At 69.6% G+C, this 113,383-nt stretch carries 107 protein-coding genes, 5 tRNA genes, 4 pseudogenes and 1 riboswitch (1 of these 117 cut by a window edge); of the genes and pseudogenes, 81 read left to right on the forward strand and 35 right to left on the reverse strand.

The features are described 5' to 3' along the window. The 4 genes from AB0N06_RS10845 to AB0N06_RS10860 form a co-directional block, all read right to left on the reverse strand. Positions 1–283, reverse strand: a 283-nt coding sequence (locus AB0N06_RS10845) for an ATP/GTP-binding protein (protein ID WP_351189814.1), incomplete at its 3' end; no start/stop codon positions are given. Then, positions 264–671, reverse strand: a complete 408-nt coding sequence (locus AB0N06_RS10850; RefSeq protein WP_266981123.1) for a DUF742 domain-containing protein — start codon at positions 669–671, stop codon at positions 264–266. The genes AB0N06_RS10850 and AB0N06_RS10845, both read right to left, overlap by 20 nt. A gap of 133 nt (positions 672–804) precedes the next feature. Continuing rightward, the gene (locus AB0N06_RS10855; protein ID WP_006127850.1) at positions 805–1,218 is read right to left on the reverse strand and encodes a roadblock/LC7 domain-containing protein; all 414 of its coding nucleotides are present in this window, start codon (positions 1,216–1,218) and stop codon (positions 805–807) included. A gap of 9 nt (positions 1,219–1,227) precedes the next feature. Further along, positions 1,228–4,953 (reverse strand): nitrate- and nitrite sensing domain-containing protein, encoded by a 3,726-nt coding sequence (locus AB0N06_RS10860; RefSeq protein ID WP_366134362.1) that lies wholly within the window; start codon positions 4,951–4,953, stop codon positions 1,228–1,230. A gap of 579 nt (positions 4,954–5,532) precedes the next feature. On the opposite strand from AB0N06_RS10860, the gene AB0N06_RS10865 reads away from it, so the two are divergent. From AB0N06_RS10865 to gltX, 3 genes are all read left to right on the forward strand, one after another. Further along, entirely contained in the window at positions 5,533–5,727 is a 195-nt protein-coding gene (locus AB0N06_RS10865; RefSeq protein ID WP_366134363.1) for a hypothetical protein, read from the forward strand. A gap of 82 nt (positions 5,728–5,809) precedes the next feature. Then, on the forward strand, positions 5,810–6,595 hold the full coding sequence (locus tag AB0N06_RS10870; RefSeq protein WP_366134364.1) for a fumarylacetoacetate hydrolase family protein: 786 nt from the start codon (positions 5,810–5,812) through the stop codon (positions 6,593–6,595). Further along, positions 6,588–8,063 carry a glutamate--tRNA ligase gene (gene gltX / locus AB0N06_RS10875; protein ID WP_366134365.1) on the forward strand — a complete coding sequence of 492 codons (1,476 nt, stop codon included), beginning with the start codon at positions 6,588–6,590 and terminating at the stop codon, positions 8,061–8,063. Before AB0N06_RS10870 ends, gltX begins: the two co-directional genes overlap by 8 nt. 141 nt (positions 8,064–8,204) lie before the next feature. On the opposite strand, the gene AB0N06_RS10880 is transcribed toward gltX, so the two are convergent. Further along, entirely contained in the window at positions 8,205–9,023 is an 819-nt protein-coding gene (locus AB0N06_RS10880) for a DUF3800 domain-containing protein (protein ID WP_366134366.1), read from the reverse strand. Positions 9,024–9,255: 232 nt separating this feature from the next. On the opposite strand from AB0N06_RS10880, the gene AB0N06_RS10885 reads away from it, so the two are divergent. Continuing rightward, a complete protein-coding gene (locus AB0N06_RS10885; RefSeq protein ID WP_366134367.1) occupies positions 9,256–9,594 on the forward strand; it encodes a hypothetical protein in 339 nt (112 codons plus the stop codon). Between the two features lie 92 nt (positions 9,595–9,686). Here the strand turns inward: AB0N06_RS10885 and AB0N06_RS10890 are convergent, their stop codons facing one another. Beyond that, entirely contained in the window at positions 9,687–10,616 is a 930-nt protein-coding gene (locus AB0N06_RS10890; protein ID WP_366134368.1) for a LysR substrate-binding domain-containing protein, read from the reverse strand. Between the two features lie 85 nt (positions 10,617–10,701). Here AB0N06_RS10890 and AB0N06_RS10895 point away from each other — a divergent pair, with 85 nt between their 5' ends. The 7 genes from AB0N06_RS10895 (at position 10,702) to AB0N06_RS10925 (ending at position 13,197) form a co-directional block, all read left to right on the forward strand. Further along, positions 10,702–11,814 carry a putative sulfate exporter family transporter gene (locus tag AB0N06_RS10895; protein WP_366134369.1) on the forward strand — a complete coding sequence of 371 codons (1,113 nt, stop codon included), beginning with the start codon at positions 10,702–10,704 and terminating at the stop codon, positions 11,812–11,814. Between the two features lie 98 nt (positions 11,815–11,912). Further along, positions 11,913–12,632 (forward strand): HAD family hydrolase, encoded by a 720-nt coding sequence (locus AB0N06_RS10900; protein ID WP_366134370.1) that lies wholly within the window; start codon positions 11,913–11,915, stop codon positions 12,630–12,632. 87 nt (positions 12,633–12,719) lie between these two features. Beyond that, positions 12,720–12,791, forward strand: a tRNA-Gln gene (locus AB0N06_RS10905). 24 nt (positions 12,792–12,815) lie between these two features. Further along, positions 12,816–12,888 (forward strand) — tRNA-Glu (locus AB0N06_RS10910). 60 nt (positions 12,889–12,948) lie between these two features. Then, positions 12,949–13,021, forward strand: a tRNA-Glu gene (locus tag AB0N06_RS10915). Positions 13,022–13,033: 12 nt separating this feature from the next. Beyond that, positions 13,034–13,105: transfer RNA gene (locus tag AB0N06_RS10920), tRNA-Gln, on the forward strand. Positions 13,106–13,124: 19 nt separating this feature from the next. Next, a tRNA-Glu gene (locus AB0N06_RS10925) sits at positions 13,125–13,197 on the forward strand. Positions 13,198–13,283: 86 nt separating this feature from the next. On the opposite strand, the pseudogene AB0N06_RS10930 reads toward AB0N06_RS10925, so the two are convergent. Then, a pseudogene (locus AB0N06_RS10930) lies at positions 13,284–13,920 on the reverse strand (MerR family transcriptional regulator). Between the two features lie 89 nt (positions 13,921–14,009). Between AB0N06_RS10930 and AB0N06_RS10935 the strand changes: the two are divergent. Beyond that, positions 14,010–14,516, forward strand: coding sequence for a DUF4188 domain-containing protein (locus tag AB0N06_RS10935; protein ID WP_366134371.1), 507 nt, complete (start codon positions 14,010–14,012; stop codon positions 14,514–14,516). Between the two features lie 117 nt (positions 14,517–14,633). On the opposite strand, the gene ndgR is transcribed toward AB0N06_RS10935, so the two are convergent. Further along, positions 14,634–15,350 (reverse strand): IclR family transcriptional regulator NdgR, encoded by a 717-nt coding sequence (ndgR, locus tag AB0N06_RS10940; protein WP_014048551.1) that lies wholly within the window; start codon positions 15,348–15,350, stop codon positions 14,634–14,636. 174 nt (positions 15,351–15,524) lie between these two features. Between ndgR and leuC the strand changes: the two genes are divergently transcribed. From leuC to AB0N06_RS10960, 4 genes are all read left to right on the forward strand, one after another. After that, a complete protein-coding gene (gene leuC, locus AB0N06_RS10945; RefSeq protein ID WP_366134372.1) occupies positions 15,525–16,949 on the forward strand; it encodes a 3-isopropylmalate dehydratase large subunit in 1,425 nt (474 codons plus the stop codon). A gap of 5 nt (positions 16,950–16,954) precedes the next feature. Beyond that, on the forward strand, positions 16,955–17,548 hold the full coding sequence (leuD, locus tag AB0N06_RS10950; RefSeq protein ID WP_366134373.1) for a 3-isopropylmalate dehydratase small subunit: 594 nt from the start codon (positions 16,955–16,957) through the stop codon (positions 17,546–17,548). A gap of 104 nt (positions 17,549–17,652) precedes the next feature. Further along, a complete protein-coding gene (locus AB0N06_RS10955; protein WP_366134374.1) occupies positions 17,653–17,880 on the forward strand; it encodes a hypothetical protein in 228 nt (75 codons plus the stop codon). Positions 17,881–18,024: 144 nt separating this feature from the next. Further along, positions 18,025–18,684 (forward strand): HU family DNA-binding protein, encoded by a 660-nt coding sequence (locus AB0N06_RS10960; protein ID WP_366134375.1) that lies wholly within the window; start codon positions 18,025–18,027, stop codon positions 18,682–18,684. A gap of 111 nt (positions 18,685–18,795) precedes the next feature. Here the strand turns inward: AB0N06_RS10960 and AB0N06_RS10965 are convergent, their stop codons facing one another. After that, a complete protein-coding gene (locus tag AB0N06_RS10965) occupies positions 18,796–18,999 on the reverse strand; it encodes a hypothetical protein (protein WP_366134376.1) in 204 nt (67 codons plus the stop codon). Positions 19,000–19,009: 10 nt separating this feature from the next. Further along, complete coding sequence (cofC, locus tag AB0N06_RS10970; RefSeq protein WP_366134377.1) at positions 19,010–19,693, reverse strand: 2-phospho-L-lactate guanylyltransferase; 684 nt, start codon at positions 19,691–19,693, stop codon at positions 19,010–19,012. Positions 19,694–19,856: 163 nt separating this feature from the next. On the opposite strand from cofC, the gene AB0N06_RS10975 reads away from it, so the two are divergent. Genes AB0N06_RS10975 through AB0N06_RS10985 form a run of 3 tightly spaced genes read left to right on the forward strand, consistent with a single transcriptional unit; the run spans position 19,857 to position 22,834 of the window. Then, on the forward strand, positions 19,857–20,609 hold the full coding sequence (locus tag AB0N06_RS10975; RefSeq protein WP_366134378.1) for a lysophospholipid acyltransferase family protein: 753 nt from the start codon (positions 19,857–19,859) through the stop codon (positions 20,607–20,609). Then, positions 20,606–21,616: an NAD(P)H-dependent glycerol-3-phosphate dehydrogenase gene (locus AB0N06_RS10980; protein ID WP_366134379.1), complete on the forward strand. Its 1,011-nt coding sequence runs from the start codon at positions 20,606–20,608 to the stop codon at positions 21,614–21,616. The genes AB0N06_RS10975 and AB0N06_RS10980 overlap by 4 nt, the downstream gene beginning before the upstream one ends. Before the next feature lie 60 nt (positions 21,617–21,676). Next, on the forward strand, positions 21,677–22,834 hold the full coding sequence (locus AB0N06_RS10985; protein WP_366134380.1) for a D-alanine--D-alanine ligase family protein: 1,158 nt from the start codon (positions 21,677–21,679) through the stop codon (positions 22,832–22,834). 7 nt (positions 22,835–22,841) lie between these two features. Here AB0N06_RS10985 and AB0N06_RS10990 read toward each other — a convergent pair whose 3' ends face one another. Together AB0N06_RS10990 and AB0N06_RS10995 are read right to left on the reverse strand one after the other, a co-directional pair. Continuing rightward, entirely contained in the window at positions 22,842–23,330 is a 489-nt protein-coding gene (locus AB0N06_RS10990; RefSeq protein WP_366134381.1) for a DUF3515 domain-containing protein, read from the reverse strand. 20 nt (positions 23,331–23,350) lie between these two features. After that, the gene (locus AB0N06_RS10995) at positions 23,351–23,584 is read right to left on the reverse strand and encodes an Lrp/AsnC ligand binding domain-containing protein (protein ID WP_358861084.1); all 234 of its coding nucleotides are present in this window, start codon (positions 23,582–23,584) and stop codon (positions 23,351–23,353) included. A gap of 320 nt (positions 23,585–23,904) precedes the next feature. On the opposite strand from AB0N06_RS10995, the gene AB0N06_RS11000 reads away from it, so the two are divergent. Further along, positions 23,905–24,876 carry a thiamine-phosphate kinase gene (locus AB0N06_RS11000; RefSeq protein ID WP_366134382.1) on the forward strand — a complete coding sequence of 324 codons (972 nt, stop codon included), beginning with the start codon at positions 23,905–23,907 and terminating at the stop codon, positions 24,874–24,876. A gap of 10 nt (positions 24,877–24,886) precedes the next feature. After that, positions 24,887–25,702 (forward strand): bifunctional hydroxymethylpyrimidine kinase/phosphomethylpyrimidine kinase, encoded by an 816-nt coding sequence (thiD, locus tag AB0N06_RS11005; protein WP_366134383.1) that lies wholly within the window; start codon positions 24,887–24,889, stop codon positions 25,700–25,702. 103 nt (positions 25,703–25,805) lie between these two features. Here the strand turns inward: thiD and rpmB are convergent, their stop codons facing one another. Then, complete coding sequence (rpmB, locus tag AB0N06_RS11010) at positions 25,806–25,991, reverse strand: 50S ribosomal protein L28 (RefSeq protein ID WP_030928661.1); 186 nt, start codon at positions 25,989–25,991, stop codon at positions 25,806–25,808. 257 nt (positions 25,992–26,248) lie between these two features. On the opposite strand from rpmB, the gene AB0N06_RS11015 reads away from it, so the two are divergent. The 9 genes from AB0N06_RS11015 to mutM all read left to right on the forward strand — a co-directional run bounded on the left by AB0N06_RS11015 (position 26,249) and on the right by mutM (position 35,693). Then, a complete protein-coding gene (locus AB0N06_RS11015; RefSeq protein WP_366134384.1) occupies positions 26,249–27,886 on the forward strand; it encodes a DAK2 domain-containing protein in 1,638 nt (545 codons plus the stop codon). A gap of 309 nt (positions 27,887–28,195) precedes the next feature. Then, positions 28,196–30,415 (forward strand): ATP-dependent DNA helicase RecG, encoded by a 2,220-nt coding sequence (recG, locus tag AB0N06_RS11020; protein WP_366134385.1) that lies wholly within the window; start codon positions 28,196–28,198, stop codon positions 30,413–30,415. 113 nt (positions 30,416–30,528) lie between these two features. Then, positions 30,529–31,113 (forward strand): 16S rRNA (guanine(966)-N(2))-methyltransferase RsmD, encoded by a 585-nt coding sequence (gene rsmD / locus AB0N06_RS11025; protein ID WP_366134386.1) that lies wholly within the window; start codon positions 30,529–30,531, stop codon positions 31,111–31,113. Positions 31,114–31,139: 26 nt separating this feature from the next. After that, positions 31,140–31,619, forward strand: a complete 480-nt coding sequence (gene coaD, locus AB0N06_RS11030) for a pantetheine-phosphate adenylyltransferase (RefSeq protein WP_366134445.1) — start codon at positions 31,140–31,142, stop codon at positions 31,617–31,619. Positions 31,620–31,717: 98 nt separating this feature from the next. Then, positions 31,718–32,791: a cell division initiation protein gene (locus tag AB0N06_RS11035; protein ID WP_366134387.1), complete on the forward strand. Its 1,074-nt coding sequence runs from the start codon at positions 31,718–31,720 to the stop codon at positions 32,789–32,791. 187 nt (positions 32,792–32,978) lie between these two features. Continuing rightward, complete coding sequence (locus AB0N06_RS11040) at positions 32,979–33,650, forward strand: DUF177 domain-containing protein (protein ID WP_366134446.1); 672 nt, start codon at positions 32,979–32,981, stop codon at positions 33,648–33,650. Positions 33,651–33,652: 2 nt separating this feature from the next. Beyond that, positions 33,653–33,826 (forward strand): 50S ribosomal protein L32, encoded by a 174-nt coding sequence (gene rpmF, locus AB0N06_RS11045; RefSeq protein ID WP_003965982.1) that lies wholly within the window; start codon positions 33,653–33,655, stop codon positions 33,824–33,826. A gap of 19 nt (positions 33,827–33,845) precedes the next feature. Further along, positions 33,846–34,670, forward strand: a complete 825-nt coding sequence (rnc, locus tag AB0N06_RS11050) for a ribonuclease III (RefSeq protein WP_366134388.1) — start codon at positions 33,846–33,848, stop codon at positions 34,668–34,670. A 159-nt stretch (positions 34,671–34,829) separates the two neighbouring features. Continuing rightward, entirely contained in the window at positions 34,830–35,693 is an 864-nt protein-coding gene (gene mutM / locus AB0N06_RS11055; protein WP_366134389.1) for a bifunctional DNA-formamidopyrimidine glycosylase/DNA-(apurinic or apyrimidinic site) lyase, read from the forward strand. Here the strand turns inward: mutM and AB0N06_RS11060 are convergent. After that, positions 35,690–36,094, reverse strand: a complete 405-nt coding sequence (locus AB0N06_RS11060; RefSeq protein WP_366134390.1) for a helix-turn-helix domain-containing protein — start codon at positions 36,092–36,094, stop codon at positions 35,690–35,692. The genes mutM and AB0N06_RS11060 overlap by 4 nt on opposite strands. Positions 36,095–36,211: 117 nt before the next feature. Continuing rightward, entirely contained in the window at positions 36,212–37,132 is a 921-nt protein-coding gene (locus tag AB0N06_RS11065; protein WP_366134391.1) for a CAP domain-containing protein, read from the reverse strand. Positions 37,133–37,280: 148 nt separating this feature from the next. Between AB0N06_RS11065 and AB0N06_RS11070 the strand changes: the two genes are divergently transcribed. From AB0N06_RS11070 to AB0N06_RS11085, 4 genes are all read left to right on the forward strand, one after another. Further along, on the forward strand, positions 37,281–37,562 hold the full coding sequence (locus AB0N06_RS11070; protein WP_358861072.1) for an acylphosphatase: 282 nt from the start codon (positions 37,281–37,283) through the stop codon (positions 37,560–37,562). Between the two features lie 440 nt (positions 37,563–38,002). Beyond that, positions 38,003–38,215 carry a hypothetical protein gene (locus AB0N06_RS11075; RefSeq protein WP_018551753.1) on the forward strand — a complete coding sequence of 71 codons (213 nt, stop codon included), beginning with the start codon at positions 38,003–38,005 and terminating at the stop codon, positions 38,213–38,215. 305 nt (positions 38,216–38,520) lie between these two features. After that, on the forward strand, positions 38,521–42,366 hold the full coding sequence (locus AB0N06_RS11080; protein WP_366134392.1) for an AAA family ATPase: 3,846 nt from the start codon (positions 38,521–38,523) through the stop codon (positions 42,364–42,366). Between the two features lie 236 nt (positions 42,367–42,602). Continuing rightward, complete coding sequence (locus tag AB0N06_RS11085; RefSeq protein WP_366134393.1) at positions 42,603–44,021, forward strand: sugar porter family MFS transporter; 1,419 nt, start codon at positions 42,603–42,605, stop codon at positions 44,019–44,021. Positions 44,022–44,100: 79 nt separating this feature from the next. Here AB0N06_RS11085 and AB0N06_RS11090 read toward each other — a convergent pair whose 3' ends face one another. From AB0N06_RS11090 to AB0N06_RS11100, 3 genes and pseudogenes are all read right to left on the reverse strand, one after another. After that, entirely contained in the window at positions 44,101–45,060 is a 960-nt protein-coding gene (locus AB0N06_RS11090; protein WP_366134394.1) for an LLM class flavin-dependent oxidoreductase, read from the reverse strand. A 278-nt stretch (positions 45,061–45,338) separates the two neighbouring features. After that, positions 45,339–45,512, reverse strand: a pseudogene (locus tag AB0N06_RS11095) (cytosine permease); the annotation flags it as partial. 277 nt (positions 45,513–45,789) lie between these two features. After that, positions 45,790–45,951, reverse strand: a complete 162-nt coding sequence (locus AB0N06_RS11100) for a hypothetical protein (RefSeq protein ID WP_366134395.1) — start codon at positions 45,949–45,951, stop codon at positions 45,790–45,792. 108 nt (positions 45,952–46,059) lie between these two features. Here AB0N06_RS11100 and ftsY point away from each other — a divergent pair, with 108 nt between their 5' ends. Continuing rightward, positions 46,060–47,271: a signal recognition particle-docking protein FtsY gene (gene ftsY / locus AB0N06_RS11105; RefSeq protein ID WP_366134396.1), complete on the forward strand. Its 1,212-nt coding sequence runs from the start codon at positions 46,060–46,062 to the stop codon at positions 47,269–47,271. Positions 47,272–47,404: 133 nt separating this feature from the next. Here ftsY and AB0N06_RS11110 read toward each other — a convergent pair whose 3' ends face one another. Then, entirely contained in the window at positions 47,405–48,070 is a 666-nt protein-coding gene (locus AB0N06_RS11110; RefSeq protein ID WP_366134397.1) for a bifunctional DNA primase/polymerase, read from the reverse strand. 431 nt (positions 48,071–48,501) lie between these two features. Here AB0N06_RS11110 and AB0N06_RS11115 point away from each other — a divergent pair, with 431 nt between their 5' ends. From AB0N06_RS11115 to ftsH, 6 genes are all read left to right on the forward strand, one after another. Further along, positions 48,502–49,977: a hypothetical protein gene (locus AB0N06_RS11115; protein WP_366134398.1), complete on the forward strand. Its 1,476-nt coding sequence runs from the start codon at positions 48,502–48,504 to the stop codon at positions 49,975–49,977. A 370-nt stretch (positions 49,978–50,347) separates the two neighbouring features. Then, positions 50,348–51,703 (forward strand): ammonium transporter, encoded by a 1,356-nt coding sequence (locus AB0N06_RS11120; protein ID WP_366134399.1) that lies wholly within the window; start codon positions 50,348–50,350, stop codon positions 51,701–51,703. Continuing rightward, on the forward strand, positions 51,700–52,038 hold the full coding sequence (locus tag AB0N06_RS11125; RefSeq protein ID WP_366134400.1) for a P-II family nitrogen regulator: 339 nt from the start codon (positions 51,700–51,702) through the stop codon (positions 52,036–52,038). Before AB0N06_RS11120 ends, AB0N06_RS11125 begins: the two co-directional genes overlap by 4 nt. Before the next feature lie 31 nt (positions 52,039–52,069). Then, positions 52,070–54,520: a [protein-PII] uridylyltransferase gene (locus AB0N06_RS11130; RefSeq protein WP_366134401.1), complete on the forward strand. Its 2,451-nt coding sequence runs from the start codon at positions 52,070–52,072 to the stop codon at positions 54,518–54,520. A 133-nt stretch (positions 54,521–54,653) separates the two neighbouring features. Then, positions 54,654–56,204 carry a signal recognition particle protein gene (gene ffh / locus AB0N06_RS11135; RefSeq protein ID WP_366134402.1) on the forward strand — a complete coding sequence of 517 codons (1,551 nt, stop codon included), beginning with the start codon at positions 54,654–54,656 and terminating at the stop codon, positions 56,202–56,204. Positions 56,205–56,436: 232 nt separating this feature from the next. Next, a complete protein-coding gene (ftsH, locus tag AB0N06_RS11140; RefSeq protein ID WP_366134403.1) occupies positions 56,437–58,350 on the forward strand; it encodes an ATP-dependent zinc metalloprotease FtsH in 1,914 nt (637 codons plus the stop codon). A gap of 27 nt (positions 58,351–58,377) precedes the next feature. On the opposite strand, the gene AB0N06_RS11145 is transcribed toward ftsH, so the two are convergent. Beyond that, the gene (locus tag AB0N06_RS11145; RefSeq protein ID WP_366134404.1) at positions 58,378–59,247 is read right to left on the reverse strand and encodes a methyltransferase domain-containing protein; all 870 of its coding nucleotides are present in this window, start codon (positions 59,245–59,247) and stop codon (positions 58,378–58,380) included. Positions 59,248–59,475: 228 nt separating this feature from the next. Here AB0N06_RS11145 and proS point away from each other — a divergent pair, with 228 nt between their 5' ends. The 18 genes from proS (at position 59,476) to AB0N06_RS11235 (ending at position 74,321) form a co-directional block, all read left to right on the forward strand. Further along, on the forward strand, positions 59,476–60,891 hold the full coding sequence (gene proS / locus AB0N06_RS11150; RefSeq protein WP_366134405.1) for a proline--tRNA ligase: 1,416 nt from the start codon (positions 59,476–59,478) through the stop codon (positions 60,889–60,891). 227 nt (positions 60,892–61,118) lie between these two features. Continuing rightward, the gene (locus AB0N06_RS11155; protein ID WP_030928573.1) at positions 61,119–61,712 is read left to right on the forward strand and encodes a hypothetical protein; all 594 of its coding nucleotides are present in this window, start codon (positions 61,119–61,121) and stop codon (positions 61,710–61,712) included. Between the two features lie 157 nt (positions 61,713–61,869). Next, positions 61,870–62,313, forward strand: a complete 444-nt coding sequence (gene rpsP / locus AB0N06_RS11160) for a 30S ribosomal protein S16 (protein ID WP_037689851.1) — start codon at positions 61,870–61,872, stop codon at positions 62,311–62,313. A gap of 2 nt (positions 62,314–62,315) precedes the next feature. Continuing rightward, positions 62,316–62,555, forward strand: a complete 240-nt coding sequence (locus AB0N06_RS11165) for an RNA-binding protein (protein ID WP_005311361.1) — start codon at positions 62,316–62,318, stop codon at positions 62,553–62,555. Between the two features lie 79 nt (positions 62,556–62,634). Then, positions 62,635–63,204, forward strand: a complete 570-nt coding sequence (gene rimM / locus AB0N06_RS11170; RefSeq protein WP_366134406.1) for a ribosome maturation factor RimM — start codon at positions 62,635–62,637, stop codon at positions 63,202–63,204. Further along, positions 63,204–64,025: a tRNA (guanosine(37)-N1)-methyltransferase TrmD gene (gene trmD, locus AB0N06_RS11175; RefSeq protein ID WP_366134407.1), complete on the forward strand. Its 822-nt coding sequence runs from the start codon at positions 63,204–63,206 to the stop codon at positions 64,023–64,025. Before rimM ends, trmD begins: the two co-directional genes overlap by 1 nt. Positions 64,026–64,153: 128 nt before the next feature. Next, positions 64,154–64,504 (forward strand): 50S ribosomal protein L19, encoded by a 351-nt coding sequence (rplS, locus tag AB0N06_RS11180; protein WP_366134408.1) that lies wholly within the window; start codon positions 64,154–64,156, stop codon positions 64,502–64,504. A gap of 263 nt (positions 64,505–64,767) precedes the next feature. Continuing rightward, complete coding sequence (gene lepB, locus AB0N06_RS11185; RefSeq protein WP_366134409.1) at positions 64,768–65,535, forward strand: signal peptidase I; 768 nt, start codon at positions 64,768–64,770, stop codon at positions 65,533–65,535. Beyond that, entirely contained in the window at positions 65,528–66,598 is a 1,071-nt protein-coding gene (gene lepB, locus AB0N06_RS11190; protein ID WP_366134410.1) for a signal peptidase I, read from the forward strand. Before lepB (AB0N06_RS11185) ends, lepB (AB0N06_RS11190) begins: the two co-directional genes overlap by 8 nt. After that, complete coding sequence (gene lepB, locus AB0N06_RS11195; RefSeq protein WP_366134447.1) at positions 66,504–67,397, forward strand: signal peptidase I; 894 nt, start codon at positions 66,504–66,506, stop codon at positions 67,395–67,397. Before lepB (AB0N06_RS11190) ends, lepB (AB0N06_RS11195) begins: the two co-directional genes overlap by 95 nt. A gap of 51 nt (positions 67,398–67,448) precedes the next feature. Further along, the gene (gene lepB, locus AB0N06_RS11200; RefSeq protein WP_366134411.1) at positions 67,449–68,198 is read left to right on the forward strand and encodes a signal peptidase I; all 750 of its coding nucleotides are present in this window, start codon (positions 67,449–67,451) and stop codon (positions 68,196–68,198) included. Beyond that, complete coding sequence (locus AB0N06_RS11205) at positions 68,188–68,676, forward strand: NUDIX hydrolase (RefSeq protein ID WP_366134412.1); 489 nt, start codon at positions 68,188–68,190, stop codon at positions 68,674–68,676. The genes lepB (AB0N06_RS11200) and AB0N06_RS11205 overlap by 11 nt, the downstream gene beginning before the upstream one ends. 63 nt (positions 68,677–68,739) lie before the next feature. Next, on the forward strand, positions 68,740–69,048 hold the full coding sequence (locus tag AB0N06_RS11210) for a DUF2469 domain-containing protein (RefSeq protein WP_003965949.1): 309 nt from the start codon (positions 68,740–68,742) through the stop codon (positions 69,046–69,048). Positions 69,049–69,368: 320 nt separating this feature from the next. Then, on the forward strand, positions 69,369–69,728 hold the full coding sequence (locus tag AB0N06_RS11215) for a YraN family protein (protein WP_358860116.1): 360 nt from the start codon (positions 69,369–69,371) through the stop codon (positions 69,726–69,728). Continuing rightward, complete coding sequence (locus AB0N06_RS11220; protein WP_366134413.1) at positions 69,728–71,353, forward strand: ATP-binding protein; 1,626 nt, start codon at positions 69,728–69,730, stop codon at positions 71,351–71,353. The genes AB0N06_RS11215 and AB0N06_RS11220 overlap by 1 nt, the downstream gene beginning before the upstream one ends. A gap of 83 nt (positions 71,354–71,436) precedes the next feature. Continuing rightward, a complete protein-coding gene (dprA, locus tag AB0N06_RS11225; RefSeq protein ID WP_366134414.1) occupies positions 71,437–72,591 on the forward strand; it encodes a DNA-processing protein DprA in 1,155 nt (384 codons plus the stop codon). Between the two features lie 241 nt (positions 72,592–72,832). Then, the gene (whiG, locus tag AB0N06_RS11230; RefSeq protein WP_358860119.1) at positions 72,833–73,669 is read left to right on the forward strand and encodes an RNA polymerase sigma factor WhiG; all 837 of its coding nucleotides are present in this window, start codon (positions 72,833–72,835) and stop codon (positions 73,667–73,669) included. Between the two features lie 94 nt (positions 73,670–73,763). After that, positions 73,764–74,321, forward strand: coding sequence for a helix-turn-helix domain-containing protein (locus tag AB0N06_RS11235; protein WP_366134448.1), 558 nt, complete (start codon positions 73,764–73,766; stop codon positions 74,319–74,321). 68 nt (positions 74,322–74,389) lie between these two features. Here AB0N06_RS11235 and AB0N06_RS11240 read toward each other — a convergent pair. Continuing rightward, positions 74,390–74,830: pseudogene (locus AB0N06_RS11240) on the reverse strand (M23 family metallopeptidase); the annotation flags it as partial. Positions 74,831–75,237: 407 nt separating this feature from the next. Between AB0N06_RS11240 and rpsB the strand changes: the two are divergent. From rpsB to AB0N06_RS11295, 11 genes are all read left to right on the forward strand, one after another. Then, positions 75,238–76,119 (forward strand): 30S ribosomal protein S2, encoded by an 882-nt coding sequence (gene rpsB / locus AB0N06_RS11245; protein ID WP_366134415.1) that lies wholly within the window; start codon positions 75,238–75,240, stop codon positions 76,117–76,119. A gap of 101 nt (positions 76,120–76,220) precedes the next feature. Next, on the forward strand, positions 76,221–77,057 hold the full coding sequence (gene tsf / locus AB0N06_RS11250; RefSeq protein ID WP_366134416.1) for a translation elongation factor Ts: 837 nt from the start codon (positions 76,221–76,223) through the stop codon (positions 77,055–77,057). A gap of 159 nt (positions 77,058–77,216) precedes the next feature. Next, a complete protein-coding gene (pyrH, locus tag AB0N06_RS11255) occupies positions 77,217–77,993 on the forward strand; it encodes a UMP kinase (RefSeq protein WP_266981013.1) in 777 nt (258 codons plus the stop codon). A 182-nt stretch (positions 77,994–78,175) separates the two neighbouring features. Next, on the forward strand, positions 78,176–78,733 hold the full coding sequence (gene frr / locus AB0N06_RS11260; protein WP_093899080.1) for a ribosome recycling factor: 558 nt from the start codon (positions 78,176–78,178) through the stop codon (positions 78,731–78,733). Then, on the forward strand, positions 78,733–79,818 hold the full coding sequence (locus AB0N06_RS11265; RefSeq protein WP_366134417.1) for a phosphatidate cytidylyltransferase: 1,086 nt from the start codon (positions 78,733–78,735) through the stop codon (positions 79,816–79,818). Before frr ends, AB0N06_RS11265 begins: the two co-directional genes overlap by 1 nt. A 330-nt stretch (positions 79,819–80,148) precedes the next feature. Next, the gene (gene rlmN / locus AB0N06_RS11270) at positions 80,149–81,255 is read left to right on the forward strand and encodes a 23S rRNA (adenine(2503)-C(2))-methyltransferase RlmN (RefSeq protein WP_366134418.1); all 1,107 of its coding nucleotides are present in this window, start codon (positions 80,149–80,151) and stop codon (positions 81,253–81,255) included. 41 nt (positions 81,256–81,296) lie between these two features. After that, positions 81,297–81,413: riboswitch (TPP riboswitch) on the forward strand. 73 nt (positions 81,414–81,486) lie between these two features. Beyond that, entirely contained in the window at positions 81,487–82,608 is a 1,122-nt protein-coding gene (locus AB0N06_RS11275; RefSeq protein WP_366134419.1) for a thiamine ABC transporter substrate-binding protein, read from the forward strand. Positions 82,609–82,724: 116 nt separating this feature from the next. Beyond that, entirely contained in the window at positions 82,725–84,374 is a 1,650-nt protein-coding gene (locus tag AB0N06_RS11280) for an iron ABC transporter permease (protein WP_366134449.1), read from the forward strand. A gap of 22 nt (positions 84,375–84,396) precedes the next feature. Further along, the gene (locus tag AB0N06_RS11285) at positions 84,397–85,422 is read left to right on the forward strand and encodes an ABC transporter ATP-binding protein (RefSeq protein WP_366134420.1); all 1,026 of its coding nucleotides are present in this window, start codon (positions 84,397–84,399) and stop codon (positions 85,420–85,422) included. 35 nt (positions 85,423–85,457) lie between these two features. After that, positions 85,458–85,808 carry a metalloregulator ArsR/SmtB family transcription factor gene (locus tag AB0N06_RS11290; RefSeq protein WP_366134450.1) on the forward strand — a complete coding sequence of 117 codons (351 nt, stop codon included), beginning with the start codon at positions 85,458–85,460 and terminating at the stop codon, positions 85,806–85,808. Then, on the forward strand, positions 85,801–86,253 hold the full coding sequence (locus AB0N06_RS11295; RefSeq protein ID WP_366134421.1) for an SRPBCC domain-containing protein: 453 nt from the start codon (positions 85,801–85,803) through the stop codon (positions 86,251–86,253). Before AB0N06_RS11290 ends, AB0N06_RS11295 begins: the two co-directional genes overlap by 8 nt. Before the next feature lie 17 nt (positions 86,254–86,270). Here AB0N06_RS11295 and AB0N06_RS11300 read toward each other — a convergent pair whose 3' ends face one another. The 5 genes from AB0N06_RS11300 to AB0N06_RS11320 form a co-directional block, all read right to left on the reverse strand. Next, the gene (locus AB0N06_RS11300) at positions 86,271–87,389 is read right to left on the reverse strand and encodes a Rossmann fold nucleotide-binding protein (protein ID WP_366134422.1); all 1,119 of its coding nucleotides are present in this window, start codon (positions 87,387–87,389) and stop codon (positions 86,271–86,273) included. Between the two features lie 228 nt (positions 87,390–87,617). Next, complete coding sequence (locus tag AB0N06_RS11305) at positions 87,618–88,802, reverse strand: hypothetical protein (protein ID WP_366134423.1); 1,185 nt, start codon at positions 88,800–88,802, stop codon at positions 87,618–87,620. After that, a complete protein-coding gene (locus tag AB0N06_RS11310; RefSeq protein ID WP_366134424.1) occupies positions 88,784–89,521 on the reverse strand; it encodes an ATP-binding cassette domain-containing protein in 738 nt (245 codons plus the stop codon). Before AB0N06_RS11310 ends, AB0N06_RS11305 begins: the two co-directional genes overlap by 19 nt. A gap of 279 nt (positions 89,522–89,800) precedes the next feature. Beyond that, positions 89,801–91,180 carry an aspartate aminotransferase family protein gene (locus AB0N06_RS11315; protein ID WP_345514476.1) on the reverse strand — a complete coding sequence of 460 codons (1,380 nt, stop codon included), beginning with the start codon at positions 91,178–91,180 and terminating at the stop codon, positions 89,801–89,803. Beyond that, positions 91,165–91,671, reverse strand: coding sequence for an Lrp/AsnC family transcriptional regulator (locus AB0N06_RS11320; protein ID WP_366134425.1), 507 nt, complete (start codon positions 91,669–91,671; stop codon positions 91,165–91,167). Before AB0N06_RS11320 ends, AB0N06_RS11315 begins: the two co-directional genes overlap by 16 nt. A gap of 162 nt (positions 91,672–91,833) precedes the next feature. On the opposite strand from AB0N06_RS11320, the gene AB0N06_RS11325 reads away from it, so the two are divergent. The 3 genes from AB0N06_RS11325 to AB0N06_RS11335 all read left to right on the forward strand — a co-directional run bounded on the left by AB0N06_RS11325 (position 91,834) and on the right by AB0N06_RS11335 (position 95,219). Next, a complete protein-coding gene (locus tag AB0N06_RS11325) occupies positions 91,834–93,273 on the forward strand; it encodes a gamma-aminobutyraldehyde dehydrogenase (protein ID WP_366134426.1) in 1,440 nt (479 codons plus the stop codon). A 182-nt stretch (positions 93,274–93,455) separates the two neighbouring features. Next, positions 93,456–94,619: an extracellular solute-binding protein gene (locus AB0N06_RS11330; RefSeq protein ID WP_366134451.1), complete on the forward strand. Its 1,164-nt coding sequence runs from the start codon at positions 93,456–93,458 to the stop codon at positions 94,617–94,619. A gap of 54 nt (positions 94,620–94,673) precedes the next feature. After that, a complete protein-coding gene (locus AB0N06_RS11335) occupies positions 94,674–95,219 on the forward strand; it encodes a hypothetical protein (RefSeq protein WP_366134427.1) in 546 nt (181 codons plus the stop codon). 1 nt (position 95,220) lies between these two features. On the opposite strand, the gene AB0N06_RS11340 is transcribed toward AB0N06_RS11335, so the two are convergent. The 6 genes and pseudogenes from AB0N06_RS11340 to AB0N06_RS11365 form a co-directional block, all read right to left on the reverse strand. Then, positions 95,221–96,417, reverse strand: coding sequence for a serine hydrolase domain-containing protein (locus AB0N06_RS11340; RefSeq protein WP_366134452.1), 1,197 nt, complete (start codon positions 96,415–96,417; stop codon positions 95,221–95,223). Positions 96,418–96,491: 74 nt separating this feature from the next. Then, a complete protein-coding gene (locus tag AB0N06_RS11345) occupies positions 96,492–97,223 on the reverse strand; it encodes a response regulator transcription factor (RefSeq protein ID WP_366134428.1) in 732 nt (243 codons plus the stop codon). Beyond that, positions 97,220–98,407, reverse strand: a complete 1,188-nt coding sequence (locus AB0N06_RS11350) for a histidine kinase (RefSeq protein WP_366134429.1) — start codon at positions 98,405–98,407, stop codon at positions 97,220–97,222. Before AB0N06_RS11350 ends, AB0N06_RS11345 begins: the two co-directional genes overlap by 4 nt. 13 nt (positions 98,408–98,420) lie before the next feature. Further along, positions 98,421–98,588 (reverse strand): annotated as a pseudogene (locus AB0N06_RS11355) (SAM-dependent methyltransferase); the annotation flags it as partial. Positions 98,589–98,744: 156 nt separating this feature from the next. After that, positions 98,745–99,449, reverse strand: coding sequence for a glycerophosphodiester phosphodiesterase (locus AB0N06_RS11360; protein ID WP_366134430.1), 705 nt, complete (start codon positions 99,447–99,449; stop codon positions 98,745–98,747). Between the two features lie 23 nt (positions 99,450–99,472). Further along, entirely contained in the window at positions 99,473–100,507 is a 1,035-nt protein-coding gene (locus AB0N06_RS11365; protein ID WP_366134431.1) for an adenosine deaminase, read from the reverse strand. A gap of 133 nt (positions 100,508–100,640) precedes the next feature. Here AB0N06_RS11365 and AB0N06_RS11370 point away from each other — a divergent pair, with 133 nt between their 5' ends. Further along, positions 100,641–101,387: a DUF4190 domain-containing protein gene (locus AB0N06_RS11370; RefSeq protein ID WP_366134432.1), complete on the forward strand. Its 747-nt coding sequence runs from the start codon at positions 100,641–100,643 to the stop codon at positions 101,385–101,387. A 73-nt stretch (positions 101,388–101,460) separates the two neighbouring features. Here the strand turns inward: AB0N06_RS11370 and AB0N06_RS11375 are convergent, their stop codons facing one another. Continuing rightward, positions 101,461–102,021 carry an NADAR family protein gene (locus AB0N06_RS11375; protein WP_366134433.1) on the reverse strand — a complete coding sequence of 187 codons (561 nt, stop codon included), beginning with the start codon at positions 102,019–102,021 and terminating at the stop codon, positions 101,461–101,463. Between the two features lie 206 nt (positions 102,022–102,227). Here AB0N06_RS11375 and AB0N06_RS11380 point away from each other — a divergent pair, with 206 nt between their 5' ends. The 6 genes from AB0N06_RS11380 to AB0N06_RS11405 are packed head-to-tail and all read left to right on the forward strand — an operon-like array spanning position 102,228 to position 109,413. Beyond that, positions 102,228–103,742, forward strand: a complete 1,515-nt coding sequence (locus AB0N06_RS11380) for a gamma-aminobutyraldehyde dehydrogenase (protein ID WP_366134434.1) — start codon at positions 102,228–102,230, stop codon at positions 103,740–103,742. Between the two features lie 43 nt (positions 103,743–103,785). Next, entirely contained in the window at positions 103,786–105,036 is a 1,251-nt protein-coding gene (locus AB0N06_RS11385) for a spermidine/putrescine ABC transporter substrate-binding protein (protein ID WP_366134435.1), read from the forward strand. 55 nt (positions 105,037–105,091) lie between these two features. Then, positions 105,092–106,243: an ABC transporter ATP-binding protein gene (locus AB0N06_RS11390; protein WP_366134436.1), complete on the forward strand. Its 1,152-nt coding sequence runs from the start codon at positions 105,092–105,094 to the stop codon at positions 106,241–106,243. Then, complete coding sequence (locus AB0N06_RS11395; RefSeq protein ID WP_366134437.1) at positions 106,240–107,172, forward strand: ABC transporter permease; 933 nt, start codon at positions 106,240–106,242, stop codon at positions 107,170–107,172. The genes AB0N06_RS11390 and AB0N06_RS11395 overlap by 4 nt, the downstream gene beginning before the upstream one ends. After that, the gene (locus tag AB0N06_RS11400; RefSeq protein WP_366134438.1) at positions 107,172–107,975 is read left to right on the forward strand and encodes an ABC transporter permease; all 804 of its coding nucleotides are present in this window, start codon (positions 107,172–107,174) and stop codon (positions 107,973–107,975) included. The genes AB0N06_RS11395 and AB0N06_RS11400 overlap by 1 nt, the downstream gene beginning before the upstream one ends. 22 nt (positions 107,976–107,997) lie before the next feature. Beyond that, complete coding sequence (locus AB0N06_RS11405; protein WP_366134439.1) at positions 107,998–109,413, forward strand: FAD-dependent oxidoreductase; 1,416 nt, start codon at positions 107,998–108,000, stop codon at positions 109,411–109,413. A gap of 54 nt (positions 109,414–109,467) precedes the next feature. Here the strand turns inward: AB0N06_RS11405 and AB0N06_RS11410 are convergent, their stop codons facing one another. Further along, positions 109,468–110,292, reverse strand: a complete 825-nt coding sequence (locus tag AB0N06_RS11410; RefSeq protein WP_366134440.1) for a phosphatase PAP2 family protein — start codon at positions 110,290–110,292, stop codon at positions 109,468–109,470. 123 nt (positions 110,293–110,415) lie between these two features. After that, the gene (gene gabT / locus AB0N06_RS11415) at positions 110,416–111,756 is read right to left on the reverse strand and encodes a 4-aminobutyrate--2-oxoglutarate transaminase (RefSeq protein WP_366134441.1); all 1,341 of its coding nucleotides are present in this window, start codon (positions 111,754–111,756) and stop codon (positions 110,416–110,418) included. A 266-nt stretch (positions 111,757–112,022) separates the two neighbouring features. On the opposite strand from gabT, the gene AB0N06_RS11420 reads away from it, so the two are divergent. Beyond that, a protein-coding gene (locus AB0N06_RS11420; RefSeq protein WP_366134442.1) for an ATP/GTP-binding protein crosses the window boundary here: on the forward strand, positions 112,023–113,383 show its 5' portion. 1,069 nt of this gene lie beyond the right edge of the window; the window shows 1,361 of its 2,430 coding nt (coding positions 1–1,361); its start codon is at positions 112,023–112,025; its stop codon lies off the right edge, out of view.

A 113,383-nucleotide genomic window follows, 5' to 3' on the forward strand; every position in this document is an offset into this window, starting at 1 on the left:
AGCGGTCCTGACCGGGGGTACCGAAGAGGTACAGGATCAGGTCCTGGTCCAGGGTGATACGGCCGAAGTCCATGGCCACCGTGGTGGTGGTCTTGCCGCCGGTGTGGGTCAGATCGTCGATGCCCGCGGACGCGGACGTCATCACGGCTTCGGTACGCAGCGGGTTGATCTCCGAAACGGCACCGACGAACGTGGTCTTACCCACGCCGAAGCCGCCCGCCACCACGATCTTCGCGGACGTAGTGGAGCGGGCCGCACCGCCGCTAGAGCTTGCGAAGTCCACTGAGCACCCTTTCGAGCAGTGTCACATCCGGCGCGCCGCCGGCCTCTCCGTTGCCCGGCTGGTGGATGGCCACCATGCCGGCTTCCGCCAGATCCGCGACGAGAATCCGGGCCACACCGAGTGGCATCGACAGCAGAGCCGATACCTCGGCCACCGACTTGACCTCACGGCAGAGGTGGCAGATCCGCTGGTGCTCCGGGAGCAGCGTCGCCAGATGCGCCGGGTCGGCCGTGGTGGAGACCAGGGCTTCTATGGCGAGCTGGTAGCGCGGCCGGGTCCGGCCACCGGTCATGGCATAGGGACGGACCAGCGGCTGGTCGCCTTCACCTTCGTACGACGCGTGGTGCAGTGCGCCGTACGGATCGGGTGAGGCGGGTGGCGGGGTCATGAATCCTCCGGGCGTGACAGCAAGGGGTCGGCTTGCCGTCTGAAGGGGCCGGTGGGGGGTTGAAACGGCCGGACGGGCGAGGGTTGGAGTGCGGTACCTGGGGCAATCGTGTCGGTCACCGGTTCATCGCCGCCTAGTGGAGCAGGCTGCCCTGGAGTTCGGCGCGGAGGTCCGGGGTGAGGACCGTTCCCGCGCGGTCGACCAGGAGGGCCATCTCGTACCCGACCAGACCGATGTCGGCGTCCGGGTGGGCGAGCACGGCCAGTGAAGAGCCGTCCGAGATGGACATCAGGAAGAGGAACCCGCGTTCCATCTCCACCACGGTCTGGCTGACAGCGCCGCCCTCGAAGATCCGGGAGGCGCCCGCGGTCAGCGAGGTGAGCCCGGAGGCGACCGCAGCCAACTGGTCGGCACGGTCGCGCGGGAATCCTTCGGACATGGCCAGCAGGAGTCCGTCGGCGGAGACCACCACCGTGTGCGACACCCCGGGGGTGTTGTCCACGAAGTTGGTGATCAACCAGTTCAGATTCTGCGCGGCCTGACTCATCGGGCTCAACTAACGCTCCTGCTGGTGAGTGGGGCCGAGTGGGAAACTGCCGGTCGACTGGTCGTTGTTGGCCTGCCGACCCTGCTGGATACCCCGGCGGAGATTGGTCAGGCGCCCGCGCACATCATCGGGTGCACGCGAAACCTGGGGACCGGACTGGTGGTTCTGCTGCTGGGCGGTGCCCGGCACCAGATTGGCACGCGGCACCCGGCGAGGCAGTCCGGAAGTGGTGATTCCGCCTGCTGCGGGCTTCTTGGCCCGCTCTGCCTGCCGTACGAGTTCGTCGTTCGGCGAGGCACGCCAGGAGCTGGTGGTGCCGGTGTCGCCCGCGCCGCGGCGCGGCATGGGGGGAGCGGGACGCTCAGGGGCTGACTGCTGAGGGGCGCCCGGCTCCTGCGGCTCGGCGGGCGGCTGCTGGCCGCCCTGCTGCGGGCCGTGGAACCAGTTCGTCTCCAGCGTGTCGTACAGCGGAGTACGACCGTCCCCGAGACCTGCCGGAGGCAGTGCCCCGGGCTGGGGCTGGGGCGGCAGCACCGGACGGTACGGCGCCTCGGAGGCGGGAGCGGCGGCCGGACGCGGCGCGCCGAAGTCCTCGGCGTCCAGGCCGCGCTGACGCGGCCCGGGCATCCCCTGGTCCTGGGAAGACTGCGGGAGACCGAAGTCCGGGCGGGCGAACTGCGAGGTGCTCGCGGGGTCCTGCTGCTGCGGGGCCGGGGCCGAGAAGTCCGGGCGGGCGAACTCGGCGGTGGAGCCGGGCCCCTGCCGGTCGTCCATCGGCGGGCGCCGGTCCATGGACGGATTCATCGGCTGCTGGAACTGGCCGGTGGACTCAGGCTCCTCGTGACCGCGCGGGGCGTCGAGCGGAGCATGTCGCGCGACCGACGGGTCCTCGGTGCCCCAGCTGGTGGTCTGCGGGCGCTGCGGCTGCGGGTTGCCACCGGGCAGCTCGGCACGCGGACCGCCGACGGGCGGCAGTTGACGGCCGGGGTTGCCCGGACCGCCAGGCTGCTGGAAGCCGTCCTGGCCGTCGGGAGCGTTGTACCGGGGCTGCTGCGGGGCCTGTTGGGGACCCGGACCGTTCTGCTGACCGGGCTGACCGGGCTGACCCGGCCGGTTCTGACCGAACAGGTTGGTCGGACCCGACTCCGTACGACCGGAATCGCCCTGGTTGCCGCGGGCGCCGAGCCGGGCACTGCCGCCGAAGGCGCCGGACAGTCCGCCGCCCTGACGCGGCGGATCCTGCCGCGAAGCGTCCTGCGGGCCGGTGTTCGACAGCCCGGCGTTCTGGAAACCGGCGTTCTGGAAACCGGCGTTCTGCTGACCTTGCTGGTTCGGCTGGCCCTGCTGATGCTGCTGGTTCGGCTGCTGGCGGGGACCGTTGTCGCGCGCCGGCAGCGCCGCCCGCGGACCGGAGCCCGCACCGACCTGCTCGCGCTGTCCACCGGGAGCCGCACCGAGACCCCTCGGAGCACCGCCGGGACCCGGACGGTTGCCGTTGCCCGCGCCGTTGCCGCCGGCGAGCAGACCGCCCGGGGCGGACTGCTGCTGACCCGGCGTCTGCTTCGAGACCGGCTGCTTGCCGCCGTGTGCGACATCGACGGGGAGCATGACCAGTGCGGTCGTGCCACCGGAGTCGGACGGCCGCAGCTGGATCCGGATGCCGTGACGCAGGGACAGCCGGCCGACCACGAACAGACCCATGCGGCGGGAAACGGAGACGTCCACGGTGGGCGGCGACGCGAGCCGCTCGTTGATGGCCGCGAGGTCCTCGGGGGAGAGGCCGATGCCGGTGTCGTGGATCTCCACGAGCACCCGGCCGTCGGGCAGTGCGTGACCGGTGACCCGGACCTTCGTCTGCGGCGAGGAGAACGACGTGGCGTTCTCCAGCAGCTCGGCGAGCAGGTGCACGAGGTCGTTGACCACGCGGCCGGCCACCTCGGTGGCGGGCACCGCGGCCAGTTCGATGCGCTCGTACTGCTCCACCTCGGAGGCGGCGGCACGGAGCACGTCGACCAGCGGGACGGGGCGGGTCCACCGACGGCCCGGCTCCTCGCCCGCGAGGACGAGGAGGTTCTCGCCGTTACGGCGCATACGGGTCGCGAGGTGGTCGAGCTTGAAGAGCGAGGACAGCTGGTCCGGGTCGGCCTCGCGGGACTCCAGCTCGGAGATGAGCGAGAGCTGACGCTGGATGAGACCCTGCGAACGCCGCGAGAGGTTGGTGAACATCGCGTTGACGTTGCCCCGCAGAAGGGCCTGCTCGGCGGCGAGGCGGACCGCCTCGCGGTGCACGTCGTCGAAGGCCGCGGCCACCTGGCCGATCTCGTCCCGGGAGTGCACACCGACGGACTCGACTGAGGTGTCGACGTCCTGCGGGTCCGACTCGGAGAGCTGCTTGACGAGTTCGGGCAGCCGGTCCTGGGCGACCCGGGTCGCGGTGTCCTGCAGCCGCCGCAGCGAGCGGATCATGGACCGGGCGACGACGAAGGCACCGACCAGGGAGACACCGAGGACGAGCAGGATGAGCGCACCACTGATGATGGCTTCGCGCTTCGACGCGTCGCGGAGCTCGCGGGCCTTGCCCTCCATCTCGCCGAGGAGGGTCTCCTCGATGGTCTTCATCGCGTTGATCTTGGTCGAGCTCTGTTCGTACCAGTCCAGGTACGAGCGCCGTGGCGCCCCCTCCAGGCCGTCGGGGGTTTCGAGCACCTTCGAGGCGTAGGCGTCGGCGGCCTTGATCTCCGGGTTGCCGTTCTTCAGCGACGCCGTCAGCTGGTCGGCGTTCTGACCGGTGGCCGCGTAGGTCGAACTGAACGCATCCATGGCCAGCCTCTCCTTGCGGAGGGCGGCCCGGCCGAACTGTTTGTCGTTCTCGTCGAGGTGCGATTCCTTGAGGGTGCCGCCCCCGCCCGGCAGGGCCGCGGCGATGACCGCCCGCTCGACCGACGCGTACTCCTTGGCGGAGGAGAAGGCCGCCAGGGCACGGGTCCGCTTGATCATCTCCGGGTTGCTGGTCGCCTGCGCCATGTCCTGCGAAAGGCTCAGCAGCGAGGTGATCAGCTGGCTGTACTTGTCGACGGTCTGGAGACTCGGGCTGCCGTCCTCGTACGCCGTCTTACGGATGTCGTGGATCTGATTGAGCTGGGTGGCGATCTGGCTGACGCTCGCGTGGATCGACTCCAGGGCGTCGTCGCCCTGGGCGTCGCCGATCCCGTTCGTCGCCTCCAGGAAGGCGGTCTTCGCCCGGTCGGTCCTCTTGCGCGGTTCGGTGACCTTGAAGTCGTCGGCCTTCACGCCGTTGGACAGCGGACCCGCCGACCGGTCGCGCTCCTCCTGGAGCGCCTGGGCGAGCGTGGTCGCCTGCTTGGTCATCTTGGTGAGCAGCTGCATGTGGTCCAGCTGCTGGATGTCGTTCATGGAGTCGTTGATGCGCAGACCACCCAGGGTGGTCGCGGCGACTACCGGAAGAGCGAGCAGGGAGACCAGGCGCGTACTGATGCGCCAGTTGCGCAGAGCCGCGCGTGAACCCGTACTGACGGGCCCCCGGGGTTTGAGCGGAGCGACCGGGTCGGTTCCGCTGTTCGCCGTGGCACCGGAGCGCGGAGCGCGGTCGCCGCTGTCGCCGGCCGCGGCCGGTCCCGGGTTCTGGGCGTGCTGGGGCGAGGAACCGCGGTCGGTCCCGCCGCGCGGCTCCTGTTCCGCCGCAGCGCTGCCATCCCTCTTGAAACGTCCCTGCACTAGCGTCGCAACCTCTGGACCAGGCGTCCCTCCGCGTAGACGGGTGGGACGGTGTCGGCGTCGTGGGGCGTTGTACCCGCCCCCTGGTGGTCGTGAGTGACCGGCGCTCTTCCCCTTCCCGCCGCCACTCGGCGCTGCGTTGCGCCCCCTGCGCGCCGGCCTGAAACCCGCGGCGGTGCGTGGAATTCCAGCACAGTGCCGGATCTCCAACAAGGCCCGCGTACCGGGCTGCGACCTGGGTGACACGTTGTGATGGACGGGTCACCAACCGTGGAGCGTGTTCGTGGTCAAAGTGGGCGATAGAGGGCGAAACGGGTGGGAGTGGGGAGTGTCCCAGTCGAGACGATCGAGAGCGGAATGATTCATTCAGTGGTGCAATGTCCGTTTCTCCGAGCTGGGTCGACCGCCCGAAATGAGGCAATTATCCACGCGGTCGTGAGCAAACTCACATCATGATCGCCATCCCTTCCGGGGATCCGGAGGGAATTGGATGTTTAGCCTGGCGCTTTACAGGGATGGCAAATCCGACAACCGGCGCCCCTCCGGGCGGCGCCCGTACCGACAGGGTCCGAACGGCAGATGAAGACGACGATGATGGTCCGTACCATTGCCAACCCCCGGCGCACCACGCTGGCGCACCTCAAGGACGCCGAAGCGCTGCAGGCGCCGGAGCAGCCGGAGCACGCCGTCGACCTGCCGGCACAGACGGCCAACCCGCGTCGCACCGTCCTCATGGTGGCCCCGGCCGCAGCGGCCGCCTCGACCGCTGGGTAATGGGCGCGGTTGTCCCCCTCACCCGCGTTAGCCTGGAGCGTCAGTCTTCAGCCAGCCAGTAAGTGAGGGGCGACAGCATCCCGTGCGCATCGCCAGGTTCTCCATCGACGGCAATGTCGCCTTCGGCGCGGTCGAGGGCGACGGCACCGTCGGCTCCGGTGACCTCGTCCTCGACATCATCAAGGGCATTCCGTATGCCGACTTCGAGCTCTCCGGCACCAAGGTCCCGCTGAGCAAGGTCCGGCTTCTGCCGCCCGTGCTCCCCAACAAGGTCGTGGCCATCGGCCGCAACTACGCGGAGCACGCCGCCGAACTCGGCAACGAGGTCCCGGACGTACCGGTCGCCTTCTTCAAGCCCACCACCTCGGTGATCGGCTCCGGGGACGCCATCGAGTACCCCTCCTTCTCCAACGAAGTGCACTACGAGGCCGAGCTGGCCGTCGTCATCGGCCGTATGTGCCGCGAAGTGCCGCGTGAGCGGGTCAAGGACGTCATCTTCGGCTACACCTGCGCCAACGACGTCACCGCCCGTGATGCCCAGCAGCGTGAGAAGCAGTGGGCCCGGGCCAAGGGCTTCGACACGTCCTGCCCGCTCGGCCCCTGGGTGGAGACCGACCTCGACCCCAGCGACCTCGCCATCCAGGCCACGGTCAACGGCGAGCAACGCCAACTCGGCCGTACGAGCGAAATGATCCGCTCCATCGAGGACCTGGTCGTCCACATCACGGAGGCGATGACGCTGCTCCCGGGCGACGTGATCCTCACCGGCACCCCGGCAGGGGTCGGACCCCTGCACGTCGGCGACGAGGTCGCCGTCACCATCGAAGGCATCGGCACTCTCACCAACAAGGTGATCAAGCGTGGCTAACGCACCCGTCCGTGTACGTTTCTGTCCCTCCCCGACCGGCAACCCCCACGTGGGCCTGGTCCGCACCGCCCTGTTCAACTGGGCGTTCGCCCGGCACCACGGCGGCACCCTGGTCTTCCGCATCGAGGACACCGACGCGGCGCGCGACTCCGAGGAGTCGTACAACCAGTTGCTCGACTCGATGCGCTGGCTCGGCTTCGACTGGGACGAGGGTCCCGAGGTCGGCGGCCCGCACGCCCCGTACCGGCAGTCGCAGCGCATGGACATCTACAAGGATGTCGCCGAGAAGCTCCTGACCGGCGGGTACGCATACCACTGCTACTGCACCACCGAGGAGCTCGACGACCGCCGCGAAGCCGCCCGCGCCGCCGGCAAGCCGTCCGGCTACGACGGCCACTGCCGTGACCTGACCGCCGAGCAGATCGCCGCGTACGAGGCCGAGGGCCGGACGTCCATCGTCCGCTTCCGGATGCCCGACGAGGCGATCACCTTCACGGACCTGGTCCGCGGTGAGATCACCGTCCAGCCGGAGAACGTGCCGGACTACGGCATCGTCCGGGCCAACGGAGCCCCGCTCTATACGCTCGTCAACCCGGTCGACGACGCCCTGATGGAGATCACCCACGTCCTGCGCGGTGAGGACCTGCTCTCCTCCACCCCGCGCCAGCTCGCGCTCTACAAGGCGCTGATCGAGCTCGGCATCGCCAAGGACACCCCCGCGTTCGGCCACCTCCCGTACGTCATGGGCGAGGGCAACAAGAAGCTCTCCAAGCGCGACCCGCAGGCCTCGCTCAACCTCTACCGTGAGCGCGGCTTCGTCCCCGAGGGGCTGCTCAACTACCTCTCGCTGCTCGGCTGGTCGATCGCCGAGGACCGCGACATCTTCTCCGTCGAGGAGATGGTGGCCGCGTTCGACATCAAGGACGTCAACGCCAACCCGGCGCGCTTCGACCTGAAGAAGTGCGAGCACATCAACGCCGAGCACATCCGCATGCTCGACGTGAAGACTTTCACCGAGGCGTGCGGCCCCTGGCTGAAGGCGCCGTTCGCCCCGTGGGCCCCGGAGGCCTTCGACGCAGCGCAGTTCGAGGCCATCGCCCCGCACGCCCAGACCCGCGTCACCGTCCTCTCGGACATCACGGCCAACGTCGACTTCCTCTTCCTCGACGAGCCGGTCGAGGACGAGGCGTCCTGGAACAAGGCGATGAAGGAGGGCTCCGACGCCCTGCTCGCCACCGCCCGGGCCAAGCTGATCGGCGCCGAGTGGAACGCCGAGGCGCTCAAGAACGCCATCCTCGCCGCCGGTGAGGAGCACGGCCTGAAGCTCGGCAAGGCCCAGGCCCCGGTCCGTGTCGCCGTCACCGGCCGCACGATCGGTCTGCCGCTCTTCGAGTCCCTGGAGATCCTGGGCCGCGAGAAGACCGTGGCCCGGATCGACGCGGCACTGGCCAGGCTGGCCGCCGCGTAGTCGTACGTACACCGGAGGCCGGGGTTCCCACGGGGAAGCCCCGGCCTCCGGCCGTTCACGGCGCCCGCGGCACCTCACGCGGGCCGGTCTGCTGTCCGGGGATGACGGCCCTGGCTCCCACACGTTTCCCGTCGCCGAACGTCAGGCTGAGGACTGCGCGGTGCGCCGGTCCGAGACCACGATGCCGCCGCGCCATTTCCCGCTCGGAACCTGGTAGCGGAACTGGAGTTTCTTCAGACGCTCACCGAACTCCTCCCGCAGCGGCGCGTAGGCGTCGTCGCAGTGCACGTTCCACGTGAGGTCGTTGAGATAGGCATGGCAGGCGATCGGGAACAACAAGGACGACACCACCAGGTCCGCGACCTGCAACAGGGTGTGTGTATCGCTGTGACCGAAGACGGGGGACTCGATGATCCCCCGGAGACCGTCCCCGCCCGTGCGGTATTTGCGGGTGGTCACGCAGTGCACGTTGGGCGCGTTCTTCACCTTGGTACGGCTGTCGAGGACCATCATCCCGCGTGAATGTTCGTGTGCCAGCTGAGCCTGGAACGTCTCGGTCAACGAACCCACGGAGGTCGGGTAGACACCGGACTCGTTGAAGGCGAGTCCTTCCTCCTTGATCCATACGCGGGCGAGGAGCCGCGCGTCGTGGCGTTCCAGTATGTCGAGCAGGGACGACACGAGTTCCATCGCGGCCCGGCGCCAGTTGTGGTTGCCGGCCCGCAGGTTCTTACGGACGTCGGACTCCTTGATCTCGTGCTGGATCAGCTCGGACAGATGCATGACGTGTTGTAACTGGGGCCGGTAGTGCTTCTTGACGTTGAGGAAGTCCCAGGTCAGCTCCTTGACTTGGGAGCGGGGAACGGTGAATCCGCCGATGACGAGTACGGGCGGCGCATCCGGATTGGCCGGATCGAGCGTCTGCCCGTTACCGGCCTCGTCGATGTAGCAGAGATGCACCGAACCTCCCCTCAAACACGTCTGTGGCCGCCCCCGAAGGGACGGCCACAGGGTCTGCGCAGCCATATGCGCGATGTTTTGTTTGCTGCTTCCGATGCTGTCAGGCGCCGGAGCCCAGGGTCAACGCGACGTCACTCTGAGCTGGCTGGGTTCAACTCTCTGGAGCGAAAGGGGCAGTCGTCGAGACGGGCCATACGAGGCAACCGACGCTTCCGGGGCGCATGGAGATCATGTGGGCGGCACGGTCAGGAGTGCGCAGCGACATCCGGAACCCGCCGTCCACGGCGGTGACCTGGGCGCTCCCGTCGTTGTGCGCGAGTCCCCACGCGGCGACGCGGGCATCGTGATCGCCGTCGGAGGTACGGAACTGCTCGACGACAGCGAAGAGGCGGGGTGCGGTGGCTTCTACGAGGGCGCGGATCTCTTCGGCGAAGCCGTCGGGAGGGGCGGGGATACGGTGGCCGTGCTGGATCTCCTGTCATTGGTGAGGAGTTGGGAGGCCGACAGGGGTAACCGTAGAGTGCGCGTTGGTATGTATTCCATCGATCCGTCGGGGCGCAACCTTGAGTGAGGCTGCGACTCCGCCTCTACGGAACGTAGAGTCGGGTATACGGGAGCGGCTCCTGGTGTCAGCGGGCGGAAGTACGCTCGCAGGCCTGCGCACTACCGGTGCTTGGCCACCCGGAGCAGATGAAGGGCCGGCTCAGGTAGTTCGCGGCCCTTGGGCCAGACCGCGTGCAGGACGCGGTCCAGCCGGACAGCGGGGCTGACCTCGACCTCTACCAGGCGGCCTGATGCCACGTCCTCGCGCACGGCGAGCGCGGAGAGCACCGCGGGGGCCAGGCCCCGGGCTGCCGCGCTGCGCAGGGGGGCGGTGGAACCGAGTTCAAGGACCGGGACGGCGATTCCGTCGTACGGACGCAGCGCCCGCTCCAGCGTCTCCCGGGTACCGGAGCCCGCCTCGCGCAGCAGCAGCGGGGTGTCGGCCAGTTCACGTCCGGTCAGGGCGCTGCGACGGTGTGTCCAGGGGTGGCCGGGGGCCACCACGACCGCGAGCCGGTCGCGCCCCACCGCTGAGCGGTGCAGATCGTCGGGGACCTGCGGGCCCTCGATGAAACCCAGATCGCAGCCCCCGCGGCGTAGTGCCTCGATCACGCCCCAGCTGTTGGTCACCGTCAGCCCGACGTGGGCGTCCGGGGCGCTGTCCCGCAAGGTGACGAGCCAGCCGGGCATCAGCTCTTCCGCGATGGTCAGACTGGCGGCGACATGCAGTCGGCTGTCCTGCCGCGACCGCAGCGCGGCGGCCCCTTCGACCAGCGCTGCGGCCTGTTCGAGCACCGCCCGCGCCCAGTCGGTCACCACCGCTCCGGCCGGGGTGAGCCGGGATCCCGCGGTGGAGCGGTCCAGGAGCTGCAGCCCGAGACGGCGCTCCAGCGTGCGCATCCGCGCGCTGGCCGACGGCTGGCTGAGGAGCAGCCGGGCCGCAGCCCTGCCCAGGCTGCCGGTCTCCGCCACGGTGACAAGCAGTTGCAGTGACTGCAGGTCGGGCAGCGGGCGCTGCCCTCTGTCCCCGTTCTCGCCGCGCTCGCTCATAGGAAACCCTTCATAGGGCAACCCTATGACCTGGGCTCCGATTCGCGTCTACCGGGCGGCGTGGATCCCCCACACGCTGGTGATCATGACTCTGGACACGGAACACCCCCAGTCACCACCGCTTGGGCGACGGTCGGCGAAGCCATCACGCGGCGGCAGCGCGTCCGCACCGGGCCCGGTGCGCCGCAACACTCCCGGCCTCGCGCTCGCCCTCGTCGGGCTCGGGCTGGCCGAGGGGGTGCACGCCCTGCTGCCCGCCGTGCCGATGCTGACCGCCGCCGTCGTGCTCGGAGTCGTGGCGGCGCATCTTCCCGGGGTGCATCCGTTCGTACGCGGCCGGGGTCGTGCAGGGCTCTCGACGGCGGGCAAGCGGCTGATGCGCGCCGGCATCGTGCTGCTCGGGCTGAAGCTCAGCATCGGCGATGTCCTCGGGCTCGGCTGGGCGACGGTGACCATGGTGCTCGGCGTGGTCCTCGTGACCTTCTTCGGAACCTGGTGGCTCGGCCGGAAGCTGGGACTGCCCGGCGACCAGCCGCTGCTGATCGCCACCGGCTACTCGATCTGCGGCGCCTCGGCGGTCAGCGCGGTCAGCAGTGCGCTCGGCAAGGAGGACGACGAGCAGCTCGCGGCCGACGTGGCGACCGCGGTCGCACTGGTCACCCTGTGCGGGACCCTCGCCATCGCGATCCTGCCGCTGCTGCACCATCCGCTGGGCCTGGACACTGTTCAGTTCGGCCGCTGGGTGGGTGCCGGCGTCCACGACGTCGGCCAGGTCGTGGCCACCGCCCAGACGGCCGGACCGACCGCGCTCGGCGAGGCCGTGATGGTCAAGCTGATCCGGGTGGCGATGCTCGCACCGCTGGTCGCCGGGGTCGCTGTGGCCTACCGGCGGCGGGCTCACGACGCGGCCGGCGGCCGACAGACGGTGGGCACCCGCCGCCCGGCCCTGATACCGCTGTTCGTGATCGGCTTCCTGGCGATGACGGTCCTGCGCAGCACGGGTCTGCTGCCCGCCGGAGTGCTCGATGCCGCCGACACCGTGCAGGAACTTCTGCTGGCCGCGGCACTGTTCGGTCTCGGCAGCGCCGTACATCTGCCGTCGCTCGCCCGTTCCGGAGCCAGGACGGCCGTGCTCGGCCTCGCCTCCTGGGTGGTTATCGCGTCGGTGAGTTACGCGGGCGTTCTGCTCACCACCTGAGCGAGTCCCGGGGGCGGGTGATCAGCTGGACGATGTGGACACCCGGAATCACTGCGGTGACGCCCCCTTGCCCGCCCTGTGACCGGTAGCGTGGCCGTATGCCGATCCGAGCCGTGCTCTGGGACATCGACGACACGATCTTCGACTACACGGGCGCCGACCGCGTCGGCATGCGCAAGCATCTCGAACAGGAGGGTCTGCCCGACGAATACGGCTCCGTCGAGGAGGCCCTCGTCGCGTGGCGGACGATCACCGATACGCACTGGGCGCGGTTCGCCGCCGGGGAGACGGACTTCCAGGGGCAGCGCCGGGACAGGGTCCGGGAGTTCCTGTCGCGGGCCCTGGCGGACGCCGAGGCCGACGACTGGTTCGCTCGCCACGTGGCCCACTACGAGGCCGCCTGGTCGCTTTTCCCTGACGCGGTGCCGGCCCTGGATCTGCTGGCCGACCACTACCGGCACGCGGTGCTGTCGAACTCCAGCATCCACAACCAGGACCGCAAGCTGCGCACGCTCGGCGTGCGGGAGCGGTTCGAGGCCGTGGTGTGCGCCGTGGAACTGGGCGTCTCCAAGCCCGAGGCCGGCGCATTCCATGCCGCCTGTGAGGCGCTCGGGCTGGAGCCGCAGGACGTCGTGTACGTCGGAGACCACCCGGACATCGACGCGGCGGGGGCGGTGGCGGCGGGGCTGAAGGGGATCTGGCTGGACCGGGGAGGGCGCGGCGGACGGCCCGAACTCGAGCGCATCACCGGCCTCGATCAGCTCCCCGGACTGCTGGCAGGCGATACCCGTTTTGGAGCGCCGGACACCTTCGGGTAATGTTCTTTCTGCGCCGCCCGAGCGGGCCGGAAGATCCGGTCGGGAAGCGCAAGCCGAACAAAAACCCCTCTGGGGGTTGAGTTTTGGTGGGCTATGGTGTAATTGGCAACACTACGGTTTCTGGTACCGTCATTCTAGGTTCGAGTCCTGGTAGCCCAGCGCAGATCTTCATCTGTACAACACGCCCCCGTTGTGTAGCGGCCTAGCACGCTGCCCTCTCACGGCAGTAGCGCCGGTTCGAATCCGGTCGGGGGTACAGATCCTTCCCGCGAGATCATCTGGGTCGCACCCACGATTTCGATGCAGGATCGCTAGGGCCCCCGTTGTGTAGCGGCCTAGCACGCTGCCCTCTCACGGCAGTAGCGCCGGTTCGAATCCGGTCGGGGGTACGGGTTTCACCATGGGCTATGGTGTAATTGGCAACACTACGGTTTCTGGTACCGTCATTCTAGGTTCGAGTCCTGGTAGCCCAGCGCAAGATGCAGTACACACGCCCCCGTTGTGTAGCGGCCTAGCACGCTGCCCTCTCACGGCAGTAGCGCCGGTTCGAATCCGGTCGGGGGTACAACAAGGCAAGAAACCAAGGGCCCTTCACTCCAGTGAAGGGCCCTTGGTCGTGCGCCCGGACCCGTTGCGCACGGGCCTGTCGGCTCAGAGTCCGTACCGTCGGCGCGCCTCCTCCTCCTCCTGGACCGGCCGGCGCAGCGACAGCAACAGCGGTTCGTGGAGCACGACCGAGGCCACCGCCATCTCCACCCGCTCCACTCCCGCCGGACAGGACTCCATCATGTCCAGGTCGCGGACCGCGACTTGCTCGATGAGGCGGGCCTGCTCGGTCACGTACTCGATGCCGCCGGGGTGGCCGAGCCGGATGAGTTGGCCATCGAAGCGACCAGTGGGTGGTACGTCGGGTCAAGGGAACCGAGTTCCCGCATGAACGCCCAGCCGAGCCGGTCGAGAAGCCGGTCGGAGTCCCGGCGCGCTGATTCCGTCTCCGCGGCGTCCTCGTCCGGCTCGGGGCCGTGCGGCAGCGACCGGAGGGCGGCGCCCAGCCGGATCGTACGGCCGAGTGATTCGCCGTCGACGTGGGCCGGCCCCCTCGCGGGCCGTTGCCACCGGGAGGCGGCATCAGTGCCCGCACCGGACGCAGCCGGCGCAGATGGCTCTCGCTGCACTCGGCCTGGGTCGCGCTGACGTGTTCACCGGGCGTCAACAACCCGTCACGCAGGTGGTACTTGATCGTTGTCGTCGAGACGCCGCTCTGTTTGCTCAGTTCCGAGAGCCGCATCTGCGCCTTTCCTTGCGCCACCGCTTGGGCGGTGCCACCGTCCAAGCGGTGGATAGCCGCACTCTCCAACAGTGATCAGGGGGCAGGGCATGCGTGTGAAGCCGATACCGGGGCGGTCGACCGCGGCAGCCGAGGGGGACGTGGTCGTCCTGCTCATCGGGATGCGTATCAATCACTTCTGGGGCGTGCACCACTGGCTGCCGGCCCTTGCGGCAATGCCGCGCATGCTGCGGGAGTTGAGCCGGGACAGGAGCCGCGGGCTGCTCGGCTACACCCTGCTGTCCGGATCGCCGAGGACGTACTACGTCGTCCAGTACTGGGAGTCCAAGGAGAAGCTCTACGCGTACGCCGCCGCGCCCGACATGTTCCACCGCAAGGCCTGGGCGATGGTGAACCGCAAGGAGAAGAAGTCCCGGCAGCACGTGGGGCTGTGGCACGAGACATACATCGCGCCCGAGGGGTCGTACGAATCGATCTACGCCGACATGCCGCCGTACGGACTGGCTGCGGCGGCGGGCGTGCTGCCGATCGAGGAGCGGGGGCGCCGGGCGGCGGACCGTCTCGCGCACCGCTCGTCCACGGAGCGGAAGGGCTGAGAGGGGGCCGTCACGACGCTGGGACGGCCGGGGAACGATTTCTTGCTGTGCCGGGTCTGTGTGCCGGGCTCGTGCGGCAGGCGGGTCCGAGGGCCGTGCCGGTAGGTGATCCGTACGTCAGCCGGTGCGGCGCAGGGCCTCACTCAGCCGGGCTGCCGAGTCGATGACCGCTTGGGCGTGCATCCGGCCCGGGTGGCGGGTCAGTCGCTCGATCGGTCCGGAGACCGAGACCGCGGCGACCACCCGGTTCGACGGCCCGCGTACCGGCGCCGAGACCGAGGCGACGCCCGGCTCCCGCTCGCCGATCGACTGGGCCCAGCCCCGGCGGCGCACGCCCGAGAGCGCCGTCGCTGTGAAGCGGGCGCCCTGGAGGCCGCGGTGCAGGCGCTCCGGCTCCTCCCAGGCCATCAGGATCTGGGCCGAGGAACCCGCCTTCATGGTCAGGGTGGAGCCCACCGGCACGGTGTCCCGCAGTCCGGACAGCCGCTCCGCCGCGGCCACGCAGATCCGCATGTCGCCCTGTCGGCGGTAGAGCTGCGCGCTCTCGCCGGTGATGTCCCGCAGATGTGTGAGCACCGGGCCCGCCGTCGCCAGCAGGCGGTCCTCGCCTGCCGCGGCCGCGAGTTCCGCCAGCCGGGGGCCGAGGATGAACCGGCCCTGCATGTCCCTCGCCACCATCCGGTGGTGTTCCAGTGCCACAGCCAGTCGATGAGCCGTGGGTCGTGCAAGCCCGGTCGCCGCGACCAGCCCGGCGAGGGTGGCCGGGCCGGACTCCAGGGCGCTCAATACGAGAGCCGCCTTGTCGAGAACGCCGACGCCGCTAGAGTTGTCCATACGACGATACTTGCGTCTCACTCTGTGAAACGCAAGTTCAATTTCCGGCGGAAGTTGCGAACCTGTAGGGGCGGCCGCACAACGGCCCGTAGTCACCGCCCCGCACGGGGTCCGGACGACGGTGCACCGAAATCTCTAGTTGGGCCGGCGAAGACGCCGGCCGGAGGGAAAGCGATGGGTAGGACACTCGCGGAGAAGGTCTGGGACGACCACGTCGTCCGGCGCGCGGACGGCGAGCCCGATCTTCTCTTCATCGATCTGCACCTGCTGCACGAGGTGACCAGCCCCCAGGCCTTCGACGGCCTCCGGCAGGCCGGACGCCGGGTGCGGCGCCTCGACCTCACCATCGCCACCGAGGATCACAACACTCCGACCCTCGACATCGACAAGCCGATCGCCGACCCGGTCTCCCGCGCCCAGTTGGAGACCCTGCGCAAGAACTGCGCGGAATTCGGCGTACGGCTGCACCCGCTGGGCGACGTCGAGCAGGGCGTCGTGCACGTGGTCGGCCCGCAGCTGGGTCTGACCCAGCCCGGCACCACAGTCGTCTGCGGCGACTCCCACACCTCCACGCACGGCGCTTTCGGCGCGCTGGCGTTCGGTATTGGCACCAGCCAGGTCGAGCACGTCCTGGCCACGCAGACGCTGCCGCTGGCTCGCCCGAAGACCATGGCGATCACTATCGACGGCGAACTGCCCGAGGGCGTCACGGCCAAGGACCTGATCCTCGCGATCATCGCGCGGATCGGCACCGGCGGCGGCCAGGGCTACATCCTCGAATACCGCGGCTCCGCCATCGAGAAGCTCTCGATGGAAGCCCGGATGACCATCTGCAACATGTCGATCGAGGCAGGTGCCCGGGCCGGCATGATCGCCCCGGACGAGACCACGTTCGACTACCTGAAGGGCCGCGACCACGCCCCGCAGGGCGAGGACTGGGACGCGGCCGTCGCGTACTGGAAGACGCTGCGCACGGACGACGACGCGGTCTTCGACGCCGAGGTCGTCATCGAGGCTGCCGAACTGGCGCCGTTCGTCACCTGGGGCACCAACCCCAGCCAGGGCGCGCCCCTGTCGGGACACGTCCCCGACCCGGCTTCGTACGAGGACGCCTCGGAGCGGAACGCCGCCGAAAAGGCCCTGGAATACATGGGGTTGACCGCCGGCCAGCCGCTGCGGGAGATCAGCGTCGACACCGTCTTCGTAGGCTCCTGCACCAACGGCCGGATCGAGGACCTGCGCAACGCGGCCGCGATCCTGGACGGCCGCAAAGTCGCCGACGGCGTACGGATGCTGATCGTCCCGGGCTCGGTCCGGGTCGCCCTGCAGGCCGTCGAGGAGGGCCTGGACAAGGTCTTCACCGCGGCCGGCGCGGAATGGCGGCACGCGGGCTGCTCGATGTGTCTCGGCATGAACCCCGACCAGCTGGCCCCCGGCGAGCGCTCCGCGTCGACCTCGAACCGTAACTTCGAGGGCCGGCAGGGCAAGGGTGGCCGTACCCACCTGGTCTCCCCGCAGGTCGCCGCCGCCACCGCCGTGCTGGGCCGCCTGGCCTCGCCGGCCGACCTGTCCGACGCCCTTACGTCCGCCGGAGTCTGAGAACCATGGAAGCTTTCACCGCACACACCGGTCGGGCCGTCCCGCTGCGCCGCAGCAACGTCGACACCGACCAGATCATCCCCGCCCACTGGCTGAAGAAGGTCACCCGCGACGGCTTCGAGGACGGGCTCTTCGAGGCGTGGCGCAAGGATCCCGAGTTCGTCCTCAACCGGCCCGAGCGGGACGGCGCAACGGTCCTGGTGGCCGGTCCCGACTTCGGTACCGGGTCCTCCCGTGAGCACGCGGTCTGGGCCCTGCAGAACTACGGCTTCAAGGCCGTCATCTCCTCCCGGTTCGCCGACATCTTCCGCGGCAACTCGCTGAAGAACGGGCTGCTGACCGTGGTCCTCGACCAGAAGGTCGTCGACGCACTCTGGGAGCTGACCGAGGCCGACCCGGCCGCCGAGGTCACCGTCGACCTGGAGGCACGCCAGGTCCGAGCCGAGGGCATCACCGCCGACTTCGAGCTCGACGAGAATGCCCGCTGGCGACTGCTGAACGGGCTGGACGACATCAGCCTCACCCTTCAGAACGAAGCGGACATCGCGTCTTATGAGGTGGCAAGGCCGACCTTCAAGCCGCGTACAATTAACGCCTGAGCAGCGCGTTTCCAGTACTGCGCCCCTTACCTTCTGGTAGGGGGCGCAGTCGCTTGTTGAGACCCCATCGGGCGACAACTCGCCCCAGATGGCACAATCGGTGCATGGAACGCGACAGCCAACTCAAGCTTTACGGCCAAGTCGCCGACCGATTGAAGGAAGCGCACGCAAGAGTGCGCGCACTGCAAGTCCCGGAGGGCGTACGGATGGCGCTGTCCCGGAAGCTGTTGGTCATCACGGCCGCGGCGAAGCACGATCTCCCGGATGCGGCAAGGCGTCTGGAGCGGTTGATGAAGGACCTCGATGAGGGCCGATTCCCCGAAGGTGACTGACCTCTGCGGAACTGTGCAGCGGTCGACTTCGTTGCGGCACTAGGGTGATTAGCCCGTTTCGTGTTTGATTTGCGGTATATATCTGCCTAACGTGCGAAAACGCTTGAACACTTACGTTCTGGCAATGTCTCCGAAGGGGAAGACGTGAACAAGGCACAGCTCGTAGAAGCGATTGCCGACAAGGTCGGCGGCCGTCAGCAGGCCGCGGACGCGGTCGACGCGGTACTCGATGCGATCGTCCGTGCAGTGGTCGCGGGGGACCGGGTCTCGGTCACCGGTTTCGGCTCGTTCGAGAAGGTCGACCGCCCGGCCCGCTACGCCCGCAACCCGCAGACGGGCGAGCGCGTGCGGGTCAAGAAGACCTCGGTGCCCCGCTTCCGTGCGGGACAGGGCTTCAAGGACCTGGTGAGCGGCTCGAAGAAGCTCCCCAAGCACGATGTGGCCGTGAAGAAGGCGCCCAAGGGCAGCCTCTCGGGCGGTGTTTCCGCCCGTGCGACCACCAAGGCCGCGGCCAAGAAGGCCGCCGCCAAGAAGGTCGCGGCGAAGAAGGTCACCGCCAAGAAGACCGTGACGGCGGCGAAGGCCGCGGCGGCGAAGAAGGTCACCGCGAAGAAGACCACCGCGGCGGCCAAGAAGGCCACGGTGGCCGCGAAGACCACCGCAGCGGCGAAGAAGACGACTGCCAAGAAGGCCGTCGCCGCCAAGACCGCGCCCGCCAAGAAGGCCCCGGCGAAGAAGGCGCCCGCGAAGAAGGTCACGGCGCGCAAGACCACGGCCAAGAAGGCTGTCGCGCGGAAGAAGTGAGACCGAGCAGCACAGGGCTACTCACACGCGCCGGGCCGGGCTCCCCTCGGGGAGCCCGGCCCGCGGGCTGTCCGGGGTGCGCCCGGCGGCCCCGCGGGCCGGACGCGCCCGTCAGAGCGTCTGCAGCGTCACCAGGGTGATCCGCAGGGCGGCTCCCTCGCCCTCCACCTCGATCCGCACCCGCTGCCCCGGGCGCAGCAGCCGCAGGCCGCCCGCGTCGAAGGCCGGGGCATCGAATTCCACCGGGGTGCCGTCGTCGAGCAGCACACTGCCGGTGCGGGTCTCGGGGTCGTACGTGTACGAGGTCGCCTGCATGAACGGCAGCCTATCGGTCCCTCGCGGGCAGGTCCGAGGTCAAGCTGCCCGCCGTGTGCGGACCCACCCCGAGGGCCAGCGCGGCCCGCAGATCGGCGCCGGTGTCCACGTCCTGGCGGACCGATTCGATACCGGCCGGGACTACTTCCACCGCGCCGGAGGCAAGATGCCGGGCCCGGGACGGACCCCCGAAAGCCGGGCGCAATTCCACCCCCGCCGAAGCCGAAAGAAAAGTCGTGCCGATTCCCGCCATATCCGTAACAAATGCGCGCGGGAATTCAGCGGAGAATTCGAGCACCCGGGTCAATTCCGCGGGACGCAGCGCGGGCAGGTCCGCGTTCAGCGCGGCGAGTGCCGCGTCGGGCCTTCGGTCGCGTATCGCACGCTCGCCGTGGGCCAGCGCGGCATTCAGCCCGGCGGCCGGCCGGTCGGGAACGATGCGCGCGCCGAGCGCCGAGAGCGCGGCCCCGGCCACCGGGTCGTCCGTGACGACCACCACATCCCGTACGGCCCGGCAGGCCAGCGCGGCGGTCACGGTGTCCTGGGCGAAGGCCAGAGCGAGCCGGGGGCGCAGCAAGGGGCCCGCTGCCTGCTTCAGCCTGCTCTTGGCCCGTGCCAGCGGCTTCAACGGGACGACCAGGGACCACACCCCGGTCCGGTCGGTGTTCGTGGCGATCTCCCCCTCGGTGCGCATCGCCGCCTATTCTCGCCTGCCGGTACGACAACCCGGTGCGACAACCCGGAGGGGTGGCCCCGGGACCGGGGCGTACGGTGTTCTCGACAGAGCAGGGGCCTGGGGTGACACTTGACCGCCACAGGCAGGCATACGCGTCAGGTCCGTAGAGGAAGGTGTCCGAGTGTCCGGCCGCAGAATCGGCTTCTGGTACCGCCTGGCGGCGGTCATCGCGAAACCGCCGCTGGTGGTTCTGTTCAAGCGTGACTGGCGGGGAATGGAGCACATTCCGGCCGAAGGCGGATTCATCACTGCGGTCAACCACAACTCGTATCTGGACCCGCTCTCCTACGGTCATTTCCAGTACAACACCGGCCGGGTGCCGCGGCTCCTCGCCAAGGCGGGGCTCTTCAAGACCCCCTTTGTCGGAATGATGCTGCGCGGCACCGGACAGATCCCCGTATACCGCGAGACGACCAATGCGCTGGACGCCTTCCGGGCCGCCGTCGACGCCATCGAGCGCGGCGAATGCGTCGCCTTCTATCCGGAGGGGACCCTCACCCGCGACCCCGACATGTGGCCGATGGCCGGCAAGACCGGGGCCGCCCGCGTCGCGTTGATGACGAAGGCCCCGGTCGTCCCCGTTGCCCAGTGGGGCGCGAACCTGGTGATGCCGCCGTACGCCAAGGAGAAGAAGCTCCAACTCTTCCCGCGCAAGACCCTCCAGGTGCAGGCCGGTCCGCCCGTCGACCTCTCCCGGTTCTACGACAAGGAGCCGACGCCCGAGGTCCTGCGCGAGGCGACCGAGGTCATCATGGCCGCGGTGACCGCACAGCTGGAGGACATCCGCGGCGAGAAGGCGCCCGCCGAGCTCTACGACCACCGCAAGGCGCGTGCCGAACAGCGACGCAAGGCCGAAGGAGAGGTACCCAAGTGACGCACCCCGTAAAGGCAGCCGTCTTCGGAACCGGCTCATGGGGTACGGCCTTCGGCATGATCCTCGCCGACGCCGGCTGCGAGGTCACCCTCTGGGGCCGCCGCGCCGAGGTCGCCGAGGCCATCAACACGACCCGTACCAACCCCGAATATCTGCCGGGAATTGAACTCCCCGAGTCCATCCGGGCCACCACCGACGCCGCCCGGGCGCTGCGCGGTGCCGACTTCGCCGTACTCGTCGTGCCCTCGCAGACGCTGCGCGCCAACCTCGCCGACTGGGCCCCGCACCTCGACCCCGACACCGTCCTCGTCTCGTTGATGAAGGGCGTCGAACTCGGCACCGCGAAGCGGATGAGCGAGGTCATCGAGGACGTCACCAAGGTCTCCGCGGACCGTGTCGCCGTCGTCACCGGACCCAACCTGGCCAAGGAGATCGCTGAACGCCGCCCTGCCGCGGCCGTCGTCGCCTGCCAGGACGAGTCGGTGGCCCAGCGCCTCCAGGCGGCCTGCCACACCCCGTACTTCCGCCCGTACACCAACACCGATGTGGTCGGCTGCGAGCTCGGCGGCGCGGTGAAGAACGTCATCGGTCTCGCTGTCGGTATCGCCGACGGGATGGGGCTCGGCGACAACGCCAAGGGCTCGCTCATCACCCGCGGCCTCGCCGAGACCACCCGGCTCGGTCTCGCCATGGGCGCCGACCCGCTGACGTTCTCCGGACTCGCGGGCCTCGGTGACCTCGTGGCGACGTGCTCCTCGCCGCTGTCGCGCAACCACACCTTCGGCACCAACCTCGGCCGCGGCATGACGCTGGAAGAGACCATCGCCATCACCAAACAGACCGCCGAGGGCGTCAAGTCCTGTGAATCGGTGCTCGATCTGGCACGCCGGCACGGCGTCGACATGCCCATCACGGAGACGGTGGTCTCCATCGTCCACGAGGGCAAGCCGCCGATGGTCGCTCTGGGCGAGCTGATGTCGCGCAGCGCGAAGGCCGAGCGGCACTGACGCCCGACCGGCCCCGGTGACGCTGACGCGACCCGTACCAGCAGGTACGCTCATCGTGATATGAGCAGCGAGAACCTCCCCCAGAGCCCGGAGCAGCAGCTCCGCAAGCCGCGTGTGGCCGTCGTGTTCGGCGGCCGCAGCTCCGAACACGGCATCTCGATCGTCACGGCCGGCGCCGTCCTGAATGCCATCGACCGGACGAAGTACGACGTCCTGCCGATCGGCATCACGACGGACGGCCGCTGGGCGCTCACCGCCGACGAGCCCGAGCGCATGGCCATCACGGACCGGAAGGTGCCGGACGTGGCCCAACTGGCCGAGTCCTCCGAGGGCAGCGTGGTGCTCTCCGTCGACCCCGGCAGCCGTGAAGTGGTGTACAGCGAGCCCGGTTCGGTCCCCAAGGCGCTCGGCGAGGTCGACGTCGTCTTCCCCGTGCTGCACGGCCCGTACGGCGAGGACGGCACTCTTCAGGGACTACTGGAGCTTTCCGGTGTGCCGTACGTGGGTGCCGGTGTGCTCGCCTCGGCGGTCGGCCAGGACAAGGAATACATGAAGCGGGTGTTCACGTCGTTCGGGCTGCCCGTCGGCCCGTACGTCGTCGTCCGCCCCCGCGAATGGGACAATGACCGTCTCTCCGCCCGCAAGCGCATCGTGGACTTCGCCGGGGAACACGGCTGGCCGCTCTTCGTCAAGCCCGCGCGGGCCGGCTCGTCCATCGGCATCACCAAGGTCGACGACGTCTCCGGACTCGACGAGGCGATCGAGGAAGCCCGCCGCCACGACCCCAAGTTCCTCGTCGAGTCCCTGCTGCGCGGCCGCGAGATCGAGTGCGGGGTGCTGGAGTTCGAGGACGGACCGCGTGCCAGCGTGCCCGCCGAGATCCCGCCCGTCACCTCGCACGACTTCTACGACTTCGAGGCCAAGTACATCGACTCGGCGTCCGGGATCGTGCCCGCCCCGCTCACCGAGGAGCAGACCGCCGAGGTCCAGCGGCTCGCGATCGACGCGTTCGAGGCCGCGTCCTGCGAGGGCCTGGTGCGCGCCGACTTCTTCCTCACCGAGGACGGCACGTTCGTCATCAACGAGATCAACACGCTGCCGGGCTTCACTCCGATCTCCATGTACCCGCGGATGTGGCAGGAGAGCGGTGTGAGCTACCAGGAGCTGGTCGACCGGCTGATCCAGGCGGCGTTGACCCGGCCCACCGGCCTGCGCTGACCCGGCGCTACACGCTGCTGGGGATCGTCTTCCTGACAGCCGGGGCGAACGCCGCGATCGGGCTGGCGTCATGGGCGTACGCCGTCGAGAGCGTCACCTCGACATATGCCTTGCGATAGGTCGTGGTGAAGCGCGGACCGGCGTCCTCCGGCTGCTCCAGCAGCCAGTTGACGCCGTCCGCCTCGGTCCCCTTGGCCATGGGATCGTCCATCTTCGCGGGCCGGTCGACACCGCAGCGCAGTACGATCGCCCCGTCCCCCCAAGAGGCGGTCAGCACGGACTTCGGCCCGGAGTCGTCACGGTTCTGTCCGGCAACGGTCTCCGGTAGCTCCTTGTGCAGGGCACCGCAGTAGGCTGCGGCTTCCGGCATCGGGGTGGGGACCGTGATCGACGCCGCGGCGTCCGTTGTGGAGCAGCCCGCCGCGGCCAGCATCAGAACGGCAGCGGACGGACCGAGAAACACGGGGCGGCGGAGCCGGCGGCGGAAGGACGTCACCGGCCCAGCGTAGACGGGGGCTACAGGTGGACGACCGGGCAGGTCAGGGTTCTGGTGATGCCTTCCACCTGCTGGACCTTGGCGACCACCATGCGGCCGAGTTCATCGACTGTGCCGGCCTGCGAGCGCACGATCACGTCGTAGGGGCCGGTGACGTCCTCTGCCTGGATCACTCCCGGGATTTTCGCGATGGTCTCGGCGACGGTCGACGCCTTGCCCACCTCGGTCTGAATAAGGATGTACGCCTGTACCACGGAACCTCCAGGGCGGCCACGAGGATCATGTGGGGGAAAGAGACGCCACGGTATCGCGTTGCCGAGGGCGGCGGGGAGACCTGTGGAACGGATGACGTCCACAGCGTGGCGCACGGATGCCATGAGTTGACGTATGCCTTGACAGTACCGACAGCACTGAAGGTCCGCGAGTGCAAGCGCAGCGGTGCGGACGGGCGACAGGCATGCCGGTGACAACGGGGGCAGACTGCTCCCGGCGGCGGCCGGGCCACGGCCCGGACCACCGGCGGCCGACCCAGACCGGACGTCCGTCCGGCGCGACAGATGAGAGGTGAGACTCGGTGAAGGGAACCGTGGGCGAGTTGGGGGAGTTCGGGCTCATCAAGGAGCTCACGTCCCGGCTCACCAGCACTCCGGCGGTACGGCTCGGACCTGGCGACGACGCCGCAGTCGTGGCCGCTCCCGACCGCAGGGTCGTGGCCAGTACGGACATCCTGGTGGAGGGACGGCACTTCCGCCGCGACTGGTCGACGGCGTACGACGTCGGACGCAAGGCCGCCGCACAGAACCTCGCCGACATCGCCGCCATGGGCGCCGTCCCCACCGCGCTGCTGCTCGGCCTGGTCGTCCCGGCCGAACTCCCGGTCACCTGGGCGGGCGAGTTGATGGACGGCATCCGTGACGAGTGCCAGGTCGCGGGCGCGGCCGTGGTCGGCGGTGACGTCGTCGGCGGGGAGACCATCACCGTCGCGATCACCGCACTCGGCGATCTGCGCAACCATGAACCCGTCACCCGGGCCGGCGCCCGACCCGGCGATGTCGTCGCCGTCACCGGCTGGCTCGGCTGGTCCGCCGCCGGGTACGCGGTCCTCTCCCGCGGCTTCCGCTCGCCGCGCGCTTTCGTCGAGGCCCACCGGCGCCCCGAACCGCCGTACCACGCGGGCCCCGCGGCCGCCGGACTCGGCGCCACCGCCATGACGGACGTCAGTGACGGACTCGTCGCCGACCTCGGACACATCGCCGAGGCCAGCAAGGTCCGGATCGATCTGCGGTCCGGGCTGATCGACATCCCTTCGCAGATGTCCGACATCGGCCAGGCGGTCGGCGTGGACCCGCTCCAGTGGGTGCTCACCGGGGGAGAGGACCACGCGATCGTCGCGACCTTCCCCCAGGACGTGAAGCTGCCCGCCCGCTGGAAGGTGATCGGCGAGGTCCTCAACCCGTCGGCGCTGCCCCAGGTGACGGTCGACGGGGCCCCTTGGACCAGCAAGGGCGGCTGGGACCACTTCGGCGGCATCGAGGACGCCCAGTAGATTGAGGCGTATGCCCGTACCTTCTGACGCACCGCAGGTACCGCTTGCTCCACCCCGTGTGCTCACCGTCGCCGGATCCGACTCCGGCGGTGGTGCGGGCATTCAGGCCGACCTCAAGACGATGCTGGCGCTCGGCGTGCACGGCATGAGCGTGATCACCGCGGTGACCGCGCAGAACTCACTGGGCGTCCAGGGCGCATGGGAGCTGCCCGTGGAGGCGGTACGGGCCCAGTACCGCAGCGTCGTCGACGACATCGGAGTCCAGGCGGTGAAGACCGGCATGCTCGCGTCGGCCACCCTCGTCGAGACCGTCGCCGCACTCCTCGCGGCAACGGACGCCCCGGTGGTCGTCGACCCGGTGGGGGTCTCCAAGCACGGTGATCCACTGCTCGCTGCCGAAGCCCTCGATTCCGTACGGACGAAGCTGCTGCCGGTCGCCACGGTGGCAACCCCCAACCTCGACGAGGTGGCGCAGCTCACCGGCGTGACGGTCACGGACGAGACCGGAATGCGGCAGGCCGCGGCAGAGATCCTGGGATACGGGCCGCGCTGGGTCGTCATCAAAGGCGGTCACCTGCCCGGCGAACCGGTCGACCTCCTCACGGACGGCACCGCCGAGCACTGGCTGCGCGCCCCCCGCGACGACAACCGGCACACGCACGGCACGGGCTGCACCCTCGCCTCCGCGATCGCCTGCGGGCTGGCCCGGGGCAACGACGTACCGGCGGCCGTGCGGGCCGCGAAGGCGTACGTCACCGGGGCGATCGCGGCGGGCTTCCCACTGGGCACCGGGATCGGCCCGGTCCGGCACGGCTGGCAGCTGTAACGGCCTCCCCCGCGACAGGAAGTGGGGGAGCACAGCAAAAAGCCGGTCCACCGAGATGGACCGGCTTTTTGGGCAACCGGAAGGCTGCGCTACGACGGGAACGTCAGCGCGCGACCTTGCCGGCCTTGATGCACGAGGTGCAGACGTTGAGCCGCTTCGGCGTCCGACCGACCACGGCACGCACGCGCTGGATGTTGGGGTTCCAGCGACGGGACGTACGGCGGTGCGAGTGCGAAATGTTGTTGCCGAAGCCCGGCCCCTTGCCGCAGACGTCGCAGTTGGCAGCCACGGGTCACTCCAAAGACTTCAGGTGCACTTACAGTGAATTCCGGCGCGCCGGAATCATTTGACTGAAGTGGCGGTACCGGAGGAAAGGCCCGACTCTCATCGGGCAACCGAAGCAGCATACAACGGCCGCGTCGGTAGAACGAAACTACCATGGGTTTCCCCGCCGTCTGCCCCGCCCCTGTCCCTGCCGGACGCACCGGGCGGGACTAGTCTGCGGGTCAGTCCGCCCGCACGGCCGCTCTCCAGGAGGAACACCAGGTGCCGCAGACCGCCGACGACATGGACGCCGTCGCGGTGCGTACCTGGTGCTCACTGGCGCTGGAGGCGTTGGGCCGGGAGCGTGAGGCGATCGACGCGATCAACGTCTACCCCGTCGCGGACGGGGACACCGGCACCAACCTCTATCTGACGGTGGAATCGGCGGCGGCCGCCGTCGAGGCGGTCTTCGCCGCCCATGAGACCGGTATGTCCGTGCCCGCCCTCGCCGATGTCGTACGGGCCATGGCACACGGGGCGCTGATCGGCGCCCGCGGCAACTCCGGCACGATCCTTGCGCAGCTGTTGCGCGGCATGGCGGAGGTGCTGGCCGACGGGCACGACGCGGACCATCTGCGCCGCGCCCTGACCCGGGCCGCCGAGGCCGCCCGGCAGGCCGTCGCGCACCCTGTCGAGGGCACGGTGCTGACCGTGGCCACGGCGGCCGCCGAGGCCGCCGGGCGGACGGCGGGCGACCCGAGACCGGAAGCGGTCGCGCAGGCGGCGTACGAAGGGGCGCGTACGGCACTGGACGCGACCCCCGGGCAGCTTGCCGTCCTCGGGCGGGCGGGAGTCGTCGACGCCGGAGGCCGTGGCCTGGTGACCGTCCTGGGGGCGCTTGTCGAAGCGGTCTCCGGTGAGGCGCCCGCACGCGGGACCTGGGCGACGCCCGACATCGCCCCCGTGACCGCTGCCGCCGCCGACGACTGCGCGGCAGGCGGGCCGGCGGAAGGACCCGCCTTCGAGGTGATCTATCTCCTGGAGGCCCGGGACGACGCCGTCGACCGGCTGCGGGCCCGGCTCGACGGGCTCGGCGACTCGCTCGTCGTGGTCGGTGGCGACGGGCTGTGGAACGTCCACGTCCATGTCGACGATGCCGGTGCGGCGGTGGAGGCCGGGGTCGAGGCGGGCAGGCCGTACCGGATCCGGATCACCCACTTCGGCGCCGACCGGGTCCACCCCCACCGCGGCGAGCCCGCGCAGCGCGGTGTCGTCGTGGTGGTCCCGGGCGACGGGCTCTCCGGGCTGTGCACGGAGGCCGGCGCGACCACGGTGCTCGCCCGCCCCGGAGAGCCGCCCGCCAGCGGTGAGCTGGTCGATGCGATCCGTCGCGCCCACGCCCGCGAGGTGGTCCTGCTGCCCAACGACGCGGAGCTGCGCCACACGGCCGCGGCGGCCGCGGAGCAGGCCCGTACGGAAGGCATCCGGGTCGCCCTGATCCCGACCCGCGCCGCAGTCCAGGGCATCGCGGCGCTCGCCGTCCACGAACCGGACCGCAGCTTCGACGAGGACGTGGTGGCGATGACCGCCGCGGCCGGCGCCACCCGGTACGCCGAACTGGCCGTCGCCGAGCGGCAGTCGTGGACCATGGCGGGCATCTGCCAGGCCGGCGACATCCTGGGGCTGATCGACGGCGATGTGGCGGTCATCGGGGAGGACGTGGCCGGTACGGCCCGGGCCGTGCTCGACCGGATGCTGTCGGCGGGCGGTGAACTCGTGACCCTGGTCCTGGGCGAGGACGTGCCGGACAGCCTGGCGGAGGCGCTGCAGGAGCATGTGCGTGAGGGGTACCTGGCGGTGGACACGGTGGTGTACCGGGGCGGCCGCCAGTGCGCTCCCCTGCTGATCGGGGTGGAGTAGCCCCCCGGGGCGGGCCCGGTCCCTCCTTCCCCGGAGCAGAGGTGAGGGGAGAGAGGATCGACCAGTCCGAGCAGAGCCACCTGGAAGGTGTGCGGCGACCGGGCGGAGAAGGACGCGGAGGACGAATCCGGAGACGCGGAGTTCGCTCAGGTCTCGGATGTCGTCGCCGCGGCGCCGGTGGGGGCCGGGCGATGCCGCGGGGGGTGATCGCGAGCGAGGAGCCGCAGACCGGTCCCAGGGGGTACGCAGACGTTTCCGACCAGGGGCTTCCGGTGGTGCGGGCGACTTCTGTCAGTGGCTTGGTGTGCAATGGATCGCGTGTCCGCGTTCGATGAACCCCTGAAGAAGCTGCTCGGCGGTGCCACCGCGAAGGTGATGGCCGAGTACCTCGACCTGCACACGGTCGGTGATCTGCTGCACCACTACCCGCGGCGGTACGAGGAGCGCGGCCAGCTCACCGCGCTGGCCGACCTCCCGCTGGACGAGCACGTGACCGTCGTCGCCCAGGTCGCCGACGCGCGGATCATGGTGTTCAACAACGGCAGGGGCAAGCGCCTGGAGGTGACCCTCACCGACGGCAGCGGCCGGCTGCAGCTGGTCTTCTTCGGCCACGGCGTGCACAAGCCGCACAAGGAGCTGCTGCCGGGCCGCCGGGCGATGTTCGCGGGCAAGGTCTCCGTCTTCAACCGGAAGATGCAGCTCGCGCACCCCACGTACCAGCTGCTCGACACCGCGGACGCCGACGAGGCCACGGAGGCGGTGGACGCCTTCGCCGGACGGCTGCTGCCCATCTATCCCGCCTGCAAGCAGCTCGACTCCTGGCGGATCGCCAAGGCCGTCGACACCGTGCTGCCCAGCGCCCGGGACGCCGTCGACCCGCTGCCGCTCCCGCTGCGCGAGGGGCGCGGCTTCACCCCGCTGTCCGAGGCGCTGCTGAAGATCCACCGCCCGCAGACCAAGGCGGACATCGCCGACGCCAGGGACCGGCTGAAGTGGGACGAGGCGTTCGTCATGCAGGTCGCGCTCGCCCGCCGACGGTACGCGGACACCCAGCTCCCGGCGGTGGCACGCAGCCCCAGGCACGGCGGACTGCTCGACGCCTTCGACGCCAAACTGCCGTTCACCCTCACCGAGGGCCAGGAGAAGGTCTCCAAGGAGATCTTCGACGACCTGGCGACCGAGCACCCGATGCACCGGCTGCTGCAGGGCGAAGTCGGGTCCGGGAAGACCATGGTCGCGCTGCGCGCCATGCTCGCCGTCGTCGACGCGGGCGGACAGGCCGCGATGCTCGCCCCCACCGAGGTGCTCGCCCAGCAGCACCACCGCTCCATCACCGACATGATGGGCGAGCTCGCGGAAGGCGGAATGCTGGGCGGCTCCGACCTCGGTACGAAGGTGGTGCTGCTGACCGGGTCCATGGGGATGGCGGCCCGCCGTCAGGCGCTGCTGGACCTGGTCACCGGCGAGGCCGGGATCGTGATCGGCACGCACGCGCTGATCGAGGACAAGGTGCAGTTCCACGACCTGGGGCTGGTCGTCGTCGACGAGCAGCACCGCTTCGGAGTGGAACAGCGCGACGCGCTGCGGTCCAAGGGAAAGCAGCCGCCGCACCTGCTGGTGATGACCGCCACCCCCATTCCCCGTACGGTCGCGATGACAGTCTTCGGCGACCTGGAGACGTCCGTCCTGGACCAGCTGCCGGCGGGCCGCTCGCCGATCGCCAGCCATGTCGTCCCCGCCAAGGACAAGCCGCACTTCCTCAGCCGCGCCTGGGAGCGGGTCCGCGAGGAGGTCGGCAACGGGCATCAGGCATACGTCGTCTGCCCCCGGATCGGTGACGACGCCGACGACGAGGCCGAGAAGAAGAGCAGGAAGAAGGCCGCGGAGAAGGCGGCCGAGGAGGACGGGGAGAAGCGCCCGCCGCTCGCGGTCCTGGAGATCGCCGAACAGCTCACCAAGGGCGCCCTCGCCGGTCTGCGTATCGAGGTGCTGCACGGCCGGATGAACCCTGACGACAAGGACGACGTGATGCGGCGCTTCGCCGCGGGCCAGGTCGACGTCCTCGTCGCGACGACCGTCATCGAGGTCGGGGTCAACGTCCCCAACGCCACCGCGATGGTGATCATGGACGCCGACCGGTTCGGCGTCTCCCAGCTCCACCAGCTCCGCGGCCGGGTCGGCCGGGGCTCCGCCGCCGGCCTCTGTCTGCTCGTCAGCGAGGCGCACGAGGCGAGCCCCGCGCGCGCCCGGCTCTCCGCCGTCGCCGCCACCCTCGACGGCTTCGAACTGTCCCGGATCGACCTCGAACAGCGCCGTGAGGGCGATGTCCTCGGCCAGGCCCAGTCCGGCGTCCGCACGTCCCTGAGGGTGCTCTCCGTCATCGACGACGAGGAGGTCATCGCCGCAGCCCGCGAGGAGGCCGTGACGATCGTCGCGGCGGACCCGGACCTGGCCCGCCTGCCGGAGCTGCGCACCGCGCTGGCCGCCCTGCTCGACAAGGAGCGCGAGGAGTATCTCGACAAGGGCTGAGTTCAGGGGACGCACGGGGCATTCGGGCCCCAGCGGGCCCGAAGCCATATCGTGGGATGCACGGCGCCCGCCCCACCCCGGCGGGCCACCCCCGACCCGAGGATCAGACACCCATGACCCGCGTGATCGCCGGCTCGGCCGGCGGACGCCGCCTGGCCGTCCCGCCCGGCACCGGCACCCGCCCCACCTCCGACCGCGCACGCGAGGGCCTGTTCTCCACCTGGGAAGCGCTCCTGGGCACCCTGGAGGGCATCCGAATCGCCGATCTGTACGCGGGCTCCGGCGCCGTCGGTCTCGAAGCGCTCTCCCGCGGCGCGGTCCACGCCCTGCTCGTCGAGGCCGACAACAAGGCCGCCCGCACGGTCCGGGACAACGTCCGTACGCTCGGTCTGCCCGGCGCCGAAGTCCGTACCGGCAAAGCCGAACAGATCGTGACAGGACCGACGCCCGCGGACCCGTACGACGTGGTCTTCCTGGATCCGCCGTACGCCGTCACCGATGGCGATCTTGGCGAGATACTGCTCACACTCCGTGCTCAGGGCTGGCTCACGGACGATGCCCTCGTCACCGTGGAACGGAGCACCAGAGGCGGAGAATTCAACTGGCCCAAGGGATTCGAGCCACTGCGGGCCCGTCGCTACGGCGAGGGAACGCTTTGGTACGGTCGCGCCGCCTCTACGTGCGAAGACGCACGATGACCGCACCGGAGAGCGAGGGACTCAAGTTGCGCCGCGCCGTCTGTCCGGGGTCGTTCGACCCCATCACCAACGGACACCTCGACATCATTGGCCGCGCCTCGAAGCTGTACGACGTCGTACATGTCGCGGTGATGATCAACCAGTCCAAGAAGGGCCTGTTCACGATCGACGAGCGGATCGAGCTGATCCGTCAGGTCACCGCGGACTTCGGCAACGTCGAGGTCGAGTCCTTCCACGGCCTCCTGGTCGACTTCTGCAAGCAGCGCGACATCCCGGCGATCGTGAAGGGCCTGCGGGCCGTCAGCGACTTCGACTACGAGCTGCAGATGGCCCAGATGAACAACGGCCTCTCCGGGGTCGAGACGCTCTTCGTTCCGACCAATCCCACGTACAGCTTCCTGTCATCCTCCCTGGTCAAGGAGGTCGCGGCCTGGGGCGGCGACGTCTCGCACCTGCTGCCGCCGCTGGTCCACGAGGCACTCGTCGAACGTCTCGCCCAGCAGTGATGCGCTGACAGTCCGTCACCCGGTGTCGGACGGGCGCCGACTGGCCGTACAGTCGTGCCATCCGTCTCCAATCAGCAGTAGAGAGTGGCGAGCACACGGTGGACGTGCAGAAGAAGCTCGACGAGATCGTCGAAGCGGTCGGGAACGCCCGGTCCATGCCCATGTCGGCGTCGTGCGTGGTCAACCGCGCCGATCTGCTCGCCATGCTCGAAGAGGTACGTGAAGCCCTCCCCGGCTCACTCGCCCACGCCCAGGAGCTCATCGGCGGCCGGGAGCAGATGGTCGAGCAGGCCCGGCAGGAGGCCGAGCGGATCATCGAGGGCGCCCACGCCCAGCGCGGCTCACTGATCTCCGACACCGAGATCGCCCGGCAGTCCCAGGCCGAGGCCGACCGCATCCTCGGCGAGGCTCGCCGGGAGGCCGACGAGGTGCGCGCCGAGGCCGACGAGTACGTCGACAGCAAGCTCGCCAACTTCGAGGTCGTCCTCACCAAGACCATCGGCTCCGTCGACCGGGGGCGCGAGAAGCTCCTCGGCCGCGGCCAGGGCTTCGACGAGCACGGGTACGAGGACCCCGACTTCGCCGAGGCCCCCGAGCGCAGCGCCGACCCGGAGACGCTCCGGCGCCGCGCCGACGAGTACGTGGACACCAAGCTCGGCGCGTTCGAGGCCGTGCTCGCCAAGACCCTGGAAGCGGTCGGCCGCGGCCGGCAGAAGCTGCACGGCCGGGTCGCCACCGACGAGCTCGGCGCGCACATGGCCGCCCAGGACGCCGCGGGCAGTCACGGCCACACCAGCGACGAGGACCACTGGGCCGGTCTCGCCGAGCTCGCCACCCCGGAGCCGCAGCCGGTGTCCCAGCCGGTCCAGCCGCACTTCCCGGCACAGGCGCAGCCGAGCTACCCGGAGACGTACGCGTACCAGGAGCAGCCGCAGCAGGACATGTACGGGTACCAGCAGCAGCCGGACCCGTACGCCGCCTATCAGCCACAGGGCTACGACGAGGGCCAGGCACAGCTGCAGCCGCAGGGGTACGAGGGCTGGCAGCAGCCGATGCCGGCGGCGCACCAGCCCCTTCCGTCGCAGGGCGAGAGCGCCCTCGACGAGACCAGCCTCTTCGACACCAGCATGATCGACATCGATCAGCTCCGCCGGTACGAGCAGGAGCGCTGACCGGGGCGGCCAGGAAGCAGACCGAACGCGACCGATTCCGGCCGGTTCGCGGCCGGAATCGGACCCGGTTGGGAGCAGGCTAACGCGTCCAGTATCCTGGTTGTTCGGTCGCGCGTACATCTGCGATCTCGGCTGCCCGCTTCACGTTCCGATCCGGTCGGCCCCTCCCCACGGTGCGCTTTGCGCCATGCATACGATTTCGAAAGCAGGAAAAGCCCTGAACGGCCACCTCGACCACCGAAACCCTCTCGTGTTCGATACGCACGAGCTGGGTCGGCGTCCCGGTGCCCTCCTGCGGCTGACCCGCTCGGTGGACGCGCCCGAGGACCTCGGTATCGACGGGGTCATCGGTGTGCCGGAAGGCTCCCCCGTGGAGCTGGAACTCCGCCTCGAATCGGTCATGGAAGGGGTGCTTGTCACAGGCACCGCCCGTGCGTCGGCCGAGGGGGAGTGCGTAAGGTGTCTGGAGCCGCTGCGCCAAGAGGTTGCGGCGGACTTCCAGGAGATGTTCTCGTACCCTGACGCCGATGACCGGGGCCGCAGCAAGGTGGCGGACCCGGCCGACGACGCCGAGGACGACGAGGACAGGCTCTTCCTCGAGGACGGCTTGTTCGACCTCGAACCAGTGCTGCGTGATGCGGTGGTGCTTGCACTGCCGATGCAGCCGGTGTGCCGGGAGACCTGTGCCGGCCTGTGTTCCGAATGCGGGATCAGGCTGGACGAGAACCCCGGTCACCACCACGATGCCGTCGACATCCGTTGGGCGGCATTGCAAGGACTCGCCGAGACCGTTCAGGACGGCGAGAAGGACAACATGGGCGGCGCCGAAGCGGGCGTCGACGAGAAGCAGGAGAAGTAGCCGTGGCTGTTCCGAAGCGGAAGATGTCGCGCAGCAACACGCGCCACCGCCGGTCGCAGTGGAAGGCTGCGGTCCCCACCCTGGTTTCGTGTGAGCGTTGCCAGGAGCCGAAGCTGCAGCACATCGCGTGCCCCAGCTGCGGCACGTACAACAAGCGCCAGGTCCTCGAAGTCTGAGCGGCTGGTGAGAGGCCCGATGTCTGAGTTGTCCCACGCCAAGAAGCAGGCAGACAACGTCAACACAGCCTCGTCCCACACGCTTCTGGAAGGGCGGCTCGGGTATCACCTCGAGTCCGCCCTTCTGGTGCGTGCGCTGACCCACCGTTCCTACGCATACGAGAACGGCGGCCTGCCCACCAACGAGCGGCTCGAATTCCTCGGGGATTCGGTCCTCGGCCTGGTGGTCACGGACACGCTGTACCGCACCCACCCCGACCTGCCCGAAGGCCAGCTGGCCAAGTTGCGGGCCGCGGTGGTCAACTCGCGTGCACTTGCGGAGGTCGGCCGCGGCCTCGACCTCGGCTCCTTCATCCGGCTCGGCCGGGGCGAAGAGGGTACGGGCGGCAGGGACAAGGCATCCATCCTCGCCGACACGCTTGAAGCGGTGATCGGCGCGGTCTATCTCGATCAGGGCCTCAGTGCGGCCTCGGAGCTGGTTCACCGGCTCTTCGACCCGCTGATCGACAGGTCCTCCAATCTCGGCGCCGGCCTGGACTGGAAGACCAGCCTCCAGGAGCTCACCGCGAGCGAGGGCCTCGGAGTCCCCGAGTACCTCGTCACGGAGACCGGCCCGGACCACGAGAAGACCTTTACTGCTGCTGCTCGCGTCGGTGGTGTCTCGTACGGCACCGGCACCGGCCGTAGCAAGAAGGAAGCGGAGCAGCAGGCGGCGGAGTCCGCCTGGCGCGAGATCAGCGCCGCTGCGGAGCAGCGGGAGGCCGCGGCGAAGGCCGCAGCCGACGGAGGGGCCACCGACACCCCTGCCGGCCCGCTGCCGTCCACGGACGTCACTCCGGCCTGACCTGGGAACCCCTCGGCGCCTTGTGCACCGGGGGGTTCTTCCTGTCCGAACCCGGGGCGTGACCGCACAGTCACACCCCGGGTCCGTCCGGCGGATCAGGGCCGTACACGCCATTCGCCGGTCGGTCTTAAACTGTTCAGTCTCTTGAGGAGCCATTCCGTGCCCGAGCTGCCTGAGGTCGAAGTCGTACGGCGCGGTCTCGATCGCTGGGTCACCGGCCGCACGGTCGGTGAGGTCGAGGTCCTGCACCCGCGCGCGGTCCGCCGCCATCTCGCGGGTTCCACGGACTTCGCGGCCCGGCTCAGCGGCAGCCGCTTCGGCACGGCCATGCGTCGCGGCAAGTACCTGTGGGTTCCGCTGGACGACGACTCCTGCTCGCTCCTCGGCCACCTCGGCATGAGTGGTCAGTTGCTCGTACAGCCGCAGGACACCCCCGACGAGAAGCATCTGCGGATTCGGATCCGCTTCGACGACGCCCTCGGCACCGAGCTGCGCTTCGTCGACCAGCGGACCTTCGGCGGGCTCTCCGTCCACGAGAACACCCCGGACGGGCTGCCCGACACCATCGCGCACATCGCCCGCGACCCGCTGGACCCCGCCTTCGACGACGCGGCGTTCCACACCGCTCTGCGTCTGCGCCGTACGACGGTCAAGCGTGCCCTGCTCGACCAGTCGCTGATCAGTGGCGTCGGCAACATCTACGCGGACGAGGCGCTCTGGCGCACCAGGCTGCACTATGACCGGCCCACCGCGACCCTGACCCGGCCCAGGTCGGCCGAGCTGCTCGGCCATGTCCGCGACGTGATGAACGCTGCGCTCGCGCAGGGCGGCACCAGCTTCGACAGCCTCTACGTCAATGTGAACGGCGAGTCGGGCTACTTCGACCGGTCGCTCGACGCGTACGGGCGCGAGGACGAGCCCTGCCACCGCTGCGGTACGGCGATACGCCGCCGCCCGTGGATGAACCGCTCAAGCTACTACTGCCCGCGCTGCCAGCGCCCGCCGCGGGCCAACACGCACTAGAGCATGACCTCGCGCGCCGCGTCGTAATGGCTGCGGGCGTCGAGGACCTCGGGCATCCGGCTCTCGACGAGCTGGATCAGCCCGAGCAGCCGACCGGCGACCTCGCGTCCCAGCGGGGTCAGCTCGTAGTCGACGCGCGGCGGATTGACGGGCTGCGCCTCCCGGAGGACGAGGCCGTCCCGCTCCAGTGCGTGAAGCGTCTGGGAGAGCATCTTCTCGCTCACCCCGTCGACCCTGCGGCGCAGCTCGTTGAAGCGGGCACTCGTCTCGTACAGCGCGGTCAGCGTCAGGCTGCCCCAACGCCCGGTGACGTGCTCCAGCGTGCCGCGCGAGGGGCACTGCCGGGAGAACACGTCGAAGGGCAGGCTGTCGGCGCCGCCCCGCGGGGTGGTCTCGTCCATGAGAAGCAGCTTACGCCCGCACAGCGCTCCCTTTTGGAGTGCGCTGTGCCGGCGTAAGTGATGAGGTGAAGTGCGGCCCATGCGGTCCGGGAGGAATCCCGGAGGGCCCCGGAAGGATCAGAAACCGAAGTCCTGAGTCCACCAGGGGCCGCCGGAGCCGAAGTGCACTCCCACGCCGAGGGTCTTGTAGTCACAGTTGAGAATGTTTGCGCGGTGGCCCTCGCTGTTCATCCAGGAGTCCATCACCGCCTGTGCGTCCGCCTGGCCGCGGGCGATGTTCTCGCCGCCGAGCCTCGTCACACCGGCCTTCGACGCGCGGTCCCAGGGGTTCCGGCCGTCGGGGTCGGTGTGGTCGAAGAAGCCGCGGGCCGCCATGTCGTCACTGAAGTTCTGGGCGAGCGAGGCGAGCGGGGCACTGGTCGTGACCGGGCTGCAGCCGACCTTCGCGCGCTCCTGGTTGACCAGCGCGAGCACGGCGGCCTGGGCGGAGATGTCGCCGGCCGGGGTCGTGGCGCTGCGCGCCGGAGCTGCGGCAGAGGTCGTCGGCGCCGCCGAGGCCGTGGCGGACGGCGCGGAACCGGTCGTCCCGGCCGCCGCGGGCGCCTTCGTCCGCTCCGTCCGCTCGGCCGTCTTCGAAGGGGAGGCGGACGGCGTGGCCGAGGCGCTGGGGGAGCCCGGCCGTTCGGACTTCCGGGGCACCGGGGAACTCCTGGTGCTGCGGCCGGCCTCGGCCGACGCGATACCGCGGTCGGCCGGAGCGGTGGTGGAACCGCCCTGCGTCAGCAGGTCCGGCGCTCCCTGGGAGCGGATCTGGTTGGTCGCCGCGCCACCGGTCACGTGGTACGTGCCGCCGTCGGGCAGCAGACCCGAAGCCACGGCCACGGCTCCGACGGCCATCGCAGCGGAGACGCCGATCAGTCCCGCACGCACGGGCGTGCGGGACCGCTTCCTGTGGCGCGTGCGGGCTTTCGCGGCCGCGGACGTGTCAGCGGCCGAACCGGCCACGGGACCTGCGGCGGAGCGTCGATGGCGTCCCATCTGCTGTCCCCTTCTGACGGTCTGGACGCCGGAATCGGCGTCAATACGCCTCACCCGATCGAGTGAGGCTCTGGTTTCGACGGGACTGTACGCCATGGCTCAACGAGGCGACGTACCCCTTGAGTAATGGGGCGGTTAGCGTTCGGCCATGAACGAAGATGTACGACTCACCGCCTGGGTGCGCGGCCGAGTACAGCAAGTAGGGTTCCGGTGGTTCACCAGGGCAAATGCTTTGGAGATCGGTGGCCTCACCGGATTCGCCCTCAATCTCGACGACGGCCGAGTGCAGGTTGTCGCCGAAGGGCAACGTGAGAATTGCCACCGCCTGCTGGAGTGGCTGCGCTCCGACGACACACCCGGACGCGTGGATGGAGTCACTGAGATCTGGGGCACCCCGCGCGGCGGTTACGAGGGGTTTGCGATCCGCTGATCCCGTTCCGAATGGGGTCCGAATTCGGGGTCGTGTTCGGACCGTGTTCGACAGGCGGCGAGCGGTGACGAGAAGGGCCGCTCATCTGCGTGCACATGAAATGACCTGCGGAAGGACCGGACAGTTGCCAAGATTCGGTTGCCGTGCCAGGCTGCGGCAGTAAGGATGATCTCCACGCCCCCCCAGGGCCCCGCAGGAGAGTCGCGCCGCGTGATCGTCAAGCCGCGCGCCCCCGGGTCACCCGCGTCTGCGGGGTGTGATCGTGTTGACCGTCAAACTTTTTGGTGAGACGCTGAAAACCCCGCGCACCTTAGCTGTTTGGCAGAGTTCTTTGGCAGCAGAACCGCAGTGATGACAGAGCACTGCCGAGCACCGCGGGTGCGATTCCCTCACGACCCACACCGCATCGGTCGGTCACTCAGTGTGGAGGACCATCCATCATGGCAAAGGCGCTTCTCGGTTACGTCGGCGGTTCCGACCCGCGACTCCTCGCCGAGATGCGACGGCTCCAGCAGCGCGTCCAGGACCTGGAATCCGAGCTCGTACGGATCCAGGACGAGAACGACGCGCTCAACGCCGCCGCCCAGCACCAAGAGTCGCTGCTCGACAGCATCGACATCGACGTACCTCAGGCGGAGCCGGCGCTGACCTGACCGAGGGCCCACAGGGGCCGGTCGGGCTGCTCGCGTCAGCCGTCTGAGTTCATCACCGGATCGTCACCGGAATCGTCACCGGATCATTGAAGATCATCACTGTGATCTGTCGCCTTCTTGATCCGCCGCGTTCTTTGATCCGTCACGCAGCACGTCGCAAGATTTGCAAGGGGCGCTTCGGCGTCCCTTCTTTCTTTTGCCCGACTGCGACAGGCCCGCCCCGGACATACACCCCTTCCCTTACCGTCTGATGTGCCCTGCACCTTCATCAGCGAAACCGAGAGCGAAAGGTAGAGTCCGGCGGCGTGCATCTCAAGGCCCTGACCCTGCGTGGTTTCAAGTCGTTCGCCTCCGCCACGACCCTGCGGTTCGAACCCGGGATCACCTGCGTCGTCGGTCCCAACGGTTCCGGCAAGTCCAATGTGGTGGATGCGCTCTCCTGGGTCATGGGTGAGCAGGGAGCCAAATCCCTGCGCGGCGGCAAGATGGAGGACGTGATCTTCGCCGGCACCACCGGGCGGCCGCCGCTCGGACGCGCCGAGGTGTCGCTGACCATTGACAATTTCGACGGCGCGCTGCCTATCGAGTACGCCGAAGTGACGATCACGCGGATCATGTTCCGCAACGGCGGCAGCGAATACCAGATCAATGGGGACACCTGCCGGCTCCTCGACATCCAGGAACTTCTCTCCGACTCCGGTATCGGCCGGGAGATGCACGTCATCGTCGGACAGGGCCAGCTGGACTCCGTACTCCATGCCGATCCGATGGGGCGCCGCGCATTCATCGAAGAAGCCGCTGGTGTGCTCAAGCACCGCAAGCGGAAAGAGAAGGCGCTGCGGAAGCTGGACGCGATGGGAGCCAATCTGGCCCGTGTCCAGGACCTCACGGACGAACTGCGGCGGCAGTTGAAGCCGTTGGGCCGGCAGGCGGCCGTCGCCCGGCGGGCCGCCGTCATTCAGGCCGATCTGCGCGACGCAAGGCTGCGGCTGCTCGCCGACGACCTGGTGCGGCTGCACGACGCGCTGCGCGGCGAGATCGCCGACGAAGCGGCGCTGAAGCAGCGTCGGGAGGCGGCGGAGGCGGAGCTGAAGGCGGCCCTGACGCGGGAGGCGGAGCTGGAGGACGAGGTACGACGGCTGGCGCCGCGCCTGCAGCGGGCCCAGCAGACCTGGTACGAGCTGTCGCAGCTCGCCGAGCGGGTACGCGGCACGATCTCGTTGGCCGACGCCCGGGTGAAGAGCGCCGCCGCCGCGCCCGAGGAGGAGCGGCGCGGTACGGGATTCAGGGACCCGGAAAGCATGGAGCGCGAGGCCGCCCGGATCCGGGAGCAGGAGGCTGAGCTGGAGGCCGCGCTGACGGCGGCGGAACACGCGCTGGAGGACACCGCTGCCCACCGGGCCGAGTTGGAACGGGAGTTGGCGGCCGAGGAGCGCAGGCTCAAGGACGCGGCCCGCGCCATCGCCGACCGGCGCGAAGGGCTCGCCCGGCTGACCGGGCAGGTCAACGCGGCGCGCAGCCGGGCCGGTTCGGCGCAGGCGGAGATCGACCGGCTGGCCGCCTCGCGTGACGAGGCGCAGGAGCGGGCGGTCAGGGCGCAGGAGGAATACGAGCAGCTCAAGGCCGAGGTGGAGGGGCTGGACGCGGGTGACGCGGAGCTGGGCGAGCGCCACGACGCCGCCAAGCGGGAGCTCGTCGAGGCGGAGTCGGCCCTCTCCGCCGCCCGGGAGGCCGCCACCGGCGCGGAACGGAAGCGGGCGGCGGTCGCGGCCCGGCACGACGCCCTGGCCCTTGGCCTGCGCCGCAAGGACGGCACGGGCGCGCTGCTCGCCTCGCGCGACAGCCTGTCGGGTCTGCTCGGCCCGGCCGCGGAACTGCTGACGGTGGCCCCTGGCCACGAGGTCGCGGTCGCGGCGGCACTGGGCGCGGCGGCGGACGCGGTGGCGGTGACAGACCCGGCTGCGGCAGCGGACGCCATCCGGCTGCTGCGCAAGCAGGACGCGGGGCGGGCGGCGTTGCTCTTGGGGGGTGCGAGCGCCGGTGCGCCCGAGGCTGATACGGGGCAGGTGCCCGTCCAGGGCGGGGCCGCGACGCAGCAGGTACCCGGGCAGGCTTCGGCGCCCGCCGCGGCCGGGGACGTCCCGCACCGGACCGCCGAGTCCGGTGCGGGGCACGTACCGGGGCAGGCCGCCGGGCAGGACCGGGCGGTCCACACCGGTGCGGCGCACGCGCCCGGCCACCACGTCGGCCACGTACCCGCGCCGGGTCCGGCCCCCGACGTCCCCTCCCACGGCCCCGCCGGCCGCCCCGAGGCACCCGGCCACGTGCTCCGTGCCGCTGTCCCGGACGCCCCGCCCGCAGTCGCCGATCTTGTCCGCGGACCCGCTGAGCTGATGGCTGCCGTGCGCCGGCTCGTGCGTGGCATGGTCGTCGTGCCCACGCTGGAGGACGCCGAGGATCTTGTTGCCGAGCATCCCGAGCTGACCGCCGTGACCGGTGAAGGAGACGTCCTCGGGGCGCACTTCGCGCACGGCGGTTCCGCCGGGGCGCCCAGCCTGCTCGAAGTGCAGGCCTCCGTCGACGAGGCCGCCGCCGAACTGGCGGACCTCGCTCTCCGGTGCACCGAACTGGCCGAGGCCCAGCGCCTCGCGGGAGAGCGACGCAGTGCCTGCGCCGCGCTCGTCGAGGAGCTGGGGGAGCGGCGCAGGGCCGCCGAGCGGGAGAAGTCCGGGGTGGCCCAGCAGCTCGGTCGGCTCGCCGGGCAGGCCCGCGGCGCCGCGGGCGAGGCCGAGCGGTCGGCCGCCTCCGCCGCCCGCGCCCAGGACGCCCTGGAGCGGGCGACCGAGGAGGCCGAGGAGCTGGCCGAACGGCTGCTCGTCGCAGAGGAGATGCCGGTCGAGGAGGAGCCGGACAACTCCGTGCGCGACCGGCTCGCCGCCGACGGTGCCAATGCTCGCCAGACCGAGATGGCGGCCCGGCTCCAGGTCCGTACCCACGAGGAACGGGTCAAGGCACTTGCCGGGCGTGCGGACTCCCTCGACCGCGGTGCCCGCGCCGAACGCGAGGCCCGTGCCCGTGCCGAGCAGCGTCGCGCCCGGCTGCGCCACGAGGCTGCGGTGGCCTCGGCCGTTGCCTCCGGTGCCCGTCAACTTCTCGCCCATGTCGAAGTGTCCGTCGAACGGGCCGGGCAGGAGCGGGTCGCCGCCGAGGCAGCGAAGGCGGAGCGCGAGCAGGAACTGATCGTCGAGCGTGGCCACGGACGTGAGCTCAAGGGCGAGCTGGACAAGCTGACCGACTCCGTCCACCGTGGTGAGGTGCTCGGCGCCGAGAAGCGGCTGCGGATAGAGCAGCTGGAGGCGAAGGCCCTTGAGGAGCTGGGCGTGGAGCCGGCCGGGCTTGCCGCCGAGTACGGCCCCGACCAGCTGGTGCCTCCGTCGCCGGCCGCGGAGGGTGAGGAGCTGCCGGAGGACCCGGAGCACCCGCGCAACCAGCCCAAGCCGTTCGTCAGGGCGGAGCAGGAGAAGCGGCTGAAATCCGCAGAACGGGCGTATCAGCAACTCGGCAAGGTGAATCCGCTCGCCCTTGAGGAGTTCTCGGCACTGGAGGAGCGGCACAAGTTCCTCTCCGAGCAGCTCGAAGACCTCAAGAAGACCCGGGCCGATCTGATGCAGGTCATCAAGGAGGTCGACGAGCGGGTCGAGCAGGTGTTCACGGAGGCGTACCGGGACACGGCACGTGAGTTCGAGGGCGTCTTCTCACGGCTCTTCCCGGGCGGTGAGGGGCGGCTCATCCTGACCGATCCGGACAACATGCTGGCGACCGGGGTCGATGTCGAGGCGCGCCCGCCGGGCAAGAAGGTGAAGCGGCTCTCCCTGCTCTCGGGCGGCGAGAGGTCTCTGACGGCTGTGGCGTTGCTGGTCTCGATCTTCAAGGCCCGGCCGAGTCCGTTCTATGTGATGGACGAGGTCGAGGCGGCGCTCGACGACACCAATCTGCAGCGGCTGATCCGGATCATGGAGGAGCTCCAGGAGAGCTCGCAGCTCATCGTGATCACGCATCAGAAGCGGACGATGGAGGTCGCGGACGCGCTGTACGGCGTCTCGATGCAGGGTGACGGCGTCTCCAAGGTCATCAGCCAGCGGCTCCGCTGAGGCTTTACTAAGAGGCCGCCCCCCATGTGCCGGTCGGTCTATATCTTCAGGTCTTCGACACACCCTTTGCGTGATACTGCGTATCAGCTGAACACTCAGGCATTTGACTTCGAAACTTGAAGGCATACTCTCTGATACGTCGTTTTTATCTTCAAGTGGTGGTGCCTTTCGAGGTATGCGCCACTTGGAAGAGTTCCCCCCACGCCTGACGACGCGGCCAGGCACCAGGAGTTCATGTGACCAGCACATCGCAGACACCAGGATCCGGAGCCCGCGCGGCCCATCCGGAACACCTCGGCCACGTCATCTTCATTACGGCAGCCGCTGCGATGGGCGGCTTTCTCTTCGGCTACGACAGCGCCGTGATCAACGGCGCTGTCGAGGCGATCCGGGACCGCTACGGCATCGGCTCCGGAACGCTGGCCCAAGTGATCGCCATCGCCCTGATCGGCTGCGCCATCGGCGCCGCCACGGCGGGCCGTATCGCCGACCGGATCGGCCGCATCCGCTGCATGCGGATCGCCGCGGGACTCTTCACCATCAGCGCCATCGGCTCCGCGCTCCCGTTCGCCCTCTGGGACCTGGCCTTCTGGCGGATCATCGGCGGCTTCGCGATCGGCATGGCCTCGGTGATCGGCCCGGCCTATATCGCCGAGGTCTCGCCCGCCGCCTACCGTGGCCGGCTCGGCTCCTTCCAGCAGGCCGCGATCGTCATCGGGATCGCCATCTCGCAGCTGGTGAACTTCGGCATCCTGCAGCTCGCCGACGGCAAGCAGCGCGGAACGATCGGTGGCCTCGAGGCCTGGCAGTGGATGCTCGGCGTCATGGTCGTACCGGCGCTCCTCTACGGCCTGCTGTCGTTCGCGATCCCCGAGTCGCCGCGCTACCTGATCTCCGTCGGAAAGAACGAGAGGGCCAAGGAGATTCTCTCCGAGGTCGAGGGCAAGGAAGTCGACCTCGACGCCCGCGTGGCCGAGATCCAGGCAGCCATGCACCGCGAGCACAAGTCCACCTTCAAGGACCTGCTCGGCAGCCGCTTCGGCTTCCTGCCGATCGTCTGGGTCGGCATCGGTCTCTCGGTGTTCCAGCAACTCGTCGGCATCAACGTGGCGTTCTACTACTCGGCAACGCTGTGGCAGTCCGTCGGTATCGACCCGACCACCTCGTTCTTCTGGTCGTTCACCACATCGATCGTCAACATCATCGGTACGGTGATCGCGATGGTCCTCGTCGACCGAGTGGGCCGCAAACCGCTCGCGCTCGCGGGCTCCACCGGCATGGCGATCGCACTGGCCTGTGAGGCCTGGGCCTTCTCCGCCGAGCTGGTCAACGGCAAACTCCCCACCACTCAGGGTGTTGTCGCCCTCGTCGCGGCCCATGTCTTCGTGCTCTTCTTCGCCTTGTCATGGGGTGTGGTGGTCTGGGTCTTCCTCGGTGAAATGTTCCCGAACAAGATCCGCGCCGCCGCGCTCGGTGTCGCCGCGTCCGCTCAGTGGATCGCCAACTGGGCGATCACCGCGAGCTTCCCGAGCCTGGCCGACTGGAACCTGTCGGGCACCTACATCATCTACACCTGCTTCGCCGTGCTCTCGATCCCCTTCGTGCTCAAATTCGTGAAGGAGACCAAGGGCAAAGCGTTGGAGGAGATGGGCTGATCCCCGCTGCCCCTCTGGACGATCACGCGTCCCCGGCCCGCGCCCGCGGGCCGGGGACGCGTGATCGTCCCTGCGTACGTCAGCCGGTGATCGCCTCGCAGAACAGCCGCAGGCTGCGCCACCCCTCCTCGACCGGCATTCCGCCGCACAGCGGATGCAGCACCAGGCTGTCGGCGTCCAGTGCGGCCAGCTGCTCCGGGGTGACGATCCGGTAGGTCCCTTCGTCCCGCAGTTCCGCCACCGTCGTGGCCGCCGAGTGCACGGCCGACCGGATGTCCTTCGACTGCCAGGAGGCGTAGGTCCGCGCCTCGTGCAGGAAGTGCTCGCCGTACCGGTCCCACGTCCGCGCCGGATCCTCCGACACATGCAGCAACGGCGTCTGCGCCGCCGGCATCATGCAGAAGCCCTCCGTCCCGTGCTCCGCGCGCCGCTCGTGGTAGTACGCCTCGAGTTCCGGCAGATGCGCGCTCGGGAAGAACGGCAGCCCCAGCCGGGCCGCCCGCCGCGCCGCCGCCCGCGAGCTGCCGCCGACCAGCAGCAGCGGATGCGGCTGGGTGTACGGGCGTGGGGTGACCCGGACGGTACGGCCGCGGTACGGGAACGGCTCACCGGTCCACGCCTGTAACAGGGTCTCCAGCAGCTCGTCCTGGAGCCGGCCGCGCCTGCCCCATTCGACGCCCGCCTGTTCGTACTCCTCGGGCCGGTAGCCGATACCCGCGACCGTGACCAGCCGGCCCGCGCTCAGCAGGTCGAGGACCGCGATGTCCTCGGCCAGCCGCAGTGGATCGTGCAACGGCCCGAGGACCGCCGAGACCGTGACTGCGATCCGGCGGGTGGCGCCGAAGACCGACCCGGCGAAGACGAAGGGGGAGGGCAGCCAGGAATTGGCCGCGCCGTGGTGTTCCTCGGTCTGCACGGTGTCCACGCCGTGCGCGTCTGCGTACGCGGCCATCTCGAGCGCCGCGCGGTAGCGGTCCGACAGGGACGCGGGGGTGGCATCGGGATCGACGAGATTGAACCGGACCACTGTGAAGGCCATGACGCGTGTCCCCTTCGCCGGGCGGGTTTGGCGAGGCGGGACAGTAGCTGACGCAGCGTCAGAAGTGTAGGGGAGTTGTCGTCCTTGTGCCCGGCGGGCCGCGGCGCGGCAGCAGTGCGCACAGTCCCCCGGAGGCGGCGATCGTGGCTCTCCGGCCCAGACCGTTGCGTCCGATCCGGGTGGCGGCCAGTGGGTCGGCCGGAGAGCCACGTCACACCCGTGGACAGCAGTCCTACCGTCAGCCCCGCACCCCATGCCCCGACAGCGGGCACGGCGAAGCCGCCGGTGTACCAGTAGGTGTCCGCGGGGCCGGTGTCCAGCGGCGTCGCCGCATCGTGCGTACGCCCCCACATCTGATCCACTCCGAATACGCCGATCCACGCCGAGAACATCACAACGAGCACGGTCGGAAAGGCGAAGAACGAATTCAGGAAACTCGTCGCCACCGTCATCAGCAGACTCCCCGGAAGGAGACTGATCGCGGCATTCACGCCGATCGCTCAGGTGCGAGGGAGCGCGAATCCCGGTGCCTGTGCGGTGAAACCGGCCGAATGTATAGCGCATTGATCAGCGCGATTCCGACCGCGGCAGTCGGCAGCTACGGCAGGGCGCCGATGAAGGCGACCGGGTCATTGCTGACCGCCAGGCCTGGGGCCCCACCGCCATCACCGCGCCCACCACCAGCGGCAGAACGACGAGCACCGCACCGCCCACCGTCGCCCCGACCAGCTACCAGCGACCAGCGACCGGCCCGACGCGGTCTGCGGCAGACAGCGCGTGAAGTCCGGAGCGGTCGGTGCCCGGCTTGGCGGCGGCCCAGGCGGGGAAGAAGGTGCGGATCCGGCCGGTGCGCTCGCCGTCGGGGACGGGGTCCAGGCCGCGGGTCTCCACGAGCAAGATCGTCCCTTTACCGCCAAAAGGGCCATAACGGCCTTTCGCATCCCGGAGTGGTCCTCCGGGGCCGCCACTGACGGGCATGTGACTGATACTGGGTGGGTTATGGAATTCGTCATCCTTGCTGTAGTCATCGCCGCCCTGGTCGTGGCCGGCCTGATCAGCGGGCTCGTGGTCAGCGGCCGCAAGAAGAAGCAGCTGCCCCCGGCACCGTCGAGCACGCCGACCCTCACTCCCGCCGAACCCCATGTCGGCGAGGAAGCCGAGACACCGCGCGAGGAACCGCGCCGCACCATCGAGGAGGCTGGTCCCGCCGGCGCCGAGGCTCCCGCCGAGGAAGCTCCGGCAGTCGCCGAACCGGCGGCGCCCGCAGCCCCCGCGCTGGAGATCCCGGAGCCCACCGCAGGCCGTCTCGTACGGCTGCGCGCCCGGCTCGCCCGTTCGCAGAGCACCCTTGGCAAGGGACTGCTCACGCTTCTGTCCCGCGACAACCTTGACGAGGACACCTGGGAGGAGATCGAGGACACCCTCCTCACCGCCGATGTCGGCGTCGCCCCCACCCAGGAGCTGGTGGAGCGGCTCCGGGAGCGCGTCCGCGTCCTCGGTACCCGTACCCCCGAGGGGCTGCGCGGCCTGCTGCGCGAGGAGCTCCTGGCACTGCTCGGCACCGACTTCGACCGTGCGGTCAAGACGGAGAGCGGTGTCGACACGCCCGGCGTCGTGATGGTCGTCGGCGTCAACGGCACCGGCAAGACCACCACCACGGGCAAGCTGGCCCGGGTCCTCGTCGCCGACGGCCGCAGCGTGGTGCTCGGCGCGGCCGACACCTTCCGTGCCGCCGCCGCCGACCAGCTCCAGACCTGGGGCGAGCGCGTCGGCGCCCGGACCGTGCGCGGACCCGAGGGCGGCGACCCGGCGTCGATCGCCTTCGACGCGGTGAAGGAGGGTATCGCCGAGGGGGCCGATGTCGTCCTCATCGACACCGCCGGCCGGCTGCACACCAAGACCGGGCTCATGGATGAGCTCGGCAAGGTCAAGCGCGTCGTCGAGAAACACGGCCCGCTCGACGAGATCCTGCTCGTCCTCGACGCCACGACCGGGCAGAACGGCCTGGTTCAGGCACGGGTATTCGCCGAGGTCGTCGACATCACCGGCATTGTTCTCACCAAGTTGGACGGCACCGCCAAGGGTGGCATCGTCATCGCCGTCCAGCGCGAACTGGGCGTACCGGTGAAGCTCGTGGGTCTCGGCGAGGGACCGGACGATCTGGCTCCGTTCGAGCCGGAGGCGTTCGTCGACGCACTGATCGGCGACTGACGGGCCGACTGCGGCTCCTCCGCCCCCGAACGCCGGGCGGGCTCGACAGCGAGCCCGCCCGGCGTCGCGTTCCTGCCGCCCTTGCGAGCGCACGCACCGGACGCCGCCTGGCCCGCCCTACGGGCGGACGACGCTACTTTCGAAACACGCCCTCGGAGCGATGGCAGATGTACGCCAGAGTGCCCAGCAGCAGCCGCGCCTGCGGCGGCGTGGCCGCCGTGTCCAGGACCGGCGGACGCAGCCAGCGGACCGGCCCGAGACCGCCTTCGTCCGACGGCGGTGCGGTGATGTGGCAGCCGTGCCCCAGCGCCCGCAGATCCAGATCCGCGTCGTCCCAGCCCATCCGGTACAGCAGCTGCGGAAGTTCGGCGGCGGCGCCCGGCGCAACGAAGAACTGCGCCCTCCTGGACGGCGTCATGGCCACCGGGCCGAGCGGCAGGCCCATCCGTTCCAGTCGCACCAGAGCCCGCCGCCCGGCCTGTTCGGCGACGTCGAGCACGTCGAACGTGCGCCCCACCGGCAGCAGCATCGAAGCGCCTGGCACCTCCGCCCATGCGCGTGTCGCCATGTCCAGTGTGGCGCCCGCCGGTACCTCGTCGGCGAACTCCAGCGGATGAGCGCCGGGGGAGGGGCAGGCGGTGTCCCCGCAGGAGCACCTCCCGGCCGCGGCCCGCGCCCCCGGCGCGACGGCCCAGCCCCACAGTCCTGTGTACTCGGCCACCGCGGTGCACTCGGCCGCACGGCCTCGGCGCCGTGAGCCGGATCGCATCTCCCGGATGCCGCCGATCGTGAAGCCCATACCCCCTCCAACGGGTCCGGCTCGCCGGTGGTTACGACGCGGAGAATCGTTGTGACACTCCGTCGCCCCGCCGATCCGGCAGCGCCCGGATGGTGCCCGGGGTCGTGCCACACGAGCCACGCGCCCCTGCGCGCATCACTGCGTCGGCTGCTGATCGTCGTCTGTCAAGTGAATCGCGCCGGGCGGCAGGCGCGTTCATTCGAAGGGGTGGCGAATGGTGGCGTTTCTGTGAATGCCGTCGCGGGTCGGTGATCGTAGGATTACCGTCGGTACACGAACCATGGAAGGAGGAGGTATGTGCGCCTGTGGGTATGCCGGAGGCAACCCGATTTCCTGTTCGATGGTGCACAACCTCCGTACGGACGGCTTCGGCTCACGGGATTCTGATGAGTGGTTCGCGCGACAGTATTCAGCGGGATGGGGGCGTTCCAGTGAGTGGCAGCGGCGCAGGCGATTCGAATGCCGGTAAGCGCCCGAACGGGCAATTGGGATCATGGTTCGTGCGCAGCGGCTGGTCGAAGGGCGAGCTGGCACGGCAGGTGAACCGCAGGGCGCGCCAAATGGGCGCCCACCACATCAGCACCGACACCTCCCGGGTGCGGCGCTGGCTCGACGGCGAGCAGCCGCGCGAACCGATCCCGCGCATCCTCTCCGAGCTCTTCTCCGAGCGCTTCGGCACTGTCGTCGCCGTAGAGGACATCGGGCTGCGCTCCGCCCATCAGTCACCGTCGGTGTCCGGCGTCGACCTGCCCTGGGCGGGCCCGCAGACCATCGCCCTGCTCAGCGAGTTCTCCCGCAGTGACCTGATGCTCGCCCGCCGCGGCTTCCTCGGCACCTCGCTCACCCTTGCCGCGGGCCCGACCCTCGTCGAACCCATGCAGCGCTGGCTGGTGCCGGTCGCCGCAGCGGCACCCGCGGAGCCCGAGTTGCCGGCCGCCGCCCGGCGCCCCTCCCGGCTCTCCGGCCCCGAGCTCGACCTGCTGGAATCCACCACCGTGATGTTCCGCCGGTGGGACGCGCAGTGCGGCGGCGGACTGCGACGCAAGGCCGTCGTGGGGCAGCTGCACGAGGTCACCGACCTGTTGCAGGAACCGCAGCCCGCGGCCACCGCCAAGCGGCTCTTCCGGTGTGCGGCCGAACTCGCCGAGCTGGCGGGCTGGATGAGTTACGACGTCGGTCTCCAGCCCACGGCCCAGAAGTACTTCGTCCTCGCGCTGCACGCCGCGAAGGAGGCCGGCGACAAGCCGCTGGGCAGTTATGTCCTGTCCAGCATGAGCCGCCAGATGATCCACCTCGGACGGCCCGACGACGCCCTCGAACTCATCCATCTCGCCCAGTACGGCAGCCGGGACTGCGCCACCCCGCGCACCCAGGCCATGCTGTATGCGATGGAGGCCCGCGCATACGCCAACATGGGCCAGCCCAGTAAATGCAAGCGAGCCGTCCGAATGGCCGAGGACACGTTCCTCGACGCCGGGATCGACGGCGAGCCGGAACCCGACTGGATCCGCTTCTTCTCCGAGGCCGAACTCAACGGCGAGAACTCCCACTCGTACCGTGACCTGGCCTATGTGGCCGGCCGCAGCCCCACGTACGCCTCGCTCGCCGAGCCGATCATGAAGAAGGCCGTCGATCGCTTCGGCGAGGACGACGAGCACCAGCGGTCGTACGCGCTGAACCTGATCGGCCTCGCCACCGTCCATCTCCTCAAGCGCGAACCCGAACAGTCCACGGTGCTTGCCGAGCGGGCCCTGCGGGTCGCCAAGAAGGTCCGCTCCGAGCGCGTCAGCACGCGGCTGCGCAAGACCGTCGACACCGCCGCCAGGGACTTCGGCGACATTCCCGCGGTCGCCCAGCTCACCGATGTCCTCACCGAGCAGCTGCCCGAGACCGCCGAAGCGGTCTGACCGGGCACCCCTTACTCCGGCCACGCCGACCACCCCGCACAGACCGACTTCGGCTCCCCCTTGCCAGGTCAGCGGGTGATCGGCGTGGCCGGTTCGCGTTCCCGTTCCCGTACTTCAGAGTTGTCACCGCACCGTATGCGGCCACGGCCGCAGGGTAGGTCCGGCCCCGGATACGCCACGTGCGGTTCATGAGGACGTAACACGCCCCACCCCTTCGTCACTGCGGCGAAACACCGTGCGGCATCGGCGGAAACCGCGCTGGGCGAATCTCATGGCGCATAAGACCGACCGGCACCTTTTCCACAGTGGTCCCGCACGTGGTCCCGCAGGTTTCGCCCCACGCGGCCGCACCGACGACGAGGAGACGCCGATGCCTCCAGGCATCACGACGCTTGCCGCAGACGCCCCGACGCTGTCTGCCGCCAACACCGGGTTCATGCTCATCTGCTCGGCTCTGGTGATGATCATGACCCCGGCCCTCGCCTTCTTCTACGGAGGCATGGTCCGCGTCAAGAGCACCCTCAACATGCTGATGATGAGCTTCATCAGCCTCGGGATCGTGACGATCCTGTGGGTGCTCTACGGATTCAGCCTCGCCTTCGGTACCGACAACGGCTCGTTCATCGGCTGGAGCTCGGACTTCGCCGGCCTGAGCGGGATCGGCATCACACAGCTCTGGGACGGCCACACCATTCCGGTCTATGCGTTCGCCGTCTTCCAGCTGATGTTCGCCGTCATCACCCCGGCCCTGATCAGCGGCGCTCTCGCCGACCGCGTCAAGTTCACCTCCTGGTCGCTGTTCGTCGCCCTGTGGGTGACCGTCGTCTACTTCCCGGTCGCGCACTGGGTGTGGGGCGCGGGCGGCTGGCTCTTCGAGTTCGGCGTCATCGACTTCGCCGGTGGTACGGCCGTCCACATCAACGCCGGTGCGGCAGCCCTCGGCGTGATCCTCGTCATCGGCAAGCGCGTCGGCTTCAAGAAGGACCCGATGCGGCCGCACAGCCTGCCGCTCGTCATGCTCGGCGCCGGTCTGCTGTGGTTCGGCTGGTTCGGCTTCAACGCCGGCTCGTGGCTCGGCAACGACGACGGCGTCGGCGCGGTCATGTTCCTCAACACGCAGGTCGCCACGGCCGCCGCGATGCTCGCCTGGCTCGGCTACGAGAAGATCCGCCACGGCTCCTTCACCACCCTCGGTGCCGCCTCCGGCGCGGTCGCCGGACTCGTCGCCATCACCCCGTCCGGCGGTGCGGTCAGCCCGCTCGGCGCCATCGCCGTCGGTGCGATCGCCGGTGTCCTCTGCGCCATGGCGGTCGGCCTCAAGTACAAGTTCGGCTACGACGACTCCCTGGACGTCGTCGGCGTCCACCTCGTCGGCGGTGTCGCGGGCTCGCTCCTCATCGGCTTCTTCGCCACCGGCGGTGTCCAGTCCGACGCCAAGGGCCTCTTCTACGGCGGTGGCCTCGACCAGCTCGGCAAGCAGGCCGTCGGAGTCTTCGCGGTCCTCGCGTACTCTCTGGTCGTCTCCGCGGTCCTCGCCCTCCTCCTCGACCGGACGATCGGCATGCGGGTCGACGAGGACAGCGAGATCTCCGGCATCGACCAGATCGAACACGCCGAGACCGCGTACGACTTCAGCGGCGCCGGTGGCGGTGCGGCCCCGCGTACGGCCTCCACACCGGCACCGGAGAGCACGGCAGCAGCGCAGACCAAGAAGGTGGACGCATGAAGCTCATCACGGCAGTCGTGAAGCCGCACCGGCTCGACGAGATCAAGGAGGCCCTCCAGTCCTTCGGCATCCAGGGCCTCACGGTCACGGAGGCCAGCGGATACGGGCGCCAGCGCGGCCACACCGAGGTCTACCGGGGCGCCGAGTACACCGTCGACCTCGTCCCCAAGATCCGTATCGAGGTCCTCGTCGAGGACGAGGACGCCGAACAGCTCATCGACGTCGTGGTCGAGGCCGCCCGAACCGGCAAGATCGGAGACGGCAAGGTCTGGAGCGTTCCCGTCGAGACAGCCGTACGGGTCCGCACCGGCGAACGCGGCCCGGACGCACTCTGACCGACGGCCTCGCACACGGAAAGGCAGCTGGGTGACGAGCACCGAAGTGACCACCGAATCCGAAGACTCGGGACCCAGCGGCTACGCGGCGGCCCGACTGCGCCTCCTCCAGGAGAAGGCGCGGTCCGGGCCGCCACGCCGTGCGGCCCTCGCCTCACTCACCGACGACTGGCTGACCGCCCTGTTCGCCACCGCCACCGAACAGACCGGCGTCCGCGGCGCCGCCCTTGTCGCCGTCGGCGGCTACGGCCGCGGCGAACTCTCCCCGCGCAGCGACCTCGACCTCGTGCTCCTGCACGACGGCAGAGCCGACGCCGGAGCCATCGCCTCCCTCGCCGACCGCATCTGGTACCCCGTCTGGGACCTCGGCCTCGCCCTCGACCACTCCGTACGGACCCCCGGCGAAGCCCGGAAGACGGCCGCCGACGACCTCAAGGTGCAGCTCGGACTGCTCGACGCCCGGCCCGTCGCCGGAGACCTCGGCCTGGTCGCCGCGATGCGCACCGCAGTCCTCGCCGACTGGCGGAACCAGGCTCCCAAACGGCTTCCCGCCCTCGACGAACTCTGCCGCGAACGCGCCGAGCGCCAGGGCGAGCTCCAGTTCCTCCTCGAACCCGACCTGAAAGAGGCCCGCGGCGGCCTGCGCGACGCCACCGCCCTGCGCGCGGTTGCCGCCTCCTGGGTCGCCGACGCCCCCCGCGAAGGCCTCACCGAGGCCCGCCGCATCCTCCTCGACGCCCGCGACGCCCTGCACCTGACCACGGGCCGCGCCACCGACCGCCTCGCCCTCCAGGAACAGGACCAGGTCGCCACCGCCCTCGGCCTCCTCGACGCCGACGCACTGCTGCGCCAGGTGTACGAGGCCGCGCGCACCGTCTCGTACGCCACCGACGTCACCTGGCGCGAGGTCAACCGCGTCCTGCGCGCCCGGTCCGTACGCCCCCGGCTGCGCGCCATGCTGGGCGGCAGGACCGCCGCCACCGAACGCACCCCACTCGCCGAAGGCGTCGTCGAGGCCGACGGCGAGGTCGTCCTCGCCCGCACCGCCCGCCCCGAACGCGACGCCGTGCTGGTCCTGCGCGCCGCCGCCGCAGCCGCCCAGTCCGAACTGCCGATCTCCCGCCACGTCGTGCGCCGCCTCGCCGTCGCCGCCCGCCCGCTGCCCGTGCCCTGGCCCGCCGAGGCCCGTGAGGAACTCGTCACCCTGCTCGGCGCGGGCGAGGCCACCATCCCCGTCTGGGAGGCCCTCGAAGCGGAAGGGCTGATCACCCGGCTGCTGCCCGACTGGGAACGCGTCCACTGCCGCCCGCAGCGCAACCCCGTCCACACCTGGACCGTCGACCGTCACCTCGTCGAAGCGGCCGTCCGCGCCTCCTCGCTCACCCGCCGCGTCGGCCGCCCCGACCTCCTGCTCGTCGCCGCCCTGCTCCACGACATCGGCAAGGGCTGGCCGGGCGACCACTCCGCCGCCGGGGAGGTCATCGCCCGCGACGTCGCCACCCGGATCGGCTTCGACCAGCACGACGTGGGCGTCGTCGCCACCCTCGTACGCCATCATCTGCTGCTCGTCGAGACCGCCACCCGCCGCGACCTCGACGACCCGGCCACCGTCCGCTCCGTCGCCACCGCCGTCGGCAGCGCGTCCACGCTGGAACTCCTGCACGCCCTCACCGAGGCCGACGCGCTCGCCACCGGGCCCGCCGCCTGGTCCACCTGGCGCGCCTCCCTTGTCGCCGACCTCGTCACACGTGTCGCCGCGGTCCTCGCCGGCGAGGCAACCGCCGATCCGGAACCCGCCGCACCCAGTGCCGAACAGGAACGGCTCGCCATGGAAGCGCTGCGCACCGGCGAACCCGTCCTCGCCCTGCACACCCAGGCCGAGACCCCGTCCGAGGACGGCGAACCGGAACCCATCGGCGTCGAACTCCTCATCGCCCTTCCCGACCGCCCGGGCGTCCTGCCCGCCGCCGCCGGAGTCCTCGCCCTGCACCGTCTGACCGTCCGCGCGGCCGACCTGCGCGCCGTCGAACTCCCTACCGAGCTCGGCGAGTGCGCCGACGTGCTGGTGCTCAGCTGGCGAGTGGCGGCGGAGTACGGCTCCCTGCCGCAGGCAGCCCGGCTCCGCGCCGATCTCGTACGCGCCCTGGACGGTTCCCTCGACATCCGCGCCCGCCTCGCCGAACGCGAAGCCGCCTACCCGCGGCGCCGCGGGGTGAAGGCACCACCACCGCGGGTGACGGTCGCGGCGGCGGGCTCTCGGCTGGCGACCGTGATCGAGGTACGCGCCCAGGACGCCCCCGGGCTGCTGCACCGGATCGGGCGGGCGCTGGAACAGAGCGCGGTGCGGGTGCGCAGCGCCCACGTGTCGACGCTCGGCGCCAACGCGGTGGATGCCTTCTACGTCACAGGGACGGACGGGGAGCCGCTGTCCGACGCGCGCGCAACAGAGCTGGCCCGAGAGGTCGAGCGGGCCCTGGGCTGACTCCCGAGCGCTCCGCGGAAGGGCCCTCGTCCGTCACGAGAACCGGGCAAGGGCTTTGCGTTTCCCGGCGTCCGGATACCCTGGGGGACGACTGACCTGCACCCGACCCCGACCCCGAGGACCGACGAGCGCCGTGTTCGATACTCTCTCCGACCGCCTTAGCGCGACTTTCAAGAACCTCAGGGGCAAGGGCCGCTTGTCCGAGGCGGACATCGACGCCACGGCCCGCGAGATCCGTATCGCCCTGCTCGAGGCGGATGTCGCGCTGCCCGTCGTGCGCGCTTTCATCGCCAACGTCAAGGAGCGGGCGCGCGGCGTCGAGGTCTCCCAGGCGCTGAACCCCGCCCAGCAGGTCGTCAAGATCGTCAACGAGGAGCTTGTCGGCATCCTCGGTGGCGAGACCCGGCGGCTGCGGTTCGCCAAGAACCCGCCCACCGTGATCATGCTCGCGGGTCTGCAGGGTGCCGGTAAGACCACCCTCGCCGGAAAGCTCGGCCTCTGGCTCAAGGGCCAGGGCCACTCCCCGCTGCTCGTCGCCTGTGACCTCCAGCGCCCCAACGCCGTCAACCAGCTGAGCGTCGTCGCCGACCGCGCAGGCGTGGCGGTCTATGCCCCGCAGCCGGGCAACGGCGTCGGTGACCCCGTCCAGGTCGCCAAGGACTCCATCGAGCACGCCCGCTCCAAGCAGTACGACGTGGTCGTCGTCGACACCGCCGGCCGCCTCGGTATCGACGAGGAGCTGATGCAGCAGGCCGCGGACATCCGCGATGCCGTCAGCCCCGACGAGATCCTCTTCGTCGTCGACGCGATGATCGGCCAGGACGCGGTCAACACCGCCGAGGCCTTCCGCGACGGCGTCGGCTTCGACGGCGTGGTGCTCTCCAAGCTCGACGGTGACGCTCGCGGTGGTGCGGCCCTGTCGATCGCCCACGTCACGGGCAAGCAGATCATGTTCGCGTCGAACGGTGAGAAGCTCGAGGACTTCGACGCCTTCCACCCCGACCGCATGGCGTCCCGCATCCTCGACATGGGTGACCTGCTCACCCTGATCGAGCAGGCGGAGAAGACCTTCAGCCAGGAAGAGGCCGCCAAAATGGCCTCCAAGCTGGCGTCCAGCAAGGGCAAGGACTTCACGCTCGACGACTTCCTGGCCCAGATGGAGCAGGTCAGGAAGATGGGCTCCATCTCCAAGCTGCTCGGCATGCTGCCCGGCATGGGGCAGATCAAGGACCAGATCAACAACATCGACGAGCGCGACGTGGACCGTACCGCCGCGATCATCAAGTCGATGACGCCGCACGAGCGCCAGGAACCGACGATCATCAACGGCTCGCGCCGGGCCCGTATCGCCAAGGGCTCCGGTGTCGAGGTGTCCGCCGTGAAGAACCTGGTGGAGCGGTTCTTCGAGGCGCGCAAGATGATGTCGAAGATGGCGCAGGGCGGCGGCATGCCCGGCATGCCGGGGATGCCCGGCATGGGTGGCGGCGCGGGCCGGCAGAAGAAGCAGGTCAAGCAGGCCAAGGGCAAGCGCAAGAGCGGCAACCCGATGAAGCGGAAGGCCGAGGAGCAGGCCGCGGCCGCCCGTCGCGAGCAGGCGGCGGCGCAGGGTGGCGCGTTCGGTCTTCCGGCGCAGGAGGACCAGAAGTTCGAGCTTCCCGACGCGTTCAAGAAGTTCACGGGCTGACACCCGACGCTCTCAGGGGCACACGGATAAGAGGCACGCGACGCCGCCCCACCTATGTGAGCGGCCTCTCAGGGGCATTCGCCATGGGCGGGTGCCCCTTACCGGTGTCACCCGGCTGCGCGCCCGGATCGCGTCGGCATCCCTCCACGGGCCCAGTGGACAGCTTCTCCGAGGGCTTTGATCGTATTTCTCCTTTAATGTCAGCTCAACGGCTGTCGGCAGAGGAGCGCGCGTGACCAATCCCGTACCGCCACGCGATCGGACCGACCAGCCGTGGCGGTCCGAAGGTGCCCCACCGCCCGCGCCGCAGGGCCGGAAGATGCCGGGCGGCTGGGGCCGACTGCTGCTGACCGCGCTGGCCGTCTATCTGATCGCCAACCTGGTGCTGTCCTTCTTCAACGGCACGAACGAGCCGACCATCGCGTACACGGAGTTCAGCAAGCAGGTCACGGCGGGCAACGTCTCCAAGATCTACTCCAAGGGCGATTCCATCCAGGGGCAGCTCAGGAAGGAGGCGAAGGTCCCCGGCACCGACCGGACGTACTCGAAATTCGTCACCCAGCGACCCGCGTTCGCCGCCGACAACCTCTGGGCCGAGCTGGTCAAGGAGGACGTCACCGTCACCGCCGAGCCGGTCGTCAAGGAACGCAGTTTCCTCGCCAACCTGCTGATCTCGCTGGCGCCGATGCTGGTGCTCGTCCTGCTCTGGGTGCTCATCGCCCGGCGGATGTCCCGCGGCATGGGTGGCGGGATGGGCGGCTTCGGCCGCAAGGCCCCGCCCAAACCGGTCGAACTGGAGGCGGGCAAGCGCACCACCTTCGAGGATGTGGCCGGCATCGATGAGGTCGAGGGCGAACTCAGCGACGTCGTCGACTTCCTGAAGAACCCGCAGCAGTACCGGCGGATGGGCGCCCGGATGCCTGGGGGAGTGCTGCTCGCGGGTCCGCCCGGCACCGGCAAGACCCTCCTGGCGCGGGCCGTCGCCGGCGAGGCGGGCGTGGCGTTCTTCTCCGCCTCCGCCTCCGAGTTCATCGAGATGATCGTCGGCGTCGGCGCCGGCCGGGTACGGGAACTGTTCGCCGAGGCCCGCAAGGTCGCCCCCGCCATCGTCTTCATCGACGAGATCGACACCATCGGCCGGGCCCGCGCCGGCGGCTCCGGCATGGGCGGTCATGACGAGCGCGAACAGACGCTGAACCAGATCCTCACCGAGATGGACGGCTTCTCCGGATCGGAAGGCGTCGTCGTCCTCGCCGCGACCAACCGCGCCGACGTCCTCGACCCCGCCCTCACCCGGCCCGGCCGCTTCGACCGGATCGTCCAGGTGAGTCCTCCCGACCGGAGCGGCCGGGAGGCCATCCTGAAGATCCACACCCGGCAGATCCCGCTCTCCGACGACGTGAGTCTCGCCCAGGTGGCGCGGACCACCCCCGGCATGACCGGTGCCGACCTCGCCAACCTCGCCAACGAAGCCGCGCTTCTCGCCGTCAAGCGCAAGCAGTCCGAGGTCAGCCAGACCGACCTGTCGGACGCCCTGGAGAAGGTCCAGCTCGGAGCCGAACGACCGCTCGTCATGCCGGTGGAGGAGCGGCGCAGGACGGCGTACCACGAGAGCGGCCACGCTCTGCTCGGCATGGTCCAGCCGGGCGCCGACCCTGTGCGCAAGGTGACCATCGTGCCGCGCGGCCGGGCCCTCGGCGTCACTCTCTCGACGCCGGACGCCGACAGGTACGCGTACACCGAACCGTATCTGCGCGGCCGCATCATCGGCGCCCTCGGCGGCATGGCCGCGGAACAGGTGGTCTACGGAGTGGTCACCACGGGCTCGGAGAGCGACCTGGAACAGGTCACCAGTCTGGCGCGCGGAATGGTCGGACGCTGGGGGATGAGCAGCAAGGTCGGCAGGCTGACGGCGATCCCCGGAGACGTCCAGCAGGCGTACGGACTCTCGGCGGCGCCGGCCACGCTGGACGCCGTGGACGACGAGATGCGGCGGATCGTCGACGAGTGCTACATCGAGGCGCAGCGGCTGCTGCGCGAGCACCGGGAGAAGCTGGACGCGCTGGCGTCGGCGCTGCTGCAGAACGAGACGTTGGACGAGGAGGCGGCCTACCGGGCAGCCGGTGTCCCGCGCCTGGCCAAGTAGGACCGCCCCGTCGCGTTGGCACCTGCTTCAGGAGGTGCAGACGAGATAGCGGAACACATTCGGCATCCACACCGTGCCGTCCTGGCGCCGGTGCGGGTGCAGTGCCTCCGCGACTTCCTTCTCCACCTGGGAGCGGTCCGTCGCCCGCACCGCCGCATCGAACAGCCGTGTCGACAGCAGCCCGCGCACCGCGCTGTCCAGGTCCGCGTAGCCGAACGGGCACGCCACCCGCCCCGAGCCGTTCGGATTCAGTCCGGCCCGGAACGCCACGTCCTCGAGATCGTCCCTGCGCGCCGGGCGCCAGCCGCCCGCGCGGGGCGCCCGCGCCCCGTCGGTGAGCCGGGCCGCCACCCGGAGCACCGCCGCGGTCGCGCACCGCTCGGGGGGACCCCAGCCGGCCAGCACCACCGAACTGCCCCGGGCGAGCAGCGGCAGGGCGGACTCCAGGGCGGGCAGCAGCCCTTCGGAGTCGCCCGCCGAGCAGCCGATCGGGGTGAACGCGGTGAGCAGGTTGTACGGGACACCGTCGGCCGGTGCGGCGGCGGACGGATCGCCGGCGAAGAGCTGGGGCAGCCGGGCCGGGGCCGGATCGGGACCGCCGTCCCACGCCGCTTCTGGCAGGAGCCGTTCGCGGGCCAGGTCAAGGCGTTCACGGTCGGTGTCGACGCCGGTGACGCGAGCCCCGCGGGCGGCCGCGATCAGCAGCGCGAGCCCGGAGCCGCAGCCGAGGGAGAGCATCCGTGTACCGGCTCCGACTTCGAGCCGGTCGTACACCGCTTGGTACAGCGGCGCGAGCATCCGCTCCTGGATCTCGGCCCAGTCACGAGCACGGGTTGCGGGGTCCACCGGGGCGGACGGATCCGTCTGCCCGTGGTGCCGGACGAGCGTTGGTGTCATGGAAAGCGCCCCAATCCGCCGAGAGGTAGGTCGTTCCCGAGTGATGGACGGCCCCCGTGTGTGCGTGCCCCCACTCCCCCCGTATGTCAGAGAACTGCGCATCCGCGGCCGCGTCCAGAGGGCGGAGGGCAATGGTTGTGCGCCTCGGTGGTGCGCCCCCGCAGACAGTCGGCCGTGACCGGTCCCGTCACTCCGTGGGAAAGGCGATGTCGCCGTACGATGCGCGCCATGGCAAAGGCACCCGTTCTCACACCCCAGGCCGAGGACTTTCCCCGCTGGTACCAGGATCTGATCAACAAAGCCGAACTCGCGGACAACGGCCCGGTGCGCGGCACCATGGTCATCCGACCGTACGGATACGGCCTGTGGGAGCGGATGCAGCAGGAGCTGGATATCCGTATCAAGCACGCGGGCGCCCAGAACGCCTACTTCCCGCTCTTCATCCCCCAGTCTTACCTGACACGCGAGGCCGAGCACGTCGAGGGCTTCGAACCCGAGCTGGCCATCGTCACCCACGGCGGCGGGAAGGACCTCGAAGAGCCCGTGGTGGTGCGGCCGACGTCCGAAACGATCATCAACGAGTACTTCTCGAAATGGGTGCAGAGCTACCGGGATCTGCCCCTGTTGATCAACCAGTGGGCGAACGTCGTCCGCTGGGAGATGCGCCCGCGGGTCTTTCTCCGTACGACCGAATTCCTCTGGCAGGAGGGCCACACGGCCCACGCGACCTACGAGGACGCCCGCGACTACGCCGCGTACATCCACCGGGACGTCTACGCGGACTTCATGACCCAGGTCCTCGGCATCGATGTGGTGCTCGGCCGCAAGCCCCCGAGCGAACGGTTCGCGGGCGCCATCAACACCCTCACGCTCGAATCGATGATGGGCGACGGCAAGGCCCTGCAGATGGGTACGAGCCATGAGCTCGGCACCAACTTCGCCAAGGCGTTCCACACCGAGTACCTGTCCCGGGAGGGCAGGCAGGAGCTGGTCTGGCAGACCTCCTGGGGCTCCTCGACCCGGATGGTCGGCGGTCTGATCATGTCCCACGGTGACGACCGGGGACTCCGCGTCCCGCCGCGGCTCGCCGCCGTGCAGGCGGTCGTCCTCGCGATCAAGGAGGACGACGCGGTGCTGACCGCGGTCCGCGAGATCGGCGACCGGCTGCGGGAGGCCGGGATCAGGGTCCAGATCGACGACCGTACCGACACCCCGTTCGGCCGCCGCGCGGTCGACTGGGAGCTGAAGGGTGTGCCCGTACGGATCGAGATCGGTCCGCGCGACCTGGAGAACGGCACCGCGATGCTGGCCCGCCGTATCCCCGGTGGGAAGGAGCCCGTCGCGATCAAGGCACTGCCGACCCTGCTCCCTGCGGTCCTGGAGGAGGACCAGGCGACGCTGTTGCGCGAGTCCAGGGCCCGCCGCGAGTCCCGCACCAGCGAGGTGTCCACCGTCGACGAGGCCGCGGAGGCGGCGGTCGCGGGCGGCTGGGCGCGTATCGCGTGGGACGTCCTCGGCCCGGCGGGGGAGGCCCGGCTCGCGGAGCACGGGGTGTCGGTACGGTGTCTGGTGGCCGAGGACGGGTCGGTGCCGGAGTCGGACGACGCCCCGGGTACTGTCGCCGTCGTGGCCCGCGCCTACTGACCCCTAGCGCGCTCCCGGAGTCGTCGGAACCCCGGCGCGGAGGCATTGTCTACGTACCGGGGCGTATCCGGCACTACGTACCGCCTTGGTGTGAGCTGTGAGAGTTCTCCACAGATCTGCGCACCCGCCCTCGTCCGGGCGCATCAACGGCAACTGACTGGTACGTGCAAATTATTTGGGATGCCCCGGAATAGGAACACCGGGGCACTCGCGCTCGTTGTCACGACGTGAGCACGACACCACCTGTACTTGCCGCAGAGCTGGCACAGGCGTGGGCCGACATTCAGCGGTACCACCCCGAGCTGCCCGATCTTGCCGCGCCAGAGTCCCTGATCGGAGAGTCCTCGTCCGCCTGTGGCGCCGAGCTCTCCTTCGAGCGACTGCTGCATGAGGCAGTCCATGGAATCGCCGCCGCACGAGGTGTCCGCGACACCTCCCGCGCCGGCCGCTACCACAACCGCAGATTCCTCGCGATCGCCGAGGAGTTGGGCCTCGACCATGCCGAGGAGCCCCACCCCAGCAGTGGCTTCTCGCTGGTCACGCTCAATCCCGAGGCGAAGCGCAGGTACCGCCCGACGATCGAGCGGTTGCAGCGCGCCCTCAAGGCGCACACGGTCGCCACCGCCGCCGACACCAAGCGCTCCTTCCGCGGGCCCGCCGCCCGGCACGGCTCCTCCGGTGGAGGCGTGCGGGTCAAGGCCGTCTGCGACTGCGGACGCAACGTCCGGGTCGTTCCCTCGGTCCTCGCCCAGGCGCCGATCGTCTGCGGTGGCTGCGGGAAGCCGTTCCGTATCCCGGAAGCCGCGGTCGCGGTGGGGTGACCCGACGTGGTGTGGCACAATGGCAAGCTGTACTCGACAGTCGCACAGGACCCCTCTCTCCTCCGGCTGACGCGTCCATCGGGCACCCGAGTACCGCAACCCCACGTGGCATCTTCGTTGTGCCCAACCACGTCATAGACCAGGAGACACCACTCCCGTGGCAGTCAAGATCAAGCTGAAGCGTCTGGGCAAGATCCGTTCGCCTCACTACCGCATCGTCGTCGCCGACTCCCGTACCCGCCGTGACGGCCGGGCCATCGAGGAGATCGGTCTGTACCACCCGGTGCAGAACCCCTCGCGCATCGAGGTCAACTCGGAGCGTGCGCAGTACTGGCTGTCTGTCGGCGCCCAGCCGACCGAGCCGGTTCTCGCGATCCTGAAGCTCACCGGTGACTGGCAGGCCCACAAGGGTCTCCCGGCCCCCGCGCCGCTGCTGCAGCCGGAGCCCAAGGCTGACAAGCGCGCCCTGTTCGAGGCCCTGGCCAAGGACACCGGCGAGGAGTCCAAGGGCGAGGCCATCACGCAGAAGGCAAAGAAGTCCGACAAGAAGGCTGACGAGGCTGCTGACGCTGCCGCGCCCGCCGAGTCGACCGAGGCCTGAGCATGCTCGAGGAGGCTCTCGAGCACCTCGTGAAGGGCATCGTCGACAACCCCGACGATGTGCAGGTCGCCTCGCGCAACCTGCGCCGTGGTCGTGTGCTGGAGGTCCGGGTTCACCCCGATGACCTCGGCAAGGTGATCGGCCGCAACGGCCGCACCGCACGCGCACTGCGAACCGTCGTGGGCGCCATCGGCGGCCGTGGCATCCGCGTCGACCTCGTCGACGTGGACCAGGTTCGCTGACAGAGTTGAACACCGGCACGGGCCGGGGAGGGCCATGCGCCCGCCCCGGCCCGTCGTCGTATGACAGGAGAGACACAAGGTGCAGCTGGTAGTTGCGCGGATCGGCCGCGCCCACGGCATCAAGGGCGAGGTCACCGTCGAGGTACGCACGGACGAGCCGGAACTCAGGCTCGGACCCGGGGCCGTACTCACCACCGACCCGGCCGCGAACGGACCGCTGACGATCGAGACCGGCCGGGTGCACAGCGGCAGGCTGCTGCTGCGTTTCGAGGGCGTGCGCGACCGTACGGCGGCCGAGGCCCTCCGGAACACCCTGCTGATCGCCGATGTCGACCCGGCGGAACTTCCGGAGGACCCCGAGGAGTTCTACGACCACCAGCTCATCGACCTCGATGTGGTCCTCGCCGACGGCACCGAGATCGGCCGGATCACCGAGATCTCGCACCTGCCGTCCCAGGACCTCTTCATCGTGGAGCGCCCGGACGGCAGCGAGGTGATGATCCCGTTCGTCGAGGAGATCGTCACCGAGATCGATCTGGAGGAGCAGCGCGCGGTCATCACCCCGCCGCCCGGCCTGATCGACGGCAGCCAGGCCGTGGTCGCCTCCGCGCGGGACGACGAGGCTGCCCAGCAGGAGAGCGAAGCCTGATGCGGCTCGACGTCGTCACGATCTTCCCCGAGTACCTGGAACCGCTGAACGTCTCGCTCGTCGGCAAGGCCCGCGCCCGCGGCCGCCTCGATGTGCACGTGCACGATCTGCGGGACTGGACGCACGACCGGCACCACACGGTCGACGACACCCCGTACGGCGGCGGTCCCGGCATGGTCATGAAGACCGGTCCGTGGGGCGACGCCCTGGACGAGACCCTGGCGGACGGGTACGAGGCGGGGGCGCACTCCCCGGTGCTCGTGGTGCCCACGCCCAGCGGCCGCCCGTTCACCCAGAAGCTCGCCGTGGAACTCTCCGAGCGGCCGTGGCTGATCTTCACCCCGGCCCGCTACGAGGGCATCGACCGTCGGGTCATGGACGAGTACGCCACCCGGATACCGGTCGTCGAGGTCTCCATCGGTGACTACGTGCTGGCCGGCGGGGAAGCCGCCGTGCTCGTGATCACGGAGGCGGTGGCCCGGCTGCTGCCCGGCGTGCTCGGCAACGCCGAGTCGCACCGCGACGACTCCTTCGCCCCCGGCGCCATGGCCGATCTGCTGGAGGGCCCGGTCTTCACCAAGCCGCCCGAGTGGCGCGGCCGGGGCATTCCGGACGTCCTGCTCAGCGGTCACCACGGGAAGATCGCGCGCTGGCGGCGGGACGAGGCGTTCCGCCGCACCGCGCTCAACCGGCCCGATCTGATCGAGCGCTGCGAGGCAAGCGCCTTCGACAAGAAGGACCGTGAGATCCTCTCCATCCTCGGCTGGTCCCCGGAGCCCGGTGGCCGATTTTGGCGCAGGCCCGAAGCCGTGGAAGAATGAGCCGCTGCTGTGCGTCCGGTGTGCGCCCCTGCCACAGGGGGAACGACGCCCGCCCGACGCGATCAGCACCCCATCTCCTTACGATCTCCCGTCGATGACCTGTGGCATCGGCGAAGAAAGCAGACAACATGGCTTCCCTGCTCGATGGCGTCAACGCCGCTTCCCTGCGTACGGACATCCCGGCGTTCCGTCCCGGTGACACCGTCAACGTCCACGTGCGAGTGATCGAGGGCAACCGCTCCCGTATCCAGCAGTTCAAGGGCGTAGTCATCCGCCGCCAGGGCTCTGGCGTCAGCGAGACCTTCACGGTCCGCAAGGTCTCCTTCAGCGTCGGCGTCGAGCGCACCTTCCCGGTGCACAGCCCGATCTTCGAGAAGATCGAGCTCGTCACCCGCGGTGACGTCCGTCGCGCCAAGCTGTACTACCTCCGTGAGCTGCGCGGCAAGGCCGCGAAGATCAAGGAGAAGCGCGACAACTGAGCCAGTGCCCCTTCCGGCAGGTTTTGCCCCGTCGCAAACACCGCCGGTCACGGCACTAGTGCCCCTCCCGGCAAGCTTTGCCCCGTCGCGCCGCCCAGCACGCCCGCTCGCCGCGTTGGCCAAAAGCCCTGGTAGCTCCGCTACAAGGACTTCCGGCCGCCTTGCGAGCGCACGCGCCGGACGACGCTCCTCACGGGGCAAACATTGCCGGTCACGGCACTAGCTCCCAGCTCCACGGTTCGGCCGGATAAGCTCTGGCCCCGATGGACATGGAAGCAGAGCACACGGAGCGCGACCGCTCTTCCGCACCCGAAGCAGGGGCGGAGGGGAGGTCGCGCTCTTTGCGTATCGCGGACCGGTTCGCCTCCTTTTCGTGGCGGCGCGCAGCCTTCCTCGGCGCCGTCTGCTCGGTCTTCCTGCTGCTCTTCAGTACCTATGTGCTGCAGCCGTTCCTGATCCCCAGTGGCTCGATGGAGTCCACCCTGCGGGTGGGGGACCGGGTGCTCGTCAACAAACTGGCGTACCGTTTCGGCTCCGTACCGCACCGCGGTGACGTGGTGGTCTTCGACGGCACCGGATCCTTCGTCCAGGTGGCACCCGCCGAGAATCCCGTCACCGGGCTGCTGCACGGCGCGGCAGCGTCCCTGGGGCTGGCGGAACCTGCCGAGACCGACTTCGTGAAGCGGGTGGTGGGCGTGGGGGGCGACCGGGTGGTCTGCTGCGACAAGCGGGGCAGGATCGAGGTGAACGGGCAGCCGGTGGACGAGGAGTATCTCCATTCCGGCGACGACCCGTCCCGCGTGGCCTTCGACATCGTCGTCCCCGACGGCAGGCTGTGGATGATGGGCGACCACCGGAGCAACTCCCGCGACTCCCGTGACCATCTCGGAGAGCCCGGCGGCGGCATGGTGCCGGTCGACATGGTCATCGGCCGGGTGGACTGGATCGGCTGGCCGCTGGGCCGGCTGGGCTCGATCCCGGAGACCCGCGCCTTCGACTCGGTACGGCTACCCGGCGGGACGCATGGGTAACCGCGGACGGGCGAGCGGCGCGTCCGACGCCGACGTTCCGCTGCCGACCGGCACCAGGGCGACGGTCGCGCGCTCGCTGCCGACCCGGGCGGAGCGGCGCAGGCTGGCACGCCGGGTCAAACGGCGGCGGCGCAGGTCCGCCGTGAAGGAGATACCCCTCCTCATCACCGTGGCGCTGCTCATCGCACTCGTCCTCAAGACGTTCCTGGTGCAGGCCTTCGTGATCCCGTCCGGGTCGATGGAGCAGACGATCCGGATCGGCGACCGGGTGCTGGTGGACAAGCTGACGCCCTGGTTCGGATCCAGGCCCCAGCGCGGCGACGTGGTCGTCTTCAAGGACCCGGGGAACTGGCTGGGACAGGAGAACGTCGCGAAGAAGGATCCCCCCGTCGTCGTCAAGCAGGTGAAGGAAGTGCTGACCTTCATCGGGCTGCTGCCGTCCGACGACGAACAGGACCTGATCAAGCGGGTCATCGCCGTCGGCGGTGACACCGTGAAGTGCTGTGACAAGGACGGCAGGGTCACCGTCAACGGCGTACCGCTCGACGAGCCCTATCTGTATCCGGGCAATCCGCCCTCCACGCTCAAATTCGAGGTAAAGGTTCCGGCCGGCCGAATCTTCGTCATGGGCGACCACCGCTCCAATTCCGCCGATTCGCGCTTCCACCTGGACGAGCCGGATCACGGCACGGTCTCCGAGGACGAGGTCGTGGGGCGGGCTGTCGTCATCGCCTGGCCCTTCGGGCACTGGCGGAGACTGGAAGAGCCCGAGACGTTCGCTTCGGTCCCGGACGCGCGCGCCGGGACGTCGGTGGCGTACGTACCGTCGAATAGTGTGTCGTCCCAGGACCTCAATGGAATGGTCCGGCTCCCGACCCCTGCGGAACTCCCGCTCGTTATGGGAGTGGTGGGCCTGCACCGACTAGGGGGCAGGCGGTGGCACGGAGTGAGGAGTGGATGTGGGGGATTTGGCGGTCGGCGCACGATCCGGACACGACGAACCCGAGGACCGGCCCGAGAGCGAAAGGTCTGCCGAGGCGACGCCGGGCCGGGCGGAGAGTGACGGCGATTCCCCGGACGGTGGTGGCAGCGCTCCGGGGAAGCCACGCTCCTTCTGGAAGGAGCTGCCCCTGCTCATCGGCATCGCGCTGGTTCTGGCGCTGCTGATCAAGACGTTTCTGGTGCAGGCGTTCTCGATTCCCTCGGACTCGATGCAGAACACGCTCCAGAGGGGCGACCGGGTGCTGGTCGACAAGCTGACCCCCTGGTTCGGCTCCGAGCCGCAGCGCGGCGAGGTCGTGGTCTTTCACGACCCGGGCGGCTGGCTGGTGGACGGCGAGTCGACGCCGGAACCCAACCTTGCGCAGAAGTTCCTCAGCTTCATCGGACTGATGCCGTCCGCCGAGGAGAAGGACCTGATCAAGCGGGTCATCGCGGTCGGCGGCGACACGGTGGAGTGCAGGAAGAACGGGCCGGTCGTGGTCAACGGCAAGGCGCTGGACGAGCAGTCGTTCATCTACCCGGGGAACACCCCGTGCAACGACGAGCCGTTCGGTCCGATCAAGGTGCCCGAGGGCCGTATCTGGGTGATGGGTGACCACCGTCAGAACTCCCTGGACTCCCGCTACCACCAGGAGCTGCCCGGTATGGGCACGGTCTCCACGGACGAGGTGGTCGGCCGGGCCATCGTGGTGGCATGGCCGATCAACCGCTGGGCGACCCTGCCGGTCCCGAGCACCTTCGACCAGCCGGGGCTGAACGCCGCGATGGGGCTGGCGCCGGGAGCACTCGGTGTAGCCGGAGCGCTGCCTCTCGTGTTGTGGCGTCGCAAGAGGCTGACCGCCGGGCGTACTGCCGGGTAGGGTGCCGACTCGGATCAGCGATTGTCGATCTCCGAGGTGGGGGACGCTGGGATGAGTGGAACAGGACGTAGGGGTGACGGCCACGGCCGGCTCGGCAGCATGCTGTCGGGGCTGGCCGTGGCCGTCGGCTGTGTGCTCTTCCTCGGCGGGTTCGCCTGGGCGGCGGTGGTGTACAAGCCGTACACCGTGCCGACCGAATCGATGACGCCGACGGTGAACGCGGGTGACCGGGTGCTCGCGGAGCGGGTGGACGGCGCCGAGGTGCGCCGCGGTGACGTGGTGGTCTTCAAGGACCCCGCGTGGGGCGACATGCCCATGGTGAAGCGGGTCGTCGGCATCGGTGGCGACAGGATCGCCTGCTGCGAGAAGAACGGCCGGCTCACCGTCAACGGCAAGCCCATTGAGGAACCGTATCTGCAGACCAAGGGCCTCGCCTCGGTGAAGGACTTCACGGCGGAGGTGCCCAAGGGGCAGCTCTTCCTCCTCGGGGACGAGCGCAGCGGCTCCCTGGACTCCCGGGTCCACCTGGACGACCCGGGGCAGGGTTCGGTACCGCGCAGTGCCGTGCAGGCCCGGGTGGACGCCATCGCATGGCCGATGAACGGGATGATCGAGCGACCGCAGGCGTTCGCGGACCTTCCCGGCGGGGTGTCGAAGCCCGGACCGCTGAAGCTGCAGATCGGGGCCGTGGTGGCGGGTGTGGTGCTCATCGTCGGCGGCGCGGCGTACGGGCCGATCGCGGCGCGGTCCGCACGGAGCAGGCGCGGACAGGGCGGGAAGGTGCCTGCGGGTGCCCGCTGAGACCCGGAGGGTCGCCCGGGTGATCCTGCTTGACCCCGACGACCGCATTCTGCTGATGCACGGCTACGAACCGGACAACCCCGACATCACCTGGTGGTTCACGCCCGGAGGTGGCCTGGAGGGCGACGAGACCCGCGAGGAGGCCGCGCTGCGCGAGCTCGCCGAGGAGACCGGGATCACAGACGTCGAGCTCGGCCCCGTGCTCTGGCAGCGTATCTGCTCCTTCCCGTTCGACGGGCGGCGCTGGGACCAGGACGAGTGGTACTACCTGGCACGAACCACGCAGACCGACACGGATCTGAGCGGGCTCACAGGGCTGGAACAGCGCAGTGTCTCGGGCCTGAGGTGGTGGACCTGCGCCGAACTGTCGGCGGCGCGTGAGACGGTGTACCCGACCAGGCTCGCCGGGCTGCTGCGCACGCTGCTCGACGAGGGTCCGCCACGTACGCCAGTGGTTCTGGCCCCCGAAATCGCCTAAGCCTTCGGGGGCGCGGGAGCCTGGCGCACAATAGGTGGACGCACGCTGAAGGGGAACATGCCAATGAGCGCCGAGGACCTCGAAAAGTACGAGACCGAGATGGAGCTGAAGCTCTACCGGGAGTACCGAGATGTCGTCGGTCTGTTCAAATATGTGATCGAGACCGAACGGCGTTTCTACCTCACCAACGACTACGAGATGCAGGTGCACTCGGTTCAGGGTGAGGTCTTCTTCGAGGTGTCCATGGCGGACGCGTGGGTCTGGGACATGTACCGGCCCGCCCGGTTCGTCAAGCAGGTACGCGTCCTGACCTTCAAGGACGTCAACATCGAAGAACTCAACAAGAGCGATCTCGAACTCCCGGGCGGCTGAGACCGACCGGCATTTGGGGGGCGGCGTCACGGGGCTGGGGCACGCACCTCGCGGCGTTGTCGTCCCACACCATGGCTCCTTCCCCAAGCTCTCGGCTTCGCTCGAGCAGGGGAGACCCCATCCGGCTCAATCCTCCGCCTTGCGAGGCACGCACCCCAGCCCCGCTCCTTCACCCTCCCCCCATTGCCGGTCGGTCTGAGCCGCTCCGGCGGTCGCCGGTCCGTCCGGGTGACGGAGTTGTCCACAACCGCTGAGTTGTCCACCAAGATCCACCAGCGGGGCTCGGACACGTCAGAGTCGGTGCCGGAGGTGGTGCCGACATGAACGCACGGGGGGCACTCGGGCGGTACGGCGAGGATCTGGCGGCGCGGCTGCTGACCGACGCCGGCATGGCCGTACTGGAACGGAACTGGCGCTGTCGCGCCGGTGAGATCGACATCGTCGCGATGGACGGGGACGCGCTGGTCGTCTGCGAGGTCAAGACCCGCAGGGCGGGGGCGTTCGAGCATCCGATGGCGGCCGTCGGCCCGGTCAAGGCGGACCGGCTGCGGCGGCTCGCCGAGATCTGGCTCGACCGGAACGGCGGTCCGCCGCCGGGCGGGGTGCGGATCGATCTGATCGGCGTGGTGCTGCCCAGACGGGGCGCGCCGGTCGCCGAGCATGCGCGCGGGGTGGCCTGATGGGGTTCGCGCGGGCGTGCTCGGTGGCGCTGGTCGGCGTCGAAGGCGTGGTGGTGGAGGTCCAGGCGGACCTCGAGCCGGGGGTGGCGGCGTTCACCCTGGTCGGTCTGCCGGACAAGAGCCTGGTGGAGAGCCGGGACCGGGTCAGGGCCGCCGTGGTCAACTCCGGGGCCGAGTGGCCGCAGAAGAAACTCACGGTCGGGCTCTCCCCGGCGTCCGTGCCCAAAGGAGGCAGCGGCTTCGATCTCGCTGTCGCGTGTGCCGTACTCGGCGCGGCCGAGCGGATCGATCCCTCGGCCATCTCCGATGTGGTGATGATCGGGGAGCTCGGCCTCGACGGCCGGGTGCGGCCGGTCCGCGGTGTGCTGCCTGCCGTGCTCGCCGCGGCGGAGGCGGGATACCGGAAGGTCGTCGTGCCCGAACAGACCGCGGGAGAGGCGGCGCTGGTGCCCGGGGTCTCGGTCCTCGGGGTGCGGAGCCTGCGGCAGTTGATCGCCGTGCTCAGCGACGAGCCAGTGCCCGACGAGCGGGAGAGTGACGAGGAAGGACGCCCCTCCACCATGCTGGCGGGGCTGATGGTGCCGGGCGCGGGCATCGGCACCGGACTGGCACGGGTCTCCGCACAGGGTGAGGGACATCGCCCGGACCTGTCGGACGTCGCCGGCCAGGAGACGCCGCGTCTGGCCCTCGCGGTCGCGGCGGCGGGCGGGCACCATCTGCTGCTCTCCGGACCCCCGGGCGCGGGCAAGACCATGCTGGCCGAGCGGCTGTCCGCGATTCTGCCGACGCTGACCCGGCAGGAATCCCTGGAGGTGACCGCGGTGCACTCGGTGGCGGGCATGCTGCCGCCGGGCGAACCGCTGGTCACCCGGGCGCCCTACTGCGCACCGCACCACTCGGCGACCATGCAGTCCCTGGTCGGCGGGGGGAACGGATTGCCGAGGCCCGGGGCGGTCTCGCTGGCCCACAGAGGTGTGCTGTTCCTGGACGAGGCGCCGGAGTTCTCTGTCCGGGCGCTCGACGCGCTGCGCCAGCCGTTGGAGTCAGGCCATGTGGTGGTGGCGCGCAGCGCCGGGGTGGTGCGGCTGCCCGCCAGATTTCTGATGGTGCTGGCAGCCAATCCCTGCCCCTGCGGGCGCCACACTCTCATCGGCGCCGGTTGCGAATGCCCGCCCGCTTCGGTCCGCCGCTATCAGGCGAGACTCTCCGGGCCGCTGCTCGACCGGGTGGATCTGCGGGTGGTCGTCGCACCGGTCACGCGCGAGGACCTGATGGGCCAAGGAGGCCAGGGTGAATCCACGGCCGTCGTCGCGGCGCGGGTACGGGAAGCCAGGGCCCGGGCGGCAGGACGACTTGCGGGCACGGGATGGACCACCAACAGCGAGGTACCCGGCCATGAGCTGCGAACCCGGCTGCTCGCGGCGCCGGGGGCGCTCATGGAGGCCGAACGGGACATGGAGCGGGGACTGCTCACCGCGCGGGGACTCGACCGGGTGCTGCGGGTGGCGTGGACCGTCGCCGACCTGCGCGGCGCGGATCGCCCGGAGGCGTCCGATATCGCGGTGGCCCTGGAACTGCGGACCGGGATCGCCCGGGGAGCGTTGACCCGGAGCGGGGCGTCATGATGCCGGAGTCGGTGGGAGACCGCGAATCAGGGCGCGGGCAGGAGAGGGCGGGCGGTCGGCAACCGGTACGTGCGCCGGGGACGGTGGGGGAGCGCGAGCGGCTGGCACGGGCTGCGCTGACCCGCGTGCTGGAGCCGGGGGACGAGCACGGTGGCCGCTGGCTGCGCCAAGTCGGCGCTGTCGAACTGATGCGGAGGCTCACGTCCCGGGACGGGACCGCGGAAGAGCTGAGCGGCATGACGCCGAAGCAGCTTGCCGGATACCGGTTGCGGGTCGAGTCCGCCGAACCCGAGCGGGACCTGGCAGCGGTCGCCGCGGTGGGCGGCCGCCTGGTCTGTCCCGGTGACCGGGAGTGGCCCAGCCAGCTCGACGACCTGGGTGACTCCAGGCCGACCGCGCTCTGGGTGCGGGGCCGGCCCGATCTGCGGCTCTGGGCGCTGCGTTCCGTCGCCGTGGTCGGCGCCCGCGCCTGCACTCCGTACGGGGCGCATATGGCGGCGAGCCTCGCTTCCGGGCTCGCGGAGCTGGGGTGGGTGGTCGTGTCGGGCGCCGCGTTCGGGGTGGACGGGGCGGCACACCGCGGCGCACTCGCGGCCGGCGGGGTGACCATGGCTGTCCTGGCCTGCGGTGTCGACGTCGCCTATCCCCGAGGCCACGCCGAGCTGATCGGACGCGTGGCGGAACAGGGTCTGGTCATCGGCGAGCTGCCGCCGTCCGATCATCCGACACGCAGCAGATTTGTCCTTCGGAACAGGGTGATTGCCGCGTTGACGCGGGGAACGGTCGTGGTGGAGGCGCAATACCGCAGCGGCTCACTGGTCACGGCGCGCAGGGCTCAGCAGCTCGGCCGCTTCACCATAGGGGTTCCGGGACCTGCCACCAGCGGACTGTCGGCCGGTGTCCATGAACTACTCCGGGGCGAAGGCGTCCTGGTCACGGACGCCTCGGAGGTGGTCGAACTGGTGGGGGACATCGGTGATCTCGCTCCCGTCCGACGCGGCCCTCTGCTTCCCAGGGACCTGCTGGACGCCGTCTGCGCCCGGATCCTCGACGCCCTCCCCTCCCGCGGTTCCGTCAACGCGAGGGATGTTGCCCGCACCGCGGGGACCGGCGCCGACGAAGCGCTCGGCAAGTTGTACGAACTCCACTCACTGGGGTTCGTCGAACGTGATGGCGATGGATGGCGGTTGACGCGGCGGTCGGCAAGCGATGGGGACGCGCGGCGAGGCGGTCCTTGACCTGGAGCATTCGGGTGAAAAGGTGATGCTGATGACCTCGGCGGATCCTTCAGCGACCCCTCCGGGACCGCTGCACAGGCGACGGGCCCGGAGCGTAGTCGTGTCCGTTCCCCCGGAAGTACCCGGCACCGATGCTCTATCCTGCGCGGACCGCGACGCTTCAGTCACGCTACGCTCACAAGGAATCCGGCTCAGACACAAGTCCCCCAGCACTTCACAGCAGAACGGCTCAAGGCACCACATGCCCCAGCACACCTCCGGGTCTGACCGCGCAGCAGTGCCACCCGCTGCGCGTGGCACTGTGCGCCCCCCTGCCCCCTCCTCGCTCGAGGAGTTGTGGCGTTCGTACAAGTCCACGGGCGACGGCCGGCTGCGGGAGCAGCTGATCCTTCACTACTCGCCGCTGGTGAAGTACGTCGCGGGCCGGGTGAGCGTGGGACTGCCGTCCAATGTCGAGCAGGCGGACTTCGTCTCCTCGGGAGTCTTCGGACTGATCGACGCGATCGAGAAGTTCGACATCGAACGGGCCATCAAGTTCGAGACGTACGCGATCACGCGCATCCGCGGCGCGATGATCGACGAGCTCCGGGCGCTCGACTGGATCCCGCGCTCCGTACGGCAGAAGGCCCGGGCCGTGGAGCGGGCCTACGCGACACTGGAGGCGCAGCTGCGGCGTACCCCGTCCGAGGCGGAGGTCGCGGCGGAGATGGGCATCGCGCTGGAAGAACTGCATGCGGTTTTCAGCCAGTTGTCGCTGGCGAACGTGGTCGCGCTGGAGGAGCTGCTGCATGTCGGCGGCGAGGGCGGCGACCGGCTGAGCCTGATGGACACCCTTGAGGACACCGCCGCCGACAATCCGGTGGAGGTCGCCGAGGACCGTGAGCTCCGCCGGCTGCTCGCCCGGGCGATCAACACGCTCCCGGACCGCGAGAAGACCGTCGTCACCCTCTACTACTACGAGGGGCTCACCCTTGCCGAGATCGGCAACGTGCTCGGGGTGACCGAGAGCCGGGTCAGCCAGATCCACACCAAATCGGTGCTGCAGCTCCGCGCGAAACTGGCCGACGCGGGACGTTGAGCAGGCGTCCGGCCGGGCGATGTTGGCTGCCCGCGCCCCTCTCGAACACCTGCCGCCGTAGAGTGGATCCGTGCCCAGGATTCGAGCGGCCTCCGTGGCCGAGCACCGGACCATGCAGCGCGGCGCCCTCCTGGACGCTGCCCGCTCCCTGCTGTCCGAGGGCGGTACGGAGGCGTTGACCTTCCCCGCTCTCGCCGAGCGCACGGGCCTTGCGCGGTCCTCCGTCTACGAGTACTTCCGTTCCCGCGCGGCCGTCGTCGAGGAGCTGTGCGCCGTCGACTTCCCTGTCTGGGCGGCCGAGGTCGAGAACGCGATGGAGCGGGCGCAGACGCCCGAGGAAAAGATCGAGGCGTATGTACGCCGCCAGCTCGATCTGGTCGGGGACCGGCGGCACCGCGCTGTCGTCGCCATCTCGGCGAGCGAGCTGGACGCGGGCGCACGGGAGAAGATCCGGGCAGCGCACGGCGGGCTGATCGCCATGATCGTCGAGGCGCTCGGTGACCTCGGCCATGAACAGCCGAGGCTGGCGGCGATGCTGCTGCAGGGCTCGGTGGACGCCGCCGTGCGCCGTATTGAACTGGGCGTGGCGGAGGCGCCCGAGGTGGTCGCTGACACGGCCGTCGCCATGATCCTGCGGGGCGTACGGGGCTGACGCCCGTACCCGGCCGCCGCGACGAGGAGCACGGCAGGGGCTGCGTACCCGACGGCGCCCGGCGCCCGCGGCTCCGGTACGCCGAAGACCGGCAGCAGCCGCGAAGGACCCCGCCGCAGCAGCGCCGGAGGCAGCAGCGACAGCGGATCCAGATACGCGTCACCACGCCGCAGCCCCCAGTGGAGACACCCGGACTCGCAGTGGAACGGCCCGGCCTCCATGACCGCGACTGTCTGGCCTGCGTGGACCTCGTCACCTTCCGAGACCAGTGCCCGCACCGGCTCGTACGTCGTGCGCAGCGGCGGATCACCGGTCCCCGCCACCTCGATCGCCAGCACCCCCCGTCCCGCGACGCGCCCTGCGAACGAGACCCGGCCGTCGGCCGCGGCTCGCACCCGGGCACCCGGCGCGGCGGCGAGGTCGACGCCACGGTGCCCCCGCCCGTAGGTGCCGGCCGGCGGCTCCCATCCCCGTACGACCGCGGGCCGCCCCGCGAGCGGCCACGCGCGCCCGCCGTCCGGCGTGGGGTCATCCGCGGCGGCGACGCCCGCGCCGCACAGCATCGTGAGCACGGCCATGAACGCTGCCATGAGGGCCGCCCGGGCGCGGCGAGCCGTCGGTTCTGGTGTGTATCTCATGACCCGAACCGTTCCGCACCCGGCGGATCCGTGGGGATCATGGACCGGATCTGTGGACTACTCGCCGGTTGTGGACAGCGCCGTCACCCGGCACTCGACGGGTCCCGTACACTTCTTGTGGCGATCCGGGTCACCGGGTCGACTTCGCACGCCCCGCCACCTCCCTCTCTGCGGACGGTGGCCGCGCTCCTCGGTCCCTTGTGGCACGGCGCGTCGGGGCGTCAGGCGCGACCGCAATCCTGCGGTTGCGACAACCGAGTACCTCAAGGAGTACGGCCATGGCCGTCGTCACGATGCGGGAGCTGCTGGAGAGCGGCGTCCACTTCGGTCACCAGACCCGTCGCTGGAACCCGAAGATGAAGCGCTTCATCTTCACCGAGCGCAACGGCATCTACATCATTGACCTGCTCCAGTCGCTGTCGTACATCGACCGCGCCTACGAGTTCGTCAAGGAGACCGTCGCGCACGGCGGCTCCATCATGTTCGTGGGTACGAAGAAGCAGGCCCAGGAGGCCATCGCCGAGCAGGCGACGCGCGTCGGTATGCCGTACGTCAACCAGCGTTGGCTCGGTGGCATGCTCACCAACTTCTCCACCGTCTACAAGCGCCTTCAGCGTCTGAAGGAGCTCGAGCAGATCGACTTCGAGGACGTGGCCGCCTCCGGCCTCACCAAGAAGGAGCTCCTGGTCCTCTCCCGCGAGAAGGCCAAGCTGGAGAAGACCCTCGGTGGTATCCGCGAGATGCAGAAGGTGCCCAGCGCCGTCTGGATCGTCGACACCAAGAAGGAGCACATCGCCGTCGGTGAGGCGCGCAAGCTCCACATCCCGGTCGTCGCGATCCTCGACACCAACTGCGACCCCGACGAGGTCGACTACAAGATCCCGGGCAACGACGACGCGATCCGCTCCGTCACCCTGCTCACCCGCGTGATCGCCGACGCCGTCGCCGAGGGCCTCATCGCCCGTTCCGGCGCCGCGACCGGCGACTCGAAGCCGGGTGACAAGGCTGCCGGTGAGCCGCTCGCCGAGTGGGAGCGCGACCTGCTCGAGGGCGACAAGAAGGCAGACGCCGAGGTGCAGACGTCCGCCGAGACCGAGAAGGTCGAGGCTCCGGCCGAGGCTCCGGCCGAGGCTCCGGCCGCGGACGCCGAGCAGGCCTGACAACTCCGTCACGGCTGAATGACGGCGGGGGCCGGTGCCACAGGCATCGCCCCCGCCGTTCACCCGTAGATCTTTCAGACTTCGAGAGAGAACACAGACTCATGGCGAACTACACCGCCGCTGACGTCAAGAAGCTCCGCGAGCTCACCGGCGCCGGCATGATGGACTGCAAGAAGGCGCTCGACGAGGCCGACGGCAACGTCGACAAGGCCGTCGAGGCGCTCCGTATCAAGGGTCAGAAGGGTGTCGCCAAGCGCGAGGGCCGCTCTGCCGAGAACGGTGCCGTCGTCTCCCTCATCTCCGAGGACAAGACCTCCGGCGTCCTGCTCGAGCTGAAGTGCGAGACGGACTTCGTCGCCAAGGGCGAGAAGTTCCTGGCCGTCGCCGACGCTCTCGCCGCCCACGTCGCCGCGACCTCGCCGGCCGACCTGGCCACGCTGCTCGCCTCCGAGATCGAGGCCGGCAAGACTGTTCAGGCCTACGTCGACGAGGCCAACGCCAACCTCGGCGAGAAGATCGTTCTGGACCGCTTCGCGCAGTTCACCGGCGGATACGTGGCTGCGTACATGCACCGCACCATGCCCGACCTCCCGCCGCAGGTCGGCGTCCTGGTCGAGCTCGACAAGGAGAACGCCGAGGTCGCCAAGGATGTCGCGCAGCACATCGCCGCCTTCGCCCCCAAGTACCTCAACCGCGACGAGGTCCCGGCCGAGACGGTCGAGAACGAGCGTCGTGTCGCCGAGGCCACCTCTCGCGAGGAGGGTAAGCCCGAGGCCGCCCTTCCGAAGATCGTCGAGGGCCGGGTCAACGGCTTCTTCAAGGACGTCGTCGTCCTGGAGCAGGCCTTCGCCAAGGACAACAAGAAGTCCGTCCAGAAGGTCCTGGACGAGGCCGGTGTCACCCTGAAGCGCTTCTCGCGCATCAAGGTCGGCATCTGAGTCCGTCCGCGAAAAACGGTGGACCCCGATAGGGTCCAGTGCAGTCGTCGGCCGCACACCCGCCGTACGACCGCAGATCTGACGAGGAGGCCATTGCCGCTGAGGGACACCAGACCCACCGGCAATGGCCTTCTTCGTATGTGCACGAGGAGAATCTCCATGAACAAGGGCGCGGACGCCGCCAAAGGTGACCACAAGCGCGAGGACGGCAAGGTGGCCGGACGCTTCATGCTGAAGCTGTCCGGGGAGGCATTCGCCGGCGGCGGGGGTCTCGGCGTCGACCCCGATGTCGTACACGCCATCGCCCGGGAAATCGCGGCTGTCGTCCGCGGCGGCGCGGAAATCGCGGTTGTCATCGGCGGCGGCAACTTCTTCCGTGGCGCCGAGCTCCAGCAGCGCGGCATGGACCGGGCCCGGTCCGACTACATGGGCATGCTCGGCACCGTCATGAACTGCCTGGCGCTCCAGGACTTCCTGGAGAAGGAGGGCATCGACTCCCGCGTCCAGACCGCCATCACCATGGGGCAGGTCGCGGAACCGTACATCCCGCTGCGCGCCGTGCGCCACCTGGAGAAGGGACGCGTCGTCATCTTCGGCGCCGGTATGGGCATGCCGTACTTCTCCACCGACACCACCGCCGCCCAGCGCGCCCTGGAGATCGACGCCGAGGGCCTGCTCATGGGCAAGAACGGGGTGGACGGGGTCTACGACTCCGACCCGAAGACCAACCCGGACGCGGTGAAGTTCGACGCGCTGGAATACAGCGAGGTGCTCGCCCGCGATCTCAAGATTGCCGACGCCACCGCCATCACGCTCTGCCGTGACAACCAGCTGCCGATCCTCGTCTTCGAGCTGACCGCGGCCGGAAATATCGCCCGCGCCGTCAAGGGTGAGAAGATCGGCACGCTCGTGAGCGACCAGGGCACCCGGGCCTGACAACCGGGGGGCCGCCCGGGGGAATCCCCCGACGGCCCCGGGGCCGGCCGGGGATTGCCCCAGGGACGGTCCCGAAGGATGGACAACGGCCTGCCGGTCGGACACCGTGCAGGTGAGGACGCGACGCAGGACCCGCCGGGCCCGAGCACGCCGGGCCCACTCAAGACACGCAGGAGCACGTGGTGATCGAAGAAACCCTCCTCGAGGCCGAGGAGAAGATGGAGAAGGCCGTCGTGGTCGCGAAGGAGGACTTCGCCGCGATCCGCACCGGCCGTGCGCACCCGGCGATGTTCAACAAGATCGTTGCCGACTACTACGGCGCGCTGACCCCGATCAACCAGCTGGCCTCTTTCTCGGTTCCCGAGCCGCGCATGGCCGTCGTGACGCCGTTCGACAAGAGCGCGCTGCGCAACATCGAGCAGGCCATCCGCGACTCCGACCTCGGCGTCAACCCGAGCAACGACGGCAACATCATCCGAGTGACCTTCCCCGACCTCACGGAGGAGCGTCGTCGCGACTACATCAAGGTCGCGAAGACGAAGGCCGAGGACTCCAAGATCTCGATCCGGGCCGTCCGCCGCAAGGCGAAGGAGACCCTGGACAAGCTGGTCAAGGACAAGGAGTCCGGCGAGGACGAGGTGCGCCGCGCCGAGAAGGAGCTCGACGACACCACTGCGAAGTACGTCGCGCAGGTCGACGAGCTGCTCAAGCACAAGGAAGCCGAGCTGCTCGAAGTCTGATGAACGACTCTTCCTGGGGCGCCCCGCAGGGAGCCGGCTACGGGGGTACGCCCGAGATGAGGGCTGCCCCGGCAGGTCCTGCATACGATGTGCATGACGCCCAGCAGACTCGGCCCATGCCCATCGTGCCGGACGTTCCCGATGCAGGTAGAGACGCTGACGACCGTGACGACCGGTACGGGGGAGCCGCCGGCCGGCGCGGCGGTCCTCCGTACCGTGACGAGAAGCAGCAGGAGCCCATGTCCACCGCGCCGCCGCCGCCCCAGAAGAAACGTGCGGGTCGTGACCTGCGAGCCGCCATAGGGGTCGGTGTGGGGCTCGGGGCCGTCATCGTCGCCTCGCTGTTCATCGTGAAGGCCGTCTTCATCGGCGTGATAGCCATCGCCGTCGTCGTCGGCCTCTGGGAGCTCACCTCCCGGCTGCAGGAGCGCAAGGGCATCAAGGCACCGCTCGTACCGCTCGCGATCGGCGGCGCGGCGATGGTCGTGGCCGGCTATGTGCGCGGAGCCGAGGGCGCCTGGGTCGCCATGGCCCTGACCGCTCTGGCGGTGCTCGTCTGGCGGATGACCGAGCCGCCCGACGGGTACCTCAAGGATGTCACGGCCGGTGTTTTCGCCGCGTTCTACGTACCCTTCCTGGCCACCTTCGTCGCGATGCTGCTGAGCGCCGACGACGGGGCGCAGCGGGTCCTCACCTTCCTCCTGCTGACGGTGGTCAGCGACACGGGCGCGTACGCCGTCGGCTGGCGCTTCGGCAAGCACAAGCTCGCGCCGCGGATCAGCCCCGGAAAGACCCGCGAGGGACTGTTCGGGGCCGTCGCCTTCGCGATGGTCGCCGGTGCGTTGTGCATGCAGTTCCTGATCGACGACGGCACCTGGTGGCAGGGGCTGCTGCTCGGCCTGGCCGTCGCTGCCAGCGCCACCCTGGGTGACCTGGGCGAGTCCATGATCAAGCGGGATCTCGGGATCAAGGACATGGGCACGCTGCTCCCCGGTCACGGCGGGATCATGGACCGACTGGACTCGCTGCTGCCGACCGCTCCGGTGGTCTGGCTCCTGCTGGTGCTTTTCGTCGGCTCCAGCTGAAAGGCCGGGGCCACCCCCAGCCTGACCTGCGTTTTTATCAGTGAGGGTCCGTTGTCCACAGGACGGCGGGCCCTCACTCATCTGTCTGAGCGATGGTCCCGCTCTCGCCAGGCGCCGGCCTTCACGAGGGCAGTGGGCTGCTGTGCGCACCACGTGCGTGTCGTGCGATCGGTCACGGTCCGCCGGCGCGGCCGGGCCGTCTGTGGGCCGTCGGTGGCCGCCGATGGCGACAGGCAAGGAGCGCCGTCGACCGGGCGCGGTCGTACCCTGTCCCGCCTGAGCCGGCGACGACCGTGGGCACCACGGCGTGTCTGCGACACTGGATGAACCATGCCTAAGCCCGGAGAACTCACTTTCGTCGCGCCCCGCGGAGCCAAGAAGCCGCCGCGGCACCTCGCCGACCTCACGCCCGCCGAGCGCAAGGAAGCCGTCGCCGCGATCGGCGAGAAGCCGTTCCGCGCGCAGCAGCTGTCGCAGCACTACTTCGCGCGGTACACGCACGACCCGGCCGAGTGGACCAACATCCCGGCCGGTTCACGGGACAAGCTCGCCGAGGCGATGTTCCCCGACCTGATGTCCGTGGTCCGGCACATCAGCTGCGACGACGACACCACCCGTAAGACGCTGTGGAAGCTGCACGACGGGACGCTGGTCGAGTCCGTCCTGATGCGCTACCCGGAGCGGGTGACGATGTGCATCTCGTCGCAGGCCGGATGCGGGATGAACTGCCCGTTCTGCGCGACGGGGCAGGCCGGTCTGGACCGCAATCTGTCGACCGCCGAGATCGTCCACCAGATCGTGGACGGCATGCGTGCGCTGCGTGATGGGGAGGTTCCGGGCGGACCTGCGCGGCTCTCCAACATCGTCTTCATGGGCATGGGTGAGCCGCTCGCCAACTACAAGAGGGTGGTCGGCGCGATTCGCCGGCTGACCGACCCGGAGCCGGACGGTCTCGGTCTTTCGCAGCGCGGCATCACCGTCTCCACCGTGGGCCTGGTGCCGGCCATGCTGCGCTTCGCCGACGAGGGCTTCAAGTGCCGTCTCGCCGTCTCGCTGCACGCGCCGGACGACGAGTTGCGGGACACGCTCGTGCCGGTGAACACGCGCTGGAAGGTACGCGAGGTGCTGGACGCGGCGTGGGAGTACGCGGAGAAGTCCGGCCGCCGGATCTCCATCGAGTACGCGCTGATCCGCGACATCAACGACCAGGCCTGGCGCGGTGACCTGCTCGGCCGGCTCCTCAAGGGCAAGCGCGTTCATGTCAACCTGATCCCGCTCAACCCGACACCGGGCTCGAAGTGGACCGCTTCCCGGCCCGAGGACGAGAAGGCGTTCGTCGACGCGATCGCCTCCCACGGAGTGCCCGTGACCGTGCGGGACACCCGCGGCCAGGAGATCGACGGGGCCTGCGGACAGCTGGCGGCATCCGAGCGCTGAGGCCGAAGGGGCCCGTGTAACCTGGGCCCGAAATCAACTTCATATTCCGACAGGGGAGCGCCACAGCGCTGAGAGTGCGGCACCGAGGACAGGTTGGCCGCAGACCCTCTGAACCTCGCCCGGGTCATTCCGGGTAGGAAGTTCGGTCATCAACTCATGCTGTTGCGCCCTGCCCGCTTCTCCAGGGGCAGGGCCGCGTCTCTTCCTGGTCAAACCCAGGAGGAATTCATAATGAGCACCACCCGCACCACGCGTGGGACCAAGCAGCTCGCGGCGACGGCCCTCGCCGCCGCGCTCGGCGTCACGACACTTGCCGGCTGCGGCAGTTCCGACGACTCGGCATCAGGAGCCGGTGACACGAAGGGCTCCGGCTCCAAGACCGTGACGCTTGTCAGTCACGACTCGTTCAACGCCTCCAAGGACGTGCTGAAGGCGTTCACGAAGGAGACCGGCTACACGGTCAAGGTGCTGAAGAGCGGTGACGCAGGCACTGCGCTCAACCAGGAGATCCTGACCAAGGGTTCCCCGCGCGGCGATGTGTTCTTCGGCGTCGACAACACGCTGCTCTCCCGCGCCCTCGACAACGGACTGTTCACCCCGTACGAGGCGAAGGGCATCGACCGGGTCGCGGCCGATGCCCAACTGGACGCGGCCAAGCACCGGGTCACTCCGATCGACACCGGCGACATCTGCATCAACTACGACAAGAAGTACTTCGCCGACAAGAAGCTCGCGCCGCCGAAGACCTTCGACGACTTGGCGAAGCCCGCGTACAAGAACCTTCTCGTCACCGAGAACGCCGCAACCTCGTCGCCCGGTCTCGGCTTCCTTCTCGGTACCGTCGCCACCTACGGCGAGAGCGGATACCAGGACTACTGGAAGAAGCTGAAGAGCAATGGCGTGAAGGTGGTCGACGGCTGGGAGCAGGCGTACAACGAGGAGTTCTCCGGGTCCGCGGGCGGCAAGAAGGCCAATGCGGACCGGCCGCTCGTCGTCTCGTACGCCTCCAGTCCGCCGGTCGAGGTGCTCTACGCGAAGCCGCGGCCGAGCGAGGCTCCGACCGGGGTCGCGACCGGGACGTGCTTCCGTCAGATCGAGTTCGCCGGTCTGCTGAACGGCGCGAAGAACGAGGCGGGCGGCAAGGCGCTGCTGGACTTCCTGATCGGCAAGAAGTTCCAGGAGGACATGCCGCTCAACATGTTCGTGAGCCCGGTCACCAAGGACGCGAAGCTGCCGGAGCTCTTCACGGAGTTCGGCGCCACGGTCGACAGGCCCACCACCGTGGCCCCGGCCGCCATCGCCAAGAACCGTGAGCAGTGGGTCCAGTCGTGGTCCTCGCTCGTAGTGAAGTAGCGAAGAGTCCCGTACGCGGTCCGGGCGCGGGCGGGAAGGGTGCGCGCGCCCGGTCCAGGCTCGCGGATCCCCGTCGCGCGGGGGCGTGGCGGGGGAGTGCGGTGCGGCTCGGTCTGATGGCCGTGCCCGCCACGTTCTTCGCGCTGTTCTTCGCCTACCCCGTCGTCGCGATCGTCGGCCGCGGGCTGAAGGCCGACGGCGCCTGGCAGTTCGGCCGGATCGGCGAGGTGCTGACCCGGCCGGACATCCTCGACGTCCTCTGGTTCACCACCTGGCAGGCCCTCGCGTCGACCGCGCTGACCCTGTTGGTCGCGCTGCCCGGCGCGTATGTCTTCGCCCGCTTCGCCTTCCCCGGCAAGCAGGTGCTGCGGGCGGTCGTCACCGTGCCGTTCGTCCTGCCGACCGTCGTCGTGGGGACGGCCTTCCTGGCGCTGCTGGGGCGCGGCGGTTTCCTCGACGAACTGGCGGGCGTGCGTCTCGACACCACGGTGTGGGCGATCCTGATCGCCCATGTCTTCTTCAACTACGCGGTCGTCGTGCGGACCGTCGGCGGACTGTGGTCGCAGCTCGACCCGCGGCAGGAGGAGGCCGCCCGGGTGCTGGGCGCCGGGCGGTTCGCGGCGTGGCGGCGGGTCACTCTGCCGGCCCTCGCGCCCGCGGTGGCCGCCGCCGGGCTGATGGTCTTCCTCTTCACGTTCACCTCCTTCGGGGTTGTGCAGATCCTCGGCGGTCCGGGCTACTCCACGCTGGAGGTCGAGGTCTACCGGCAGACCGCCCAGCTCCTCGACCTTCCGACGGCCGCCGTGCTGACACTGGTTCAGTTCGCCGCGGTCGGCGTGATCCTGGCCGTGCACGCGTGGGCCGTGCGGCGCGGGGAAATGGCGCTGAAGCTGGTCGATCCGGCGCAGACCTCCCGCAGGCCGCGCGGCACCGGGCAGTGGGCGCTGCTCGGCGGGGTCCTGCTGACGGTCCTGGTGCTGATCCTGCTGCCGCTCGGTGTGCTCGTGGAACGTTCGCTGGACACCCCCGGCGGCTTCGGCTTCGGCTACTACCGCGCCCTGCAGTCCGCGGAGGCGAGCGGCAGCACGTTCCTGGTCGCACCCCTCGAAGCGATCGGGAACTCACTGCAGTACGCGCTGGTCGCGACTGTGATCGCGCTGATCGTCGGCGGGCTCGCGGCGGCCGCGCTGACGCTCCGCCGGCCTCGAACAGACTCGGCCGGGGGGACCCCCTTGGCCGGGCGGCTGGTCCGGGGTTTCGACGCGCTGCTGATGCTGCCTCTCGGGGTGTCCGCCGTCACCGTCGGCTTCGGTTTTCTGATCACGCTGGACAGGCCCCCGCTGGACCTGCGGACATCGTGGATCCTGGTGCCCCTCGCCCAGGCGCTGGTCGGCGTTCCCTTTGTCGTACGGACGATGCTGCCGGTCCTGCGGGCGGTGGACGGGCGGCTCCGGGAGGCGGCGGCGGTGCTCGGGGCGTCGCCGCTGCGGGCCTGGCGCGAGGTCGATCTGCCGCTGGTGCGAAGAGCGGTGCTGGTCGCGGCGGGCTTCGCGTTCGCCGTGTCGCTCGGCGAGTTCGGGGCGACGGTGTTCATCGCGCGGCCCGACAACCCGACCCTGCCGGTGGCCGTGGCGCGGCTGCTGGGACGGTCCGGGGAGCTCAACTACGGGCAGGCGATGGCGCTCAGCACGATTCTGATGCTGGTGTGCGCGGTGTCGCTGCTCCTGCTCGAACGTATCCGCCCGGACCGGTCCGGGGAGTTCTGACGATGCTCGGGGTGTTCTGGACGTGCTGACACTGGAATCCGCCACAGTCCTCTTCGGGAAGCGGGCGGCGCTCGAAGCGGTGGATCTGAAGGTCGCGAACCACGAGATCGTCTGTGTCCTGGGGCCCAGCGGCAGCGGTAAGTCGACCCTGCTGCGCGTGGTTGCCGGACTGCACCCGCCGGACGGCGGCCGGGTGCTCCTCGACGGCGTCGACCAGGCCGGCGTGCCGGTCCACCGGCGCGGTCTCGGCCTGATGTTCCAGGATCATCAGCTCTTTCCGCACCGGGACGTCGGCGCCAACGTCGCCTTCGGGCTGCGCATGCACGGCGTCACACGCGGCGACCAGGACCGCAGGGTCGCCGAACTTCTCGAACTGGTGGGCCTGCCCGGCGCCGAACGGCGGGCCGTCGCCGCACTGTCCGGCGGAGAACAGCAGCGCGTCGCCCTCGCGCGGGCGCTCGCCCCGCGGCCGAAGCTGCTGATGCTGGACGAGCCGCTCGGCCAGTTGGACCGCAGTCTGCGCGAACGCCTCGTCGTCGAACTGCGCACCCTGTTCGCCCGGTTGGGGACGACGGTGCTCGCCGTCACCCACGACCAGGGCGAGGCCTTCGCCCTCGCCGACCGGGTCATCGTGATGCGCGACGGGCGGATCGCCCAGGCGGGCACCCCGTTGGAGGTCTGGCAGCGCCCCGCCTCGGCGTTCGTCGCCCGGTTCCTCGGCTTCGACAACGTGGTGGACGCGACGGTGACCGGCGCCGCGGCCGCTACGGCGTGGGGGAAGGTGCCGGTGCCGGACGGCTCACCGCAGGGCCCGTGCGCTCTGCTGGTGCGTCCGGCCGGCGTACGGCTCGGATCCCCGGAGTCCGGGCTGCGCTGCACAGTCGGCGCGCGCACCTTCCGGGGCAACCACGTCGCCGTGACCCTTCACCCGGAGAGCGGACCGCTCCTGGAGGCGGAGTGCCCGCTGTGGGACACCCCTCAGGAGGGCGCGTCGGTGGGCGTGACCTTCGACGCGTCGGAGACAGTGGTACTGCCCGCGGCGTCCTGAGGGCTGTCCCGTAGGCACAGCGCGCCCCGGCATGGCTGAAGCGGACCGGCTCAGCACCGTCCTGGACCGACCCGACGCGTCGCACGATCCTCGCGCGGCTCGCCGCGGGCGAGGCCACGGTCACCGAACGTGCCGAGCCGTTCGACATGAGCCTGCCCGCGGTTTCCCGGCATCTGAAGGTGCTGGAGCGCGCCGGGCTGATCACGCGCGGCTGGTCGACGCAGTGGCGGCCGTGCAGGCTGGAGGCGGCGCCGCTGGCGGACGTCACGCAGTGGCTGGACCATGACAGGGCGTTCTGGGAGAGCCGTTTCGACCGCCTCGGGGAACACCTCGAGCAGCCTCAGAAGATCTGGAACGATTCCGGAAAGGACAGGGACCATGACTGATTCGGTACGCGAGGGCATCGACATCACCCGTATTTTCGACGCCCCGCGGGAACGCGTCTTCGACGCCTGGACGACCCCCGAGCACTTCGCCGCCTGGTACGGCGGGGACGCCGAGGTGCCGCTCGACCGGGTGTCGATGGACGTCCGGCCGGGCGGCACGTGGAGCCTGGTCATCGTGGTGCCGGGCACCGAGATGCCGTTCCACGGTGTCTACCGGGAGGTGGTCGCACCCGAGCGGCTCGTTTTCACGCTGAAGGACGCGACCGCGCCCGACGACATCGAGGGCGAGATCGTCACCGTCACGTTCACCGATCGCGGCGACAAGACCACCGAGATGGTCTTCCAGCAGCGCGGCGGCAACCTCACGGCCGAGCAGTACGCTGCGGCGGAGGACGGCTGGGAGGCGTTCTTCGACGCGCTGGCCAACCGGCTCGCAACGATCTGAACCGCCCGGCCGGACGGTCAGCGGGACAGCCGGGCGAGTGCCTCGGGGGCCTCGTCCACCGTGTCGACCAGGGCGATACGGGACTCCATCGGCCGGCCCGCGGCCAGCGTCCGCAGCAGTGGCCAGGCGGGCACTTCCTCCGTCCAGTGGGCGCGGCCGACCAGCACCATCGGGGTCGGTGTGCCGCGTGAGCCGTAATAGTTCGGCGTCGCGTTGTCGAAGACCTCCTGCACGGTTCCGGCGGCGCCCGGCAGGAAGACGACGCCCGCCGTGGAGCGGGCGAGCAGCTCGTCCTCGCGCAGCGCGTTGGTGAAGTACTTGGCGATGTGGTCCGCGAACGGGTTCGGCGGCTCATGACCGTAGAACCAGGTGGGGATCGAGACCGAGCTGCCGCCGTCGGGCCAGCATTCCCGCACGGCGAAGGCGGCCAGCGCCCAGTCGGTGACCGACGGGGTGAACGACGGGGCGGCGGCAAGGAGTTCGCATGCCTTGTCCAGCATCGGATCGGGATGCGGCGCCGCGTAGGCACCGAGGTTCGCCGCCTCCATCGCGCCCGGACCGCCGCCGGTGGCCACCGTCAGCCCGCCGCGCGCCAGGGTCCGGCCCAGCCGGGCCGCGGCCGCGTACGCCGCGCTGCCGCGCGCGGTCGCGTGGCCGCCCATCACCCCGACCACCCGCGCCCTGGTGAGGATTTCGTCCAACGCGTCGGAGACCGCGTCGTCATGGAGCGCGCGCAGCATCGAGGCGAAGGCGTCGCCGTTCGCGCGGGTCCGCTGGAACCAGCGGTACGCGCGGGCGTCGGGCGTCGCCTCGTAACCTCCCTCCGCCAGCCCTTCGTAGAGCGCGTCGGGGGAGTAGAGCCGGCCGCGGTACGGATCGAAGGGGAGCCCCGGCACGGGCGGGAAGACGAACGCCCCGTCGGCCCGCACCTTCGCCGCCGCGTCCGGCTCCATCCGGCAGCCGAGGAAGACCGCGCCGGACGTGTCCGCGGCGAACAGCGCGGCGCTGCGGTCCGTCAGATCGACGGACTGGACGCGATGTCCGGCCAGTGACCCGCCGGCGATCACCGCGTCGAATTCGGCGAGCGACTCGATCTCGATGCCGGCTGCGGGAATGCTGTCGTCCGGGTTCTCCACGCTGTCATGCTACGTACCGACCGGGGCGTACCGCTCCAGCCGTACGGTCATGTGCCCCCCGATGTGGGAGGTGGCACCGTGACGGACATGGCGCCTGGGGCGGAGCGGGACACGGTGCGAACGCCCGTACCATCGGGCCCGCCTTTACCGGGATCGTGGCAGTCAGCGGTGCCGTCACCGTGCTCATCGGACTGCCCGTCGTGCCGGTCGCCGCGTCTGCCGACAGCCTCAGCCGGTCAGCGGCAGCGCGGCCAATTCGGCGATTGCCCAGGTGATCGGGGCGAATACGACCAGCAGAATGCCGACCCGCAGGGCCGTCGCTGCCCGCAGCGCCGAGGCCGGCGCGCCGAGCCGCAGCAGTGTCCGAGCCAGGTGGGCGCGGGCCTGCTTCGCCTCCAGGGCGGAGGTCAGCAGCGTCGCCGTCGTGCAGCCCAGTACGAGTACGGCGCCGAGCGCGGCGAGCGGGCCGAAGGGACGCGAACCTGTTCCGTACAGCGCGAACGCCGCGATCACCGCGGAGAGCACCGCGCAGACCACACCCAGCGGCCGGCCGATCCGGCGCGCCTCGTCCATCAGCACCCTTCCGGCCATCAGGCGCACGGCTCCGGGACGCACTGCCTGCAGCAGCTGTCCGCAGAGGTGCGTCAGTCCGGGACCCGCCGTGGCCAGACCGATTGCCGTCAGCGACCACCCCGCCAGCACCCACACCGAGGTGCCGTCGGGAATTCCCGGCAGGGGGAACGGGCTGCCCGCGCCATCACGGCTCGCGTACGCCTCGACCGCGAGACCGGCTGCCGCCAGTGCCACGCCCCACGGCAGTCCGGTCGGCGGAGCAGCAGGAGCCGGGATCTGCTCGTCCGGCACGATGTCCTGCGTGCCGTCCTCCGGCACCGCCGCCTGTAGCGGCCGGGCGCGCAGCGCCAACGCGCTCGCCGCCGCGGCGGCCACCGGCACCAGCGTCAGCAGAACAAGGGTCGCGGCCACCGGCAACGGGGCTCCTGCGCCCAGCAGTTCGGCTGCCGCGCCGTCGAACGGCAGCCCGGTCAGATCGCCGCGCAGATGCACGAAGAAGAGCAGCGCCACCATCGACCCGAGGGTGCAGGACATGGCGGTGGAGACCGCGGCCAGCACACCGAGCCGGACCGGCCCCAGACCGACGGCGGACAGCCCCGGACGCGGGCGGGTGCTCGGGTCCGTACGGGCCACCGCGACCGCGAACTGCACGGTGGCGGCCAGCGGCACGAAGCACCACAGCAGCCGCAGCACCGAGGCGGTCGAGTAGGCCGGATGCGTCGACGCGTAGGTCAGGGTGCACAGCAGCAGGAAGCCGACCCCGGCTGAGGCGGCCGCGACCAGCAGCCGCCGCACCAGGACCAGCGGATGGGTACCGCGGGCTAGACGGAGAGCGAGCACGCCGCGCGGCCTTCCGTGTCGGACACCGCGGGCAGGGCGACGGTGGCGACGCGGCGGCCGTCCAGCAACGGGACCGTGCGGTCTGCCAGCGAGGCGACCTCCACGTCATGGGTGGCGAGCACGACCGTGATGTCGTGCGAGCGGGCCGCGCTCGTCAGTGTCCGCAGCACATGGGTGCGGTCCGTGCGGTGCAGCGTCGCGGTCGGCTCGTCGGCGAAGATCACCGTGGGCGAGCCGGCCAGCGCGCGGGCGACGGCGATCCGCTGGCGCTGCCCCTGGAGCAGCATGTGTGGCCGCTGCTTGGCGCACATGCCGATGTCGAGCCGCTCCAGCCACTCCATGGCGGCCTTCTTCGCGGCCCGGTGCGGGGTGCCGCGCAGCAGCAGGGGGAGCGCTGCGTTCTCCCAGGTGTTCAGCTCCGGTACGAGTTGGGGATCGGGTGCGATCCAGCCGAACCGGTCACGGCGCAGCCGCTCGCGCAGCCGCGGACCCATGGTGTGGACCGGGACGCTGTTGAACCACACCTCGCCCTGCTGAGGCACCAGTTGGCCGGAGAGGCAGTGCAGCAGAGTCGTCTTGCCGCTGCCTCGCGGGCCGGTCACGGCGAGGACCTCGCCGTCGTGGACCTCCAGGGAGATCCCGGCGAGCGCGGGTGAGCCGTTGTGGGAGTGGTGCAGGGAACGTGCCCAGATCACGTCGTTGTCCGGCGGGGCCACCATGGCGTGCACCTCGGTTCAGATCAGATTTCCCGTCCCCCGTACGGGGGAACGAAGAGGAGGCCGATCGGTCACTCGGCACCGTAAGGATTCGGACCGTGGTGTGCGCACAGCACGCGGCCCGGGTGCGCCTCTTCCCACTCGAATGGGCGCATCCGGGCCGTGTGGACCGTATGAAATGACCGCTGGAATGCGGTCGGCTGGTGAACAGGCCGGGGTCAATCGGTCAATCGTTCCGTGGTCGATCAGCCGATCGACCCGCGGCCCGGGTCACCGTCCCTCTCAGAGCTTCGTCCAGGCCTCCGTCAGGACGCTCCGGAGGATGCCCTCGATCTCGTCGAACGTCGACTGGTCGGAGATCAGCGGCGGCGCGAGCTGGACGACCGGGTCGCCACGGTCGTCGGCCCGGCAGTACAGACCGTTGTCGTACAGCGCCTTGGAGAGGAAGCCGTAGAGAACGCGCTCGGTCTCCTCGTCGGTGAACGTCTCCTTGGTGGCCTTGTCCTTCACCAGCTCGATGCCGTAGAAGAAGCCGTTGCCGCGGACGTCGCCGACGATCGGCAGGTCGTGCAGCTTCTGCAGCGTCGTGAGGAACGCGTTCTCGTTGTCCAGGACGTGCTGGTTGAGACCCTCGCGCTCGAAGATGTCGAGGTTGGCGAGGCCGACCGCCGCGGAGACCGGGTGGCCGCCGAAGGTGTAGCCGTGCAGGAAGGTGTTGCCGCCCTCGTAGAACGGCTCGGCGATGCGGTCCGAGACGATGCAGGCGCCGATCGGGGAGTAGCCCGACGTCATGCCCTTGGCGCAGGTGATCATGTCCGGCACGTAGCCGAACTTGTCGCAGGCGAACATCGTGCCGAGGCGGCCGAAGGCGCAGATGACCTCGTCGGAGACGAGCAGCACGTCGTACTTGTCACAGATCTCGCGGACCCGCTGGAAGTACCCGGGCGGCGGCGGGAAGCAGCCACCGGCGTTCTGTACCGGCTCCAGGAAGACCGCGGCGACCGTCTCCGGTCCCTCGAAGAGGATCTCCTGCTCGATCTGGTCGGCGGCCCAGCGGCCGAAGGCCTCCGGGTCGTCGCCGTGGATCGGGGCGCGGTAGATGTTGGTGTTCGGCACCTTGTGCGTGCCGGGGACCAGCGGCTCGAAGGGGGCCTTCAGGGCCGGCAGGCCGGTGATGGACAGGGCGCCCTGCGGGGTGCCGTGGTAGGCGACCGCACGCGAGATGACCTTGTACTTGGTCGGCTTGCCCTTGAGCTTGAAGTACTGCTTGGCAAGCTTCCAGGCGGTCTCGACGGCCTCGCCGCCACCGGTGGTGAAGAAGACCTTGTTGAGGTCGCCCGGCGCGTAGTCGGCGAGCCGCTCGGCCAGTTCGACGGCCTTCGGGTGGGCGTAGGACCACACCGGGAAGAAGGCCAGTTCCTGGCCCTGCTTGTAGGCAGCTTCGGCGAGCTCGTGACGGCCGTGACCGGCGTTGACCACGAACAGGCCGGACAGGCCGTCGAGGTAGCGCTTGCCCTGGTCGTCATAGATGTAGGTGCCCTCGCCACGCACGATGGTGGGAACGGGCGCGTTCTCGTAGTCCGACATGCGGGTGAAGTGCATCCACAGGTGGTCGTACGCGGTTCGGCTGAGGTCCTTGCTCACGGCTATCGGGTTCCCCACATATAGGTCTGCTTCTTGAGCTTCAGGTAGACGAAACTCTCGGTGGAGCGCACACCGGGGATGGCCCGGATGCGTTTGTTGATCGTTTCCAGCAGGTGGTCGTCGTCCTCGCAGACGATCTCCACCATCAGGTCGAAGGAGCCCGCGGTCATCACCACGTACTCGCACTCGGCCATGGCCGACAGCGCTTCCGCGACGGGATCGAGGTCGCCTTCGACATTGATGCCGACCATCGCCTGCCGCCGGAACCCCACGGTGAGCGGGTCCGTGACGGCGACGATCTGCATCACGCCCTGATCGAGCAGCTTCTGGACGCGCTGCCGCACAGCCGCCTCGGAGAGGCCGACGGCCTTGCCGATCGCGGCGTACGGACGACGCCCGTCCTCCTGGAGCTGCTCGATGATTGCGAGGGAGACGGCATCGACCGCTGGTGACGATCCGTTCCCGGTCCTGGAGTCTGCGCTGCGACTGGCCACGCATCTACTGTGCACCGGGACTCGTCTGTCTTGCAACCCTCGATCGATGAAATTCGTTGTTTGAGGGTCAAGATCTCACTGAATCCGAAGTTCTCGGCGGGTGGGTATGTCGAAAGCGTTACCTCTGCGACTAGGCTGGACGTCCACCCATTGGACGTGTCGACAGGAGGGGTGGTTGTGACCACCGAGGTGCGCCGTCTGCGCAACTACATCAACGGGGAGTTCCGGGACGCCGCGGACGGGCGGACCATCGATGTGGTCAACCCGGCGACGGAAGAGGTCTACGCGACCTCTCCGCTCTCCGGTCAGGCCGATGTCGATGCCGCCATGGAGGCCGCCGCCGCGGCCTTCCCCGCCTGGCGCGACACCACGCCCGCCGAGCGCCAGAAGGCCCTGCTGAAGATCGCGGACGCGTTCGAGGCGCGGGCGGAGGAGCTGATCGCCGCCGAATCCGAGAACACCGGCAAGCCGATCGAGCTCACCCGTACCGAAGAGATCCCGCCGATGGTGGACCAGATCCGCTTCTTCGCGGGCGCGGCGCGGATGCTCGAAGGCCGCTCGGCCGGCGAGTACATGGAGGGGATGACCTCCATCATCCGCCGCGAGCCGGTCGGCGTCTGCGCCCAGGTCGCGCCGTGGAACTACCCGATGATGATGGCGGTATGGAAGTTCGCCCCGGCGCTCGCCGCGGGCAACACGGTCGTCATCAAGCCGTCCGACACCACCCCGGCGTCGACCGTGCTGATCGCCGAGATCATCGGCGACATCCTGCCCAAGGGCGTCTTCAACGTCCTCTGCGGCGACCGCGAGACCGGCCGCGCGATGGTCGAGCACCGGACCCCGGCGATGGCCTCCATCACCGGTTCGGTACGGGCCGGCATGCAGGTCGCCGAGTCCGCCGCCAAGGACGTCAAGCGTGTTCACCTGGAGCTCGGCGGCAAGGCGCCCGTCGTCGTCTTCGAGGACTCCGACATCGCCAAGGCCGTCGAGGGCATTTCCGTCGCAGGCTTCTTCAACGCGGGTCAGGACTGTACGGCCGCGACCCGCGTCCTCGTCCACGAGTCGATCCACGACGAGTTCGTCACCGCGCTCGCCAAGGCCGCCGCGGACACGAAGACCGGGCAGCCGGACGACGAGGACGTGCTCTACGGCCCGCTCAACAACGCCAACCAGCTGAAGCAGGTCAGCGGCTTCATCGACCGGCTGCCCGCGCACGCCAAGGTCGAGGCGGGCGGCCACCGGGTCGGCGAGAAGGGCTACTTCTACGCCCCGACCGTCGTCTCCGGTCTGCGGCAGGACGACGAGATCATCCAGAACGAGGTCTTCGGACCGGTCATCACGGTCCAGTCGTTCACCGACGAGGACCAGGCCGTGGAGTACGCGAACGGCGTCGAGTACGCCCTCGCCTCCTCGGTGTGGACCAAGGACCACGCCCGCGCGATGCGCATGTCCAAGAACCTCGACTTCGGCTGTGTGTGGATCAACACCCACATCCCGCTCGTCGCCGAGATGCCGCACGGCGGATTCAAGAAGTCCGGCTACGGCAAGGACCTCTCCGCGTACGGCTTCGAGGACTACACGCGCATCAAGCACGTCATGACCTCGCTCGACGACTGACACCCAGCGGTGGTGACGGCCCCTCGAATGTGGCACTTCGAGGGGCCGTTCCCGTGTCCGCCGCCTGACGGGGCATCGACAGGGTGTGCGGGAGAGGCCCGCTCTGCTGGACGATTGGTCCATTGTCCGCCGCGTGCCCGGCCGGGCATCCTGCGCAGGTGCGAGCGATCCCGAACAACCCCATGTCCCGCCGGTCCCTGCTGCGCGCCTTCGGGGCGGGAGCGGCCGGTGTCACGCTGGCCGGCTGCGGAGTGCCCGCTGCCTACGTGCAGCCGGGCGACCGCACCGGACACGACTACTCCGGCGGCGACCACACGCTGCATTTCGCCAACTGGCCGCTGTACATCGACACCGACGACAAGGACCAGTCGAAGCGGCCCACCCTCGACGCCTTCACCGAGCGCACCGGGATCTCCGTCACGTACACCGAGGAGATCAACGACAACGACGAGTTCTTCGGGAAGATCAGTCCCGCGCTGATGAACCATCAGCAGACCGGGCGGGACGTGTTCGTCATCAGCGACTGGCTGGTCGCCCGGTTCGTACGGCTCGGCTGGGTGCAGGAGATGGACCGGGCCAAGCAGCCCAATGTCGCCAAATACCTGGACCCGCAGCTGCGTTCCCCCGCCTTCGACCAGGGGCGGACGCACAGCGTTCCCTGGCAGTCCGGGATCACCGGCATCGCGTACAACCGCAAGAAGCTCGGCCGCGAGGTCCGGCACATGAGTGATCTGTGGGCGGACGACCTGCGGGGCAAGGTGACGCTGCTGTCCGGGCTCGACGAGTCCATCGCCCTGCTGATGCAGGGCAACGGCGTCGACATCGCCCGGTGGACGCTGGACGACTTCTACACGATGTGCGACCAGGTGGAGAAGCTGGTGAAGACGAAGCACATCCGCCGATTCACCGGGAACGACTACATCAAGGACCTCTCGACCGGTGATGTGCTCGCCTGCCAGGCGTATTCGGGAGATGTCATCCAGCTGAAGGCGGACAACCCGGAGATCGAGTTCGTGGTGCCGGAGGAGGGAGCCGAGCTCTGGGCGGAGTCGCTCGTGATCCCCAACCTGGCCCGGCACAAGCGCAATGCGGAGAAGCTGATCGACTACTACTACGAGCCGGAGGTCGCCGCGGAGCTCGCGACCTGGGTCAACTACGTCTGCCCCGTCCCGGCCGCCCGCGAGGTGCTGGCCTCCTCGAAGGACGAGGACACCGCGGCGCTCGCCGAGAATCCGCTGATCTTCCCCGACGACGCGATGCGTAGACGGCTGGCGATCGCCCGCGACATCACGTCCGAGGAGCGCACCGAGATGGCGAAGAAGTGGAACTCCATCGTCGGGTTGTGAAGCCGGCCCCGGGGTGACGTAAAAGGCGCGTAAACACGGGCGTACGCTGCGGACATGAGCGAGCGAAGAGCCCTGCTGAGGCGCATACGCGTGTGGTTGGTCGTCTTTATCGTCTGTCTGGTACTGAGTGGGCTGACCGCTTTCCCGCTCGTCCATGAACTCCACTGGGCCGAGGATCTGCTGAGGTCCTCGGCCTCTCCCGTGCCCGAACACTTCCCGGCCCTCATGGAGTGGATCACCCGGGTCCGGACCGGTCTCGACGAGGCCGACGCGACGTACCCGTTCGTGCTGTACGGCACCGACTGGCTGGCTTTCGCGCATCTCGTCATCGCGGTCGCTTTCTACGGTCCGTACCGCGACCCGGTCCGCAACATCTGGGTCGTCGAGTTCGGCATGATTGCCTGCGCCGGGATCATCCCGCTCGCGCTGATCTGCGGACCGATCCGGCACATTCCGTTCTGGTGGTCGGTCATCGACATGTCGTTCGGCGTCTTCGGAGTGCTTCCCCTGCTCGTCGTCCGCCGGATGATCAAGCGGTTGGAAGCGCTGGAGCGGACGCCGGACCCGGTGGCCGGGCCGGCTTCCGCGGCAACGGTCTGAGTCACTGGGCCGACGGGGCACCGAAGGCGGCCACCACGATGTTCATCGCCGTGGCATTCATGCCCTCCCCCTTCGCGTCCGTCGCATTGACGCTGTAGACGAGGGTCCGCGAGAGATCGCGGGTGGCCGCGACGGCTGTGTTGTAGCCCCAGCGGCCACCCGTCTTGCCCCACACCTCACGCCCGCCCAGCCTCATCACCGACAGACCCGCGCTGTAAGCGGCCGGGTCGCCCGTGTCGTACTCCCGTACCGATGCCCCGGGCAGGGTGAACATTTCCTCCAGCAGCGGCCCGCGCACCACCTGCCCGCGGAACAGGGCCCGGATGAAGTGCTCCAGATCGGCGGTGGTGGAGATCAGATCACCCGCCGCCCAGGCGTCCGTCGCGCCCCACACCGTCACATCGCGCAGTTCGCTGGTTCCGTCGGCCCCGGTGAAGACCTGGTAGCCGTGGTTGTGCGGGCCGCGGATCGTCGGGTCGGTGCCGGGGAAACCGGTGTCCTTCAGTCCCAGGGGATCCAGGATGCGGCGGGACACCTCCGACTCGTACGTGCCGCCCGTGACCTTCTCGATCAGCAGGCCCGCCACGGTGTAGCCGATGTTGTCGTAGTGCTGCTGCGTACCGGGCGCGAAGTCCGGCCGCTGGGAGGTGGCTTCGCGCACCATGTCCGCCGCGTCGTGCAGATCGAAGCGGTGCGCGTACCACTCGTCGAGCGTGTCGCCGCCGGAGCCGACGGACGGGATGCCGCTGGTGTGGTTCAGCAGCTGGCGCACGGTGACCTTCTTGTACGCCGCGGGTATCAGCTCCGGCAGATAGCGCCGGACCGGCAGGTTCAGGTCGAGCTTCCCCTCCCCGGCCAGCTGTAGCACGACGGCCGCCGTGAAGACCTTGGTGACCGAACCGGCCCGGAAGCGGCCCCCCGGGTCCGCCAAGAGCCCCGACTCCAGGTCGTGCACACCGGAGCTGCCCCGCCAGGTTCCCGCGGTGCCTGCGACCCGGACGAGCGCGGCCGTGGCGTCGGTCCTCGGGAGCCCGGCGATCGCGGCCCGCAGGGCCTCGGCGTCCGGGGCGGCCTGCCCGGTGGTCGCGGCGGCGGTCGCAGGGGTGCGGTCTGCCGCGAGCGCCGGTCCGGCCGGGCCGGCGGCGATGCCGAGGAGCAGGGCGGCTGCGACGACGGTACGGGAAGTGCGGGCGTTCATGTCCGGTGCCTCCTGGGCGTGGAATCCGTAACTGCTGGTGGACTCCATCCTGTTGATCCGCAGGCCCCGGCGGATCACCCGGCCGAGCGGTCCTCGACGGGCGCTTTTCTCACCTGTGCGGGGGAGGCGGGTGACGGCTGTCCCTCCGGCGAGGGAGTGACGACACCGCACTCGTACGCGCAGATGACCGCCTGGATCCGATCGCGCAGTCCCAGCTTGGACAGCACATGGCCCACATGGGTCTTCACCGTGTGTTCGCTGACGACCAGCGCGGCCGCTATCTCCGCGTTCGACAGACCGCGGGCCAGGTGCAGCAGCGTCTCGCGCTCGCGGGCGGTCAGCACGTCGAGGCGCGCCGCCGACGACGACACGGCCGAGGCCGCCGGCCGCGAAGTGTAGTCGGCGATCAGCCGGCGGGCCACGGAAGGCGCCAGCAGCGAGTCCCCGGCCGCCACCACCCGTACCGCGTGCACCAGATCGTCGCGGCGCACATCCTTGAGCAGAAACCCGCTCGCCCCCGCGTGCAGCGCCTCATAGACGTAATCGTCCGAGTCGAATGTGGTGAGCATGACCGTCCGGCAGCCGGTCTCCGCGCTGATGGCGCGGCACGCCTCGATGCCGTCCGTGCCGGGCATCCGAATGTCGAGCAGCGCCACGTCGGGCGCCAGCCGGCGCACCGCGTCGACTGCCGCGGCGCCGTCGCCCGCCTCGGCCACCACCTCGATGTCCGGCTGTGCGGCCAGGATCATCGCGAAGCCGCTGCGCACGAGCTCCTGGTCATCGGCCACCACCACGCGGATCGTCAACTTCCCACCCCTGTAACCGTATCTGCCTGCGGAATCGTCACCCGGACCCGGAACCCCCGGCCGCCCGGACCCGGGCCGGTGACGGCGGTGCCGTCGTGTGCCGCCGCGCGCTCCCGGATACCGATCAGACCCATGCCGGTGCTGGCGCCGGTGCCGGAACCGCGGCCGTCATCGGTAATGGTGAGGGTCAACGCTTCCGTTCCGTATGCCAGGTGTACGGAAACCGCGTTGGCGGCGGCGTGTTTGACGACGTTCGTCAGGGCCTCCTGCACGATCCGGTGCACCGTGGCCTCGACCGCCAAGCCGAGCGGCCGGGGCGGGCCCGTGACCTCGTACGGGATGTCCAGGCCGCTGCCGCGTACTCGCGCGATCAGTGCCGGCAGTTCGGCCAGTGAGGGCTGAGGTTCCCGGGGTGCGTCCGGTGCGCTCTCGTTCTCGCGCAGCACGCCGAGCATCCGGCGCAGCTGCACCATGGCGTCCCGGCCCGTCTCCGAGATCGCGTCGAACGCCGCCTCGGCACGTTCCGGCGCCGTACGGACCGCGACCGGTCCGGCCTCCGCCTGCACGATCATCAGGCTCACCGCGTGCGACAGGATGTCGTGCATCTCCCGTGCGATCCGGGCCCGTTCGCGCGCCGCCGCCTGCTCGGCCTCGATCCGGTGCGTCAGCTCCAGCTGCCGGGCCCGGTCCTCCACCGCATTCAGATAGGCCTTGCGTGTCACGGTGAACCGGCCGAACGCGTAGGCCGCGGCGAACACGAAGAGGGAGAAGAGCTGCTCCCTGATCTCACTGCTGTCCAGGCCGACCGAGAACACCACCGCCACAGCCGTGAGCGCCGTGATTCCGAGCCGTTTCAGCGGCGAGGAGAGTTCGGCCACCGTGTAGAACGCCACGAGGCCGGTGTACGGGAGCGGCTGGCCCGGACCGTCGACGGCGAACTTGTACAGGCCACCGGCCAGGAGGACGGCGATCAGGGCCGCGACCGGTGCCCGCCGGCGGACGACCAGCGGCAGCACGGTCAAGCTGGTCAGCCCGTACGCCGTCCATGTCGCCTCCGGCAGCTCCGGGGCACGCGGGACGACGAACGGCATGGTCACCGCGGCCTGCACCAGCAGTGCGACGGTGAGGTCCACGGTCCGGGGGCCGGCCCCGAGCACCCTCGGGGCCAGGTTTCTTACGCGCATGCTGTCGGTGCTGTCAGGGCTTCCGGGCGACGGCGCCGAACTGAGCGACCACCGGCGCCGTGGTTCCCGGGTCGGTCCGCCACCGCGCACACGAGACGATGCCCGGCTCGACATGCTCCAGGCCCTCCAGGAACGTGGCGAACTCGGCACGGCTGCGGGCGGTGATCGGCGGGGTGGCGTTCCCGCCCAGCCAGTGGTTCCAGACCCGCGCGTTGTGCGCGATGTCGGAACGGAGTCGGGTGGGACGGGGGCTGCTGTGCGGTTCGGTCACACCTGCTCCTATCGGGCACCGGTTTCGCTCACCAACGATGAGGCATCGCCCATCATGCCGGATCGATCAAGAAAGCTCGGAGGGCCGGAAGTTGGCGAGCAGACTGTGCAGGGCGTCGACCCGGTTGGTGGTGATCGAGTCGACGCCGTGTCCGATCAGACGGCGCATCGTGCGCTTGGTGTCGGCTGTCCAGGCGGAGACCAGCAGCCCGTCCCGGTGGATACGGTCCGTCAGTTCCCGGCTCACCAGACCGAACCGGTAGTTCAGCCAACGCGGCCTCACCACGTCCAGCAGGGCGGGGCGAGGCGGGGCGAGTGTCGTCCAGGTGAGGGCGATCTCCGCGGACGGATCCGCGGCGCGCACCCGCAGCATGGCCTCGGGGCCCGCGCAGTAGTACGTACGCTCCGCGGCCCCGCACTCGCGGACCAGACCGATGGTCTTCCGTACCGACTCGTCGGTGGAGCCGGGCAGATCGAGCATGAGGCGGTGCGCCCCGGCGGCGAGCAGCGCCTCGCGCAGGGTGGGCACACCGCCCGCGGTCAGCTCGGTGAGCTCCTGATGGGTGAGCCGGTCCAGTCTGCGTGCGTGGCCCCACAGCCGCTCCAGCGTGGCGTCGTGCAGCAGGACCGGCACCCCGTCTCGGGTGACCCGGACATCGATCTCGACCGCGTCCGCCCCCCGTTCGACGGCGGAGCGGATCGAGGGGAGGGTGTTCTCGCGGACACGGTAGGGATCGCCGCGGTGAGCTACGGCGGTGACAGAGGCGGCCATGGGGCCATTGTCACCACCGGCGGTCACCGGCCGGTTCGCCGCAGCCAGTCCGACGTGTACGTGTCGATCTCGGCGGCCAGCGTCCGCTTGCCGGCCGGGTCGAGGTACGAGGCCTCCACCGCGTTCTTCGCGAGCCCGGCAAGACCCTGCTCGTCCAGACCGAGGAGTCGGGCCGCCACCGCGTACTCGTTGTTGAGGTCGGTGCCGAACATCGGCGGGTCGTCGCTGTTGATGGTGACCAGGACTCCGGCGTCCACCATCTCCTTGACCGGGTGCAGGTCGAGATCGGTCACGGCACGGGTTGCGATGTTCGAGGTCGGGCAGACCTCCAGCGCGATCCGGTGTTCGGCGAGGTGGTCGAGGAGCCTGCGGTCCCGGGTGGCGCTGGTGCCGTGGCCGATGCGCTCGGCGCGCAGTTCGGTGAGGGCGTCCCAGATCGTCTGCGGGCCCGTGGTCTCCCCGGCATGCGGGACGGAATGCAGCCCCTCGGCGATCGCCCGGTCGAAGTAGGGCTTGAACTGCGGGCGGGGCACGCCGACCTCGGGACCGCCGAGCCCGAACGAGACGAGGCCCTCCGGCCGGAGGTCCACCGCGAGCCGGGTGGTCTCCGCGGCGGCTTCCAGTCCGGCCTCGCCGGGAATGTCGAAGCACCAGCGCAGAACGACCCCGAGCTCGGCCTCGGCGGCCTTGCGGGCGTCCTCTATCGCCTCCATGAAACCCTGCTCCGGAATGCCGCGCCGGGTCGAGCTGAACGGGGTGACAGTCAGTTCCGCGTACCGGATGTTCTGCCGGGCCATGTCCCGGGCGACCTCGAAGGTCAGCAGCCGGACATCCTCCGGGGTGCGGACCAGGTCCACGACGGAGAGATAGACGTCGATGAAGTGGCCGAAATCGGTGAAGGAGAAGTAGTCGGCCAGCGCCTCGGGGTCGGTGGGGACCTTGGAGTCCGGGTGATGGGCGGCCAGTTCGGCGACGATGCGGGGCGAGGCGGATCCGACATGGTGGACATGCAGTTCGGCCTTGGGCAGCCCCGCGATGAAGGCGTGCAGATCGGTCATCGGATCCTCCGGGGGCGTGACGTGGAGCGGTCCGGGCACGGGACGGCCCGGTGTGGGACGGGGAACATCGTAGGCCGGAGCGGCGGTTGCCGGGTCGGGCCGTAGCATGACGGGACCACGATGGGGGAGGCCCATGTCAGAGAACACAGAGCAGCCCGCGGACGGGGCTGCGCCACGCGATCCGTGGGCTCCGCCGGACAACAGGGTGCCGCTGGAGAAGCAGACCGGTGACCCGCGCCCGCCCGGTGTGCACGACCAGCAGACGGTCACCTCGATGCCGGCCACAGGAACGGGACCGGCGCCCACGGCGGGGTTCGGCGCCGCACCGGGGACCGGCCCCTTTGCCGCACCGGGAGCCGGCCCCTTTGCCGCACCGGGAGCCGGCCCCCTGCCCGGAGCGGGACAGGCGCCCGGGGACGTCCCGCCGCCGCCGATCGCGCCGAGCGGTCCCGGGCAGCAGTTCCCTCCGGCAGGACAGTACGGATACCCGGCCGCACCCGCCCCGCAGTACGGCGGTTATCCGGGATACCCCGGCTACGGCCAGGCGGCCTGGGGCGGACCGGCACCCGCAAACGGGCTCGGTATCGCGTCGATGGTGCTCGGCATCATCGCTGTGGCCGGCTTCTGCATGTGGGGGCTCGGGGTCGTCCTCGGCGTCCTCGCGCTGATCTTCGGTCTCATAGGCCGCGGCCGGGTCAGCCGGGGTGAGGCGAACAACGGCGGCGTCGCGCTGGCCGGCATCATCCTGGGCTCGCTCGGCATCGTGATCAGCGGAGCGTTCCTGGGCTTCCTGATCTGGGGCGTGAGCCACGACTTCAACCACCACGACCCCTACGACGACACGTACGGAATGTCCCTGGTCGTGGACGGCACGCGGTAGAGGCAGGAATGCCGCCGCACAGAACAAGGCCCGCGGGGCGGTGGGGAATACCCCGACCGCCCCACGGGCCTTTTCATGTCGCGTCGGGCACGGCGCGCAGCCGTGTTCGCGCTTCCATGAGGGCGAACCCCAGCAGATTCAGCCCCCGCCAGCGCTCCGGATCCTCCGCTCGCGGGTCGTCCGCCGCCAGTCCGATGCCCCAGATCCTGTCCAGGGGGCTCGCCTCGACCAGCACCCGGTCCCCGGTGTTCAGCAGGAACGCGCGCAGCCCGGCGTCCTGGCCGAACTTGTGGACACTGCCCGCCACCACCAGGGCGAACCGCTCCCGCTCCCACACCGTGTCGTCGAAGGCGCGGACCAGCCGGCCCGCCTTCTTCGCCGCCGCTGGGCTGCTCGCGGACAGCGCACGGCGCTCCGCCTCCGCGTCGCCGAAGAGCCGCGCCTTGCCGGCCATCATCCAGTGCTCGGCCGACGCGTATGTCACCCCGTCGACCGTGAACGGCGAAGGCCACCACTGGCTGAGGCAGCTCGCGCCGATCCGCCCGTCCGGCCGAGGACGGTGCCCCCAGAACGGCAGGTACGTCACTTTCTCACCGCGACGGGTTCGCGCCAGGAGCTCGCTCAGGTGTTCCATGACATGCGAGTCTGGCATCCGCCACTGACACTCCGTACGTGGATTTCCGCGGCGACGCGACACATGGTCGACAGATTCCGTCGCGTAACCAAAAGGCAACAACGGAATCACTTGTTGAGGTCAGCCTCCTCTGCCAGGATCGGCACTCAAATCGAGCAGAAGGTACGCCGCCCCGGTTCACGGAGACAGCGGCGGAGGAGAGCGTCATGGGCAACGGCTTCCACGTGCGGGACCGCTTCGCGGCCGGCGCGCAGTACATCGGCGGAAAGTTGCGCTCCGGCACATCGGGACGCAGCCACGACGTCGTGAACCCGGCTACGGGCGAGATCGTCTACACCTACGAACTGGCGGGCACCGCCGATGTCGACGCGGCCGTCGCGGCCGCCCGCGAGGCGTTCCCCGGCTGGTCGGGTGCCACGCCGGGCGAGCGGTCCGAGGCGATGCACCGGTTCGCCGCCGTCCTCGCGGAGCAGGCCGACGACTTCGCGTACGCCGAGTCGCTCCAGTGCGGCAAGCCCATCAAGCTCTCCACCGAGTTCGACGTGCCCGGCACCGTCGACAACACCTCCTTCTTCGCCGGCGCCGCCCGCCACCTGGAGGGCAAGGCCGCCGGGGAGTACGACGGCGACCACACCTCGTACGTACGCCGCGAGGCCATCGGCGTCGTCGGCTCGATCGCCCCCTGGAACTACCCGCTCCAGATGGCCGCCTGGAAGGTCCTCCCGGCGGTCGCGGCGGGCAACACGATCGTGCTGAAGCCCGCCGAGATCACCCCGCTGACCTCGCTGATGTTCGCCCAGGCGGCCACTGAGGCAGGCATCCCGGACGGTGTGATCAACATTGTCACCGGCGCGGGCAAGGACGCGGGCGAACATCTCGTCGGCCACCCGGACGTCGTGATGACCTCCTTCACCGGCTCCACCGCCGTCGGCAAGCGGGTCGCGGAGATCGCCACCGCCACCGTCAAGCGCCTCCACCTCGAACTCGGCGGCAAGGCCCCCTTCGTGGTCTTCGACGACGCCGACCTGGAGGCCGCTGTCAACGGCGCGGTCGCCGGAGCGCTCATCAACACGGGCCAGGACTGCACCGCCGCCACCCGCGCCTACGTCCAGCGGCCGCTCTACGACGCCTTCGTTCAGGGCGTCGCCTCGCTGATGGAGACCGTCCGGCTCGGCGACCCCTTCGACCCGTCGACCGACCTCGGCCCGCTGATCAGCCACGCCCAGCGGGACCGGGTCGCCGGTTTCGTCGAGCGCGCCCGTGCGTACGCCACCGTCGTCACCGGCGGTGAGGCCCCCGGCGGCGACCTCGCGGACGGTGCCTACTACCGGCCGACCCTCGTCGCGGGCGCCGCCCAGGACAGCGAGATCGTGCAGTCGGAGATCTTCGGCCCGGTCCTGGTCGTGCTGCCCTTCGACACCGACGACGAGGGCATCGCCCTCGCCAACGACACCCCGTACGGACTCGCCGCCTCCGCCTGGAGCCGCGACCTGTACCGGGCGGGCCGCGCCACCCGCGAGATCAAGGCGGGCTGCGTCTGGGTCAACGACCACATCCCGATCATCAGCGAGATGCCGCACGGCGGATACAAGGCCAGTGGCTTCGGCAAGGACATGTCGGTGTACTCGTTCGAGGAGTACACACAGGTCAAGCACGTGATGTACGACAACACCGCGGTCGTCCGGAAGGACTGGCACCGCACGATCTTCGGGGACCGATAGCCAGGCCGGACAACGGCCACACTCACCCGAAAGGGCAACGCGCATGGAGCAGTACGAGCCGGAGCACCTCTCCGCGGCCCAACTGGCCGCGATGCGGCGCAGTCTTACCAGTGGCAGGGGTGCCCTCACCCGCCGTTCGTTGCTGCGCGCCTCCGGCATGGGCGCGCTCGCGCTCGGCGGCCTGGGCACGCTGAGCGCGTGCGGTATCCCGCCCGCGAAGCGGGAGGGGGACGCAGCAGCGGCATCCGACGACCACTCGGCCAAGGAGAAGCAGGTCAACTTCTCCAACTGGACCGAGTACATGGACGTCACCGACGACGGCAAGCACCGGCCCACCCTGGAGGCGTTCACGGAGCGCACCGGGATCCAGGTCAAGTACACCGAGGACATCAACGACAACGTCGAGTTCTTCGGCAAGATCAAGCCGCAGCTCGCGGCCGGCCAGGACACCGGCCGCGACATCATCTGCGTCACCGACTGGCTGGCCGCGCGCGTCGTCCGCCTCGGCTGGGCGCAGAAACTCGACGCGTCGCACCTGCCGCACGCCTACGCCAACCTCTCGGCCCAGTTCCGCTCCCCGGACTGGGACCCCGGCCGCGCCTACTCGTACCCGTGGGCGGGCATTCCCACCGTCATCGCCTACAACTCCAAGGCGACCGGAGGCCGTAAAGTCGATTCCGTCAGCCAGCTGCTCGACGACCCGAAGCTCAAGGGACGGGTCAGCTTCCTCTCGGAGATGCGCGACTCCATCGGCATGACCCTGCTCGACATGGGCAAGGACCCGGGCACCTTCACCGACGCCGACTACGACGCCGCGATCGGCCGGCTCCAGAAGGGCGTCGACAAGAACCAGATCCGGCGCTTCACCGGCAACGACTACACGGCAGACCTCGACAAGGGCGACATCGCCGCCTGCGTCGCCTGGGCGGGCGACATCATCCAGCTTCAGGCCGGAAACCCGGACATCAAGTACGCCATCCCGGCCGCCGGTTACATCATTTCCAGCGACAACCTGCTCGTCCCGGTGAAGGCCCGGCACAAGACCAACGCCGAGAAGCTCATCGACTACTACTACGAGCCGTCGGTCGCCGCCAAGCTCGCCGCGTACATCAACTTCGTCTGTCCGGTCGACGGAGTCCGCGACGAACTGGCGAAGATCGACCAGGCGATGGCCGACAACGTCCTGATCCTTCCCGACAAGGAGATGGCGGCCCGGTCGCACGCCTTCCGCTCGCTGACCTCCAAGGAAGAGACGGCGTACGAGGAGAAGTTCGCCAAGCTCATCGGCGCCTGACCGACCCGCCTTTCCTTCCCCCGATCTCCCCCTGACACCACTGGGACTCCGACCCATGACACAGCAGCAGACCGAAGGCGGCGACGTCCGCCTCACCGGGATCAGCAAGACGTACGGCTCCTTCAAAGCCGTCCAGCCGCTCGATCTGACCGTCCCGCAGGGCTCCTTCTTCGCCCTGCTCGGGGCGTCCGGCTGCGGCAAGACCACCACCCTGCGGATGATCGCGGGGCTGGAGGAGGCCACCACCGGCACCATCTCGCTGGGCGGCCGGGACATCACCGACCTCCCTCCGTACAAGCGGCCCGTCAACACCGTCTTCCAGAGCTATGCGCTCTTCCCGCACCTCGACATCAGCGAGAACGTCGCCTTCGGTCTGCGCCGGCGCGGCATCAAGTCGGTCAAGAAGCAGGTCGACGACATGCTGGAGCTCGTCCAGCTCGGCGACTTCGCCAAGCGCAAACCGCACCAGCTCTCCGGCGGCCAGCAGCAGCGTGTCGCCGTCGCCCGCGCGCTGATCAACCACCCGCAGGTGCTCCTGCTCGACGAGCCGCTCGGCGCCCTCGACCTCAAGCTGCGCCGCCAGATGCAGCTGGAGCTCAAGCGCATCCAGACCGAGGTCGGCATCACGTTCATCCATGTCACCCACGACCAGGAGGAGGCCATGACCATGGCCGACACCGTCGCGGTGATGAACGCGGGTCGCGTCGAACAACTCGGCGCACCGTCCGATCTGTACGAGAATCCGAAGACGACGTTCGTCGCCAACTTCCTCGGCACCTCCAACCTCATCGAGGGCGAGATCACCGAGGCCGGCGAGGACATCCTGGTCGGTGCGGGCGGCATGACGCTGCGGCTGCCCGCCGGGCGGTGCCAGGCGCCGACCGCCCGTGGCGGCAAGCTGCTGCTCGGCGTCCGTCCGGAGAAGATCTCCCTCGCCCATGCCGACGACGCGGACTCCATAGCCGCCGGACGCAACCGGGTCACCGGCCGGATCACCGACTCCAGCTTCATCGGTGTCTCCACGCAGTACGTGGTCGAGAGCCCGGCCGGCAAGGCGCTTCAGGTGTACGAGCAGAACATCGAGCGCGACACCCGGCTCACCCCGGGAGCCGAGGTCGTCCTGCACTGGAACCCCGCGCACACCTTCGGCCTCGACGCGGCCCAGGACATCGACGCAGGCGTGGAGACGGTGGAGGACGCGACGTGACCGTCACCGAAGCGCCGCCCGCGCCGCCCACAGACCCCGCCGAACTCCCTGTACGCAAAGCCTCCACCCGCAAGCGGCTCGTGCCGTACTGGCTGCTGCTCCCCGGCATCCTGTGGCTCATCGTCTTCTTTGCGCTGCCGATGGTCTACCAGGCGTCGACCTCCGTACAGACCGGATCCCTGGAGAAGGGGTTCGAGGTCACCTGGCACTTCCAGACCTACTGGGACGCGCTGTCCGAGTACTACCCGCAGTTCATCCGGTCCCTGCTGTACGCGGGCACCGCGACGATCCTGTGCCTGCTGCTCGGCTACCCGCTCGCGTATCTCATCGCGTTCAAGGCGGGCCGCTGGCGCAACGTGGTGCTGGTGCTGGTCATCGCGCCGTTCTTCACCAGCTTCCTGATCCGTACGCTCGCCTGGAAGACGATCCTCGCGGACGGCGGTGCGGTCGTCGAGGTGCTGAACACCCTGCACGTCCTGGACGTCACCAGCTGGCTCGGCTGGACCGAGAACAACCGGGTGCTGGCCACGCCGATGGCGGTGGTCTGCGGTCTGACCTACAACTTCCTGCCGTTCATGATCCTGCCGCTCTACACCTCGCTTGAGCGGATCGACGGCAGGCTGCACGAGGCGGCCGGCGACCTGTACGCCACCCCCGCCACCACCTTCCGCAAGGTGACGTTCCCGCTCTCCATGCCGGGCGTCGTCTCCGGCACGCTGCTGACCTTCATCCCGGCCAGTGGTGACTACGTCAACGCGGAACTGTTGGGCTCCACCGACACCAAGATGGTCGGCAGCGTCATCCAGACCCAGTTCCTGCGCGTCCTCGACTACCCGATGGCGGCCGCGCTCTCCTTCATCCTCATGGCGGTGGTCCTGCTGATGGTCACCGTCTACATCCGCCGCTCCGGGACGGAGGACCTGGTCTGATGTCCGTACTGCGCTGGCTCCGCCGCCATCTGATCGTCATCGCGGGTCTGCTGACCCTCGCGTACATGATCCTGCCGAACATCGTCGTCATGGTGTTCTCCTTCAACAAGCCGAACGGGCGCTTCAACTACGCCTGGCAGCGCTTCTCACTGGACGCCTGGAAGGATCCCTGCGGCGTCGCCGACATGTGCGGCTCGCTCTCGCTCTCTCTCCAGATCGCCACCTGGGCGACCATCGGCGCGACCGCGCTCGGCACGATGATCTCCTTCGCACTGGTCCGCTACCGCTTCCGGGCGCGCGGTGCGATCAACTCGCTGATCTTCCTGCCGATGGCGATGCCCGAGGTCGTCATGGCCGCCTCGCTGCTCACGCTCTTCCTCAACATGGGTGCGCAGCTCGGTTTCTGGACGATCCTCATCGCGCACATCATGTTCTGCCTGAGTTTCGTCGTGACGGCGGTCAAGGCGCGCGTGATGTCGATGGACCCGAGGCTGGAGGAGGCGGCCCGCGATCTGTACGCGGGCCCCGTGCAGACGTTCCTGCGGGTGACCCTGCCGATCGCCGCCCCCGGAATCGCCGCGGGAGCGCTGCTCGCGTTCGCGCTCTCCTTCGACGATTTCATCATCACCAATTTCAACGCGGGCTCGACCGTGACCTTCCCCATGTTCGTCTGGGGTTCGGCACAGCGCGGCACACCCGTGCAGATCAACGTCATCGGCACGGCGATGTTCATCATTGCCGTACTGGTGGTTGTCGCCGGCCAGCTGATCGCGAACCGGCGGAAGAACAGCGCACGACCCTGAAGTCCTGAAGGAGTTGGAAACCATGGCCCCAGTTGCCATGCGTACTGCTGCACAATCGCTCTCCGGCGCCCGGCCGGTCTCGTTCTGGCTGGACGACCCCGGCAGGCCCGACGCGCTTCCCGCGCTCACCGGCGACGAACACTGCGATCTGCTCGTCATCGGCGGCGGATACAGCGGACTGTGGACCGCACTGATCGCCAAGGAACGCGACCCGGAACGAGACGTCGTACTGATCGAGGGGCACGAGGTGGGCTGGGCCGCCTCGGGCCGCAACGGCGGATTCTGCGCCGCTTCCCTCACCCATGGCCTCCCCAACGGCTTGGAACGCTGGCCTGACGAGATCAAGAAGCTGGAGGAGATGGGCGAGCAGAACCTCGACGCCATCGAGGCGGCTGTCGCCCGCTACTCCATCGACTGCGAGTTCGAGCGCACCGGCGAGATCGATGTCGCCACGGAACCCCACCAGCTCGAAGAACTCCGGGAATGGCACCGGGAAACGGAGAAACTCGGCTTCACCGGAGTGGAATTCCTCGATCAGGACGCCCTGCGCGCGGAGGTCGACTCACCGACATTCCTGGGTGGGCTCTGGGACCGGCGCGGGGTCGCCATGCTGCACCCCGCCAAGCTCGCCTGGGGGCTGAAGCGGGCCTGCCTCGAGCTGGGCGTACGGGTGTACGAGCACACGCGGGGCCTCGAACTGGCCAGGACCGCCACCGGGATGGCGGTCCGCACGCCGTACGGGAAGGTCCTCGCCCGACGGGTCGCGCTGGGCACGAACATCTTCCCGTCACTGGTGAAGCGAGTGCGTCCGTACACCGTCCCGGTCTACGACTACGCGTTGATGACCGAACCGCTCACCGCCGACCAGCTCGCCTCCATCGGCTGGAAGAACCGGCAGGGGCTCGGCGACAGCGCCAACCAGTTCCACTACTTCCGGCTCTCGGCGGACAACCGGATCCTGTGGGGCGGCTATGACGCGATCTATCCGTACGGTGGCCGGCTGAGCGCCGATCTCGACCAGCGGCCGGAGACGTTCCTCAAGCTCGCGGGCCAGTTCTTCGAATGCTTCCCGCAGTTGGCCGGGGTGCGTTTCAGCCACGCATGGGGTGGTGCGATCGACACCTGTTCCCGCTTCTCCGCCTTCTTCGGGACGGCCCATCAGGGTCGGGTCGCCTACGCCGCCGGATTCACCGGGCTCGGTGTCGGAGCAACCCGCTTCGGCGCCGATGTGATGCTCGACCTGCTGTCCGGCGAAAGGACCGAGCGGACCGGTCTGGAAATGGTGCGCACCAAGCCGATGCCGTTCCCCCCGGAGCCGTTCGCCTGGGCTGGGATCGAACTCACGAAGAGGTCCCTGGCCAGGGCGGACAACAATGGCGGGCACCGCAATCTGTGGCTGCGGACGATGGACCGCCTGGGGCTCGGCTTCGACAGCTGACCGGGCCGTGAGCGACCGCTTCGACAACGGTGAGTTCTCGAAGAATGTCGACGCCTACTCCGTCGGCTGACGCCGCCGTGAAGAACGGCTCGACCAGCTGAGCGCCAGGAGGAGCAGCCCGCTCAGGCACCAGCTGCCGAGCACATCCAGCGGCCAGTGATAGCCGCGCAGCACCAGACCGATGCCCGTCGCCACAGTCAGCAGGACAGCGGCGACGGGCATTGTCCATGACCACTTCGACCGCCCTGCCGGACCTGTGCGCGGGGCGAGCAGCAGCGCTGCAGCCCCGTACGCCACCGCGGCCGTCGCCGCATGGCCCGACGGGTAGTAGCCGGTTGCCTCGGTCAGCGGTCCCGGACGGGCGATCACGTCCTTGAGCGGGACGATCAGCGCGGGTACCGCCGCCATGGCGAGCGCCGCGAACAGCGGCGCACGGCGTGCGCCGCGCAGCAGCGCGTAGATGATCGCGCCCCCCAGGACCGGGAGCGCGACCTGCATGTTGCCGAGATCGGCGAGGAATTCGGTGAGCCGGGCGGGACCGTGTCCGACGACGGTCCGGCCGATCCGCTCGTCCAGCCCGCGCAGCGGGCCGTCGGCCGCGACCTGCCAGGTGAGGAGCGCGAAGGCCGTGAGCAGCGACGACACCAGCGAAAGGAGAAAAGCCGACCGCCCCGGAACAGGGGGGGTGGTTCCGGGGCGGCCGCCTGGACCGGGTTGCCGCGCGCCCCGGGGGGTTTGGGGCGAGCGGCCATCCGATCGGTGAGGAGTTCCGGAGCCAGAGGCTCCAGTGGTGTGCGCGAAGGCACGACCAGGACGGTGCTGGGGAAGCTCCGACCCGGCCTCACTCGCAGTGCCCTGCGAGCAGGGTGTTTCTCTCATCTGCAGAAACCGTACGGCAGCCGATGGGGGACCGACAGCCGGAATCGGATCCCGCCATCGGCCCCCCACACCTTCTTCACAGACCCTCACGTGGGCCCGATCGGGATCGGCTCCGGGACCGGATCAGATCTGGGTGAAAGCCTGCTCGATGACGTCGAGGCCCTCGTTCAGCAGGTCCTCGCCGATCACCAGCGGCGGCAGGAAGCGCAGCACATTGCCGTACGTGCCACAGGTGAGGACGAGCACGCCCTCGGCGTGGCAGGCCTTCGCAAGCTTGGCGGCGGCCTCCGGGTTCGGGTCCTTCGTGCCGGACTTCACCAGCTCGATCGCGATCATCGCGCCGCGGCCGCGGATGTCACCGATGACATCGCCGTTCGGCAGCTTCGCCTGCATCTCGGCGAGGCGGCCCTTCATGACCTCCTCGATGCGCTTCGCCTTCCCGTTCAGGTCCAGCTCACGCATGGTCTCGATGGCGCCGAGCGCACCCGCGCAGGCCACCGGGTTACCGCCGTACGTACCGCCGAGGCCGCCCGCGTGCGCGGCGTCCATGATCTCGGCGCGGCCGGTCACTGCGGAGAGCGGCAGACCGCCCGCGATGCCCTTGGCGGTGGTGATCAGGTCGGGTACGATGCCCTCGTCCTCACACGCGAACCACTGGCCGGTACGGCAGAAGCCGGACTGGATCTCGTCCGCGACGAAGACGATGCCGTTGTCCTTGGCGAACTGCGCGATGGCGGGGAGGAAGCCCTTCGCCGGCTCGATGAAGCCGCCCTCGCCGAGCACCGGCTCGATGATGATCGCGGCGACGTTGTCGGCGCCGATCTGCTTGGTGATCTGGTCGATGGCCTGGGCGGACGCTTCGGCGCCGGCGTTCTCCGCACCGGTCGGCCAGCGGTAGCCGTACGCCACCGGGACGCGGTAGACCTCGGGCGCGAACGGACCGAAGCCCTGCTTGTACGGCATGTTCTTGGCGGTCAGCGCCATCGTGAGGTTCGTCCGGCCGTGGTAACCGTGGTCGAAGACGACGACGGCGGTGCGCTTGGTGTAGATACGGGCGATCTTCACGGCGTTCTCGACGGCCTCGGCGCCGGAGTTGAACAGCGCGGACTTCTTGGCGTGGTCGCCCGGCGTCAGCTCGGCGAGCTGCTCACAGACCTCGACGTACCCCTCGTACGGCGTGACCATGAAACAGGTGTGGGTGAAGTCGGCCAGCTGCGCGGACGCGCGGCGTACGACGGCCTCGGCGGAGGCGCCGACCGAGGTCACGGCGATGCCGGAGCCGAAGTCGATCAGGCGGTTGCCGTCCACGTCCTCGATGATCCCGCCACCGGCACGGGCGGTGAACACCGGCAGGGTGGAGCCCACACCTGCGGCGACCGTCGCGAGACGGCGGGCCTGCAGCTCCACCGACTTCGGGCCGGGAATGGCAGTGACGACGCGGCGCTCCTGCGGAATTGCGGTCATGCGGGGCTCCTGGGGGTGTTTCGGACGCTTCTCTCTGCAGGCTAGGGGCGAGGCCGGGGGTCCGGCATGTTCCGTTCGGGAGAAGTGCCGGGTCGCGGTTGTCCGTCACGGACATAGCGACCGGTATGGCCCTCGGCCCGGCAGCAGGTGCGAGACATCCCGATCAACAGCGTCTGACGGAGTGGTACGGGGCACTAGATTGAGGGGATCGGGCGCCCGCGCCCGGAGTTACCGGTCGGCGCTGGTCAGGGGACGAGGGACAGCACATGGACACCGAGGGCACGTACGACTCACGCGGCACCCGCTCCGGTCATTCGGTGCCGCGCCCGGCCGGCCCACCACCGCCCGTGCTGCCGCCCATGCCGGGCCACGCACCGGCCTCCGGGCCCTCCCTCGGGGATTGGCTGCGCATCCCCAGGCCCATCGCTGAACCGGGCGTCTGGCGGTTCGGTCACACCTCCCGGCCCGCCCAGGAAGAGGAACGCACGCCCGACCGCACCCTGCTCAGCGGAGCCGCGATCTCCCTGTTGGCCGCCATCCTCGTCTGGTCGCTCTGGCGCAACGGATACATCCCGTACTGGCGGGTCCCGCTGAAGCTCTTCACCCCGGACGGCTGGTGGGGACCGTTCGGCGATCAGCCGCTGACCCATGGGGCCGTACGGGCGCTCGACATATACCGCCTCCTGATCATCGGAGCGATCTTCTACGGGTTCGGCCGCTTGGGTAACTGGCGCGCCGCGTTCGAACGATGGGTCGGGGGCCGGGGACCCGCCGCCCGGGCCGGCGGCGCCGCGGTCGCCGCCCTGCTGGTCTGGATCCTCGTATGGAACGGGACCGTGCCGGGCATGGAGCTCACCTTCAGCTTCGCCGCACCGTGGCTGGGCACCGACCGCACCGTGACCACCGCGGTCACGTACACGCTGTACGCCCTGATCACCCTGGTGATCGTGTGGCCGTTCGCGAAGCTCGGACGATGGGCGGAACTGCGGCGCCGGACCTCCGGCGGCAACGGACCGCAGCACCCGCCGACGGCCCACGCCGCCACGACCGGGCGCGCGAACGACCACGTGCACGGCGGCACGGCTCAGGACACGGGCCGCGGCACCGAAGGCCGCACGGACGACGGCGCGGACGATCCGGCCGAGTGGCCCGATCTGCGCGCCGCCGGACAGAATCAGGCCGCCGCCAAGCTCTCCCAGGAGACGCGGTCGGGCCGCATGAACGACGTCGACTACGTCCGTATCCGACGTGCCTGGACGTCCGTACGCGCCGACAGCAGCCGGCTCCCCGCCTTCACCGACACCGTGCTGCGCAACGGCGCCGCCGCCTGCACCCACCCCTCCGGCACACGTGATCTCCCGGTCCGGGCCTCCCGGCACGATCTGCTGGTCGACCAGGTCAGACTCGGCACCGTCGACGACAGCGAACGCAACCCCTACGCACGCCGCGGCAACGGCATCGCCCTCGACCCCGGGCTGCTCGGCACGTCCCTGTTGGCGGTCGGACCGCCGGGGGCGGGCAAGAGCCGCGCATTGATCCGGCCGGTCGTCGAATCCCTCGCCCTCCAGGCGCTCGCCGGGCGCGCCGCCGTCGTCGCGGTGTGCGCCGCCGGAACCCAGCTCGGCGC

It is taken from the genome of Streptomyces sp. NPDC051020, from assembly GCF_040683105.1.
Classification (GTDB): domain Bacteria; phylum Actinomycetota; class Actinomycetes; order Streptomycetales; family Streptomycetaceae; genus Streptomyces.

Excerpts from the sequence above, each read along its gene's own strand:
- pyrH (WP_266981013.1), top strand. The coding sequence starts at position 77,217 with ATGAACAAGGGCGCGGACGCCGCCAAAGGTGACCACAAGCGCGAGGAC.
- AB0N06_RS11165 (WP_005311361.1), top strand. The coding sequence starts at position 62,316 with ATGCTCGAGGAGGCTCTCGAGCACCTCGTGAAGGGCATCGTCGACAAC.
- AB0N06_RS11350 (WP_366134429.1), bottom strand. The coding sequence starts at position 98,407 with ATGCGCGTAAGAAACCTGGCCCCGAGGGTGCTCGGGGCCGGCCCCCGG.
- AB0N06_RS11125 (WP_366134400.1), top strand. The coding sequence starts at position 51,700 with ATGAAGCTCATCACGGCAGTCGTGAAGCCGCACCGGCTCGACGAGATC.
- thiD (WP_366134383.1), top strand. The coding sequence starts at position 24,887 with ATGCCCGTACCTTCTGACGCACCGCAGGTACCGCTTGCTCCACCCCGT.
- AB0N06_RS11405 (WP_366134439.1), top strand. The coding sequence starts at position 107,998 with ATGGCCCCAGTTGCCATGCGTACTGCTGCACAATCGCTCTCCGGCGCC.
- AB0N06_RS10850 (WP_266981123.1), bottom strand. The coding sequence starts at position 671 with ATGACCCCGCCACCCGCCTCACCCGATCCGTACGGCGCACTGCACCAC.
- AB0N06_RS11220 (WP_366134413.1), top strand. The coding sequence starts at position 69,728 with ATGGGGTTCGCGCGGGCGTGCTCGGTGGCGCTGGTCGGCGTCGAAGGC.
- lepB (WP_366134411.1), top strand. The coding sequence starts at position 67,449 with ATGAGTGGAACAGGACGTAGGGGTGACGGCCACGGCCGGCTCGGCAGC.
- leuC (WP_366134372.1), top strand. The coding sequence starts at position 15,525 with ATGGGTAGGACACTCGCGGAGAAGGTCTGGGACGACCACGTCGTCCGG.
- AB0N06_RS10855 (WP_006127850.1), bottom strand. The coding sequence starts at position 1,218 with ATGAGTCAGGCCGCGCAGAATCTGAACTGGTTGATCACCAACTTCGTG.
- AB0N06_RS11145 (WP_366134404.1), bottom strand. The coding sequence starts at position 59,247 with ATGACACCAACGCTCGTCCGGCACCACGGGCAGACGGATCCGTCCGCC.
- cofC (WP_366134377.1), bottom strand. The coding sequence starts at position 19,693 with ATGCGCACCGAGGGGGAGATCGCCACGAACACCGACCGGACCGGGGTG.
- AB0N06_RS10985 (WP_366134380.1), top strand. The coding sequence starts at position 21,677 with ATGAGCAGCGAGAACCTCCCCCAGAGCCCGGAGCAGCAGCTCCGCAAG.
- recG (WP_366134385.1), top strand. The coding sequence starts at position 28,196 with ATGGATCGCGTGTCCGCGTTCGATGAACCCCTGAAGAAGCTGCTCGGC.
- AB0N06_RS11335 (WP_366134427.1), top strand. The coding sequence starts at position 94,674 with ATGAGCGAGCGAAGAGCCCTGCTGAGGCGCATACGCGTGTGGTTGGTC.
- AB0N06_RS11110 (WP_366134397.1), bottom strand. The coding sequence starts at position 48,070 with ATGGGCTTCACGATCGGCGGCATCCGGGAGATGCGATCCGGCTCACGG.
- AB0N06_RS10900 (WP_366134370.1), top strand. The coding sequence starts at position 11,913 with ATGCCGATCCGAGCCGTGCTCTGGGACATCGACGACACGATCTTCGAC.
- trmD (WP_366134407.1), top strand. The coding sequence starts at position 63,204 with ATGCGGCTCGACGTCGTCACGATCTTCCCCGAGTACCTGGAACCGCTG.
- AB0N06_RS11390 (WP_366134436.1), top strand. The coding sequence starts at position 105,092 with ATGACACAGCAGCAGACCGAAGGCGGCGACGTCCGCCTCACCGGGATC.
- AB0N06_RS11380 (WP_366134434.1), top strand. The coding sequence starts at position 102,228 with ATGGGCAACGGCTTCCACGTGCGGGACCGCTTCGCGGCCGGCGCGCAG.
- AB0N06_RS11360 (WP_366134430.1), bottom strand. The coding sequence starts at position 99,449 with ATGGCCGCCTCTGTCACCGCCGTAGCTCACCGCGGCGATCCCTACCGT.
- AB0N06_RS11060 (WP_366134390.1), bottom strand. The coding sequence starts at position 36,094 with ATGGACGAGACCACCCCGCGGGGCGGCGCCGACAGCCTGCCCTTCGAC.
- rplS (WP_366134408.1), top strand. The coding sequence starts at position 64,154 with ATGGCTTCCCTGCTCGATGGCGTCAACGCCGCTTCCCTGCGTACGGAC.
- tsf (WP_366134416.1), top strand. The coding sequence starts at position 76,221 with ATGGCGAACTACACCGCCGCTGACGTCAAGAAGCTCCGCGAGCTCACC.
- AB0N06_RS11370 (WP_366134432.1), top strand. The coding sequence starts at position 100,641 with ATGTCAGAGAACACAGAGCAGCCCGCGGACGGGGCTGCGCCACGCGAT.
- gabT (WP_366134441.1), bottom strand. The coding sequence starts at position 111,756 with ATGACCGCAATTCCGCAGGAGCGCCGCGTCGTCACTGCCATTCCCGGC.
- lepB (WP_366134409.1), top strand. The coding sequence starts at position 64,768 with ATGGACATGGAAGCAGAGCACACGGAGCGCGACCGCTCTTCCGCACCC.
- AB0N06_RS11280 (WP_366134449.1), top strand. The coding sequence starts at position 82,725 with ATGGCCGTGCCCGCCACGTTCTTCGCGCTGTTCTTCGCCTACCCCGTC.
- leuD (WP_366134373.1), top strand. The coding sequence starts at position 16,955 with ATGGAAGCTTTCACCGCACACACCGGTCGGGCCGTCCCGCTGCGCCGC.
- AB0N06_RS11075 (WP_018551753.1), top strand. The coding sequence starts at position 38,003 with ATGGCAAAGGCGCTTCTCGGTTACGTCGGCGGTTCCGACCCGCGACTC.
- AB0N06_RS10965 (WP_366134376.1), bottom strand. The coding sequence starts at position 18,999 with ATGCAGGCGACCTCGTACACGTACGACCCCGAGACCCGCACCGGCAGT.
- AB0N06_RS11295 (WP_366134421.1), top strand. The coding sequence starts at position 85,801 with ATGACTGATTCGGTACGCGAGGGCATCGACATCACCCGTATTTTCGAC.
- AB0N06_RS11400 (WP_366134438.1), top strand. The coding sequence starts at position 107,172 with ATGTCCGTACTGCGCTGGCTCCGCCGCCATCTGATCGTCATCGCGGGT.
- AB0N06_RS11275 (WP_366134419.1), top strand. The coding sequence starts at position 81,487 with ATGAGCACCACCCGCACCACGCGTGGGACCAAGCAGCTCGCGGCGACG.
- AB0N06_RS11065 (WP_366134391.1), bottom strand. The coding sequence starts at position 37,132 with ATGGGACGCCATCGACGCTCCGCCGCAGGTCCCGTGGCCGGTTCGGCC.
- AB0N06_RS11215 (WP_358860116.1), top strand. The coding sequence starts at position 69,369 with ATGAACGCACGGGGGGCACTCGGGCGGTACGGCGAGGATCTGGCGGCG.
- ndgR (WP_014048551.1), bottom strand. The coding sequence starts at position 15,350 with ATGGACAACTCTAGCGGCGTCGGCGTTCTCGACAAGGCGGCTCTCGTA.
- AB0N06_RS11365 (WP_366134431.1), bottom strand. The coding sequence starts at position 100,507 with ATGACCGATCTGCACGCCTTCATCGCGGGGCTGCCCAAGGCCGAACTG.
- AB0N06_RS11340 (WP_366134452.1), bottom strand. The coding sequence starts at position 96,417 with ATGAACGCCCGCACTTCCCGTACCGTCGTCGCAGCCGCCCTGCTCCTC.
- whiG (WP_358860119.1), top strand. The coding sequence starts at position 72,833 with ATGCCCCAGCACACCTCCGGGTCTGACCGCGCAGCAGTGCCACCCGCT.
- rnc (WP_366134388.1), top strand. The coding sequence starts at position 33,846 with ATGTCTGAGTTGTCCCACGCCAAGAAGCAGGCAGACAACGTCAACACA.
- AB0N06_RS10935 (WP_366134371.1), top strand. The coding sequence starts at position 14,010 with ATGCGTGTGAAGCCGATACCGGGGCGGTCGACCGCGGCAGCCGAGGGG.
- rlmN (WP_366134418.1), top strand. The coding sequence starts at position 80,149 with ATGCCTAAGCCCGGAGAACTCACTTTCGTCGCGCCCCGCGGAGCCAAG.
- AB0N06_RS10890 (WP_366134368.1), bottom strand. The coding sequence starts at position 10,616 with ATGAGCGAGCGCGGCGAGAACGGGGACAGAGGGCAGCGCCCGCTGCCC.
- AB0N06_RS10955 (WP_366134374.1), top strand. The coding sequence starts at position 17,653 with ATGGAACGCGACAGCCAACTCAAGCTTTACGGCCAAGTCGCCGACCGA.
- proS (WP_366134405.1), top strand. The coding sequence starts at position 59,476 with ATGGCAAAGGCACCCGTTCTCACACCCCAGGCCGAGGACTTTCCCCGC.
- AB0N06_RS11040 (WP_366134446.1), top strand. The coding sequence starts at position 32,979 with ATGCATACGATTTCGAAAGCAGGAAAAGCCCTGAACGGCCACCTCGAC.
- AB0N06_RS11120 (WP_366134399.1), top strand. The coding sequence starts at position 50,348 with ATGCCTCCAGGCATCACGACGCTTGCCGCAGACGCCCCGACGCTGTCT.
- ftsY (WP_366134396.1), top strand. The coding sequence starts at position 46,060 with ATGGAATTCGTCATCCTTGCTGTAGTCATCGCCGCCCTGGTCGTGGCC.
- AB0N06_RS10895 (WP_366134369.1), top strand. The coding sequence starts at position 10,702 with ATGACTCTGGACACGGAACACCCCCAGTCACCACCGCTTGGGCGACGG.
- AB0N06_RS11070 (WP_358861072.1), top strand. The coding sequence starts at position 37,281 with ATGAACGAAGATGTACGACTCACCGCCTGGGTGCGCGGCCGAGTACAG.
- AB0N06_RS11330 (WP_366134451.1), top strand. The coding sequence starts at position 93,456 with ATGTCCCGCCGGTCCCTGCTGCGCGCCTTCGGGGCGGGAGCGGCCGGT.
- AB0N06_RS11310 (WP_366134424.1), bottom strand. The coding sequence starts at position 89,521 with ATGGTGGCCCCGCCGGACAACGACGTGATCTGGGCACGTTCCCTGCAC.
- AB0N06_RS11375 (WP_366134433.1), bottom strand. The coding sequence starts at position 102,021 with ATGGAACACCTGAGCGAGCTCCTGGCGCGAACCCGTCGCGGTGAGAAA.
- AB0N06_RS11385 (WP_366134435.1), top strand. The coding sequence starts at position 103,786 with ATGGAGCAGTACGAGCCGGAGCACCTCTCCGCGGCCCAACTGGCCGCG.
- AB0N06_RS11210 (WP_003965949.1), top strand. The coding sequence starts at position 68,740 with ATGAGCGCCGAGGACCTCGAAAAGTACGAGACCGAGATGGAGCTGAAG.
- AB0N06_RS11090 (WP_366134394.1), bottom strand. The coding sequence starts at position 45,060 with ATGGCCTTCACAGTGGTCCGGTTCAATCTCGTCGATCCCGATGCCACC.
- rsmD (WP_366134386.1), top strand. The coding sequence starts at position 30,529 with ATGACCCGCGTGATCGCCGGCTCGGCCGGCGGACGCCGCCTGGCCGTC.
- rpsB (WP_366134415.1), top strand. The coding sequence starts at position 75,238 with ATGGCCGTCGTCACGATGCGGGAGCTGCTGGAGAGCGGCGTCCACTTC.
- lepB (WP_366134410.1), top strand. The coding sequence starts at position 65,528 with ATGGGTAACCGCGGACGGGCGAGCGGCGCGTCCGACGCCGACGTTCCG.
- AB0N06_RS10865 (WP_366134363.1), top strand. The coding sequence starts at position 5,533 with ATGAAGACGACGATGATGGTCCGTACCATTGCCAACCCCCGGCGCACC.
- AB0N06_RS11410 (WP_366134440.1), bottom strand. The coding sequence starts at position 110,292 with ATGAGAGAAACACCCTGCTCGCAGGGCACTGCGAGTGAGGCCGGGTCG.
- AB0N06_RS11265 (WP_366134417.1), top strand. The coding sequence starts at position 78,733 with ATGAACGACTCTTCCTGGGGCGCCCCGCAGGGAGCCGGCTACGGGGGT.